Genomic DNA, 113,054 nt, shown 5'->3' on the forward strand with positions numbered 1-113,054 from the left:
GTGGCGCCTCCGGCACGTGGCGACCGACGGCGACGGGCGGCGACGGCGGGCGATGCTCGGCGGCGGGGCAGCGGAATGACTGCGGGGGAGAGGCTCATCGCGATGTCACGCCGGCTCGGCTTGAGTGAGTCCCGGTCCCTGGATTGACCTGTTCCACCGCTGGCGGCGACCGGGTTCGAGGGGCGCCCGGTGTCTCCGAATTTTCCGCGGAAAATTTCGGAGGCCTGGGGCGGGTCCGAGGGGGTGCCGCGCGGAGCCGCCTCGGTGGGGCTGCCACCCGACCGGGCTTCGGCCTCGCTGGCGGGCGGCCGATCAGAGGCGGCGACAGGACGGTGGTGCGGGCACGCCCGGTACGGCTGCGTTGTCGTGGGCCGCAGTACTCACGCGAACGACGGCCACCGGTCGGCGGCCCACTCCCGCCAGCCCACCCAGCCGGGCGGCGGGCCGGAGACCTCGACCTCGTGGCCCTCCAGCTCCACCGCGTCGGGCTCCTCAAAATGCGCCCGCCCGTGCAGGATGTCGGCCTCGGACATCGAGAACGTCTCCTCGGGGGTGGTCGCCCAGCGATGGGCGATACGGGCGCGTTGGGTCTCATCGTCCACAGGCAGGTAGACCATGCGGAAGCACGCCTCCTCGGCCTCCACCAGCCAGCGGATCGCAGACCGTTCATGCCGTGACCAGCAGCCGTAGTCCACGACGACATTGGTGCCGAGCTTGACCGCCTCCAGGGCGAGCCAGAGCATGCGCCCCTCCAGTACGTCGCGTTTCCCGTCCGCCTCCGCCTCGCCGAACAGGGGGATCATCCAGTCGTCGGGGGTCAGGCGCAGCGCACCGTGCTCTGCGGCGAGTTGCCGAGCCCGGGTGGTCTTTCCGGCTCCTGGCAGGCCGACCATCAGGAACAACGTCGTCATCGCCACATCGTGGCAGGGAAGCCGAACAGCCGGCGACTGCTTTGTTCGCCCGCCCGATCATGGGCCGGGCCACTTCCTCGGCGCCTGCGGTTGGCCCGCTGGTCCTTCGGTTCGCCTACCCGTCGCCTGTCAGGGCACCCGCCCCACGGCGAGAAGAACAATGGCCCCGCACGCGGGGCGGCCACCTGATCCGCCGGACAGGCCCCCCGCCGGACAGGGCGAGCAGGCGGTGTTGACTGATGGTTAGCCGACGAGCAGATCGTCCCGTGGCCGCTCACGGCAGCCCCGGACCAGACCGAGGACCAGGACACCGCTTCATGACTTCGAACCCGGACGCCCTCCGCGCCCGCGCCGCCGCTGTCTTCGACCTCGATGCCAGGTTGCCCGCGCAGGTCTTCCGGGAACTCGCCGACCCTGCGGTGTTCTGTGAGTTCGATCTGCTGCTCACCCCGGTCGCCTGGCCGGCGCTCGCGGCGCTGGCCAGGCTGCACGGCGACCGGCAGGTCGACCTGCTCGTCGTCGAGGCGGATGGCATGGCCGGCCCGGCACTGTCGCTGTCCGTCGAGGTCACCTCGGACGACTACTGGGCGGAGGTCGGGTTCGATTCGGGCCGGGAAGCCCTGGAGTCGATCACCATCGCGGCGCGCACCGTCGCACTCACCGGTCCGTCCGGCCGCTGGGGTTGTTGGGGCGAACGCGACCCGGCGGTCGCCGTCGTCCGAGGCTTCCCGGGCGAGATCGCGCGGCAGGACTGGCACGTCCGGTACGGGCCGTGCGTCGACGCAGCCGGCGCGCTGGCGTCCTGGCTGCCGCTGGTCTTCCGCGGCCGGCCGGTCCCCGACGCCTATGCCGCCGAGCTGACGGCCAACTACGGTGCACCGCCGCGGAGCAGCTAGGGCGCTTCTTTCCGATCATCGGATCGTTGGTCTGGTCGTGCCACTGACTGACACGCAGTGGGCGCGGACAGAGCCGTTGTTGCCGGACCGGACGCCGAAGCGGGGCGGGCGGTGGCGCGACCACCGGCAGGTGATCGACGCGATCGCGTGGAAGTTTCAGACCGGCTCGCAGTGGGTGCACCTGCCCGCCGAGTACGGCTGACGACGAAGATCCACGTCGCCGCGGACGGCCGCTGCCGCCCGCTGTGCTTTGTCCTCACGGCCGGCCAGGCCGGTGACGCGCCGGCGTTCGAGCACGTCATGGCAGCCCTGCGCGTGCCCAGGCCGGCCGGCCGCGGGCCCGGCCCCTCGTGGTCCTGGCGGACCGGGCCTACTCGTCGCGCGCCATCCGCGAACACCTCCGTAGGTGCGGGATCCCGGCGGTGATCCCGCAGCCCGCCGACCAGATCGCCAACCGCAAGCGCAAAGTCCGGAACGGAGGCCGCCCGCCCGCCTTCGGCCGCCAGGCCTACAAGAAGCGCAACACCGTGGAGCGCTGCATCAACCGCCTGAAGAACTGGCGCGGCCTGGCCACCCGTTACGAGAAGACCGCCACCGTCTTCCACGCCGGGCTCCACATCGCCGGCATCTTCGCCTGGTCCTCCCGCTGATCCAAAGGAAAGGACCCAGGGAGCATCTTGGCGATCATGTGAGCCAGGTGACGGCTTGCTCGGTAGTGCTCGGGGTCCTGTCGTAGCGGGTGGCGGTGTCGCGCCGGCGCAGGTAGGCGCGGAAGGCTCGGGAGCTGTGGCCCTTGTCCGCGGCGACGCGCTCGGGTCCGGTGTGTGCCGGGCCGGGGTCGGCACACACCGGACGAGAGCGATCACCGTTTCGGCTTGGGTGCAGTCGGTGCGGGTGCGGGTGCGGGTGCCGGTCAGGCGGACAGCGGGCGCGAACCTCTCACTTCCGTCCGGCGCGGAGCAAGTTGACGCGTGCATGAAGACTTTTGGTCCCGAGGTGAGCTTTGGAGTCCGAGAGCGGCCGATGTCGTCCGCGAAGGCGCGTTTTCGCGCCGAACGGTGCTTTGCGGTGGGCGCGTTGAACATAAAAGACGCAGTAAACGCTTGTTAGACGTGAAGCATGTCCGGACCCTCTCCGCGTCGCGTCGGGGCGGGTGCTCCGCTCAGAAGGGCGGAGGGCGGTCGAAGCTCCCGGAGGACCGACGGTGCGCCGAGCTCGGTCGGCCCCGCGTGAGCGAGGAGAGCTCCGGCGCCTCCGCTCACCGGAGGCTGCAGAAACTCCGCCGCACGAATGTGCGCTCAGTCAGCACAATGGGGCCGAACCGCAAGAGTGGACGAGAGGACCCGGACATCCATGCTGAACCCGCTCGCTGCGCCGGACGCAGTGGAAGCCGCAGCGGAACCCCTGCTCGACCTGCTCCAGGACTGCGACCACGAGCCGTTCATCGAACTGCTTCACGTGGTCCCCGTGAACGGGACGGCACCCGGTCATGACCGGATGCAGAGTCTCGCTCAGGCCGTCTACGACGCCGGGGGCTGGGGCAGCGGATACCAGGTGCCGGCACCGATACGCCCGTTCACATCACCCGGGGCCTGGCGGGACATTCTCCGTCGACAGGTGACCGAGGGGTTCATGCAGCCCGCCCAGAGGTGGCCGGCCGCCAACCTGCGCACGCCCGATGAGATCCGGCGGGCCGGCGAACTCGCCGATGGCGTCGCCGACCTCATCGAGGCACACCTGGGTCCCGTCCGAAGCTCCGGTGATGTCGGAGGCCCGCACGCGTACTACATCTGGTGGCGCAACCTGCTGTTGGTCAGCGACCGGTGGGCCACGATCCTGCATCTCGCACTCAGCGACTGACCCGACCGCCGCTCCGTCAGCGGCAACCCGCCGGCTTCCTGGGGTCGCGCCCGGACGCGCGGGGTGAGGTGTTCGAATACTGCAGCCCTCCCGGCCCCCTTGCGGGCCGGACGTGCTTGCCCGGCCCCCGGCCCCCTGGGATGGGCGACCGAAGGGCCTCTGAGGGGCTCTCAGGGCCTTTGGAGGGCTCTGGGGCTTTGAGAGGAGGCTACTTCGGGGGAAGGCCCGGGAGGGTCAGCTGGTACCGCGGTGGGTGGTCGTGAAGCGGGTGCGGTACTCGGTCGGGGTGGTGTGCAGGTGGCGGGCGAAGGCGCGGCGGAGGGTTTCGTCGCTGCCGAGGCCGCTGTGGCGGGCCGCAGCGGTGACGCTGTGGCCGTCGAGGAGGAGCAGCTGGGCGCGGTCGAGGCGGACGCGTTCGACCCAGCGCGCGGGGGTGGTGTTCAGCTCGGCCTGGAAGAGCCGGGTCAGGTGGCGGGTGCTGACGGCGGCGGTGGCGGCCATGGCGGGCAGGCTGTGGTCGGCGGCCGGGTCGGCGAGGACGGCGTCGGTGAGCGCGCGCAGGAGGTCGCTGCGGGCGGGTGGGGTGGCCAGGGCGGTGGAGAACTGGGACTGGCCGCCGGGGCGCTGCATGAAGACGACGAGTTCGCGGGCGACGGCGCGGGCGGCGTCGGCGCCGTGGTCGTGCTCGACCAGGGCGAGGGCGAGGTCGATGCCGGCGCTGATGCCGGCACTGGTGTGGAAGCGGCCGTCGCTGACGTGCAGGGCGTCGGGTTCGACGCGGACGCGGGGGTGGCGCAGCGCGAGGGTGCGGGCGTGGCGCCAGTGGGTGGTGGCGCGGCGGTCGTCGAGCAGGCCGAGTGCGGCGAGGACGAACGCGCCGCTGCACACCGAGGCGACCCGCTCCGCCCGTGCGGCGAGCTCTGCGGCGGCGGCGAGCAGCTCGTCGTCGGGGCCCCGGTCGGCGAGGTGGTCGGCCCCGGCGACCACGAGCGTGTCCAGTCGGTCCAGTCGGTCCAGTCGGTCCAGTCGGTCCAGCCTGCCGAGCGGGTCGGCGGTCGGTTCCGTGCTCGGTGCGGCGGCGCTCGGCGAAGGGCTGCTCGGCGCGGCGGTGGCGGCCAGGGCCACGCCGTTGGAGGCGGTGACGGTGCCGCCGCCGGGCGAGACCAGGTGGGTCGCGTAGGTGTGGCCGAGTCGGCCGGCCTGGTGGAAGACCTCCATCGGGCCGCTGACGTCGAGCAGCGTGACGCCGTCGACGACGAGGAAGGCGACTCGCCGCGTCATGTCCGAATCCGAGGGGTGGGTGTCTGTACGGACATGGCTCCAGCGTAGGCCACCGGGCGAAGGTGGAGGAGTCCACCGAACCGTCGGTGGAGGACGCGAAGGAGCTGAGGTCGCATGGCGAGCCAGATGAGCAGTGGGACGAGGAGCGGCATGACGGGTGGGACGACGATCGCGGGCGTTCGCATCCCGGACAGTGCCCTGGCACGGGAGGCGACCGCGTTGGTGCGGGAGGTGGCCTCGCCGTTGCTGTTCGACCACTCGCGCCGGGTGTTCCTGTTCGGGGCGCTGCGCGGAACCGAGCAGGGGCTGGACTACGACCCGGAGCTGCTCTACGTGGGTGCGATGTTCCACGACCTCGGCCTCACCGACCGCTTCGCCCGTACCGACCAGCGGTTCGAGATCGACGGCGCCGACGAGGCCCGGCGCTTCCTGGAGGCCCACGGCATCACCGGCGAGCCCGCCCAGCGGGTCTGGACCGCGATCGCCCTGCACACCACCCCGGAGATCCCCCTGCACATGGCGCCCGAGATCGCGCTGGTCACCCGGGGCGTGGAACTGGACGTCCTGGGCATCGGCTACCACGCCGTCACGGACGGGCAGCGCGCCGCCGTGGTCGCCGCCCACCCCCGCCCCGACTTCAAGAACGGCATCCTCGCGGCGTTCACCGACGGCATCAAGGACCGCCCGGACAGCACCTTCGGCACCGTCAAGGCGGACGTCCTCGCCCACTTCGTCCCCGGCTTCGAGCGCGGCGACTTCGTCGAGGTCATCCAGGGCTCCGCCTGGCCGGAGTGACACCAGTCGCTGCCCGGGCGCCGGGAGGTGTGAGCCGGATCACCGTTGAGGTTGACCCTGGGGCGGGGTGGAGGCTCAGGGCAGCGGCCCGGCGGGGAGTCGGGCACCACTGCTGTGAAGGAGCGACATGTCCACCACCTCGTCCGAGCAGGGGCAGGACCGTCCGGAGTTGCGCGAGGCGATCGAGGAGATCGTCCGGTCCGGCATCCTCGGGGTGCAGTTGCGGGTGAACGACGAGCGGGGCGAGTGGGTCGGCAGTGCCGGGGTGCAGGAGCCGGACGGGGGCGCGCAGGCGTCGGCGGACGGGCACTTCCGGATCGGCAGCGTCACCAAGAGCTTCGTGGCGACCGTCGTGCTGATGCTGGTCGCGGAGGGCAGGGTCGGCCTGGACGCGCCGGTCGACGGCTACCTGCCCGCGTTCGGGCTGGACCGTCGGATCACGGTGCGGATGCTGCTGCAGCACACCAGCGGGGTCTTCAGCCACACCGGCGAGCTCAGCGAGGACGGGACGGTCGTGCCGGGCGTGCCGTGGCGGGGCAGGGAGTGGGTGGACGGCCGGTTCCGCACCTACCGGCCCGAGGAGCTGGTGCGGCTGTCGCTGTCCAGGCCGGCCCGGTTCGCGCCGGGGACGGGCTGGAGCTACTCCAACACCAACTACGTGCTGGCGCGGCTGGTGATCGAGGCGGTCACCGGGCGGCCGTTCGCGGAGGAGCTGCGGCGGCTGGTCGTGGGCCCGCTGGGGCTGACCGGCACCGTGGCGCCGGGCAGCTCGCCGGAGGTGCCCGAGCCCCACAACCACGGCTACTACCGCTACGAGGACGCCGGGCGGGAGCGGACGGTGGACATCACCCGGCACGACCCGTCCTGGGTCGGGGCCGGCGGGGACATGATCTCGACCACCCGGGACCTGCACACGTACGTCTCCGCGCTGATGGGCGGCCGGCTCCTGCGGGCCGACCTGCTGGCCGAGATGCGCACCCCGGAGCCGACGATCGGCTACGGCCTGGGGCTGTTCACGCAGGACATGGGCCCGGGCGTCGGCACCCTCCACCACCACAACGGCGCCACCATCGGCTCGGCGGCGCTGATGTACGCCACCCCCGACGGCCGCACGACCCTGACCGCCGGGCTGAACTACGTGGACGACGCCGACATGTCCCTCGCCCCGGCGTTCCGGGACGCCCAACAGCGGCTCGTCGGCGAGGTGTTCCGCCGCGGGCAGGCCGACCCGGCACGGCCGACGGGCTGAACTCCCGTACGGGGCACGGATGTCCGTACGCTTGCCCGTACGCTTCGAGGGGACCGTTCCGCCCTCGCGCTCGGCCCTTCGGCCGCGCGCCGCCGAGGCCCCGACCGTCGCAGGCGAACCGGGGCCGCGCCGCGCAGGGCCGGCGCGGCCCCTCCACCACGAACCCGAGGCAGGTCGAGCAGATGGTGAACGGCGTCACGATCGGACAGGCGGCGGCCTTCGTCGGCGTCACGGTGAAGACACTGCGGCACTACCACCAGAACGGGCTGGTCGCCGAACCGCCCCGGGACACCTCCGGCTACCGGCGGTACGGGTCGGCCGAGTTGCTGCGGCTGGTACAGGTCCGCACGCTGGCGGCCGCCGGGGTGCCGCTGGCCGAGATCGGGCCCCTGCTCGACGCGGACGGCGACACCGGGGAGTTCGCCGCCGCCCTCGCCGACGTCGGGCGGCGGCTGACCGAGCGGATCGAGGAGCTGAGCGCGCGCCGCGACACGCTGTACCGGCTCGCCGAGGGCGACCGGGCCCTGCTGCCCGAACGTGCCTGCGTGCTGCTGGACCGGATGCCCGGCCTCGGCTTCGGCCCCGACTACGTGGACGCGCAGCGCGAGGCCCTGGTCCTGGCCCGGGCGATGGTGCCGGAGGGCTTCGACGGCTTCCTGACCCGGCTCGAACACTGCCTCGACGACCCCGGGTACGTGGACCTGGTCAAACGCGGTTGCGAGGCCGAGGGCTGGGAGCCGGACGACCCCAGGATCGAGGAACTCGCCACCGCCATGGCCGACCACTACCTCGCCAACCCGGCACTGCTGGGCGACCCGGCCGACCGGCGGGCCTGGCGCGGGGCCGCCGCCCAGTACCGGCTGATCAACGACCACCGCGGCGACCGGGCACCCGTATCGGCCCGGCTGACCGCCCTCACCGAGGCCCGGCTCCGCGCGGCGGGCGTACCCGCTCCCCACCGGTGACCCCGGGGGGACGCCGCCACTGCGGAGGGGGCGTCAGCCGTTCCGGTCGGGGGCGGAGGCGGAGCCGCAGGGTGCCTGCCAGGGGGAAGGTGCGAGGTGGACTAGTCTTTGGAGTCAGCTGCAGAGGCATGGGCGTGGAGGTCTGGGTGTGTTCGTGACGACCGGGCAGGCCGGGTCGGCGCTGGGGTGTTCCATCCCGACGGTGAAGAAGCTGATGGCCACCGGTGTGGTCCCCGGCGTGCGCGGAACGGGGCGGCAGGTGTTCCCGCTGGCCGCGCTGCAGGCCCTGCAGGACCGGCCGGTCGCGGACCTCGGCGGGCTCGGTACGGTGGAGGTGGCGGTGCTGCGGTCGGACGCGCTCAGGAGGGTGGACGAGCCGGGCCGGGAGTGGGTCGGCTTCGGGACGGCGCTGGATGACGCACAACTGCTGGCCTCGCTGTCCGGCTGGTGGCGGTGCGATCCGGCCCGGGTCGCGGCCGGTGGGGTGCTGCCGGTGACGGTGGCCGGGTTCGTCGTGGCGGTGCTGACCGGCCTGACGCCGTGGGAGTCCGACGGCGCCGCCGGCACCGCGGCCCGCTTTCGGTTCCCGGCGGCCCGTCTGGCGGGCCGCCTGACCGACCTCACCGCCCCGGCCAACGCCGTCGGCCCCGCCGACCCGCAGGACGCCCGCCTGGCCGATCTGCTGCTGGGCACCCGCCTGCCGTCGGTGTCCGGCGGCCCGATCGCCTACGTTCCCACCGCTTCGGTCGCTGCTCCGGTCGCTGCTCCGGTCGCTGCTTCGGTCGCTGCTTCGGTCGCTGCCGCAGTCGTCGCCGCGGAAGGGGAGTGACCCGCTGATGGACCGCAAGACGTACACCGCCGAGCTCGCCGGACTGCGGGAGCTGCGGGCGGAGATCACCGCCGCGGAGAAGGCGGTCGCGGCCGCCCGGAAGGCACTGGACAAGCTCGCCGCCCAGCGCGCGCGCCGGGTCACCGGGCTCGCGGGGTTCGAGGGCGCGAAAGCCGACGCCATCGCCAAGGCCGCCGGCCTGACGCTCGGCGACGTGGTGCGGCTCGCCCCGGTGCTCGACCCGACCCCGTCCGCCGTCCGCGCCGCCCCGGAGCCCGTCGGCGCCGCCCCGGAGCCCGAGCTGGCCGTCGTTGCGGCCGAGCCGCATACGGAGCAGCCGCAGCCGGAGCAACAGCCGCAACCGGAGCCGGATCACCGGCCACAGCCGGCCGCAGAGCCCGCGGTGGCCCCGGCGTTGACCCGCCCGGCGGTCCCCGTTGCCGAGCCCCCCGCCGCCACGAGCCCCGCCGCTGCCGCACCCGCTACGGCGCCCGCTACGGCACCCGCTACCGCACCCGCCACACCACCCGCCCCCACCTCCGCAATTACGTCGGGAGAACCCGCAGCCTCGGTCGCTCCGGTCGCTCCGGTCGCTGCCGTCCCGCACTCGGTGCCCGACGTCGGGCCGCGCGAGCTGCCCACCGTCCCCGAAGGCCCCGCGGGGGCCCGGTTCGAGGCCGTGACCACCGGGCTGCTGTCCAAGCGACCGAACTTCGTCCAGCAGGCCCGCGCCACGGTGTTCCTGGACGCCGCGACCGGCGACCTCGCGGTGCGCGACCGGGTCGTGCGCCTCGACCTCGGCGCCCGTACGCCCGGTGAGATCCTGGACGCCGTCCTGGCCGCCGCCCCCGGCACCGAGCGCGTCTACATCACCGCCGGCGCCCCCTGGCACGACGGCGCCGAGCGGTACAGCACGCTGAAGGACGCCGTCGCCGCCTGGCTGAACACCCCGTCCGAGCGCTGGACCACTGCCGTCGGCGCCGGCCGCGACCGGCTCGCCGGGCACTTCGTGCACCAGCGCCAGCCGGTCGGCCGGTACGCCCCCGCCGCCGCGCCCGACGGCGACAGCACCGAGATCCGGTCGGTGGGGGAGTGGTTCGACCCGGACGGCGCCGACGTGGTGACGGTGCGCGAGGCGTTCAAGCTGCTGTGGCAGGCGCTGCGCCGGCACTGGGACGACGTCGTCCTGATGGGCTCGCCGAGCCAGACCGGACGGGACCTGTGGTCGCGCACCGTCCCGGTCAAGGGCCGGTTCGCCGGCGGCTACCCGGTGCTGTCCGAGGAGCTGCGCGGCCTGCTGCACGCGACCGCCGGCCAGGGCCGCACCGAGCTGATCCTGCCGCCGCGCGTCCCGGCCGAGCTGCCCGCGCTCGTCGAGTACGACCGCACCTTCGCCTACGCCAGGCACCTGTGGAAGTCCCCGGTCGGCACCCCGCAGCGGATCACCGCGCGGGCCTTCGCCGCGATGACCGAGGCGGAGCAGACCAAGGCCCTGATGTCCTGCTCGCACTGGAACGTCCGCGTCACCGTCCCGGCCGGGTGGGAGCACGTCGGTCTGCTCCCGGCCCCCGTCACCGGCGACCGCGCCTGGGTCTACCCGTCGGAGCCGGGTGCCACGTTCACGACCTGGGCGGGCGGGGCGGAGGTCCACCTCGCGCTCGCCAACCACCTCGGGCCGTGGCGGATCGAGGTCCTGGGCGGCCTGGTGTGGGAGGACGGCAAGCCGCTGGACGACTGGGGCAAGCGGTTGAAGGCCGCCTGGGCGGACCTGACCGGCCTGTCGAGGGCGCACGCCGACGAGCGGCAGCGCACCGCCGCCTACCTCGCCTCCCGCGCCGTCCGCGCCGTCCTGCTGTTCGGCCTCGGCGGCTTCGCGCAGCGCCCCCGCCTGGTGTCCGGCACCACACCGGTCGGCGAGACGCTGCCCGCCGGGGTGGAGATCCTCGGCCAGGACGGCGCCGTGGTGACGTGGCAGCGGCAGGCCGGGTTCTCCCGGGACCCGTACGCCCACCCCGAGTGGGCCGCCTTCGTGTGGTCGGGGGCGCGGGCCGCCCTGCTGGACATGAAGTACCGGCAGGGCAAGGAGGTCGTCGGCGTCGCCGGCGCCCTGCACGCCAGGCCCGGCACGGTCGTGTACTTCGGCACCGACGGCATCGCGCTGACGGAGCGCCAGCCGTGGCCGTACCGGGGCGAGCCCGGCGACTACCTGCTCAAGGGCCACCTGAGCGGCCCCGTCCCGCACCCGACCGGCCAGGAGCAGTACCTCCGGCTGCGCGCCCGGGGCCGCGCCGAACTCGCCGCCGCCCGTGCCGCCGAACCCGCCGCCGAACCCGCCGCCGCCCGTTCCGCCGAACCCGGCGCCGGAGGTGACCGGTGAGCCCGGCCGACCCGCAGCACCCCAACGAGGCCGCCCGCCTGACCCAGGAGCTCGTCGACCAGGGGTTCACCAAGCGGCAGGTCGCCAGGATGCTCGGCCGCGACGCCTCGCTGGTGTCGCAGTTCTTCACCAAGGGCAAGGGCGCGGCGTTCGTCGACGCCCTGCGCCAGGTCGTACGGGCGGTGCGCGGGGGTGAGCGCGACACCGACGCGCTCACCGGGATCGCGCAGGAGAACGTCGAGCGCCGCCGCACCAGGACCGGGCAGCGGGCCCGCGTACGGGGCAAGGACGTGGTCGGCGAGGAGGGCGGGTCGATGGCCGGCCGCGCCGGGCGGCAGGCCATCCGCTCCGGAGCCTCCCACCTCGCCCCCGTCGTCCACGCCACCGGCCGGGCCGGCGGCCGCCTCGCCTTCACCGTGCGGATGCGCGCCGACCAGTTCACCATGTCGGCCGGCTCGACCGAGGACTCGGCGGGCCTGCGCCGCGGTTTCGTCCCCCGCGCCGACGGCACCGAGGAACGCACGTACGGTTCCGCGAGCACCGGCGGCTTCGACGCCGCCGAGTGGTCCCGGCGGGTCGCCGCCCACCACGGGGACGTCACCGAGGCGATGCGGGCGTGGCTGGTCGAGACCGGCCGCGCCGTCGAGGACGCCGAGATCGGCTACCTGGAGGTCCGCGCCTGGGTGCCCGCGTAGCAATCCGCCCGACCACGGCCGGGCTGCTACGCGAGCCGCCGTACCGGGCCCGGATCCTGGCCCGGATCCTGGCCGACCGGGGGCAGCACGAGGAGGCTGCCGCGCTGCGCGCACGGGCCGCGACGGCCGAGCGCATGCTCCGAGGTCGCACGGGCGGCGGCGAGCCGGCTCCGGCCCCGACGGAGTGGCGGCACCGGCGGAGCCGTTGTCCGCCCCTATCGTTGCCGCACCGACCGCCGACGCGGCGGTACGCGGTGGCCTCGGCTGCGTGGGCGTTCCCCGGTCCGCCCGCGTCGGGCCCCCGCCCCGCCGGGCGGTCGTCGGTCCCGTCGTGACGGATTTGTCCGGGTGGGTGAACGGCCATGGGAGGAAAGGCCGTTCACGGCAGCCCCGCACTGTCGACCAACGGTGCGGACGAACGTCTGCGTGAACAGGAGCGTGAAGCACGGTGCTGGTGTTCCCGATCCGTGACTACCTGACCGAGCCCGGCGAACTCGTCGAGTTCCGGGCGTCCGCACCGGCGTCGGCGCTGGCGGGCGGCGGCGGGCCCGCCCATCCCGTCGGCGCCTGCGACGTCCAGGCCACCCATGTGCGGCGCTACCTCACGGCACCCGAGGAAGGGCACGGCTGGCTGGCGACCTTCTTCGACCTGCCGGGGCGGGTGGACGTCGGCGCGCTCGCCCGGGCCTGGCAGGCATGGCTGCGCCGGCACGACGCGCTGCGGACCTGGTTCACCGCCGACGGCGCCGGCCTGACGCGCCGTCTGCTGCCCCCTCAGGCGGTCACGGTGCACCCGGTCGGCCTCGGCGTCCGCGCGAGCGGGGAAGCCGTCCGGACGTGGATGCATGAACGGTTCGCCGAGGCGATCAACCCGGTGACGTGGCCCGGCTTCGTGGCCGGCGCCGTGCTGCGCGACGAGAAGTCCACGCTGTTCTTCGCCGTCGACCACGCCCACACCGACGGCTGCTCGCTGGCACGGGTGTTCTCCGAGATCCGCGCCCTCTACACCGCCGAGACCGGCGGCGCGCCCGCCAGGCTGCCCGAGACCGGCAGCCACCTCGACTACTGCGTGGCCGAGGCCCGGCGCAACGCCGCGCTGGACCCGGCCCACCCCGTGGCCGCCCGGTGGGTCGACTTCCTGGGCCGCGGGCTGCCCGCCTCCTTCGCCCTGCCCCTGGGCGTCGACCCCGGAGGCAGGCACCCGTCCGTGTACGAGACCGTCGACCTGTTCGACCTCCCGCAGGCGGAGGCGTTCGCCCGGGCCTGCCGCCGCGGGGGAAGCAGCTTCGCCGCCGGGGCCGTCGGCGCGCTCGCCCTCGCCGAGCACGAACTCGCCGGCACCTCGCACTACCGGCGGCTGATGGTCGCCCACACGCGCGGCGAGCGCCGCTGGCACGCGGCGCAGGGCTGGTTCGTCAACCTGGTGCCCGTGGAGTTCCCGGTCCCGCGGGGCCGGTCGTTCGCCGCCACCGCCACGGCCGCCCACGACGCGCTCGGCCGCGCCCACGCCATGGCCGAGGTGTCACCCGCCCGCGTGCTCGAACTGCACCCGGCCGCGGCCCTCGCCCTCGGGAACACGGTGCCGCCGGTGCTCTCCTACGTCGACCTGCGGCACACCCCCGGCTCCCGGGACTGGACCGCCGCCCGGTTCGGCGTCCTCGGCTCCGGGGCGCCGGTCAGCGGCGTGTCCGTCTGGCTGTGGCGGCTGTGGCAGGGGCTGCGCCTGACCGTCGCCTACCCCGACAACCCGGTCGCGCGCGACAGCGTCCACCGCTACGTCCGGCACCTGCGCCGGATCCTGGACGCCGCCGTCGGCGAGCCGCAGGGCACTGCCGCGTACGGGCCGCAGGGCACCGTGGAGTACGGGCCGCAGGACACCCCCGCGTACGGGCCGCAGGACACGCCGCCACCGGCCGTGGGCGTTCCCCGGGCGGCCGCGATGGAGCCGGCCCCGGTCGGCGGGGTGTGAGCGTGCACGTCCTCACGGTCGACGACTACCGGCCGCCCCCGGGCCGGCTGGTCGTCCTGGCGCCGACGGCCGCGACGGTCGCCGCGGCGGCGGGTGCTCGGGCGGCCGGCGAACCGCCGGGCGCCAACGAGCGGTTCCACCTCGCCTCTGCGCTGCACCGCCCACAGGCCCGCAACTGGCTCGCGTGCGCCTTCGACCTGCCGTTCCGGGCCGACCCCGCCGTGCTGGCCGCCGGCTTCACCCGCTTCGCCCGCCGCCACCCGACCCTGCGCAGCGGACTGCGGACGGGCCCCGACGACCGGGTGGAACGGTTCGCCGTCCCCGCGGACTCCCTCGCCTTCACCGTCGCCGAGGTGGGCGCCGGCGAGGAGCAGGACCACCTGGACCACCACGGCGTACGGGAACGGCTCACCGCGCTCCTCGACCGGGCCTGCCGCCCGCTGGCCTGGCCCTCGTACGCCTGCGCGGCCGTCCTGCGCGAGGCGAGCACGACCGTCGTCTGCGGGTTCGACCACTGCCATGCCGACGCCCACTCCCTGGCGATCGCCGCCGAGGAGCTCACCGAGATCCTCGACGCGCTGACCCGGGGCCGCATGCCCCGCCTCGCCCCGACCGCCGGACAGGCGAGCAGCCACCGCACCGTCCACCCGCCGGAGCCCGGCCACCACACCGTCCACCCGCCGGAGCCCGGCGGCCCCGCCCGCGCCCGCGCGCTGGACGTCTGGGAGCAGTTCCTCGCCGAGGGCGACGGCGCCCTGCCGAGCTTCCCGCTGCCGCTCGGCACGGACCCCGGCGGGAGCGCGCCGCCCCAGCGCAGCGACCACCGCCGCCTCCTGGACGCAGCCGGGACGGCGGCGCTCGAACACCGCTGCCGGCAGGCCGACGGCACCCTGTTCACCGGCCTGCTCGCCGCCACCGCGCTGGCGGTCCGTGCCGCGGGCGCGCCCGCGCCCCTACGGCTGCTGGTGCCCCTGCACACCCGCCACCGACCGCAGACGGCCCGCTCGATCGGCTGGTTCACCACCGTCGCGCCGCTGACCCTCGACCTCGGCGGCGCCGGCACCCTCACCGCCGCGCTCCCCGCCGCCCGGGCGGCGTTCCGCCGCTCCCGGGAGACGGCCGGGCTGCCGCTGGGCGAGACGGTCGCCGCCCTCGGCGACCGGCTGCGACCCACCGGCGGGGACGTCTTCATGCTCTCCCACCTGGACTACCGCACGGTCAGCACGACAGGCGAGCCCCCGCGGGCGCGCAACCCGCACCACCTCAGCCGCGCCAGCGTCACCGACACCGTCCAGCTCTGGTTCTCGCGTACCCGCGACGGCCTGTTCCTGCGCACGCGCCACCCCGACACCGGCACCGCCGGCCGCACCGTCGCCCGCTTCCTCGACGGCATCCACCGCCACCTCACCGGCGCCGCCACCGGGCTGCCGGTTCCCGGTCCGCTGCTCCCCGGTCCGCTGCTCCCGGCGGGCGGCGCCGACGGCGGCAGGGCGGACGCGTAGGGCCCGTCGTCGAACCCGCGCCTGCGGGGACGCTCCCCGACGCGCCGTCCCCGCCCCCGCCGCCCTTCGGGTGGACGACGGGGGTCCGAAGGCGGGCCCTAGGATCGTCGGTATGGGACTTCGACCCGTTCTGGTGAACATCAAGGCCGTTGACGACACCGCCGTCGGCCGGTTCTGGGCGGAGGCGCTCGGCTGGAGCGTCTCCAGCGCGCAGCCCGGCGAGACCAACGTCGGCCGCGTCGGCATCGACTGGCGGGACCCGGAGCGGATCTGCGTCGACGTGGTCGCCGTCCCGGAGCCCAGGACGGCGGTGAAGAACCGGGTGCACCTTGACCTCGCCAGCACGTCCGCGGCCCACCAGGCGGAGCTGGTCGCCCGGCTGCGGGCGCTCGGGGCGACGCCCGTCGACGTGGGCCAGGGCGAGGTGCCGTGGACGGTGCTCGCCGATCCGGAGGGCAACGAGTTCTGCGTGCTGGAGCCCCGCGAGGTGTACCGGGACACCGGGCCGATCGCCGCGGTGGTGGTCGACTGCGCGGATCCGCGGGCCATGGCGCGGTTCTGGGGCGAGGCGCTGGAGTGGACCCTGCACGAGGTGACCGACGACAGTGCGGTGTTCCGCTCCGCCAAGGGGGTCGGCCCGTACCTGGAGTTCATCCGCACGCCCGACGTGAAGACCGTGCCGGACCGCGTCCACGTCGACCTGCTGCGCTACCCCGCCGACGATCACGAGGCGGAGTCGGCCCGGCTGCGGGCGCTCGGCGCCGACGACCTCGACATCGGCCAGGGCGACGTTCCGTGGCGGTGCCTGACCGACCCGGAGGGCCACGAGTTCTGCATCCTCGCCCGGTCGTCGTCGTCCTGAGGGACCCGCCCGGGCCGTCACAGAGGAACATCAGAGGAACAAGGAGAGACCCGCGCCGTGGACACCCTGACGACCGCCGCCGCCACCGGGACCACCGTCCCGGGGCAGGCGCCCGGTGCCCCGGCGGTGAACCCGGTGCCCCTGCACTGGTTCCAGAAGGAGGCCACCTCCGCCGCCGTGAGGGCCGTGAAGGCGGGCGGCCGCGCGACGGTGGTGGCGGCGACCGGCTCCGGCAAGACGCTGATCGCGGCCGCGTGCGCGCGTCGACTGGCGGCCCGGGGACGGGTGTTGGTGCTGGTGCCGACGATCGAGCTGCTGGAGCAGACGGCCGAGGCGTGGTCGCTGCGGGGCGGACGGCGGGGACTGGCGGTGGCGGCCTGCTCGCGGGAGGAGGCGCTGGAGAGCGCGGAGGCGGGCGGCCGGGTCAGGGCCGAGGTGTCCACGCAGGCCGCGCGGATCGCGGACCTCGTCGCCTCGGCGGGCCCGGGGGAGCCGGTCACCGTGTACGCGACGTACGCCTCGCTGGAGCGGATCGTCCAGGCCCACCGGCAGTTCGGGCTCGGGGCCTGGGACCTGGTGGTCGTCGACGAGGCGCACCGTACGGCCGGCTCCGAGGGCAAGGCGTGGGCGGCCGTCCACGACGACGAGCAGGTCCCCGCCGTTCGCCGGCTGTACTGCACCGCCACGCCGCGGATCGCCGACGACCGCACGGCGACGGCGGGCCTGGACGACGTCACCGGCGAGACCCTGCCCGCGCTCTGCTCGATGGACGACGAGCGGATCTACGGCCCGACCGTCTACACCTGGACCCTCGGGCAGGGCATCGAGCACGGCTTCCTCGCCGACTACCGGGTGCTGGTGCCGGTGGTCACGGACGACGACCTGCGCGACCTGCTCAACCTGCCCGCCGTCGCCGACCTGCGCTCGCAGCGCACCAACGAGGAACTGCTGCGCCTGGCCCTGCAGGTCGCGGTGCTGCGCGCGGTCGCCGATCTCCAGCTGCGCCGCGTGATCACCTTCCACTCCCGGGTGGCGGCGGCCCGCGAGTTCGCCGGCACCCTGGCGGGGGCGGCCGAGCTGCTCGGCGACGCGGACCGGCCGGAGCGGATCTGGGCGAAGGCGGTGGCCGGCACCGACCGGCTGCGGGAACGCCGGGCCGCGTTCGAGGAGTTCAAGGCGCACACCGGCGAACGGCTCGGCGAGGAGGGCGAGGAGTGCGGCATCCTCGCGAATTCCCGGCTGCTGTCGGAGGGCATCGACATCGCCGCGGTGGACGCGGTCTGCTTCGCCGACCCGAAGTCGAGCGTCATCGACATCGTGCAGGCGGTGGGCCGGGCGCTGCGCCAGTCCTACCGCCAGGGCAAGGTGTCGTGGGTGGTCATCCCGGTCTACCTGCCGACGCCGGCGGCCGGAGACGACACGGCGGCCGCGGACCCGGCCGAGGTCCGCGACGCGGGGGAGGCGGTGAAGGCGGAGGCCGACGCCGAGATCGAGGCGAGTTCCTTCCGGACGATCTGGCGGGTCCTGCGGGCGCTGGCCGCGCACGACGCCCGGGTGGTGGGCCGGATCACCGAGCTGCGCGCCCACCGCGCCCAGCCGCAGCACACCGCAGCCGCCGCCGCAGCCACCGGCCCCGAGGGGGCCGTCGAGGGGGAGGCCGCTGAGCGGGCCGGCGTTGAGAGGGACGGCGCTGAGGGGGCCGGCGCTGAGGGGGCCGGCGCTGAGGGGGATGCCGTCGGGTCGGAGGCCGCCGCGGCGGAGCAGCGGCCCGTACCGCCGCCGCAGTCGCCGGTCGAGTGGCTGCGGATCGACGCCCGGCGCCACGCCGACACGATCCTGCGGGCCGTGAAGCTCCGGGTGTTCAACCCGCGGGCCGCCGAGTGGCAGCGCATGTACGCGGTGGCGGCGGTGTTCCACCTGGAGCACGGCCACCTCGACCCCACCGACCGGACCGCCCACGGCGGGCTGGTCTCCTGGCTCGCCCGGCAGCGCCACCTGCGCGGCCAGGGCCTGCTCGACCCCGCCCGGGTGTCCGAACTGGACGCGCTCGGCATGATCTGGTCGAAGCACGCGGGCGCCTGGGAACGCGGCTACGCGTACGCGAGGGCCTTCCAGCACCGGCACGGCCACCTGGCGATCCCGGCGACCGCCAAGCTGGACGGCTACGCGGTGGGCGCGTGGATGCGCCGCCAGCGCCGGGCCGAGAACCTGGCCGGGGAGCAGGGGGCGAAGCTCGACGCGCTGGACGGGCTGTGGCGGCTGGAGCCGGACTGGAACCGCTCGTACCGGCGCCTGCTCGCCTACCTGGAGGGCGGCGGCACCCTCACCGGGCCCGTCAACCGCACCGGCGGCCCGGCCGATCCGGCGTTCCGCCCCGGCACCTGGCTGCGCAAGCAGGACAGGGCCCGGACGGAGGGCAGGCTGACCGCCCGGCAGTCCGCGCTGCTGGACGCCCTCCCGCAGGGCGCGCTCGCGCAGGGCGCTCTTCGGCACGGCGCGCTCCCGCAGGGCGCCGTCCCGCACGGGGCCCTTCAGGGGGACGCCGGCGGCTCCGTGGGCGGCTGACCGGTCGTCGGCCGGTCCGCCAGCAGGGCCAACAGGCTGCGGCGGGCGGTGTCGACGTGTTCGGCGGCCAGCCGGTCGAGTTCCTGCTCGTCACCGCCCGCCCGCAGCAGCCGGGCGAGTTCGCGGTGCTCGTCGACGACCAGTGCGCGGTACCCGCCCTGGGCGAGCGAGACCCGCTGCAGCTGGAAGAGGAACACCTGGGAGCGTACGGCCTGCCAGGCGGCGGTGAGGCGGCCGTTCCCGGCGGCCTCGTAGATCCGGTCGTGGAAGGCCATGTCGAGGGCGAGCAGCCGCGGGACCCCGGCGCCGGCGGCCAGTTCGGCGGCCATCTCGTCGACGAGCCGGTCGAGCCGGTCGAGCTGGGCCGGCGTCGCGCGGCGCATCGCGGTGACGGCGGCCAGCCGGTCGAGCGCGGCGCGGACGCGGTAGACCTCCTCGACGTCGACGGCGGTCGCCGCGACGACGGTGGTCGGCCGGTGCCAGCCGGTGCGGATCAGCCCCTCGCGCTGCAGCTGCGCGAGCCCTTCGCGCACGGCCCCGCGGCTCACGCCCAGCGTTTCGGCGAGCTCGACCTCGCGCAGCGGGGAGCCGGGCGGGTAGTGCCCGTCGAGGATCGCGTCGCGGACCCGGTCGGCGACCTCGTCGGCGAGCCCGCGCCGGACCGCCTTCCGCAGGGGTTCATCGTTCATGTCCGAATGTTGACATTGGATGGGTGCCGGGATCAAGGTGGGGAACCATGACTCGTCCCGCCTTTCATCTCGCCATCCCCGTCGACGACTTGGCCCGCGCCCGCGCGTTCTACGGCAGCGTGCTCGGCCTCCCCGAGGGCCGCTCGACCGACGGCTGGGTCGACTGGGACCTCCACGGCCACCAGCTGGTGACGCACCTCGTCGCCGGCTCCCGCACCGAGGCCGGCGGCTCCCGTCCCGAGCCCGCCGGGCACGGCACCGTGGACGGCCGCCCCGTCCCCGTACCGCACTTCGGGCTGGTGCTGGACGTCGACGCCTTCCAGGTCCTCGCCCGGCGACTGACCGACGCCGGAACCGCGTTCGTCGTCGAGCCGTCCCTGCGCTTCGCCGGGCAGCCCGCCGAGCAGTGGACGATGTTCCTGCTCGACCCGGCCGGGAACGCCCTGGAGTTCAAGGCGTTCCGCGACGAGACCCGGATGTTCGCGCGATGAGGGGCGTCCTGGTGACCGGCGCCTCCCGGGGCATCGGCCGAGCGGTGGCGCAGGCGTTCGCCGCCCGGGGCGACCGCGTCGCCGTGCACTACGCGACGGACCGGCAGCAGGCCGAGCAGACCCTGGCCGCGCTGCCCGGCGAGGGGCACGTCCTGGTCGACGGCGACCTCGGCGACCCGTCCGCGGCCGAGCGCATCGCCGAGCACGCGGAAGAGGCGCTCGGCGGGGTCGACGTCCTGGTCAACAACGCCGCCGTCGCCACCTCGGCGGCGAACGCCCACCCGGTGGCCGAGGTGTCGTACGAGGACTGGCAGCGCGTCTGGCGGCGGATGGTCGACGTCAACCTGCTCGGTGCCGCGAACCTCGGCTACTGCGTGGCCCGCCGCATGATCGCCCGCGGCGCACCCGGCCGGATCGTGCACATCGGCTCGCGGGGGGCCTTCCGCGGCGAGCCGGACCACCCCGCGTACGGCGCGAGCAAGGCCGCGCTGCACGCCCTCGGCCAGTCCCTGGCCGTCGCCCTGGCCCCGCACGGCATCTCGGTGACCTCGGTCGCCCCCGGGTTCACCGCCACCGACCGGGTCGCCGACCGCCTGGCCGGCCCGTCCGGGCAGGCCCTGCGCGCCCAGAGCCCGTTCGGCCGGGTCGGCACCCCGGAAGAGGTCGCCGCGGCCGTGCTCTACCTGGCCTCGCCCGAGGCCACGTGGGCCTCCGGCACCATCCTCGACCTCAACGGGGCGTCCCACCTGCGCCTGTGAGACGCCGGCGGGCCGGTGTGTCGCAGGGCCGCCGGAGGCCTGGTGGGGGCCGCTGCAGGGCCGGTGCGGGGTCGATGTCGCCGAGCCGCTGTGGGGCCGGTGCGGGGCCGGTGTGGGGCCGGTGCGGGGTCGCTGTGGGGTCGGTGCGGGGCCGTCGGCGAGCTCCCCGGCCCCCGCTCCGGCACGATCAGGCGCCGTCCGCTGTGCGGCATCGCCGCAGGCGCTGCGAAGTCGGTGACACCACCGCGCCGGCCGATGCCACCGCGAGGACGTCCCTCCTGGCCGCGTCGGCCGTTATACCGGACGGCGCCTGACGGCGGCCGGCTCCCGTGCCGCCGATCGTGCCGCCGCGCGGACCCCGGTCCGGGCGGCGGCACGGGCGCCCGCCGCATACCGAACTGCCGGGGAGGAAAGACCAGTTGTCCCACAGCCCCGCGCGCGTCGCCGCGCAGACCACCACCGCGTTCGCCCTGCTCACCTGCCTCCTGATGGTCCGTCAGGACAACCCGGCGGCGCCGCGGACGCAAGCACCGCCACCCGCCACGACCGTCGGCCCCGAGCAGCCCGCCGGCCACGGCGGAGCCCTGCTGCGCGAGCCGGACGACCGGACCGGGAGCCCGTCCGAGCAGCCGGCCGCCCGACTGCGGGCCGTACCTCCGGAGGCCGAGCCCCGGCAGCCGAGCGGATTCGGCACCCTGACCTCCTGGCCGGCGTCGCTGCGCATGGCGGCGGCCGGGGTCGACGCCTCCCGCGCGGCCGAGGGCGCCGCGGTGGTCGCCATACCGGAGAGCGGAGAGGACGGCCAGGAATGGCTCGTCCGGCCCGCCCCCGACGGCGAGGTGACCGTCCGGTCCCCGCTGGCGAGCACCGACGACGACGCGGGCGGGCCCCTCCTGCTCACCGCCGACCCGGACGGCTCGGTCTACCTCTCCCGGGAACGGCCCGACGACGGGCAGCAGGACGCCGGCCAGGGGTGGCGCGTCGAGGACGACCACGCGCCCCTGCGACCCCCGGAGCCGGGCCCGTCCGACGGGCGGACCTCCCTCCGGCTGCGGCTCCACGCCCACCGGGGCGGCTGCCTCGTCGAGCAGGGATACGGCGAGCGGCTCGCCGTCGGCGGCTGCGACGACCCCCGCGCCTGGTGGACCGCCGAGGGGCTGACGGGCTGACGGCTGACGGGCTACGGGCAGGCGGGCAGACGGGCGGCGCCGGCCCGGGCAGGCCCTGCGGCCGGTGGAGAGCGCGGTCAGGGTGGTCCTCCTGCCCCTCGGGGTTCGCCGCCGCCCGTACGGCGCCCTTCCGGGCCACCCGCGTCACCGCGGTTCTCGGGGGGCGCGCTCCGCCCGTCCTCCCGTCCGTCCTCCCGCCCGTCCTCCCGCCCGTTTTCGTGCACGGCCGTCGCCCGGACCGAGAACGCCACCAGGCCGACCAGCGACACGCCCCCCAGCACCGCACATGCCCACGGCGGCCCGGCCTGGACGAGCACTCCGAGGACCCCGAAGGCGACACCCGTCGCCAGGACGAAGTCGATCGACACCGAGCCGCGGTCGCGGTCCGCGACCGTCATCGCCTCGTCCACGGTGTGCCCCAGGGCCGCCAGTTCGGCGACGCGTTTGCGCACGCGCAGGGCGTGGACGCGCGCGGTCGCCGGGCGGCAGCCCAGCTGCTCGGCGATCTCGGTGAAGTCCCAGCCCATGACGTACCGGAGGTAGGCCACCTGTTGCTGCCGCTGCTGCGGCATCCGCCGGATGAAGGCGGTGACCTCCCGCGCGGCGGCGAAGTCCTCGGCGTCGGCCGCCGGCGCGGCCGTGCTCCAGCGGACCGCCCCCTGCACGGCGTGCTGCGCCGGTTCCCCGTGCGCCCGGCGTACCGCCGCCGGGACGCATCGGGCGATCCGGCGCCGGGCCACCGTGTAGAGCCAGGCCCAGGGGATTCTGACGGTGTCCCAGACGCGCAGCGCCTCCTCGAAGGTGTCCTGGACGACGGCCTCGACGTCGGCGTCCCGCTCGGACAGGCCCAGCTCGGCGGCCTGCCGGCGCGCCGCCCGCAGGAGCCGGCCGTGGTACAGCCGGTATGCCTCCTCGAACGGCATCGTGGGCTCCCCGCTCACCGGGCCCCGCCCGACGCCGGCCTGTCCGACGCCGGCCTGTCCGACGCTCGCTCGGCGCGGGCCGGCCGGGCGAGGGCGTCGGCGGGTTCCGGCACCGCGGGTACGGGGCCGTGGAGCAGCAGGGTCAGGGGATCCATCATGCGGTGTGCCTTCCGGGGTCGGGCCGCCCTCGGCGGGCTCCCGGTCCGGGTGCCTGGGCGGCTGCCCGGAAGTGGCGTTCGCAGGCCCGGGCGTTTACCGTCCGGGCCGCGCTGTCCCACGGGAGGCCGACCCGGGTGGGGGTCCGGCGCAGGCCCCCGCAGGCCGCCACGGGCATCTCCTCAGAACTGGATGTCGGGCGCCTGGAGGACGATGCGCAGGCTCTCGGCCGCGCGATCCACCTCGACCTCGTAGCGGAGCCAGACGTTCTGCAGGTTCTCGTCCGATCCGTCGGTCACCATCACCCACAGCAGCAGGCCCCAGGCCACCGCCGGGTCGTGGCCGTCCACCTGGCCCCCGAAGCCGACCGGGACGGCGACGCCGATCCGGGACGGCGGGTCCTGGCCGAAGTCCGGCGGGGCGAAGTCGGACGCGTCGTTGCCGGCCAGGACGACCGGGGTGTCGATGACCTTGAGCCAGTGGATCTCGACGCCCTCGACGATCCGTTCGAGCGCGACGGCCAGCCACTGGCGGACGGCCGTCTCCGGGTCGGTCAGCCAGCCCAGCGGCCCATCGGGGTCGGTCGCACGGGTGAGGTCGTCCTGGGGCGGGCCGAAGTGCTCGTTCTCGACGGGCCCGCCGATGACGTTGCCGTCGCGGTCCACCTCCCACCAGCGCCGGATCGACTCGGGCGGCGCCCAGGTCTCCGTGGAGTACTCGCCGGCGACCTCGTAGATCCAGGATCCGCCCTGCCCGACCAGCTCCGGCGGCAGGCCCGGCAGCGCGTCCCGAGGCACGCCCGGCGATGCGTCCTGCGGTGCGTCCTGCGGTGCCTCCCGCGGCGGTGCGTCCTGCGGTGCCTCCCGCGGCGGCGCGTCCTGCGGTTCCACCCGCGGCGGCGCGTCCTGGTGCGTGTCCTGCGGCGCGGCTGCCCGGTCCCGGTTCTTGCGGCTGAAGATCCCCATTCCTGGCCCTTCCCCCCTCGACGCGTTCCCCCTGACTTCCGGTGATTCTGCCCCAGGATCCGCTCCGCGGAGCGGAGTTCCCGGAATTCGCTTCCCGGGAGGTACCGCGGCGCGTCGTGGAAAGCACCTCGGAGAGTCGGATCCATTCGTCCGGCGGTCTCCGGATGACCGGACGAACTCCCAGGTCAGGGCCGACTGTCAGTGCCTCGCCGTAGTGTGTAACCAACGTCGGAGGGGCGCGCTGGAAGGCGCCGGAAATGGCGTCGAAAAGCGTGTTGGAAAAGGGGAGAAGCATGTCCGCGAACAGGATCAAGCACAAGGTCAACCACGTTTCGCTCGTGGTCGACAAGTCCGGCTCGATGCGCCAGCACGAGGCACAGCTCATCCGCGTGGTGGACGAATTCGTGAAGGGCCTCCAGGAGGAGTCCGACCGGCTCGGCCACGAGACCCGGATCAGCCTCTACGCGTTCGACCACCAGGTGCACAACCTGGTCTGGGACATGGACGTCAAGCACCTGCCGTCCCTGCGCGGCCTCTACAAGGTCGACAACGGCGCGACGGCGCTGATCGAGGCGGCCGTGAAGTCGGTCGACGACCTGAAGAACATCTGGGAGGGCTACGGCGAGCACTCCTTCCTCCAGGTCGTCGTGACGGACGGCGAGGAGAACGCCTCCGGCTACTCGGAGGTCGGCTCGATGCACACCCGTATGGGCGGAGAGGGCAAGGTCGTCCTGAAGACCTGGATGGGCCGCATCAAGGGCGCGATGGACGACCTCCCCGGCCACTGGACGTCGGCGATCCTCGTCCCGAACTCCCTGGCCAAGCGCACCGCCCAGGAGTACGGCTTCCCCGCGGGCAACATCGCGATCTGGGACGCGGACTCCACCAAGGGCGTCGAGGAGGCCATCGGCACCGTGAAGACGGCCGCCACCAGCTTCCTGCGCGGCCGCGAGAAGGGCGTGCGCGGCACCCGGAACCTCTTCACCATGGGTCAGGACCTCAGCAGCGCCGACGTGACGGCCAGCCTCGACGCCCTGGACGCCGGCAAGTACATCCTGGTCCCGGTCGACGAGGCCATGCCGATCCGCGACTTCGTCACCGGTTCCGGGCACACCTACAAGACCGGCTGCGCCTACTACGAGCTGTCCAAGCGCGAGAAGATCCAGGGCCGCAAGCAGCTCGCCGTCGCCGAGAAGGACCCGGTCACCGGCCGCATGACGGGCAAGGTGTTCTCCGGTCCGGCGGCCCGCGCACTCCTCGGCCTGCCGGCCTCGGAGGTCGCGGTGAAGCCCGGCGACAACCCCTCGTACACCGTGTTCGTCCAGTCGACGTCCGTCAACCGCAAGCTCGTCCCGGGCACCAAGCTGCTGGTCATGCTCTAGGGTCCGACCGGCGCCGCGAGCCCCGAAGGTGGAAGGCCTCGGCAGTGGTCGTTGGCGAAGTTGTACGTGGTCGCCGCGTGCGGGGTGACGGCGGCGAAGCCGCCCTGGAAGAGGATGCGGCCGGAGACCGCGACGGAGTAGCGGTCGTAGACCGCCTTGGACTCCTCCTCGGTCAGGTTGTTGGTGAAGGCGTAGTGGAACTCCTTCTCGGTGATCGGCACCGCGCGGCTCTTGTCGGCCGGGTTCTTCAGCACCGGGAAGGTCGCCTTGATCTCGCTGAACGGCAGCGCCTTCACACCCTTCACCGGCGCGCCGTCGATGGAGACCCCGGCCGAGCCGTAGCCGGCGTCGAGGAGGAGCTGGACGAAGGCGCCGCCGAAGGAGTGGCCCATGATGATCGGCTTGGTGTCGAGCGCCTCGACGGCCCGAGGGAGAGCCGGCCAAGTGTCACCTGTTCACACGGCGGTTCGCCGAGCCCAGAACAGGACGTGGCCGCTCTTCCCCTCGGGCACGAACTCTTCGTGGACCACGTCGAGGCCGGCCTTCACGAGCCAGGAGCGGTTCGTGGCGGCGTCCGCGTGGCTCCACCACATCGCGACCCCGCCGCCGAGCCAGTCCTCATCAGTCCCGGTCCAGGCCTGGTGCCCGGTGGTGCCCAGGAACCATCCCCCCGGCCGAAGCCAGGAAGCGATCCGCTCCAGCAGGGCGGGCTGTTCCTCCAACGGAATGTGGATCAGCGCATACAAAGAGACCACAGCATCGAAGCTCTCCTGCGGAAGCTCCAGAGCCGTGGCGTCAGCCCGGATGAAGTCGGCATCCGGCACCAGTTCCCGGGCCCTGCGGATCTGGACCTCGCTGATGTCGACACCAGTGACGCGGTGACCGGCCGTGACAAGCGAGCGGGCCACCGGAACACCGGTCCCACACCCGACATCCAAGACCGTGGCCGCATCCGGGATCCGGTCAAGCAGCTGCCCTATCCACGAGCCGTACTTCGTCTCGCTGCCGAATGCGCGCTCATAGCGCTTCGACAGCAGGTCATACCCGCGCCGGACCAAGTCCTTGGGATCTTCTACGTCCACGCCGCCGCACGCTAGTGCCCGGAGGTCCCCCAGCGCGACGCCTTTTCACCAGCTCCGTGGATGCGCGTCAACGCCGAAGGACTTCCGGAGAACGGCATCACACCCAGGGCGCGTTTGTCGAGCCGGGGCCGGGATCGCTGAGCGGCCAGGACGAGATCGCAGCATCGCCAGGCTGGCGATACGGTGGTTAAGGCGGCTATGCCAACTACGGCCGAAGCGACGTGGCCGAGCTGCCCAGTGCTCGATCTACCGAAACCCTGACATCGCCTTAGATTTGACCGGATCAGCCGCCACGTCGAATTTCCCTCATTCTCACGAGAGGGGACAGCGATGAACAGGCGAACGCCGGGCCGAAGAATTCTTCCGAGACTGGCAGCAATCCTGATCCTGTCCGGAGGTCTAATCCCTCTCTCGGCAACATCCGCCAACGCCTACCCGCCAGCCGGCTGGTTCCAGATACGGACCACTGTACGAGACCAAATTGGTTCTGTCCGCGCCATGGATGTGCTGTCAGAAACGTTCCAGGTCGACGGAACCATTCGCTTGAACGGGCCCTCCATAACGGATCAGCAGCGCTGGAAAGCTCTGCTCGTGTCGGGCGATATAGGCGACGTCAAGCTCGAAAACAGGTTGACCGGGCAATGCATCAGCTACGCGAACACTGTTCATCCTGTGGTCGTTCTGACCCCGTGCAACGGGCCACAAACCGTGTTCGAGTCGGTGGCGGTCGGGGGCGGCTGGGTATTCCAGAGCAAGGAGGTGTTCGGCGACTTCCCTGGATTCCCCGGATTTAAGGTCTGCCTAGAAGCCCAACCGGGCTTTGGTCCACACTTCGGCCACGTAATCCTGCAAGATTGCGAAGTCGGAGCCCCGTACGACCCCCTCGACATCTGGAATTCCGTACCGATTCCTCCGGATTGACACCCGAGAGTTGGGGGATGCTGAGTCCGACAGGCTGTCGGTCGCCGAGACCGTGGGCTGCTCCGGCGTCACGGCCTGGCGCCGGCTACGGGACTGGACCGAAGCGGGCGTCTGACCCCCCTGCACTCCGCCCTGCTGACCGAACTGCGCCGCACGGACTCGCTGGACCTGGACGACTGCGCCGTGGACGGCTCGCACGTCCGGGCCCTGAAAGGGGGGATCATGTTGGCCCCTTCGCCCGTCGACCGCGCCCGCCCCGGCTCCAAGCACCATCTGATCGTCGACCGCCACGGAACCCCGTTGGCTGTCACGCTCACCGGCGGCAACCGCCATGACGTCACCCAGCTTGCTTGCAGCGTCATCTGCCTGCGACGACTTCGGCGGAATCGCCACTCACCAGGTCAGTAACGCAGGCGCGCCTCAGATCCGTCGATGCGCAATGTGCAGTTCCTGAACACCTGCAGCACAGGCTGGCCGCCGCCGACCGGAGCCAGTGTGAGGCCCAAGTCCCGCAACGGCTTCATCACAGCGACGGTGTGAGAGCCATCCGGGTCCGGCCCCCTGAGAGCCGCCCATGCCTCGAACAACCCCATCGCGCTCTCCCAGCCCGGCCCTGGGGTGAAGTGCGCCAGAAAGAACGGCTGGTCGCAGCCGTACTCACTCAGCTCGCCGAGCAAGGTGTCCCCCTGCAAGAGCTGCCACTGCGTCACTACTTGCCCCCGATCAAAAGCGCCCAGTCTCGGTCGCATCTTTCCAGTGCGCAACCAGCCGGCCAAGCGTGTCATTCTGAAATGATCAGTAAGCCTTCCGCCCGGGTCGTCTCGGAGCGGCCGGGCGGCGTGCGCCGGGGCTGCCGCCCTACCGGCGGGCGAGAGCGGTGGCGGTCAGGGCGGTGACCGCCACCGCGGCGATGCCGACCAGCGCTGCGGTGGCGTAGGCGTGGTCGTTCGCCGGTCGAGCGAGACGTGGAACGTGGTCGCCACACTGGTGATCAGCAGCGCCCCGAGGCCGGCGATCGCCGCCACGACCAGGGCGATGAACATGAGGGCGGGGGCCGGCAGCCGTGCGTCGGAGTGCTCCGGGGTGGGCCCCGTCACCGCTTCGGCGCTTCGCGGTCCTGGCTTTCGAGCTCTGCCAGGTGCGCCAGCGCCGGAAGCGCCGCCACCAGGGCCTCGACCTCGTTGTCGGAGAGGTCGTCGATCAGCCGCGCGAACGCATCGACGCCCGACTGGTGCCGAGTCTGGACGTACGACGCGCCGGCCTCGGTCAGACACACCAGCGTGACCCGCTTGTCGGAGGCGTCGCCCCTCCGCTCGACCAGTCCGGACTCCTCCAGCACCCGGACCAGCACGGTCATCGCGGGCTGGGTGACACCCTCGATCGCGGCCAGATCGGTGATGCGTCGCGGGCCGGTCCTGTGCAGGGTGGCCAGGGTGGCGGCGGACGTGATGCTCATGTCGCGCGGAAGGCGTCTCACGGTCGTGGTGGCCAGCCCGTAGAGGGCCGACCCGATCGCGGTGGAAGCGCTACGGGTGGTGTCTTGACGGCGGCTCATGCATGAAGCATACAATATTTATATGAATGCTTTATATATATCTCGCCCCGAACGCGGTGCCCCGGCTCCGCACCCGGCGCACCATGCGGCGGTCGCCGTCGGCACCATGGCGGACGCCGTGCGCCGGGCCCTGGCCGAGGACCGCGCCGAGGACGACATCACCACCCGCTGGGCGGTGCCGGACGGCGCCCATACCCAGGCGCGCGTCGTCGCTCGCCAAGACGGCGTGATCGCCGGCACGGCGATCCCCGCCGAGGTGTACCGGCAGCTCGGCAGCGACGTCGTCGTCACCTCGCACGTTCGGGACGGCGACCGCGTCCACACCGGGCAGGACCTGCTCACGCTGGCAGGACCCGCACGAGAGATCATCACCGGCGAGCGGACGGCTCTGAACTTCCTGCAACGCATGTCCGGCATCGCCACCACCGCCGCGGCCTTCGCGGAGGCGGTGGCCGGGCTTCCGGTACGGATCCTGGACACCCGCAAGACAGCGCCCGGGCTTCGAGCGTTCGACAAGGCCGCGGTCGCCGCCGGCGGAGCGGGCAACCACCGGCTCGACCTCGCGGCGATGGTCCTGCTCAAGGAGAACCACATCGCCGCGGCGGGCGGCGTGAGCGCCGCGATCGCGGCAGTGCGCGCGTGCAACACGCGGGGCGTCGCCGTCGAGGTGGAGGTCGAGTCGACCGCCCAGGCCATCGAGGTGCTGCGCGCGGGAGTCGAGTGGATCATGCTGGACAACATGTCCATCGACGACATGCGGCACATCGTGGCACTGCGAGGGCCGGAAGGGCCCCGACTTGAGGCGTCCGGATCCATCACGCTGGACACGGTCAGAGCCGTCGCGGAGACCGGAGTCGACGCGATATCCGTCGGTGCCATCACCCACAGCGCGCCGGCGTTCGACCTCAGTCTGCTGCTGACGCCGACGGCGCCGGCGGATGGCGGACACCCGGCAAGGGTCGGATGAGGCCGGGGCTCCGCCAGCGTGGACGGGCTGGATCGCCTGCCATGGCCGGCGGCGGGCGCGTCCTGTCCCGTGACGGTCGAGTCGTCGCCCACGAAGCCGGAGTCAGGACGTGGTGAAGGTGTGGTCGGCCGGGTCCGGCGGGAGTCGTCGTCCAACACCCGGGCCGATGTCCTGGCCGGATGTCACGGTGGTCGATGCGTGCGTGCGGCGCGACGGCCGGGGCGGCAGCCCCACCGCCGTCACCGACGACGACCCCGCGGCGACGGACGCGGACCGGCGTGCGGTCGCTGCTGCGGCCGGCACCTCGCACGCGGCGTTCCTCGGCCCGGAGCGGAGGCCGGACGGTGGCCGGCCGGTCCGGTTCTTCACCGCCACCGCCGAACTGTCCGGCTGCGGCCACGGCACCGTCGCCGCGCAGGCGGTCCGGTTGACCCGCACCGCGCTGGGCGAGCTGAACGACCGCCAACACACCGGCGGGCGCACGTTCGACACCGTCGCGATCCGCCGCCCCACCGGAATCGAGGTGTGGTTCGACCAGGGCCTGGTCGCGCTGCGTCACCCGGCACCGGACGAGCGCGCCGCGATCGTCGCCGCGCTGGGGCTCACCGCGGACGACCCGCATCCGACCGACGCGCCACGGATCGCCGCGCCCGGCGCACCCCGCATGCTGGTACCGGTCCACGACCGGTCGGCGCTGCTCAGGGTCCGCCCAGACCTCGGCAGGCTGACAGCGGCGTGTCGGCGGTACGGGCTCCTCGGCTGTTTCGTGTACGTGCCGCCGGTGGGCGACCGGCCGGGTGCGGCGCGGATGTTCGCGCCGGCGATCGGTGTCGACGAGGACGTCGCCAACGCCAACAGCACCGGCTGCCTGGCCGCCCACCTGCTCGACACGACAGGCGCGCAGACGGTCGCGATCGAGGTGGAGCAGGGTGACACCCTCGGTCGACCGGCCAGCGTGCTCGCTTCGGCCCGACGCGGGCCGGCGGGCATCACGACCCGGGTCGGCGGGTTGGCGGTGGTCCGCGGCGGACACTGAGGCGACGCCTGGGGTGTTCCTTTCCGATCACCGGATCGTCGGTCTGGTCGGGCCGTTGGCTGACGCGCAGTGGGCATGGACAGAACCGTCGTCGCCGGACCGGGCGTCGAGGCGGGGCGGCTGGGAGCGGGGCCGCGGTGTGGCGGGGTAGGGTGGTCAGGGGCGGGGGCGCGGTGTGGGGCCCGCCTGCTGGTAGAGCGTCACCAGCACGCCGTGCACCGGCTCGTCCGGCGAGTCCTCCTCCGCCTCGTCGACCAGCCGGGCCAGGGCCTCGGCCAGTCGGGCCGCCTTGGCCGGGCTGAGCCGGATGTGGCGCAGGGACAGCGTGTGTTCGACGGGGGAGCGGTCCACCTCCTGGGCGACGGCGCCGAGCAGGGCGGCGATGCCCTCGGCCTGCGGCTCGGCGACGTTGAGGCGCTCCGCGGTCCGCCGGTAGTACTGCTCGGTGCCGCCGCGGACCTGCCGGGTCCCGGCCTCCTGGACCAGTCCCGCCTCGCGCAGCACCTTGAGGTGGTGGGAGACGCTGCCCTTGTTCACCCCCAGCTGTGCGGCCAGCTTGCTGATCGTCGACGGTTGGCCGCTCAGGGCGAAGAGCAGGCGCTGGCGCAGGGGGTGGGCGAGCGCGGCGTGCTGCAGGGGTGTGTCGATCTGCTGGGCGTCGTCTGCTGATGGCTGGTTCACGGAATCAAGTGTTAAGTGCTGTTGACGCTTTGGCAAGCCGCTGGTCTACTTCTCTGCCATGACTGCCATCACCGCGATTCCCGCGCTGGACACCGTTGCTACCACCGCCGCCGTCGAGTCCATCGCCGCCCTGCTCGCCGAGAACTACGTCTTCCCCGATGTCGCCCGGGACTTGGCGGACCTGCTGCGGCGCCGCAGCTCCGAGGGCGCCTACCCGGCCGGAACCGCCGAGGAGCTGGCCGATGCGGTCACCGCCGATCTGCGGTCCGTCAACGGCGACCTCCACCTGGCGCTCAAGTACCACGCGGAACCGGTGCCGGAGCACCGGGGCGCCGCGGTGATGGCGGAGATGCGCCGGAAGTTCGACGACTCCCTGGGCGGGGTACCCCGCGTGGAACTCCTCGACGGCGGCGTCGCGCTCCTGGAGCTGGCACCGCACATGTTCCCGCTGGACTGGGCGGCGCAGCCGCTGACCGCGGCGCTCTCCCTGGTCGCCCCGGCCCGCGCCCTCATCATCGACCTGCGCCGCAACGCCGGTGGCGACCCCAACACGGTCGCCTTCGTCTGCGGCTACCTGATCGACGGCCGCACCCATCTCCAAACCCTGCTCAAGCGCCAGGGCGAGGTGGCCGAGCAGTTCTGGACGCCCTCGTTCGTGCCGGGCGCCCGCTTCGGCGGCAGCAAGCCGCTCTACGTGCTCACCAGCGGGGAAACGTTCTCCGCCGGCGAGGAACTCGCCTACGACCTGCAGCAGTTGAAGCGCGCCGAGATCGTCGGCGAGACCACCCGCGGCGGCGCCCACCCGCGCGAGGGCTGGACGGTGCACCCGCACCTGGAGCTCTCCGTGCCGGTCGCCCGCGGCGTCAACGCCGTCTCGGGCACCAACTGGGAGGGGACGGGCGTGCGCCCCGACGTCCCGTGCGACGCCGGGGACGCGCTCGACCGCGCGCTGGCCCTGGCCACGGCCCGCCTGGCGGCCTAGTGCCGCATCAGGCAACGTTCGCCCGCGTCCCGCCGGACGGGGCGGCGGCAGGCAACTGTCGGACGGGGTCCGCGTAGTCTCGCGGGGTGCATTCTCATCTGACCTTCGAGAACCCTCCTGCGCTGCCTCACGAGGTGGTGGTCGAGATGTTGGAGCGGGCTCTGCGCGACCGCTCGGCGGAGGGCGAGGCGGCGGGCGTCCTGGTCGGGGCCGCGTTGAACGACGACGACGCGGAGTTTGTCGAGCACTGGTGCGTGCAGGTCGGGACGCGGGCAGTGTCTGGCAGTCCGTTGCTCGGGCTGGCCGGCCTGTGCCTGGGACACACGGCTCGACGCTTCGGGCGCCTCAGCCATGTAGCCCTCGCGCTCTCACAGTCGCTGGCGACGCGGGCCGAGGCCGACCCGTCAGACGTGGACGGTCGGGCCGTCGACGGCTATGACGACGTCCGGAGCTTCCTGCAGCTGTGGTGACGACCGTTGTCGCCGTGGCAGGTCAGGCTGCGTTGGCCCGGCTCACCAGGGCTTTGAGGCGCTTGTCGGCGGCGTTCTTGTTCCGCCAGATGATGTAGCGGCGGATCATGCTGCCCTGGGCCCTATGGCTGGGGTGGTCCGTGCCGTCGAGGGCGAAGTAGCGCAGGGCGGTGAACTGGGCCTCGATCCGGTTGAGCCAGGAGCTGTTGGTCGGGGTGTAGGCGATCTCGACGTTGTTCGCCGTGGCCCAGGTCCCGACTCGCTGGCACCGCTTGGTCGTCAGGTGCGGTGAGTAGTTGTCGCAGATGATCGCGATGCGTGTGCCGGTCGGGTGGAGGGATCGGAGGTAGCGGCAGAACCCCAAGAAATTCGACCGGTTCTTCGTTTTCCTGATGTGGCCGTAGAGCTGGTCTTTGCGCAGGTCGTAGGCGGCGAAACCGATGTCGTCGACCACCCCCTCGGCGACCAGGAAGTCGGCCGGCTTGACCAGACTCCAGGTCGAGAACGGCAGGCCGTGCTCGACCGGTCTGGACTTGGCGATCTTCTTGACCTCACGGCGTGCGGGCAGCGTGAAGGTCCTGGGTCGGCCGCCGTTGTACTTCGGGTAGAGCGAGGCGAACCCGTCGGCGTTGACGTTGTGGATCACGTCCCGGACGCGGTCCGGGCTGGTGAACGTCACTTCGGCGATCTTGGCCACATCCCGCTCAGCATGACGCACGACGCGCCGCCCGGATCACCACCGGACAGCGCGTCACGACAGGGCGAACGTTGCTTGATGCGGCATCAGTTCTTGATGTTGATGTGCATGTTGAACGTGGCGCCACCGAGATTGACCAGGAGGTTTCCCTGCCATGTGCGCGAGTCCAGGGTGGCTCCGACGTTGCCCTTGCCTGCGGCCTGCTTGTTCTGCGCCGGAGAGGAATGGAAGTTGGTGAAGAACGGGTGCACGGCCCCGGCCGCCACGGCGTCGTTGCAGATGCCCTGCGCCGCCGCCCAGAGGGTGCGCAGGGTCTCGTAGTCGGCACCGTTGTACTCGACCGAGAGCGTCGGGTTGCGCTCACCCGCGGCGACATAGGAGTGGCAGAACTGGTTGAGGATGTCCTCCACGTGCGAGCCGTTGAACTGGCCGTCCGCCTGGATCTGGTTGAGGAGATCGGCGGAGTCGGCGTCCAGCCTCGCCTGGCGCACGGCCTGCGCCGCTCCGCGCAACTCCTGGATCTTGTCGTCGGAGAGGATCTGCCGGGCCGGGTCGAGGCCCTCACGAGGGTCGCAGGCGACCCTGACCACGGCGGTCCAGTCCTTGTCGCTGAGGCCCTCCGGGTCGAACGAGATGGACTGGCAGTAGTTCCGAAGGATCGATTCCGCTTCGGGTGTGCTTTCGGCGTACTCGCCCTTAGGGCCCTTCTTTGGCACGTCTACCCCCCATTTGGTCGTGTCCCGGCCAGCTTGCCACTTCGCAGGGGTGTCGTCACCAGGTACCGCCGATTCCGCTCGTGCGACCCCAGGTCGCCGCGACCCCGGCCACCGTCCGCCAACTGCGGGGCCCCGGCTACCAGGTGGTGGTGGAGTCGGCGGCCGGGGCGGCCTCCGGTTTCACCGACGAGGCCTACGCCGGGGCGGGCGCGAGGACCGGCGATCCGGGCCCTGCGCGGACAGCAGCACCGTCTGCGCGCGCCGCCCACCGGTCCGCTTCGTCGCGACTCGGCCACCCGTCCGGGACCGCGACAAATCGCTCCTCGATCTCATCCAGCCCGGGCTGTCCACTGATGTTCATGAAACGACCGTACGTACGAGAGGGCGAACGTTGCTTGATGCGGCACTGGACAGCCTCGGGGCCGGGCCGTCGGGTGGGTCGTGTGGCCCGCGAGGCCAGGTGGGGCACCGGATGTGCCGGAATCCGGTTTGACGTCCGACCTGGTCGGCTGGTCAGGTCGGGTCATGGAAACCAGCACGACCAGTGATCGCGTACCCGCAGAAGCCGTCGAGCTGCTGGAGACACTCCTCAGCGGCGACACCCCCGCCCACCGCGCTCTGCGGGCGCAGATCCCGCACCTGCGGGTGACCGGGCACTGCACGTGCTCCTGCGCCAGCATCGGGCTCGGGCTGGACGAGACCCTCGCGCAGGCCGCTCCCGTCACCGGCGGTTCCGTCGTCGCCGACGCCGAAGTCCTCGGCGCCGACGGGCAGCCCATCGGTGGAGTGCTCGTCTTCGCCCACGCCGGCTACCTGTCCTACCTGGAGACCTACACCTGGCTCGACGAGGAGATCACGCGGTTCCCTCCGCTCGACCGGGTCCGCTGACGGTCCGGCGGGCGTGCAGGACGGCGGCGCCCAGCGGCAGGGGCGAGTGGTCCACCAGGCGGAGGCCGGCGTCGGCCAGCAGACGGGCGTAGTGGTCGGCGCGGCGTTCGCGACCGCCGGTGTTGCACATCATGTGGAGGTCCCACGCCGTCGCCAGGGAGGTCGAGCCGTCCTCGGGCAGGAGGCGTTCGATGACGAGCAGGTCGGCGTGGGCGGGCATGGCACGGGCGCAGTGGCGCAGGATCTCGCGGCAGCGCGCGTCGTCCCAGTCGTGCAGCACCCGGGACAGCAGGTAGACGTCCGCGCCCGGCGGGACGTCGGCGAAGTCGCCGCTGCGGTAGGTGCAGCGCTCGCCGCAGCCCGCCGCGTCGAGCAGCCGGCGTGCCGCGTCCACGGCGTGCGGGCGTTCCAGCAGGACGCCCCGCAGGTGCGGGTGCGCGGCCAGGACGCGTCCCAGGAGTTCGCCGTTGCCACCGGCGACGTCGACGACGGTGGCCGGGCGCGCCCCTCCGTCCGCGGCGACGAGGACCGGGTGGGCGGGGACCGGCTCGAACATCCGCGAGCTCGCGGCCATCGACCGGTCGAACAGCTCGGCGAGCTCAGGGTCCCGGGCGAAGTGCTCGAAGTGGTTCTCGCCGAAGAGGTGGTCGAAGCCGGCCTTGCCGGTGCGCACGGTGTGGCCCAGGGCGCCGAAGGAACGGTAGAACGGGCCGCCGTACATCAGGGCCAGCGGCCGCATCGAGCCGGGGGCGTCGGTGCGCAGCAGGGCGCCGAGCTCGGTGAGCCGGAAACCGTCCCCCTCCCTGGCCGTCACGCCCACCATCGCGAGGTAGCGCAGGAGGGTCGCCAGGCTGCGCGGGTGGGCTCCGACCGTACGGGCCAGTGCCTGCGGGCCCGCCGGGCGGCGGGTGTCCAGGGCGTCGGGCAGCCGCAGTTGTGCGCAGACCGCCAGGGCCTGGGTGGTCCACGCGCCGGTCAGCAGCTGCAGGAGCGCTTCGGCCGTCCGGTCCGCGCCGGTGTGTCCGGCTCCCGTGTCCTCCGCGCCCGCGCCTTCCGTACCTGCGCCTTCCGTACCCGGGCCTTCCGTGTTGAGGTGGGCGGCGAGCACGGTCGGGTGGTCGCCCCGGGCGTGGAGCTCGACCCGCCGGTACCCGGCCGTGGCGTGGGTTGGGGCGGCGAAGTAGAGGACCGTGCCGTCCTCGTGCGGGTTGTACCCGCCGCCGTCGGGTACGGCGCCGTAGCGGGCCAGGAGCGAGCACAGGCCGCTCAGCACCAGCGGGTCCGGGCGGGCGACCTCGAAGGCGACGTGCGCCTCGTGCCGGTGGGCGCGTTCGTGCGCGGCGATCGCGGCGAGGTCCGAGCCCGGCGGCACGGTCAGCGCGAACACCTCGACCGTGCGCTGCTCCCGGCGCGGCCCGGGCACCGGCGGGCGCAGGATCCTGACGTCGAGTTCGGCCTCGCCGCGCCCGTGCCGGCGGGCCAGGCGCTGCCGCACGACGGTGCTCGGGTACGAGGGGGTGTCCGGGGCCAGCCCGCAGGCGGTCAGGTGGGCGCGGAGCGTCGCCTCGTCGGGCGGGAAGACGAGCAGTGCGGCGTGCGCGAAGCGGCAGTGGTCCGCCAGCGCTCGCAGCTCCGGGCCGGCGAGGCCGGGCAGCAGGCGGCGGAGCAGGGTGGCGGTGTCCTGTTCCTCGACGAACGCGGCCGCCTCGCGCAGGCGGGCCGCGTCGTCCGGGGGCGCCGGCAGTACGGGCGCCGGCAGCACGGGCGGGGGCGCAGTCGTCAGGGGCACAGTCGTCAGGGGTGTCGCCGTCATCGGGGACGTCCTACCTTCCGGTGGTCGGGTCCCGGCGGTTCGGACCGCGGTGCCGGGGGAGGGGCGGGAACAGGTGGGGGCGGGAACAAGTGCGGGCGGGAACAGGTGCGGGCGGGAACAGGCGGGGTCACACGCCGACGTAGTTCTCGGCGAACCAGTCCTGGTGGGCGCGCGAGGTGCGCAGGGATTCCAGGCGCGAGCGCCGCATGGATTCGTGGAAGAACGATTCGTCGTCCGGGCGCGAGACCGGGCCGGAATCCGCCCGGGTGTCCGGGCCCGAGACCGGGCCGGAGTCGGTGTGCAGCAGCCGGATCATCCAGTGCGAGAACTCCTGCGCGCGCCAGATGTGGGCCAGGCACCGCCGGGAGTAGTGGTCGAGCGCCGCGGCGTCACCGTGCGCGAGGTCGTCGACCAGCGCCAGGGCGAGGAGTTCGGCCTCCAGCACGGCGAGGTTGGCGCCCTTCGCCGCGGAGGGACTGATCAGACTCGCGGCGTCGCCGGCCAGCAGGAGCGAGCCGTGGCGCAGCGGTTCGACGACGTCGGAGCGCAGGTCGACGACGGCGCGCTGGAGGATCCTGCCGCGGCGCAGCGGTCCGTGGTCGGCGGAGCGCATCCGCAGGTCGAGTTCGTCCCAGATGCGTTCCTCGCTCCAGGCGTCGGCGGGGGTGCCGCGTTCGCACTGCAGGTAGTAGCGGGTGACGTCCGGCGTGCGGGCCATGTGCCCGGCGAAGCCGCGCCGGTGGGTCGCGTAGCCGACGGTGTCGAGGCTCGGGGGCGCTTCGGCGAGCAGTCCGAGCCAGCTGATGCCGTGGTCGCGGTGGTGGCGCAGCGCGCCCGGGGGCAGCGAGCGCCGGGCCGCGCCGTGGCGCCCGTCGCACCCGGCGACGTACCGGGCGTGCCATCGGGTGGGGCGGCCCTGCGCGTCGCGGGCGTCGACCGTGGGCCGGTGGCCGTCGGCGTCGTGTACGGCCAGGGCCTCGGCGCCGAACCGGATCCGCCCGCCGGCGTCCAGGTAGTGCGCCATCAGGTCGGTGACCAGGTCCTGCTGGGGGTAGACGGTGTGGTGCTCGCGACGGCCGAGCCGGTCGTAGTCCAGCCGGAAGGTGCCGGTGTCGGTGCGGAACTCGCAGGCGCCGTGCGGGCGGCCGTGCCGCAGCAGGCCGTCGGCGAGGCCGTGGCGCTCCAGCGTGCGGACGGTGTTCGGGGCGAGGAACCCGGCCCGCGCCCGGACCTGCAGGGCCGCCCGTTCGGCGCGTTCGAGGACGACGCAGTCGATCCCGTGTGCGTGAAGGATGTTTCCGAGGGTCAGCCCGGCGGGCCCTGCACCGAGGACGACGACGTCGGCGGACTCCCGTTCCGTTGAGCTGTTCTGACGTGCAGTCACAAACAGTGGATGGTAGTTGTCGGAGGATACACAAGAGTGCCGAAATCACCTGTACCGGTTAATAGGATGACTATTCGGGATGCCGTTCGGTGTGTGAGTGTCGCCGAGACCCGACCCCCCTACCCCCGCGCCGTCCCCCGGACGGGTGAACCCGGGGGCGTCCGGCGGGTGCGGCTCGTTGAACGGGCATGGCGAGCGGGACGGACGGCGGCGGGGCCCAGGGGCCGGTGGTGTGGGCGTTGGTCGTGCGCCACGTGGCGCACGGGCCGCCGGTCGCGGAGCTGATCGTGCAGGTCGGTACGGACCTCCACACCGAGTTGGTGGAGGCCGCGATCGACAGCGGCTTCGTGGTCGCCGCCGGTGAGCCACCGGTGACGACCGGCGCCATCGAGGTCGCCGACGGCCGGATCGAGCGGCTGGTGCTCGTCGGCGGCCGCCAGGGGTGGGAGCCGGGCTCACGGGTCGAGGTGTCGACCCGCTGGCTGACGGCCGCCGAGGAACGGGGCGAGGCCGTGGTCGTCATCGTGCCGCCGCCGACCCGCCCGGCCGGCCCGGACGAGTCGGTCGAGCCCGGCGGGGCGGATCCCGGAGCGCGGGTCGACGCCTTCACCCGGTGGCTCGAAGCGCACCGGGCCGCGGGCCGCGTGTTGCACGGGGCGGTGCCGGTGCGGGGCGGGTGGTGAACGGTTCGGGGCGGTGGTGACCGGGGCGGTGCGGGTGCTGAACGGCGGAACGGGCGCGCGCCGATCCGGCAGCGGACGCGGACGATCCGCCAGGACGGGGCGGCGGCGTGGAACAGCTGACGCGTGACCCGCGCTTCGCCGAACTGACCCTCCTGGTGGTGGACTTCGAGGCGCTCACCCCCGCCGGGCGTCCGGCCGAGCCGATCGAGGTCGCGGTCCTCGCGCTGCGTCCTGCCGGCGGCGGGCTCGTCGAGGCGGGACGGTTCGAGGCACTGATCCGCCCGCCCGCCGACGTCCCCGTCACCGCGCCGGACGTACGGCAGACCGGCATCACCGCGAAGCTGCTCGCCCACGCGGCCCCGGCGGCCGAGGTGATGGCCCGCCTCGACGCCCACCTGACCGGCCCGCCGTACCGGATCGTGGCCCACCACGCCGCCACGGAGGCCGGGTTGATCGCCCACCAGGCCGCGCACTGCCCGGTCCTGGCGGACACCCGGCTCCTGGACACGATCCGCCTCGCCAAGGCGGTCCTGCCGGGGCTCGGCTCCTACCGGCTGGACGCCCTGCTCGGGCACTACGGCATTCCCAGGCCGGTCGGCCGCCACCGGGCGATGCCGGACGTCGAGGTCACCGCCCGGGTGCTGGCCCGGCTGCTGTCCGACGGGTGCGCAGCCGGCCGGTGGCACACCCTCCTCGGCCTGGACTTGGCGGCAGGCCGGCCACCCAAGCGGTTCGCCGCGCCGCCGGCCACGGAGCAGGACGCTCTGTTCTGAGAGCCGGGCTCACGGTCGAGGCCCTGTTCGGGACGGATGTGAGGGACCGTCCCGGAGGCCCGGTCGTCGCCGGAGGAGCCGGAGGAGCCGGAGGACAGGACGGGACAGGACAGAGCGGGACGGGACAGGCCGGGACGACCCCGGCCGGGCCCTCGTCGAACGGGCCCGGCCGGGGTCGGGATCGCGGTCGTCCCGCCCGGCCCGGACCGGGGTCAGGCCCCCGCGTCGGGGGCGACGAGGTGTTCGGCGAGGAACCAGACCTGGGTCTCGCCGGTGCGGATGACCTGGGAGACCAGGAGGTCCTGGGTGCCGTCGTCGCCGAGACCGGCCGTGCGGGTGGCGGCGTCGCGGGTGTCGGCGAGGATGCTCTCGTGCGCGTCCAGGAGCCGCGAGAGCATCGAGTGCACGCCCTCGATGCCGTCCGGCGGGCGCGGGACGCCGGTGATCTGGGCGGCGTGGCGGGGGTCGCCGACGGCGACGCCGCCGAGGCTCTGCACCCGTTCGGCGAGCGCGTCGACCAGCTCCAGCTGCTGCTGGGCGTGCTTGTCGAAGAGCAGGTGCAGCTGGTACGCCGTCGGCCCGCGCATGCCCCAGTGGCACTTCTTGTAGAGCGCGTACAGGAACTGGGTGTCCGCGAGGACCCGGTTGAGCCGCTGGCACGAGTACTGGCGGGCGTCGTGGGAGAGGGCGATCGGCAGTTGGGCGACGGTGCCGAACTCCTGGATCTCGGGGCCGTGCTGGTGGAGGTGTGGCTGGCTGGTCATGGTGGTCCTGGGTTCCTCGGGGTGGGAATGGGAAGGGGAGCGGGTCTGGGGGGCCGGCCGGTCGGCCGGGTCAGTCGGTCACGGTCCGGACGGCCTCGCGGATCACGTCGACGACCCGCTCGGGGTGGGTGAGCATGACCAGGTGCGAGGAGTCGACCTCGACGGCGGTCGCGCCGGCCCGGCCGTAGCCGAACCGCTGGACGTCGGGGTTGATGGTCCGGTCGGCGGTGGCGACGATCCCCCAGGACGGCTTGGTCTTCCACGCCGCGGTGGGCGCGGCCTCGCCGAACGCGGCGGCGGCGAGCGGCCGTTGCGAGACGGCGAGGACGCGGGTCAGCTCCGGGTCGACGTCGGCCGCGAAGATCGCCGGAAGACGGTCGACCTCCACCGAGACGTCGGTGCCCTCGCCGTCCCCGCCCGGCAGCGGGAAAGGGGTGTAGACCAGCGCGGAGGCGAGCTCGGAGTCGGGGAAGCCGCCCTGCAGTTCGCCCAGGCTCTCCCCCTCCTGCAGCGCGTAACCCGCCAGGTACACGAGCGCCCGCACGTTCTCCTCGGCGCCCGCCACGGTGATCACGGCGCCGCCGTAGGAGTGGCCGACCAGCACGACCGGTCCGGGGATCCGCCGGACCACCGAGGCGATGTAGGCGGAGTCGCCGACCAGACTGCGGTTCGGCACGGCCGGCGCCACCACGTTCAGCCCGTCGGCCAGCAGCTGCGGGATGACCCGGGCGAAGCTGGAGGCATCGGCGAAGGCGCCGTGCACGAGCACGACGGTGGGAGTGTCAGGGGTCGTCATTGTCGAGTCCTCGGATTCTCTGAAGCCCTGCGGAGCCCCACGGAGCCGTCGAAGCTTTACGGAGCTCTGCGAAGCTCTACGGAGCCCTCGAAGCTCTGCGGGGCGGGGCGTGGGCACACCGACCGGCCGGCCGGAGCGGTGTGCGAAGCGGCATCAGACTAGGAAGGCGCGGGCCCGGCGCCTGTTCCGACGGCGCACCGAGTGCAGCCGGTGGGCGCACCCGCCGCGAGCAGGCAGGCGCACCCGACGTGGCGGCATCGACGCAACGGTGCGCGGATCGACACGTGCCGGTGCACGGCCCGGACACGTTCACCGGGATCACTTCCTAGCCTGGTCCGCGGATCCGTCTTCCCTGGTTCCGGGCGGTGCGCAGAGCCCGGGGCGGGAACGGGCATCCCGTCGGCGCCCTTCGCCCCGTACGGTCGGCCTCCGTCCCGATACCGACGTCGCCACCGACATTTCCACCGCCACCCGCCACTGACACCGACACAGGAGCACCCGTGCCCGTCCCCCAGCCGCTGCCCAGCCCCCAGTCCCGCCCGGATGCCGCCAGCACCGAGCTCCTCCTCGACGCCCGGCTCGTCCTCGGCGAGCACCGGTCCGTCGACATCCCCGTGCGCTTCGAGTACCACGCCGACGACCCGCTCGCCGTCGCCCTCGAATTCCTCGGGCCCGCAGCCGACGGAGGCATCTGGCAGTTCGCCCGCGACCTCCTGTGCGAGGGGCTGCAGAAGCCCGTCGGCCTCGGCGACGTCCGCATCTGGCCGCCCTGCACCTGCCACGGCCGCACCGCCCTGCGCATCATGCTGCGGGGCCACGACGGCACCGTCCTGATCGACCTCCCGGCCCGACAGGTGCGCCGCTGGCTGCGCCGGGAGACCTTCGCACTGGTCCCGCAGGGCACGGAAGGGAACCTCATCGACTGGGACACCGAGCTCCGCGGCCTGCCCGACACCGACTGACCCGCGCCGAGCCCGTGCCGACCCGCGCCGAGCCCGTGCCGACCCGCGCCGACCTGCGCCTCCGCCTTCCGCGGCCCCGGCGTGCCGGTGGGCGGCCGGTGCCCGCTACGATTCCGACGATCTTGGTCGAATGGGGGACGGTTTCGTGAGCAGTGGTCTGAGGCTGATGGGTCTCGTCGAGTCGGTACGGATCCAGGCGGTTCTGCTGCTCTCCGTGAGCCTGGTGAGCTGTGTGCCGGCCTTCACGGCCGCGGACGAGGGGTCGGACCCGGTGAACGGCGTGCTGGTCGGCGTGATCCTCTTCGTGGTGATGTTCTTCAGCTACCTGAAGGCCCGTCGGCCCTGGTACGAGACGCGGCTGGAGCAGCTGGCTCCTCCGCCGCCGACCGCCGAGACGGTCGCCAGGGACAAGACCTTCGACCTGCTCTCCCGTGGCCTCACCGTGCCGCTGCTCCTCGTCCTGGCGATCGGACTCGCGGCCAGTTATGCCACGGGGACCCCGATCGGCATGTTCCTGGCGGGCGTGGCGGCCGCGATGCTCTGGCAGTCCCGGTGGCTGGCGGCCGAGCAGGAGCGGCTGGGCGGCCGGGTCCTCTGCCTCCACACCCCGCTCCACGTCGCGGCCGACGACCCCAACCGCGCCGCGTACGTCCAGTCCCGCTTCTGGATCGTCCGACCGGCTTCCTGACGATCAGAGCGTGAGCATCGCCGCGGCGATCTCCTCCGCGGCCGCGTCGGGGATCGCGGTCTCGGCCCGTTCGAGCACGAGCAGCCGCGCGCCGGGGATCTCGCGCAGCGTGTACGCCGGAGCCTCGGGGTCGACGGTCGTCGACGTGCCGCTGTCGCGCAGGTCGTAGCGCACGACGCGCCGTCCGCCGTCGGTGCTGCGTCACCTGCCGGCCTAGTCGCGGGTGCGCGGAGCGCTCGCGCACCGCACGCTGGAGACGGTCGGCCCGTTGCCCGAACCCCCGAGCGGGCACGGGCCGTCCCCTCCCGGGCCGTCGTCCGAACGTCCGCGTTCGATGCCCGGCGCCGTGCGCCCGCCGGGGCCGTTCGCACCCGGCTGATTTCCCGAAACCCGCCCCGGGCCGCCTCTCGCTCTGGCATGCTCACCCGAACGGCAGCATGCGCCGGGTGACCGGCTCCTCACACAGTGTCAAGGGCGGACAGTGCAGTACACGATCAGCGCGACGGCGTTCCTCGCGATCCTCATCGTCATCCGACTCCGGCGCCGCACCGAGGCCCGCACCCGCAGTGACGAGGCGTTCACCGTCTTCACCGCCGTCGTCTTCGGCGTCCTGATCGCCGCCACCGCCTGGGGCCACGCGATCCTCCGGCTCGTCGGCATCGCCGTCGAGGCGACCCACTGACCCGGGCCGCCGTCCGGCAGGGGGCCCGGTCGTCGGTTCCGCCCCACCGTTCCTAAACAGTGTCCAGGAGTGACATTTGCTGCCAGGTCCCGGAACTGCGCGCATCCCGAACGGTGTTGGATGCGCTGGGTTCCCGCGTTCGCTGTTCCCCGATCCGACTGCGTGCATCGTGTGCACGCTCCGTGACGGGTGGGCGGGTTCCCTCGCGCCCTCGATCACCCGGTCCGGCCTGGGCGGTCCGATGCCCACGACGATCACTCTGGTCGTCGTGGGGCGGTGCCGTCCGTCGCCGGATCGGGTACCCGAGGGCGCGTCGCCCGATCGCGACGCTCGCTGCATCGTGTCGGGACATCTTTCGCTTGTTGCTGGTCAGGGGCTTGCGCCAGTGCTGATCGCCCCAGATCGACGTGTACGCGGGGTCGACGGCGACGATCGACAGGCCGCGCTCGGCCGCCATGGAGACGAGCCGGGCCCTGAGCTTGCCGGTGGGGATGCCGGCGACGAGCTGACGGAACCGCTTCTTGCGGCCGTGCTTCTCGCGGGTCTTCTCGGCGGTGAAGTCCAGGTTCTCGATACCGATGGCCTTGACGCCGCACCGGCCTGCCCAGTGCAGCAGTTGGCTGACGGCGTGCCGGATCTGCGCGTCGCGATGGTCGGCGGCGCCGGACAGGTCGTAGAAGAAGCGGCGCGGGTCGCCGACGGGGTTGCCGTGCCGGTCGAGGCGGTAGGCGGCGAAGTGGTCCGCGTTGGTGTCCACGCCGACCATGCCCTCAGCACGGGCCGACTCCAGCGGCACGGTCTTGACCACGGGCTTGGTCCACGAGGCAGTGAGGTACCAGCGGCCCCGTTCCACGTCCAGGTGGACGCGGTAGGCGACAGCCCGGTTGGCTCCGATGCGGTCGCGCCACTCCGCACCCCGGTGCCGGAAGGCCACCTTGCAGGCGAGGACGTACCGGCCGCGTGGGGCGTTCGCGTGGTGGGCGAGCGGTGCGGGCAGCTTGATGCTGACCTCACCGTCCGGGGCGACGCGGATCGTCTCGTTCCCGTACCGCTTGCCGGTCTCTCCGTCAGCGGCGAGGAACCACCGCTCGGCTTCCCACCGCCGGCGCCACTGCGGCTCGGTGAGCTGTGCCTGTTCGAGGTTGTGACGGTTGCCCAGCAGGCGCCGGCCGCCGCGCACGACGTGCACGACACCGGCCTCCCGCTCAGCACGAGTGTCATCGAGGCGGTGTTCCAGCGTCGCCAGGCGGCGGGACTTGTGGAACCACTCGCCCTTGCTGCGGTATCCGCCGGGAGCCCGCTTGGTGCCCTTCTCCCCGACCGGCTGGGCCAGGCGGTGCATCAGCGTGCGGACGCCGGCCTCAAGGCCCTGGATGTGGGCGAGCTGGCAGCGACGGGACAGTGCCCACTGATCGTGGGTGGCCTTCGTGATCGCCCCGGCCCACCGGGACGAGGAGTCGGCGGTCAGGCCCTGCTTGCGGGCCGCCCACGAATCCGAGGTGTGGTCCAGGCCGTCAGCGCACCGGTTCTTGAGGTCCAGGGAGGCGAGGTGTCCGAGGTGTTCGCCGACCAGGCGCAACACCTTGTCGTCCTCGGGCGTGAGGTGCTTGAGACGGTCGCGTATCGCCACACCGGACGGACCGAGCGCGACGAACGGCTCCTCGATCGTGCGGAGCTGCTTCTTCTTCGACTCAGTCATCGGCAGCCGCCGCTTCAAGCGCCTTCCTCGCCCGGTTCTTCGCCGACCGGCGGCCGTACAGGCGGGCACAGAACGATGTCAGCACCTCGACCATGTCGCGGACCAGGTCGTCTTCGACCTCACCGTCATCGAGCACCACCAGGCGGCGCCCAGTCGCGGACAGGGCCGCTTCGATCAGTTCGACGTTCATGCGGCCGAGCCGGTCTTGGTGCTCGACCACGACCGTGGTCACCTTCGGGTCGGCCAGCAGCCGCCTCGCCTTCGCACGGCAGCCGTTCATGCCCGAGGCGATCTCGGACTCGACCCGGACGACCTTGTGACCGGCCTTCGCTGCCCACGCCGACAACCGTGCAGTCTGCCGCTCCAGGTCACCCTTCTGATCGCGGGAGGAGACGCGGGCGTACAAGCCCACACCGCCGGTCACAGGGGGTGAGGTGTTCGCGTCGATGTTCACCAGGATCGTGCGCGGCCCCACTCGTTCCGCAGGGACCGGCAACATGCCCTCACGGAACCAGCGGTACGCAGTACGCGGGGCGACCCCCTGTGCGCGTGCCCACTCCGTCAGGTTCATACACACGAACATACGACACTCATGACACCTGAAAGACACTCATGAACACTTATTCGAGAGCAGTTAGCGACCCCCGATGAGGGCGGAGCCCGACGGCTGACCGCAGCCGCCTCCCGAGCCTCCCGGGCCTCCGAGCCTCCCGGGCCTCCCGGGCCTCCCGAGCCGGTCGCGTCGAGCGGCGCCGCCCGCGCCGGCGCCGCCGGTACCGCGTGCGGGGGCGGAGCGGACGGACAGGACGGACGGAACGGGACGGGAGCGGGCTGGTGCGGGCTGGTGCGGGCTGGTGCGGTGAATCCAGGAAATCCCCGATCGGTGGGGCCGGTCGAATGATTCGATGGTTTTCACATTCCGGTGCGAGGGGGAACGGACCGTGATACGGATCAACCTGGGCGCCGAAGGCCTGGGGGGCGTCAGGTTCGCCGTGTCCCCGCTGGACTCCGCGAAGGACCTGATCTACTCCCTCCGGCGGACCCCGCAAGCGCTCAGCGCCGACTGGCGGGCCCGGACCAGGGAAGCGTTGGTGCAGCACCGGCTCGGCCTGCTGGGCGCCGTGGGCGGCGGTGGCCCGTGCGGCTACGCCCCGGACTTCCTGCGGCCCGAGTCGCAGGGCTTCGAGACGAGCGTCGACGCGGCCCTGCACCGGGTCGCCACCGCCCCCACCGAACGGATCGGCTACGAGCTGGCGTTGGCCGTCAACGGCCATCCGTGGGATCCGGCCTCGGGCGAGGGGGCGCCACGACCGCTCCTCCAGGCCCTGGACCGCGGCGAACGGTCCTTCGCACACCGTCTCGCCGACGAGATGGCACAGTTCTGGCACGCGGCGCTGGAGCCGTCGTGGCCCGGCATCCGGGCCCGGCTGGAGGCGGACGTCAGCGCCCGCGCCACCGCCATCGCGTACCACGGGCTCGCCGACACCCTCAACCGGCTGGCGCCGAACCTGGCATGGTGCGACGGTGGCCTGACCCTCCGCCTGCGCCCCGGCAGCCCCCACGGTCTGACGGTGGACGCCCGCGCGGTGATCCTGGTGCCCAGCGTCTTCGTCAACCAGGCGATCTTCTGCGCCGGGGAGCCGGGGGCGCCCGCCCCGCGCACCCCGCTGATCATCTATCCGGCGGCCCCGGCCGACTGCCTCGCGCCGTCGGGCGAGGATCGGCTCATCGGCGCGACGAGGGCGAGGATCCTGGCCGAACTCAGCGAGCCCCGCTCGACCGCGGAGCTGGCCCAGCGGCTGTACCTGGCCCCGGCGACCGTCTCCTACCACCTGCAGATCCTGCACCGGGCCGGGCTGGTCACGCGCGAGCGCCGGTCCCGCCGCGTCCTGTACCAGCGGCTCGGCGTCCGCCCCCGGCTCGGCGGCTGCCCCCGGCTCGGCGGCGGCCCGCTCTGACGCCGTGTCCACGGACACCGGCAGCGCCGCGCTCGTGCACGGTCCCGCGCTCCTGCACGGTCCCGCGCTCGTGCACGGTCCCGCGCTCGTCGAAGGCGGTACGGCCGTACGGCGGCGCGGCGGGGCGGAGGCCTTCCGGCGCGGCACTACCGTCGTGAGGATGATGGCAAGCGATGCCGACCGGCGGTGGTCCGAGTCCATGCCGGCGGCCTACGAGCAGTACCTCGCACCGGTGCTCTTCCGCCCCTTCGCCGAGGACCTGGCCGCCCGAGCGGCGGCACTCCACCCCCGGAGGATCCTTGAACTGGCCGCCGGGACAGGCGTGTTGACGTCGGAGCTGCTCGCGGTGGCACCGTCGGCCGAGGTGACGGCCACCGACCTGAACGAGGCCATGGTGGCCTTCGGGGCGGCCCGGGCCCCGGGCGCGGTGTGGCGGCAGGCCGACGCGCAGCGGCTGCCGTTCCCGGACGGCGCGGTCGGCGCGGACGGCGGCTTCGACCTGGTGGCCTGCCAGTTCGGCGTGATGTTCTTCCCGGACCGGGTCGCGGCCTTCGCCGAGGTCCGCCGGGTGCTGGCCCCGGGCGGCCGGTTCCTGTTCAACACCTGGGGCCCGCTGGGCAGCCACGCCTTCGATTCCGCCGTCCAGGCCGGGCTGGAGCGGGCCTTTCCGGTCGACCCGCCGCAGTTCCTCCCCACCGTCCCGCACGGCTACGCCGATCCCGCCGCCGTGGCCGTCGACCTCGCGGCCGCCGGGTTCACGGTGGAGGAGGAGCGGGAGCTGACGCTGGAGGGCCGGGCCGCGTCGGCCGCAGACGTCGCCCTCGGGTTCCTCACCGGGACGCCGGTGCGCGCGGCCGTCGAGGAGCGCGGCGACGGCCCGTCCGTCCGGGCCGCCGTCGTGGCGGAGGTGACGGCCCGTCTGGGTGCGGGGCCGGTCACCGCCCCGATGACGGCGTACGTCTTCCGGGGCGTGGCCTGACCACAGGAGGACGGGCCACAGGAGGACGGGCCGCAGGAGGACGGGCCGGGCGCGAGGGCGGCATCTGACGGACCCGGCTCGGGCGCGGCGGTACGCCGGGGGCGCGCCGGTGTGCTGGTAGGCCGATACGTCGGTGCGCCGGTGCGCCGGTGCGGCTCAGGCGGGTTCGCCGTCGGCGGGCACGACGGAGCGGGCGGCGGAGAAGAGCCGGGCGCAGCGCCGCGCCATGGCGTCGGGCGACTGGTCGGGGTGGTTGATCCACCAGCGGACCAGGGCGGTGCACAGGCCGCGCCAGGCGTACCGGAGGGCGTCGGCGTCCAGGGGGTCGTCGGATCCGGCGGCCCGGAGGAGACCGGCGGCGCCGTCGGCGGCGAGGTCGTCGATGGCGTCGCGGTAGTGGGCAGCGCGGTGGGCGGCGTCGCTGCCGGGCGGCAGTGACGGGTCGTAGAGGACGAACCACGCCTCGCGCTGCCCGTCCAGTGCGGCGAAGAGGGCGTGCAGGACGCGGAGGGGCGTGGGTGGCGCGTCGGTGTCCGGTTCGGCCATCGCGGTGCGGATGGCGTGCAGCAGGCGGTCGCCGACCGGGTCGAGGCAGGCGAGGTAGAGGTCCTGCTTGCTGCCGAAGTACTGGTGCAGCAGCGGCTTGGTGACGCCCACGCGGGCGGCGACGGCGGCGACGGTGGTGGCTTCGAAGCCGTGGCGGCCGAACTCCTCGGTGGCCGCGGCCAGGACCTGCCGTTCGCGGTCGGCCCGCGGCACGCCCTTGGTGCCGGCCCGGGTACCGGTACGGGTGTCGGTCCGGGTGTCGGCCCGCGTACCGCTCCGGGTGTCGGCCTTGGAAGGGAGCGTTGTCATGGAACCGATCTTACCTTAGGGTAATTTACCAATGGGTAAGTTCCCTGGGCCCCGCTGGAGCGCCGCCATGCCTGCCGCCCCGTCCGACCCCGGATCCCCCCGCACCCGCTCCTGGTGGGGCTGGGGTCACGCCGACGCCCACCCCGACGACGCCGAATGCGCCGCGCTGGGAGCCCTCCTGCCCGGCACCCTGGCCCGCCCGCTGCCGGTGCCCCGCATCGCCGACCTCGCCATCGCCCGCCCCGCCGTCACGCCCCCGCCCTCCCTGGCGCACCTGGTGACCGCAGACCCCGGGGCCCGCGCCGCCCACGCGATGGGCAAGGCCTACCGCGACGTCATCCGCGCCCTGCGCGGCCGGCCCGGCCGGATCCCCGACCTGGTCGCCCACCCGACCGGCGACCAGGACGTGGCGGACCTCCTGGACTGGGCCGGCACACACGGCGTGGCCGTCATCCCCTTCGGCGGCGGCTCCTCCGTCGTCGGCGGCGTGGAGTACCGCGGCGACGCCCACCGTGCCGTCCTGTCGCTCGACCTGACCGCGATGGACCGGGTCCTGGAGATCGACACCGTCGGCCGAGCCGCCCGCATCCAGGCCGGAGCCCTCGGGCCGGTCCTGGAGGGCCGGCTGCGCCCGTACGGCCTGACCCTGCGCCACTTCCCGCAGAGCTTCGAGTTCTCCACCCTCGGCGGCTGGCTCGCCACCCGGGCCGGCGGGCACTACGCCACCGTCCGCACCCACATCGACGACTTCGTGCAGTCCCTGCGCGTGATCACGCCCGCCGGAGCCGGCACCTCCTGGCGCCTGCCCGCATCCGGCGCCGGTCCGTCGCCCGACCGCCTCTTCCTCGGCTCCGAGGGCGCGCTCGGCGTCATCACCGAGGCCTGGATGCGGCTGCAGGAACGCCCCCGACACAAGGCCTCCGCCTCGGTGGCCTTCGGCGACTTCCACCGCGCGCTGGACGCCGTCCGCGCCATCGCCCAGACCGACCTCGCCCCGGCCAACTGCCGTCTGCTCGACCCCGGCGAGGCCCTGCTCTCCGGCGCCTCCCGCGACGGCTCCACCGTGCTGGTCCTGGGCTTCGAGTCGGCCACCGGCCCCGTCCGCGACCGCCTGGCCGACGCCCTCGACATCGCCCGCGCCCACGGCGGCCGCACCGCGCCGCCCGGCCCCGACCGCGACTCCCCGGCCCGTACCAACCCGGCCGACGCCCACACCGAACCCGCCGCTGCCGACACCGACCCGGCCGTCAGCGCCTGGCGCTCGGCCTTCCTGCGCATGCCCTACCTGCGCGACGGCCTGGCCCGGATGGGCGCCGTCGTCGAGACCTTCGAGACCGCCGCCACCTGGGACAGGATCCCCGCCCTGATCGAGGACGTCCGAACCGAGGTGGCCGCCGCGGCCCGCAAGGCCACCGGACACCCCGCCACCGTCAACTGCCGCCTCACCCACGTCTACCCCGACGGCGCCGCCCCCTACTTCACCGTCGCCGTCGCCGGCCGCCCGGGCGACGAGGTCCGGATCTGGGACGACATCAAGGCCGCCGCGAACGACGTCCTCCACCGCCACCGCGCCACCATCACCCACCACCACGCCGTCGGCCGCGACCACCGCCCCGCCTACGACCGCCAGCGCCCCGAGCCCTTCGCCCTCGCCCTCCGCGCCGCCAAGACCGCCCTCGACCCCCACCACATCCTCAACCCGGGCGTCCTGCTCGACTGACAGGGCTCGCCCCCACCCTCTCTGAGCCGGATGACGGCGGCGCTGTTCGCCGGCCTCCCGGGTGGAGAGGGGCGGTTCCGGGCGAGCAGGTGCTCGCTGACGGCGTCGGGTCGGTCGGCGTGGGAGGCGCGACGGCGTTCGGCCAGACCGTGATCGGGCTGTCAGCCGCCGGCCGGGAGGGAGGCGGCGAAGGCGAGCAGGCGCTCGTTGACGGCGTCGGGTCGGTCGACGTGGGCGGTGTGGCCGGCGCCTTCGAAGACCGTCGAGGTGGCCCCGGGGTTGAGGGCGGCGGTGGCGGCGGCGTGCTCGGCGGGCCAGAACTGGCTCTCGGCGCCGGCGGTGATCAGGACGGGCACGTCGGCGCGGGCGACGGTGTCGCGCCAGTCCTGGCGGGAGTGGTCGAGCAGGAGCGGACGGGTGTCGGGGGTGATCAGGCTCTCGGCGCCGCGGCCGCCGGCGGCCTTGACGGCGGCGTCGAGTTCGGCCGCGTCGGGCCAGGCACGGCCGCGCCCGGTGGCGAACGCCGCGGGGGTGTCGAAGAAGGTGCCGAGGTTGTCGTCGGTGAGGCCGTAGAAGCCGTACGGCCAGTCGGGCGTGTTGACCATCTTCGGGCTCTGGTCGACGGTGACGATCCCGGCGAGGCGGTCGGTGCCGAACAGGCTGACGTACGCCCAGATGGTGTTGGCGCCCATCGACTGGCCGACCGCGACGACTTCGCGCAGGCCGAGGGCGGTGAGCAGGTCGTCGATGTCCTTGCCGTGGCGGGACATCCGGTGGCCCCAGGCGGGCCGGTCGGACCGGCCGTGCCAGCGGCGGTCCAGGGAGATCACCCGGTGGCCGGCCGCCCGCAGTGGCGCCCACTGCAGCGCCCAGTCGTCGGCGGGCGCACCGTAGCCGGGGACGAGCAGGACGGGCCGGCCCTCGCCCTCGTCGTAGTAGTGCAGGGAGACGCCGTCGTTGGTGGTGAACCTGGGCACGGGAGGCTCCTGGCCGGGGAGGGGTAGGGACTGGTTCATCGTCGGGGCGCCCGACGGGGGCCGGACCGCGGCACGCGAGGTGCCTCACCCGCTCGGCGCAGGGGTGCGCGTCGTTGTCGCGGGGGTGTCGCGGGACTGCCGCGGTTTGTCGCGGCCGACAGGTCCGGCCCGGTGGGCGCTGTTCCGGGCGCCATGGTTCCGCCGGTGCCCGTCCGGCACGGTGGACCGCGTCCGGGAGTTCGGCCGTACCGGCCCGCTCGGACGTGCCGGGGGACGGCTCTGCTTCCGCCCTCGTGTTCCCGGCGCCCCGCCCCCGGTCGGCCGGGGCGCCGCCACCGAATCCGGGCGAACGGAGTGCCGCGATGAACCGCTTGCTGTCACGTAGGACCGACTGCGGGTCCGATCCGGGCGGGCCCGTGCCCGTCCCCGGTGCCGCCGCCCCCCGGCGCCGCCGGTCGTGGGTCGTCACCACGATCGCCGCGCTGCTCGGCCTGGTCGCCGTCCTGGTCACGGTGCTGATGACGGTCCCCGTGCCGACCACGGCGACCGCGCTCCTCGCCCTCGGGATCGACGGCGCGCAGGAGATCACCCTGGTGCTGCTCGTGGCCGGCCTGGGGCTGGCCCTGGCGGCGTGGCGGCGGCGGGCCCGGGCGGCCACCTGGCTCTCGGGACTGTGCGCGGCGCTGATGCTGGTGATGACCGTCGTTCCGGGCGTCGCGCTCGCGCGCACGGCGTCGGCCGAGGGGAGCACGGTGTCCCTCGGCAGCTACCTGGGGCACGGCCTGTCGCTCGGCTCCGGGCGCCCGCACGACGCTCGGACCCTCACCTACGCCACCGTCGACGGCACCGGGCTGAAGCTCGACTACCTGCCCGCGCACGGGAAGGCCCGGGCCGGCGGCTCCCGCCCGGCTGTGGTGTACGTGCACGGCGGCGGCTGGAAGATCGGCAGCCGCGAGGACGGCTACCCGTGGGGCACGTGGTTCACCGACCGCGGCTACGCCGTCTTCACCATCGACTACCGGCTGCTGCCGCACGCCGACTGGCAGACCGGCCCCGGCGACGTGAAGGCCGCCGTCGGCTTCGTCCGCGACAACGCCGACCGCTTCGGCGTCGACCCGTCGGACATCACCCTGTTCGGCGAGTCGGCCGGCGGACACCTCGCCATGATGGCCGCCTACACCCAGGGCGACCCGATGTTCCCGCCGACCGTCCCGCACCCGGACACCTCCGTCCGGGCCGTCATCAACTTCTACGGCACCACCGACTTCGACGACGCCCTCGCCCACTCCACCGCCCCGGGCCTGATCCGCGCTGCCACCCGCGAGTACGTCGGCGGCACCAGGGAGCAGCAGCCCGACCGGTGGTACGCCTCCTCGCCGGTGCACCACGTCCGGCCCGGCCTGCCGGCCACGCTCAGCGTGCACGGACGGGACGACCGGCTCATCCCGCCGTCCCAGCTGCGCCTGCTCGACGCGGCACTGGTGCGGGCCGGTGTTCCGCACCGCAGCGTCGAACTCCCGTGGGCCGGCCACCTGTTCGACCTCACCCGGGGCAACCTCGCCACCCAGGTCGCGGGCGGCGTGATCGACCGGTTCGAGCGGCAGTACGCCCGCTGACCCGGTCCCGGGCGGTGCTGCCCCCCTGCCACCCCCCGGGTCGCCCGTACCGCCCCTGCCGGTCAACGGCCCGGCAGGGGCGGCACGTTCGCGCGCCCGAAGGAGCTGCGCGCCCGACGGGGACCGGCGCGCCGGAGGCGTCGCTCACCCGGAGGCGTCGCTCACCCGGAGTCGTCGCTCGCCTGGAGGCGGCGCACCGCCCACCACAGGGCGAGGGCGTCCTCGGTGCGGGCCGGGTCGAGGCCGCTGGCGGCGGTGAGGGCACGGATCCGGTAGCGGAGGGTGTTGGGGTGCACGAACAGGGCCGCGGCGGCCTGGTCGGCGTTGCCGTCGGCGGCGAGGTAGGCGTCGACGGTGCGCACCAGGGTGGTGCGACGTTCACCGGACGTGTGGCCGAAGCACCGCTCGACGAGCTGATCGCCGACCGCCGGGAGGGCCAGCACGGCCAGGTGGAGCGGGAGTTCGCCGCTCCGCACGCACCGGTCGAGGGCGAAGGCGACGGCCAGTTCGTCGCAGCGCTCGGCCTCGGCCAGGGACTCGCGGAGCCGGGACAGCGGGCGCGCCGGGCCCAGGCCCGCCGGCAGGGCGACCCGGGCCGGGAGCGGGCGGGTGGTCAGCCCGACGACCCGGTCGGTGCCCGGCTCGGCCAGCAGGGCGGCGGTGTGCGGGCGCAGGGCCCGTTCCACGGCGGCGATCGTGCGGCCCCTCCCCGGCCGGGCGTGGCAGACGTGGTACTCGGTGCGCAGGTCGAGGCCGAGCGTCGTGGCGGCGGTCGCCAGGTACTCCGTGGGCAGGTCGCCGGTGAGCAGCTGACGCAGGAGCAGGGTGCGGTGCTCCTGGGCGGCCTGGGCCTTCTCCAGCTCCCGCTCCCGGTGCCCCCGGACCACCGCCGCCGACAGCCGGTCGCAGCCGGCCCAGAAGTCCCGGGCGAGCTCCAGCCCGGCCTGCGGGGCGTCGACGCGGCGGATCTCCTCGTAGAGGGCGTCGAAGGCGCGCCGGGTGGACAGCCGGAACGCCTCCAGCAGCGGCTCCAGCCCGATGCCCTGCTCGGCCCGCAGGGCGCCGAAGGCGGCGAACTGCGCCTGCTCGGCGGCGGTGGCGTCGCGCTCCTCGCGCAGGAACGCCATGACCGGCGCCAGGACGGTGAGCAGCTCGGCCCGCACCCGGTCGGCGTCGTGCCCGTGGTAGGCGGGGACCTCCCGGACGACCGTGACTGCGGCGCCCGCCGCGATGTCCTCCAGCGACAGCGCGGCCAGGACGCGTCCGCGCTGCTCGCGGGCGAGCGAATCGGCTTCTTTGTTCACACGGACAATTCTGGCCCGGGGGTCGCTGTCCCGCGCACCATGGCCGCCGCCGCGCCGCCCGGCCAGGGTGGAGGGACCGCCCGAACCGCTCTCGCACAGGAGGCCCCTGCCGTGCGCCGCCCCCGTCGTCCCGCCGCAGTGCCGTGGGACCGGACGGTCCGCAGCGCGGTCGCGATCACGGCCGCGCTGGTCGGCGCACATGCGCTGGCCGGTCCGGCCGGGGTGCCGGTGGCCGTGGCGGGCGCGGTGTGCAGCGTCAACGGCGACCACAGCGGGCCGGCGCGCGAACGTGCGGCCCGGTTCGCCGCGGTCCTGGCCGGGGGAGCCGCGGGACTGCTGCTCGGCCGCAGCGCGCCTTCACCCGGATGGGGACAGGTGGCGTGCATGGTCGCGGCCGCGCTGGTCGCCGGGCTGGTCGGCAGCGCTCGGCCCGCCGACCAGCTGTTCGGCCTGAAGCTGATGGTGCTGACCGCCATCGGGACGGGACTGGGCCACGGCCCGGGCGCCGCCCGCACGGTGGCGCTGTACGGCCTCGGCTGCGCGCCGATGGGTCTGCTGATCGTCGCGGCCGGTTGCCGAAACCGCCGCGCGCCCGCGCCCCCGCAGGGACCGTCACCGGGATCGGCGAGGGGACCGGTGCGGGGGCGGCCCGAGTGGCGGGCGGCGCTGCGACTGCCCCTGTGCGTCGGGACGGCCGCCGTCCTCGCCGAGGTGCTGCGGCCCGACCACGCCTTCTGGCTTCCGCTGACCGCGGCACTGGCCTTCCGTCCGGCCGATGCGTCGGTGCTGCGGCGGGTGGGCGACCGGGTCGCCGGAACGGTCCTGGGCGTGCCGGCCGCCGCCGTGGCGGCGCAGTTCCTGTCGGGCTGGGCGCTGGTGCTGCTCGCCGCCCTGGTGGGCGCGCTGCTCCCCGGCGCCACCGATCTCTCGTACGCCCTGCACACCGCCCTGGCGAGCGTCGTCGTCCTGGTGCTGGCCGTGCCCGGCCCGCCCTCGGGCGGGGCGGTGCTCACCGCCCGGCTCACCGACACCCTCCTCGCCTGCGCGGTCGCCGTCGCCGTGGGACACCCGTGGCGCCGTCGGCCTGCCGACTGACCCTCTTCTCCGACCCTCTTCTCTGCTCATCACTCCTGGAGGCAGCCATGCCGCACTTTGTCGCGAGCGACAACACCGCCCTGCACTACTACGACGAGGGAGCGGGCCGTCCGGTCGTCCTGATCGCCGGATACGGCGCGCCCGCCGACAGCTGGGCCCTGCAGTGGGCGGCCCTGCGCGCGGCCGGCCACCGGGTGGTCTCCTTCGACCGCCGCTGGCACGGCCGGTCCGACCGGCCCGCGCACGGCCACCGCATCGCCCGCCACGGCAAGGACCTGCACGACCTCCTCGCCCACCTCGACCTCGACGACGTCACCGTCGTCGGCTCGTCGATGGGCGCCAGCGCGATCTGGGCCTACGTCAGCCTCTTCGGCTGCGAGCGCCTGGCCGGGATCGTCACCGTCGACCAGACCCCCAAGATGATCAACAGCGCGGACTGGCCGTACGGCTTCTACGGCCTGACGGCCGACAACCTGGGCACCTTCTTCCTGCACCCGACCGCCGTGAACACCGGCCACGGACGGGCCTGGCCCGACCAGGCTGCAACCGACGCACGGATCCGCCGGGCCGGCGGCCAGGGCATGAGCCGCCTGATCACCCCCGACACCTACCCCCTGCTGTTCGACCACGCCTGCCAGGACTGGCGCGACACCGTCGCCGGGATCACCGTGCCCGCGCTGATCCTGGCCGGTGCCGACAGCCAGTTCTGGCCGGCCGAACACGCCACCGCCACCGCGATGTCGAGCCCGCTCGCCCGCGCCGTCGTCGTCCCCGGCGCCGGACACCCCGCCCACCTCGACCAGCCCGAGACGGTCGCCCGGCACCTGGTCGAGTTCACGGCCGCCACCGCCTGACCGGCCGGCCGTCCCCGCCCGGTTCGTGGCACCCGCCACGGACCGGGCACCCGCCTGCCCGCAGCTCGCCCCGAAACGCCCGGTGCCCCTCACCGACTCCGCCACGGGACCGACCGCGACGACGCCACCGCCGGTCGGCCGGCTCGGCTCCGGCGCGGCCCCGGGCCGCGAACGCCGAAGGCCCGGCCCCCCGGGTCGGGGGGCCGGGCCGATGCGGTCGGCGGTGCGTCAGCGCCTGCGGATCGCGCCCTCCGCGCGCAGGTCCGCCAGCGTCGGGTAGCCGTCGACGGCCATGATCAGGTCGGCCTCGGCGAGCAGCGAGCGCAGCACGTGCACGATGCCGTCCACGCCGCCGACCGCCAGGCCGTAGGCGTACGGGCGGCCGACGCCGACCGCGGTGGCGCCGAGGGCCAGCGCCTTGACGACGTCGGCGCCGGTGCGGATGCCGGAGTCGAACAGCACCGGCAGCCCGTCCGCCGCCGCCACCACGTCGGGCAGCAGGTCGATCGCGGCGAGCCCGCCGTTGGCCTGCCGGCCGCCGTGGTTTGAGCAGTAGATGCCGTCGACGCCGCCGTCCTTCGCCCGGCGGACGTCCTCGGGGTGGCAGATGCCCTTGAGGATGATCGGCAGGTCGGTGATCGACCGCAGCCACGCCAGGTCGTCCCAGGTCAGCGGGTTGCCGAAGATCCGTATCCACTCGACGACGGCCGCCTGAAGGTCGTCCTCGGGCGCCTTGGCGAGCCTGGCCCGGAAGACCGGGTCGGACGTGTAGTTGGCCAGTGCGTGGCCGCGCAGCTGCGGGAAGTTGCTGGTGGCGAGGTCGCGCGGGCGCCAGCCGGTGAGCCAGGTGTCCAGGGTGACGACGATGCCCTTGAACCCGGCCGCCTCCGCCCGGTGCACCAGGCTCTCCGCCAGTGCCCGGTCGGTGGGCGTGTAGAGCTGGAAGAAGCCGGGGGTGTCGCCGAACTCGGCGGCCACCTCCTCCATCGGGTCCACGGTCAGCGTCGAGGCGACCATCGGCACGCCGCTCCTCGCGGCGGCGCGGGCGGTGGCGAGGTCGCCGTGGCCGTCCTGGGCGCACAGCCCTATCACCCCGACCGGCGCCATGAACAGCGGCGACGGCAGCTTCAGCCCGAACAGGTCGACGCCCAGGTCCCGCTGGGTGGCGCCGACCATCATCCGCGGCACCAGGCCGTACCGCTCGAACGCCGACACGTTCGCCCGCTGGGTGGACTCGTCCCCGGCGCCGCCGGCGACGTAGGAGAGCACCGACGGCGGCAGCGCGGCCTGGGCCCGCGCCTCCAGCTCGGGGAAGGTCATCGGCATCGTCGGCAGCACGCCGGAGAGCCCGTCGAAGTAGATCTCGTTCTGGTAATCCCCGTACTGTCCCTTGGAGTTCACGTTCACCGTGCTCGCCGTCCTTCCAGGCACCGCCCGCCGGGACCTTCCCGGGGCGGCGCCTCCCACCGTGCCAAGTGGGCGGGCCGCCGGCCATGTCCCCGCGGCCAGCGGACACCGGCCGGGATTTGTCGCCGCGAACAGACGCGGTGCGTCCGGCCGGAGCAAGGGCGCCCCCGAGAAACGCAGGAGCCTTGTGTGACGGAATGTCAATAATGATGCTCCATGCCGTGGCCGGTCGCCCCGAATGTATAGTGACGGCCGGAGACGGGGGTCCCACGTGAGCGACAAGAATCGATCGAAGCACGCCGACCGGACGACGACCGTGCTGCTCGGAGTGATGGCCGAGTGCCCGCTGCTGCTCTGCCCGCTGGTGATCTGGCACGGCAGGTCATGGGCGCCCGCCTGGTGGGTGGACGCGACGCTGTACCTGGTGGCCGCCGTCACCGCAGCGGCCGTGCTCCTCGCGGTGCGCCGCCCGGTGCCGGTGCGCGGCGTCCGGCGTGCGTCCGCCGTGGTCGGCGGAGCCGCCGGCCTGGCGGCGGTGGTCGCGGCCACCCTCTTCCTCGGTGACTCCCACGTCTCCTCCAGCGGCTGGCTGCTCGTCGGTGCGGTCGTCGCACTGGCCCTCCTGTGCAACCAGCTGACCCTCGCCGCGACCACGCGCTCCTGACCGTCTCCCACCACATCAACCGATCGCCCCGGGACCCGGGCCGTCGGTACGAGAGGCCCGTGCGATGAACGACCCGCTGCGCGACCTGCAGCAGATGAGCGCCTTCCTGGGCGACCTCACCCATGCGCTCGCCGAGACCCGCGACATCCTCCCCCAGCGCTCCGAGGGCGCCGACCGCACCGGCTCGGTGACCGTCGTGCTCGGCCCGGAGGACCTCCCGCTGTCGATCACGGTCGAGGCCGGCTGGCAGCAGCGGCTGTCACCGGAGGCGCTCGGCGGCGCGGCGGTCGAGGCCGGGCAGGCCGCCGCCGTCAACCGGCTGTCGGTCTGGCAGCAGGACGCCGGACAGGCCGCCTGGGCGGCCGTACCGGACCGGCTGCCCGACGACGGTGCGGCGGCGGACGCCGTGGCCGAGCCCGCACTCGACCTGACCCTTGCGGTCGGCGACGTCAGCCAGGTCACCCCCCGGCCGCTGGAGCAACTGGCCGAGGACGTGCTGACGGCGCTCGACCGGGCGGGCGCACCGGGCGTCCCCGTGCAGGGCCGCGGCTGCGACGAGGGCGGGCACGTGACCGTGGTGCTCTCGCGCGGTGGACTGGTGTCCTGCGAACCTGACGGGCGGTGGGCGGCCGAGACCGGCACCGCCGCGCTGAACCACGCGCTGGCCGCCGCCCTCGCGAAGGCCCGCACCGACCTCGCCGCCGCCGTCCGGTCCGCCCAGGAGGAGGCCGCCGCGGGCACCGACCGGATGCTGCGCGAGGCCCTCGCCCTGCTCGCGGACCCGAGCAAGCTCCGCAACTCGTAACGCGGACCGGCCGCAGGGGCCGGACGACCCAGGAAGGGAGCGACACCATGGCCGACGACGACGGCTTCAAGGTCACGACCGAGACACTCCGCACGGAGGCCGGGCTCTGGGACCAGCAGAGCGACGAGCTGGGCAAGATCGCCTCGTCCGTCGGCTCGATGTCGATGGACCGGTTCCAGGCGGGCGTCTTCCAGCTCGTCGTCGGCGCCTACGCGGAGGTCCTGACGGCCGTGCACGACCGCTCCCTGGAGGGGCAGCAGAACCTCAAGGCGGTCGCCGACGGCCTGCGCACGGTGGCGGACAACTACGACCACCACGAGCAGAAGACCTCGGCCAACCTCACGGCCATAACCGGCAACTGAAGCGGAGTTCTCGACGTGGCATTCCAAGCGGCGCAGTACCAGGCAACCGTGGACAAGCTCACCTCGGGCCTGGGCGACCTGTCGGCCAAGCTCGACTCGGTGCCCGGCAAGGCGAACGACGCCGCCGACCGGTGGTGGGTGCCCGACTGGCTGGCCGACAAGGTGATCTGGTTCGGGAAGAAGATCTGCGAGATCGGCGCCTGGATCCTGAACAAGATCAAGGAGTGTCTGGAGGGCGCTGCCGCTCCGGTCTACATGATGGTCCACGGCTTCCAGTGGGAGACCCTGCGCGGCCTGGCGAACGGTGTGACCGGCCAGCTCCAGCCGCAGGTGCTGGGCTCGACCGGGGAGTGGAAGGGCCCGGCGGCGGACGCCTACGGCAAGGAGATCCCGCGTCAGGCGGCGGCCGCCACCTCGGTGGGCGGGATCTGCGACAAGACCTCCACCTCGCTGGAGATCTGCGCGGCGGCCGGCCTGACCTTCTACCTGGCGCTGGCACTGGTCCTGGTCAAGTTCATCGGCGCCACCATCGCCGCGATCGCGTCGCTCGGCTCGGTGGTCTTCTCCTGGGCGGGCTTCCTGATCATCCTTGAGGAGGCCGGGGTCAACACCACGGTGATCGTCGCCGCGGTCAGCGCCCTGATGGTGCTGCTCGGCGCCCAGGCCAAGGAGATGGCCGCGCTGCACGGCAACGCCGTCGACAACAGCCAGTTCCCGGGCGGCCACTGGCCGGTGTCGGTCAAGCCCGCCGCCTGAGGTCGGTCTCTTCGATGGGCTGAGCACTCTGATCGGATGTGTCTGTCCGGTCGGTGATCAGTGATGTGATGCGGGACCGGATCGAGCCGTGGAGATGCCGGCCGATCCGGTCCGGCTTCGACGCCGAGACCCCCGCGGAGCGGAACGCCGTCGAGCGGTGCATCAGCCGCCTGAAACAGTGGCGCGGCCTGGCCGTGCGCACCGACAAACCGCCAGTGCCTGCCAGGCCGCACGGCCTCCGCCTCGCAGCCGTCCTCATCCGGCCCCGCAGAGGACCGACGAGACGGGTCCCTGTCCGAGCCGAGGCGAAGCGTCGGGGCTAGAGCACGGCGCCGGCCGCCCGTACGTCGCCTAGCGCTCGCCGTGCCAGCGAGCCGAAGCCCTCGCGGTTGTGGGTGTCGATCCACTGGCGCGCCGGGGACACCGTCCTGATCGGTGGGGCGGCGGGTGGCGTGGGCGTCTTCGCCGTTCAGCTGGCGAAGCTTGCCGGTGCCCGGGTGCTCGGCACCGCCTCCGAGGGCACGTTCGGATTCCTGCGCGGGCTCGGCGCCGAACCCGTGGCGTACGGCCCCGGCCTGGCCGACCGGGTGCGGGCCCTGGCGCCCGAGGGGATCACCGCCACAGCCGACCTGTTCGGAAGGGACGCGGCCGAGACCGCGCTCGAACTCGGCCTGGCGCCCGAGCGGATCTGCGTCGTGGCCGACGGTTCCGCCCCGCCGCCCGGGGTGCGCAAGGTGGGCGCCCTCGACGCGGATCCGGGCGCCCTGGGACGGATCGCCGACGCGATCCGGTCCGGCGAGATCACGGTGCCGATCGCGGCGACCTTCCCGGTCGGGCGGATCCGCGAAGCCGTGACGACACAGGCCGAGCGGCACGTCCACGGCAAGATCGTGATCGCCATGTGACAGGCACGAGGCGGAGCAGGGAGCGGTGGACCCGATGGTCCGCCCGGCGCCGCCCGGGGACCGGATCGGCCGGCATCCACGGCCCGATCCGGTCCCACCTCGCACCACTGATCACCGACCGGACCGACACGTTCGATCGACTGCTCCGGCACGGCCGCGGTGCGAGGGCGCATGCAGCTGTCGGCCTTCCCGTCGAGCGGGAGGGTCCGGCGCACCGTGGCGCCCTCCCGGAGCACGCCCGGCCGGCCCGCGCGGAGCGCGTGCGCCCGAGAGCGGGGTGTGCCCGGCGCGGGGGCGGGCAGGCATGGGGGTGCCCCCGCAGCCGACGAAGGAGTCGCCCGTGCCCGCGCCGTCCTACCTTCCCGACATGACCGTGGAGCAGTACCTCGGCCACCTCGCGGACCGGCATCCGGGCTGGCACCGGCTGCTCGACCCGGGGCGGGTCGACGGGGCCACCACGGCCCACCGGCTCCGCGCGTGGACCAACGAGTTCGACCCGGACAGCGGCGGGCGGGGCGACTCCCACCGGCGTGCCCACCGGGATCCGCTGGTGCGCTGGACCGGAGCCCGGCAACTGCTGCGCCTGGCCGTGCCGGAGGCCCGCAGCGGCCGCGGGACGCAGGCCCGGAGCGGCGGCGCGGCGCAGGCGCTGGTGCTGGACGCGCTGGGCGGGGACGGACTGCTGGCGCGCGCCTCGGCCCTGCGCCCGGACCAGGTGCCGGACGGGCTGCGGCTGCTGACCGGCGACATCTCCGGACCGATGGTGGCCGCCGCCCTCGCCCACGGCCTGCCCGCCGTGCGGCAGGCCGCCGACCGGATGCTGCTGGCCGACCGGACCGTCGACGCGGTGCTGCTGGCCTACGGCACCCACCACATCCCGCCCGCCGCCCGCCCCGCTGCGGTCGCCGAGGCCGTACGGGTCCTGCGCCCCGGCGGCCGGGTCGTCCTGCACGACTTCGAGCCGCACAGCCCGACGGCCGACTTCTTCCGCACCGTCGTCGACCCCCGTGCCGCGATCCGCCACGACTACCGGCACTTCAGCCGCATCGACCTGCTGGACCTGTTCGCGCCGCATCCCGTCGCGGTGCGCCTGGTCGACGTCTACGACCCGATCACGGTCCGCGCGGCGACCCCTGACGGGGCGAAGGCCGCAGTGGTGGCCCACTTCGCCGCGACCTTCGGGCTCGCCGACCACCTCGACGACCTCGGCGCCGACGCCGGCTGGGAGCTGCTGGCCGACGCGTTCGACCACACCGCGCACCTCGCGCAGCTCTGCGGCCCGCTCGCGGCGCCCGCGCGGCCCTTCGTGCGCCCGGCCGCCGGCGGCTGGATCGCCGAGGTCCCCAGGGTGGCGCTGGTCGCCGTGGCCGAGCGGCGGGGCGGCTGAGCGGCGGGGCGGCTGAGCCCGTCCCGGTCGGGCCGGGCTCAGCCGGGAGAGCCGGTCAGTCGAGGCAGAACTCGTTGCCCTCGACGTCCTGCATCACGATGCACGACTCGTTGAAGCCGTCGGCCCGCAGGAGCCGCACGCGCACCGCGCCGAGTGCCAGCAGTCGTGCGCACTCGGCCTCCAGGGCGGCGAGGCGCTCCTCGCCGACCAGGCCGGTGCCGACCCGGACGTCGAGGTGCACCCGGTTCTTGACGACCTTGCCCTCGGGAACGCGCTGGAAGAACAGGCGGGGGCCCACGCCCGAGGGGTCCACGCAGGCGAACGCCGAACCCTGACGCTCCGTCGGCAGGGAGAGGTTGAAGGCGTCCCAGTCGGCGAACCCCGGCGGCGGCGGTGGTACGACGTACCCCAGCACCTCGCACCAGAAACGGGCGACGCGCTCGGGTTGGGCACAGTCGAAGGTGACTTGGACGTGCTTGATCGATGCCATCGGCCCACCGTAGTGGCGCGCGCTCCGCTCCGGGGGCCCGGGGTGTGCGTGTCACGGCGGTCGGCGCCGGGTGGGTGGTGGGGGGGGGGGGGGGGGGGGGGGGGGGGGGGGGGGGGGGGGGGGGTGGGGGGTGGGGGGGGGGGGGGGGGGGGGGCCCGCCCCCCCCCCCCCCCCCCCACCGGGGTGGCTCGCGCCGGTGTCGGCGCGGGTCGGGGTCAGATCCGCTGGGACGGCCCGGGGGCTCGGGTCACGGGGTGTAGCTGACCCAGCCCCTGGTGACGGTGGTGTTCGGCGGGCAGTAGAGGAGGACGTTCAGGAAGTCGGTGTGCGGGCCGTCGCTCCGGTAGGAGCCGTCCGAACAGCTGACGTTCACCCACCACTTGGTGGTGCCCCAGCCCGAGCACGAGATGCCGTAGTACCACTGGTTGTTGAGGAATCCGATGGTCGGGGTGGAGCAGTTGATGCCCTCGACCCGGGCCGGCGACGCCGACTGCGCCTCGGCTGCCGGGGCCGCGACGACGCAGGCCGCCGCCAATCCGGCCAGCAGACAGCCGGCGATGCCGATCCTCTTGCCCCTGGTGTTCCTGCGCACGATGGTTCCGCCCTCGTTGTCGGTGGTGACAGTGCCGCTGCAACCCGCGGCCGGGACGTGCCTCGATGACGTGCCTCGATGACGTACGTCGGTGACGTGCCTCGATGACGTCGCTCGGTGACGTGCTCCGGCGAATATAGGGAGGGATGGTGAAGTTCCGCATATGACAGCGGAAATGTCGCCACGGCGGCCGCACGCTGCCCGTACGCCCGGGCCCGACCGGAGGGTGCACCAGGCGTGGCGCGCCGGACCGCACGGGCCACCGGAGCCCCACCCACGCGGACGCTCATCGGCCGAAAGCCGTCGCCCGTCCGCTGTCGCCTGCTCCGGCTCCACCGCGCCCGGCGCCCGCCCCGCTGTGCCCGGGGGACGGGTCGGGCGTGTCACGGGTCTGGACAGCGGCGCGGGGGTCGGTCAGTCTTCACCCCCATGACGCTCCCGTTCCCCCAGCAGCAGCAACCCCTCACCGCCGCCGCACGCACCGCGCTGTTCGAGGCGCTCACCGCGGTCGGCGGCGAGGCCGTCGGCCTGCTCGCCGGCTGCCGTGGCGACACCCCGATACCGGGTGCCGAGTGGACGGTCGCCGAGGCCGCCGCGCACCTGGCGATGGCCAACGAGCTGATGGCCGCACTGGCGGCCGGCGAGGAGCGGCCGTACGGGGACGGGACGGCGGGCTCGCTGGCCGCGGCGAACGAGGCCTCGCTGGCCGAGCGGCCGGAGCGGGACCCGGACGTGCTCGCCGGGGAGATCGCCCGGTGGGCACGGGAGTTCACGGTGGCCGCGGGGCCGCGGGCCGGTACCGAACCGGTGCTGACCCCGCTGGGGCCGATGGACCTGGACACCCTCGGCGCCTACCTGCTGACCCACATGCTCGGCCACCTCTACGACATCGCCGTGGCCCTGGGGCGGCCGCACCCGATCGACCGGCACCGCGTCGGGCTGACGATGCCGTTCCTGCGCGTGGCCATGCCGTGGGTGACGGACGCGCGTGCCGCGGCCGGCCACAGCGCCTGCTACCGGTTGCAGGTGCGGGGCCTGGACGCCTTCGCGGTGACCTTCACGGACGGTGTCGCCGTGGTGAGCCCGCAGCCGCCGCGCCGCCCGGACTGCACGATCCTCACCGAGCCGGTGGCGTTCCTCCTCATCGCGCTGGGCCGCTACACCGCCACCGACGCCCTCCTCCGGGGCAAGGTGTTCGCCTGGGGCCGCAAGCCCTGGCTGGCCGCGGGCTTCCCGGGGCTGTTCGCGGCCCCCTGAGGAGGCCCTGCGCCCGGCGGCGGCGTAGCCGGGTCAGGCGCTGGTCTCCGCCTGGCGCGGGCAGGGGAGCGGCCCGTCCTCGGAGCACATGGTGGTCCGGACGCGCTGCACGTAGCGGTGCACCAGGTGGCGCAGCACGTGGACGGTGGCGGCGACGTCCGGGTCCGGGACGCCGTCGAGGGCGTCGGCCAGCCCGGTGATGTTGGCCTGTTTCAGTCGGTCGAGTACGGCCCGTCCCTCGGTGGTGAGTTCGACCTGGCGGGCCCGCCGGTCCGTCGCGTCCCGGGTGCGTTCCACCAGCTGCTGGCCCTGCAGGCGGTCGATCTGCCGGGTGACGTGGGAGGGCTTGACCATCAGCCGGTCGGCGAGGTCGCCGATCCGGCTGGCGCCGTCGGCCTCGGAGAGCGCGCGCAGCAGGTAGATGTCCGAGCGGGCGGCGGTGATCCCGGCCCGGGCCGTCTGGCGTTCGTGCTGCTGTGTACGCGTCAGCAGGTAGGCCAGGGTGGCCAGTACGGCCTCCAGGTCCGAGGCGGTGGTCCGTTCGTCTTCGGGGTCTTCGGCGTCCGGCATGGGGGAACTGTAGCGATCCGGTGCGGGCCGTGAGGGTGGCCCGGGGGTCCGACCGGATTTCGGACAGATTCGTTCGCTGGGGGGACGGGGCCTTTCGTTGCAACGGAGTGCGAGTTAGCGTGACGGTGAGTTAGTTGCTTAGGGCACGTAAATGGCCCCGGTTGCACCCCGGCCGCACCACCCCCACGGCGCCACCCACAGCACAGAGCACGCCGCACACAGCACGCACAGCGCAGCACCGCACAGCACACAGCACCGCACAGCACACAGCGCACGGCACACCCCCACGCGGCGCCACCAGCTGCGCCACGCAGGCCCGAGCTGGCGACACCCAGCTCCGAGAAGGGAGCCCCCTCATGGCCACGGCCGCCCAGACCCCCGGCATCACCCACCCCGCCGCCCGCGGCACCTGCCCCTTCGACCCGCCCCCCGCCTACCAGCAGGCCCGCCAGGACGAGCCGGTCACCCGCGTCTCCCTGTGGGACGGCGCGCCCAGCTGGCTGGTCACCCGCCACGAGGACGTCAAGGCCGTCCTCTCCGACGCCCGCTTCAGCTCCGACTCCACCCGCCCCGGCTTCCCGTTCATCAGCGCCGGCGCCCGGCAGCTGAACGCCGGTCAGCCCACCTTCATCAGGCTGGACGACCCCGAGCACGCGCGCCTGCGCCGGATGCTCACCGGCGAGTTCATGATCAAGAAGGTCGAGGCGATGCGCCCCGAGGTCCAGCGCATCGCCGACGACCTGCTCGACCGGATGACCGCCGGACGCACCGGCGCCGACCTCGTCCACGAGTTCGCCCTGCCGCTGCCCTCCCTGGTGATCTGCCTGCTGCTCGGAGTCCCCTACCAGGACCACGACTTCTTCCAGGAGTGCAGCCGCATCCTGCTGCGCCGCGACTCCTCGCCCGAGGAGGTCGACGCCGCCCGGGACCGGCTGGCCGACTACCTGGTCGAGCTCACCGAGGCCAAGCGCGCCGAGCCCGACGACGGCATCCTCAGCCGGCTGGTCGCCCGCGGCGAGCTCAGCACCGAGGAGATCGGCGCGATGGGCCGGCTGCTGCTGGTGGCCGGACACGAGACGACCGCGAACATGACCGCGCTGTCCGTCCTGGCCCTGCTGCGCAACCCCGACCAGCTCGACCACCTGCGCCGCCACCCGGAGTCCGTCCCCGGCGCGGTCGAGGAACTGCTGCGCTACCTGACCATCGTGCACTCCGGCCTGACCCGGGTCGCCACCGAGGACGTCGAGGTCGGCGGCGTGCGGATCCGGGCAGGCGAAGGCGTCATCTGCATGATCAACACCGCCAACCGGGACACCCTGGAGTTCCCCGGCGGCGACGAGCTCGACCTGACCCGCGACGCCCGCCGCCACCTCGCGTTCGGCTTCGGCGTCCACCAGTGCCTCGGCCAGCCGCTCGCCCGCCTGGAGCTCCACATCGCCCTCGACACGATCCTGCGCCGCCTGCCCCGACTGCGCCTGGCCGTCCCGTTCGAGGAGGTCCGCTTCCGCGGCGAGATGCTCATCTACGGCGTCCACGAGCTGCCGATCGCCTGGTGAACCCCGGCCCGCGCGGCCCGCGAACCGAGCGCTCCGCCGAACGCCGACACCGTTCACCGACACCACAGTTCACCACCACCAGGGCCCCGATCGGCCCTGCCCCGAAGGGAACCCGCATGCTCGTCCACATCGACCAGGACAAGTGCTGCGGCGCCGGACACTGCGTCCTCGCCGCCCCCGAGGTCTTCGACCAGCGCGACGAGGACGGCATCGTCGTCCTGCTCGACGCCCGGCCGCCCGCCGACGTCCACCAGGCCGTCCAGGACGCCGCCGCCGTCTGCCCGGCCGCCGCGATCCGCCTGGAAACCGCGTGAGCGCACCGCGCCGGATCGCCGTCGTCGGAGCCGGCGCAGCCGGACTGCACACCGCCGAAGCGCTGCGCCGGGCCGGCTACGACGGCCGGCTCACCCTGATCGGGGCCGAGGACGCGCCACCGTACGACCGGCCGCCGCTGTCCAAGCACCTGCTCTCCGGACAGTGGCAGCCCGAGCGGCTCACCCTGCGCGACCCCCGGGCCCTGGAGGAGCTCCGGCTCGACCTGCGTCTGGGGGTGTCCGCCCGGCGCCTGGACCGCCGCACCCGCACCGTCCACCTCGCCGACGGCCGGGAGGTGCCCTGCGACGCGGTGGTCATCGCCACCGGGGTCCGCCCGCGCCGGCTGCCCGGCGCCGGGACCCCGCTCGCCGGCGCGCACGTGCTGCGCACCCTCGCCGACGCCCTCGCCCTGCGCGAGGACCTGCGCGCCGGGGGCCGGCTGCTCGTGGTCGGCGGCGGACTGCTCGGCGCCGAGGCGGCGGCCACCGCCGTCGGACTCGGCGCCGAGGTCACCTGGCTGGTGTCCACCGACACCCCGCTGGCCGCGGTCCTGGGCACCGAGACCGCCGCCCTGCTCACCGGCCTGCACCGCGAACACGGTGTACGGATCCACCGGGGAGCGGCCACCGGCCTGCTGCACCGCGACGGCCGCGCCACCGGCGTACGGCTGGCCGACGGCACCGACCTCGCGGCCGACACCGTCCTGATGGCCGTCGGTTCCGAACCCGCCACCGACTGGCTGGCCGGCAGCGGCCTGCGGCTGGACGACGGCGTGGTCTGCGACGCCCACTGCGCCGCCGGGCCCGGCGTCTGGGCGGCCGGCGACGCCGCCTCCTGGCCGGACCCGCACACCGGCCGCCACCGGCGCCTCGAACAGCGCACCAACGCCACCGACCAGGCCCTGCTCGTCGCCCGGAACCTGCTGGCCGGGCCGGACGGGACCCGGCAGGCCTACACCCCGGTCCCGTACCTGTGGACCGACCAGTACGGGCTGCGGATCCAGGCGTACGGCCGCCCCGGCGACGCCGACCGCTTCGAACCGGTCGAAGGCAGCGTGGCGGAGCACCGCTTCGCCGCCGCGTGCGTCCGCGACGGGCGGGTCGTCGGCGCGGTCGGCATCGCCGCCGCCCGTGCCCTGCGCGGACTGCGCAGCCAGGTCGCGGCGCACGGCCCCTGGCCGCCCGGGGAGGCCTGACCCCGTCGGCCGTCGCCGTAACCGCCGTCGGCCGTGGCCGGCCGTGGCCGTAAGCGTGGCCGGTCGTCGCCGTGACCGCGGCCGGCTGCCGCAGCCCCCGGACGGCCCGGATCCCCGGGTGGACCCCTCCCCTCGGGGGTCTACCGGGGGAACGGCCGCCGGGACTACCGTTAGGTGACGGAAGCTATCGAGTTCCTCGGTCCACGTTCCGGTTCCACGCTCCGAGCCCACGCTCCGACCCTGCGGTCGGGCGGGTCGGCCGGATGGGAGGCACGGTGGCGACACGACTGTCCACAGGCAGCGGGACCGGCCGCTCGCGCCCGGCCCGTACCGGCGTGGACCCGGACCACCCCCGCTACAAGTGGGTGGCGCTGTCCAACACCACGCTCGGCACCCTGATCGCCACCATCAACGCCTCGATCGTCCTGATCTCGCTGCCCGCGATCTTCAACGGCATCGGCCTGGACCCGCTGCAGCCCGGCAACGTCAGCTACCTGCTGTGGATGCTGATGGGCTACATGCTGGTCACCGCCGTCCTGGTGGTCACCCTCGGCCGGCTGGGCGACATCCACGGCCGGGTGCGGATCTACAACGCCGGCTTCCTGATCTTCACCCTCACCTCCGTCGCCCTGTCCCTCGACCCGCTGCGGGGCGGCGCGGGCGCGCTCTGGCTGATCGGCTGGCGGGTGGTGCAGGCGGTCGGCGGTTCGATGCTGATGGCCAACTCGGCCGCGATCATCACCGACGCGTTCCCGGCCCGCCGGCGCGGCACGGCCCTGGGCGTGAACATCGTCGCGGGCATCGCCGGGTCCTTCATCGGCCTCGTCCTGGGCGGCCTGCTGGCCGAGTGGAACTGGCGCTCGATCTTCTGGGTCAACGTCCCGATCGGCATCCTCGGCACCGTCTGGGCCTACCGGTCACTGCGCGAGACCGGGGTGCGCAAGCCCGCCCGGATCGACTGGTGGGGCAACCTCACCTTCGGCGTCGGCCTGACCGCCCTGCTCGCGGCGATCACGTACGGCATCCAGCCCTACGGCGGCCACACCATGGGCTGGACCAACCCCTGGGTGCTGGCCGGGCTGCTCGGCGGGGCCGCGCTGCTGGCGGCCTTCTGCCTGGTCGAGTCCAGGACCGCCGAGCCGATGTTCCCACTGTCCCTCTTCCGCGACCCGGTGTTCGCCGGCGGGAACGCCGCCACCCTGCTGGGCTCGATCGCCCGCGGCGGGCTGCAGTTCATGCTGATCATCTGGCTGCAGGGCATCTGGCTGCCGCTGCACGGCTACGACTACGCGGACACCCCGCTGTGGGCCGGCATCTACCTCGTCCCGCTGACCGTCGGCTTCCTCGCCGCCGGGCCGATCGCGGGCTACCTGTCCGACCACGCCGGGGCCCGGCTGTTCGCCGCGGGCGGGCTGGTGGTGATGGCCCTGTCCTTCGCCGGACTGCTCCTGCTGCCCACCGACTTCGGCTACCCGTGGTTCGCGGTCCTGGTCTTCGTCAACGGCCTGGGCGGCGGCCTGTTCGCCGCCCCCAACACCTCGCTGATCATGTCGAGCGTGCCGGCCGCGGCCCGCGGCGCCGCCTCCGGCATGCGGGCCACCTTCCAGAACGCCGGCATGGTGCTGTCGATCGGCGTGTTCTTCTCGCTGATGGTGGCCGGCCTGGCCGGGTCGCTGCCGCACACCCTCACCGCCGGACTCACCGCGCAGGGCGTGCCCGCCTCCGACGCCAACGCCATCGCCGCACTGCCCCCGGTGGGCACCCTGTTCGCCGCCTTCCTCGGCTACAACCCGGTCCGGCAGCTGCTGGGCCCGCACGTGCTCGGGCAGCTCCCGCCGGACAACGCCCGCGCCCTGACCGGCCGGGAGTTCTTCCCGCAGCTGATCTCCGGGCCGTTCCACGACGGGCTGGTCGTGGTGTTCTGGCTGGCGATCGCGATGTCCCTGGTCGCCGCGGCCGCCTCCCTGGTCCACGAGCGCACCCGGCCCGTCGCGCCCGCCGCCCCGGGCCCTGCTGCCGCACCCGCACCCGCTGCCGCTGACCGGGCGGACCGGACGGCCGGCGCGGAAACGACGGCCAGGGCGGAAACGACGGCCGGCGCGGAAACGACGGCCAGGGCGGAAACGACGGACCGGACGCCACCCGGCGCACCGGCCGAGGCGGAGGGGCCGTGACCGGCGACGGCAGCGGCCTGCCCGCCGACGCGGTCGTCCGGCTGCGCCTGGTGATCGGTCGGCTCAACCGTCAGATGGTCCGCGCCTCCGGCGAGCAGGACCTCACCGCCGCCCAGCTCTCCGCCCTCGCCCGGACCGAACAGCACGGGCCGCTGCGCCTGGGGGAACTCGCCGCGCGCGAGGGCGTGGCCGTCCCCTCCATGGTCCGCACCGTCACCCCGCTGGTCGCCGCCAGCCTGATCGCCAGGACCCCCGACCCCCTGGACGGACGTTCCGCCCTGCTCGCCCCCACCCCGCACGGCCGGGGCACCCTCGACCGGATCCGCCGCGAACGCTCCGCCCTCCTGGCCCGGCGCAGCACCCGCCTGACCCCCGACCAGTGCCGGCAGCTGGAGGAGGCCCTCCCGCTCCTGGAACTGCTCCTCGACGAACCCGACCCGCCCCGCCCCCCGGCCGCGTAGCGGCCCAGGGCCCGGTCGACGCCGGGCCCCGGGTCGGACGTCAGACCCGGGCCGGCTGCCCGCCCGGCTCGGCGACGACGTGTATCTCGTGGACGGCGTTCCGGTCGCCCGTGAGCGGCTGGACGCGCCCGGCGGAGTCGGTGGCCCGGCAGCGGATGCGGTGCCGGCCCGGGGCGAGGTCGTGGCGCAGACGGAAGCGCTGCCAGGCCGGGTCCGGGCCGCGCCGGTCGAGCGCGGCGGGCTGCCAGTCGCCGTCGTCCACGGCGACCTCGACGGACGTCACCTCGGTGGAACTCCAGGCGTAGCCCGCGAGTTCGCAGCTCCCGGCCGGGACGGTGCGCCCGTCGCCCGGGGTGAGCAGCTTGCTGCCGACGTCCTTCTCGCGCACCGGCCGGGACTCGCTCTCGCCGGGCAGGACGCGGGTGTACAGGCGGGTGGTGAAGAGGTGGTCGGGGCGGTCCGCGGCCAGCACGATCCGGCTCAGCCACTTCACCGAGTTGGTCCCGAACATCAGGGGTGCCACCGCCCGCACCGGGTAGCCGTGGTCCGGGTGCAGCGGTTCGCCGTTCATGGTGTGCGCGAGGACGACCTCGGCGCCCGCCTGCTCCACGGGCAGGTCCTTGAGGTAGCTCACGCCGCTCTCGCCCGCGAAGTCGCCCGTGTCGGCGCCCTCCAGCCAGACGTGCCGGGCCTCCGGGCGCGGGCCGGCGAGTTCCAGTACGGCGGAGAGCGGGACGCCGACCCACTCCACGTTGGTGACGGCGCGGGTCGGCACGGTGGGGTGCAGCGGGTTGCCGAAGCACTCGTGGACGGCGGTGAAGCGGCGCTGCGGCAGGCCCAGGAGGGCCGGGAGGTCCAGCCGCAGCGGCCGCTCCACCAGGCCCTCGACGGTGAGCGACCACGTCGCGGGGTCGAGCCGCGGGTGCGGCCCGAGGTGGTTGCGGACGAAGACGTCCTCGACCGGTGTGAGGAAGAGGTCGGGTGTCGCCGGATCGGTCCTGATCATTGCTCATGCCCCCGTGTCGAACGAATCGTTGTGCGCGATCGACAGTACAAGGAGCAACTGACACCGCCCCGGGGCGGGGGACCGGTCGGGGTTCGCTCGGGGACCGCACGGGCACCGGTCGGGACTGCACGGGCACCGGTCGGGACCGCACGGACACCTGTCGGGGACGGGTCGCGCGACCGGCGCCGGGTCCGCCTGGGTGATCGGCCCGGCGGCGGGAGCGGGGGCGCGGCGTGTCCGCCGGGCAGGGCGTGGCGGCTCTGCGAGCCTGTTCCGCGGCCCGCTGCCGGACGAGCCGCACACCGGCACGCCGATCCGACCCGAGGAGCCCCCTTGCCGCACCGGTTGCCCGTTCCCCGGCTGACGGCCGCCGTCGTGGCCCTGCTCCTCGCCCTCTCCGCCTGCTCCAGCGCCGGTTCCGCCTCAGGAGCGCGCCCGGCCGACGCGCACGGGAGTTCCCCGCCGGCGGACGTGGTGGCCGCGGGCGGTCCGCTGGTCGGCGATCCCACCCTCGTCCCCGGCGAGCAGTCCTGCGCGGCCGCGGAGGGCAACGCCCCGTGGTACCCGACCATCGCGGCCTTCGAGGTCCACGACTCGAACCGGACGCACCGGTACGGGTGCGCGCACTTCGGGGGCGCCCCGTCGAACAACCAGGTCTACGCCTACGGTTCGCAGCAGGTCTACGCCACGCCGTACAACATCGTGGACCGCGGCCCCGACGAGCTCTACGTCTACGGCGGCGGTTACGGCGACGGCCAGGGCGCCTCCGGCTCGTTCGTCTCGCGGGTGGAACCCGGGACGTACAACGAGGTCTGGCGCCAGGTGCTGATCAACACCAACGCGACCGACGAATGGGACTACCCCGGTGTCCTGAACGTCCTGGCGGACGGCAGCCTGGTGGTCGTCTACGGCTACCACATCGCCCGGATCGACCCGCAGACCGGCCGGGTCCTCGCCCGGACCACGCTGCCCACCGGCCGGTCGGCCCCGCGCGACACCGCGTACAACGGCTACGACGCGCTGCCGGACGGGACCATCGTCGCCAAGACCGTCAACCGGCAACCCGGCTGCACGGAGCAGGGGTTCAGCGCCTTCCTGAACTGCCCCGACCCGACGGCCGTGCCGCCCTCGATCATGGTGGCGATCGACCCGAAGACCCTCCAGGTGATCTCCCAGGTCACGCTGCCCGAGATGATGGGCGGCCGGATCACCACGGCGACGCTCGACGGCACGCAGGAGATCTACCTGCCGGGCGCCACCAAGCTCTACCGCTACTCGTACCAGAACAACGGCTTCGCCCCCGACCCCTCGTGGGGGCCGGTGCCCTACCTCAAGGACGGGCAGACCGCCGCGTCCGCCATGGCCGTCATCAACGACTACGTCGTCGCGATGACCAACGGCGGGAAGCCGACCTCGACCCCGATGAGCGTCGTCGCCGTCTCCCAGAGCGACTCGACCAAGGTGGCGAACATCCAGCCGTTCGCCTCCAGCGGCACCAAGAACAGCTTCATCCCGTCGATGGTCTCGGTCGACCCGGAGAACAACCGCGTCTACGCGATGGACGCCGGGGCGGGCGAGCTGGCCGGGATCGACCTGTCGAACGGCACGCTGTCGGTGGCGTGGACGCAGGACCAGACGACCCTCAGCTTCACGACCCTGATCGGCCCCAAGGACCAGCGCGTGCTGATCGGGACCGACATCCCGGTGAAGTTCTTCCAGGGGCTCAAGAAGTACACCACCGAACAGGTCGTCTGGCGCCGGGCCCAGGACGGCGCCGAACTCGCCCGCTCCAGCCAACTGCCCAAGATGACGCAGGGGATCCTGGTCACGCCCGGCTACGCCGGACTCCAGTACTTCCTCACCGCGGACGGCCACGTCACCGGCCTCCAGGTCGCACCGAAGCCCGCCTCGCCGACGCCGTCCGCCCCCGGCAGTTCCGCGACGTCGACGTCGACGTCGGCGTCACCGTCCGGGTCCCCGGCACCGTCCGGGTCGCCCGTGTCCCCGTCGCCCGTGTCATCGCCGTCCGTGGCCCCGTCGCCCGTGTCCCCGTCGCCCGTGCCCTCCGAGCCCTCCTGAACGGCGGCCGACGAGAGAAGGGATCCGCTCGTGATCGAGAAGCTGGACGGACTGCCGGAGAACGTCATCGGGTTCGAGGCCGGTGGCAGGCTCTCCGCCGAGGACTACCGGGACATGCTGCTGCCGGCGCTGGAGGAAGCGGCGAAGCGGGGCGCGGTGCGGTTCGTCATCGTCATCCGGGAGTTCCACGGCATGACCGGCGGCGCACTGTGGGAGGACCTCAAGATCGGGGCCGAGCACCTGCGGGCCTGGAAGCGGATCGCCCTGGTCACGGACATCGAGTGGATGACCCACGCGACGGCCCTCTTCGGGTGGATGACGCCGGGCACCACGAAGACCTTCCCGCTCGCCCAGCAGGACCGGGCGATCGCGTGGGCGGCCGAGGACTGACCGGGCCGTCGCGGGCGCACGGGGCACCGGCCTGACCCGGCCCGGCGGGGCGCCGGCCGCCGGGCCGGACCTCAGCCGCGGGCGGCGCGTGACCGGTCGGTCAGCCGCTGCTTCCAGCCCCTGGGGGGAGGCCAGGGCACGCCCCACGCCGCGAGCTGGTCGCGGCGCCACCCGCCGGCCGGGGTGCGGGCGGCCTCGATCTCCTCGGGGGTCGGGCACAACACCGCGTCCTGGCCCGCCGCGTCCTGGTCCACCGCCACGGCGGCCGCCGTGGCCGGCGGGGTCGCCGGAGCAGACGTGGCCGGCGGGGCGGTGGCGCGGCCGATGCTCAGCCGGAACGGCCGGGTGCGCCAGTCCCAGCCCCGGCTCAGGACCAGGGCCGCGAAGTCCATCCAGTGCGGGCGTTCCCCGCCGGCTGCGGCGACCACGTGCGGCCACCCCAGCACCGTCCCGTCGTCCAGCAACGGGCCGATGAGGCCGCCGAGCCCGGGGTCCGGCCGGTGTTCCTCCAGCAGCGCGCGGGTACGGTGCCCGTCGGTGACCAGGAGCCCCCAGCCGCGTTCGCGGCACAGCTGCGCCAGGGCCCGGTACTTGGCGACGTTGACGGCGGTGGCCATCTCGAACAGCGGCTTGACCTCGACCAGGACGCAGCGCCCGTCGGTGGTGGCGACGAGCAGGTCGGGGAAGTAGGTGCGCGGGCGCCCGTCGAACTCGTAGCCGATGGCCAGCGGCTGCTCCTGGTAGTACGCGATCTGCGGGGCGAACGACAGGAGTTGGATCAGATGGAGCTCGCTCTCCGACTCGTACGCCACCGCGCGTCCGAGCTTGGGGCAGTGCCACGACCCGGAGCGCGGATCGTCGTCGTCGGCCTCGCGCAGCGCGGACAGGTCGCTGCGCGGGGGAGCGCTCTCGGGTATGCCGAACCACTCGATCCGGCCCGCCAGCCGCTCCCACCGGGCGGTGGCCCGCTCGATCCGACCCTGCCGGGTGGCCTCGCGGCGCTGTGCGTCGTGGCGCAGCGTACGGATCGTCATGGCCTGGGCCGCGAGGTTGTCGGCGGGCAGCTTGCGGGCCCCGGCCAGGGTGGCGAGCAGGGTGACCGCCTGGCGCGGCGCCATGGACGGCACCAGGACCTGCGCCAGGTCGAGCAGCCGCTCGGCGCTGGACGGTCCGTCCGCGGTTCCCGGGCACTCGGGGCTGTTCATTTCCTCGGTGCCGTTCGGGCCCCCGGCGTCGTTCGTGCCCCCGGCGTCCGGTGAGTGCCCGTCGAGGCCGCCGAGTTCGGCCACGAGGGTGCGGAGCCGGCCGGTGGCGGGCGCGGCGGAGCGGGCCATCGCGCGCACGGCCCGGTTCTGCAGCTGGCGGATGCGTTCGCGGGAGAGCCCGTGGTCGGCACCGATCCGCTCCTGGGTCCGGGCGTCCTGGTCGCCCACGCCGAACCGGCTCGCCACGATCCGCCGGTCACGGGCGCCGGGGATCTCCTCGACGGCCGCGGCCAGGAGTTCGCGCAGGAGCATTGCGGTGTCGTCGTCGTCCTCGGCGATGGCGCTCCACGGTGGGGCGAGCGTGGCGGCGCCCGGGCACCGGCACTCCAGGGCCCAGTCGTCCAGTAGCAGTCGCCCGGTGCCCCGCCACAGGCGCCGTCCCGCGTCCCGGCGCACCGTCGGGTCCTCGGCGGCGAGCCTGCCGACCGTCGAGCGGGCCAGGAAGGCCGCCTGCCGTTCGGGGCCGAGGGTGTACCCGGTCAGCTGCTGCCACTCGGCGAGGACCTCGGCCGGATCGGGCGCCTCGCAGTCGGTCCCGGTGGCGGCAGAGGTGTCGGTGTCGGCGGTGGTCCAGGTGTCGTTGCCTGTGTCGGTCCAGGGGTCGGTGTCGGCGTCCGCGTCGAGGGAGTGCGCGTCGTCGGCGGGCGGCGGCAAGGACCGCGCCCACCGCAGCAGATCCTCGTCCATGGCGAAGGCGAGCGGCATGTGCCGCGTCAGGCGCCCGCGGATCGCACCGACGGACCGGCCGTGCCGGACGGCGAGTTCGTCGAGGTCCAGGCCCTGCCGTGCGAGCTCCAGCAACCGCGCGTCCTCGGCGTCGCTCCACACCTGACCCGTCCTGGGCGCCGACGATCGACCCTGCACATTCCCCCCACGGCTTCTGACAACAGGCTGGAGCATGCCCGCGCTCCCACTCGGTGATGCGGCGGGCAGGCGTCCCGGTAGGAGTGACGCACCATCACGGGCGTCGGTTCGACGCGAAGCCCCACCGCGACGGTCGGCGGGCCGGGGTCACAGCACGGTTGCGGCGGCCGCTTCCCGCAGGGCGGCCCGTGCGCTGTGGGTGATCGGGTCGCCGTGTCCGAAGAGCGCCGTTTCGGCCTCCAGCTCGGCAAGCCGGTGCAGCGACTCGACGGCTCGGGTGCGGTCGGTGTTGAAGACGCCCATCATGGTCCGGCCGACGTTGGCGACCGCGTCTCCGGTGAACAGCACCTTCGGCCCGGGCAGGTGGAGCGCGATCGACCCGTCCGTGTGTCCGGGCACGGCGACCACCACGGCCCCGCCGCCGAACTCCAGCACATCGCCGTCCTCCACCTCCCGGTCCACCCGGCAGGGCGGGGCCGCCGGCAGGGGCGGAAGCGCCGCCCTGATCGGTACCTCGAACTCCTCCAGCACGGGCGCCGCTCCGGCCTCCTGCCCCCGGATCACCGGAGCCTCCAGCCGATGCGCCACCACCTCCGCGCCGTGCCGGGCGGCGAGTTCGGCAGCGGATCCCGTGTGGTCCTCGTGCCAGTGAGTCAGCACGATCCGCTGCAGTTCGCCGTCCAGTGCTTCCTCGATCCGTGCCGCGCAGTCCGCCGTGCCGGAGTCGATCAGGGTCACCTCGGAGCCGTCCCGCCACAGATAGGCCGAACCCACCGGGAACCGGAGCATGCGTAGTCCTGGCAGAACCTCGGTCACGTCCATGGCCTCAGCATGCGTGGCCGGGCTCGGATCCGCGTGTTTGTTCGCTGACGGCTCACCAGTGCGTGGGATGCGATCGAGGGGTGAGGCCGGTCGTGGTCAGGGTCGACGATGTGACAAGCCGCCCGGGACGAGCAACCTGACGTGCCGGCACCGGCGGTGCCTCGGTAGGGTGCCGGGATGATCGCCGTACCGGAGGAGTTCGCGCGGAGCACCGTCGAGCGCGAGGGGGAGGCCGGGGCGCGGTGGCTCACCGAGGTGCCCGGGATCGTGGAGGAGTTGCTGGCGCGTTGGTGGTGCGTGCCGGACGGCGCGGTCATGCACGGCGGCGTCGGCGTCATCGTTCCGGTACGGGGGCGCGGCGGGGAGCCCGCGGTGCTGAAGGTGTCGTTCCCGCATCCCGGCAATGTTTACGAGCCGGACGCGTTCGTGGCGTGGGCCGGGCGGGGCGCCGTCCATCTGCACGAACGCGACGACGCGCGGTACGCGATGCTGCTGGAGCGGGTCCGGTCCGAGACCCTGGCGGAGGTCGAGGACGGCGACGAGGTGGTGACGGTCGCCGGGCGGCTCAACCGCCGCCTGGCCGTCCCCGCGCCGCCCGGCCTGCCCCGGCTGCGCGAGCAGGCCGCGGCCTGGGAGGAGCAACTGCGCCGGGACGACGAGGAACTGGCGCGGCCGCTGCCGCGCCCGGTGCTGGACGCCGCTGTCGCGACCGTCCGGGAGCTGGGCCCGGTCCAGCCGGACACCCTCGTCCACGGCGACCTCCACGCCGGGAACATCCTGCGCGCGGGCCGCGAGCCGTGGCTCGCCGTCGACCCCAAGGGGTACGTCGGGGATCCCGCCTACGACGGCGGCACCCTGCTGAAGTCGCGCGCGCTGACGCTCATCGACGCGGACGACCCGCGCAGGGCCGTCCACCGCATCCTGGACGTGTTCGCCGAGGCGGCCGAACTCGACCGCGAACGCGTGCGGCGGTGGGCCCAGTTCCACGCCGTCCAGGCCGCGTTCTGGGGCCGTCGGCACGGGTTCCGGATCGCCCGCGGCGGATCGCGACTGGACTGGCTCACCGCGTTCGCCGATCAGTTGGCGGCGGCGCTCACCGAGCGGTAGCCCGCGTCCCCGGTTCCGTCTCGCGGCACTACAGTGGTCGAACCGGTGGACGCCCTGGGCGAGTTGACGCCGACCCGGCCGTGGCGCGCGTGCCCTGGGGAGGGGTGGCCCATGTCCGAGACGGAACAGACGGAGCAGGCGGAGCAGGCGGGACGAGCAGAACAGGCGGGACGCACGGGATCGGCGGACCGGCCCGGGTCGGGGCCGACCCTGCTGAGCCTGCTGACGCTGGCGGGGGACTTCGTCGTCCCGGGCCGCCTCGCGCCGGGCGGAGCGGAGCGGCCGGTGAGCCGGCTGGTCGTGCTCGACGAGCTGGAGCCGCCGGCGTCCCAGGGCGATCTGCTCGTCGCGGTCGGGGTCGATCCGCACACCGAGGAGGCGGGCGCCCTGGTCCGCCGGGCGGGGGAGGCCGGCGCGGCGGCAGTGCTCTTCCGTCCGGTGGAGACCGGCTCCGGGAACGAGGCGCTGGGCGCGGCCGCCGCCGAGGCGGGGACGGCGGTGCTCTTCCGCAGCCGGTGGACGGACTGGCCGACCGTGATCGGGATCCTGCACGCGGGGCTGTCGGTGACGCCCGAACCGAGGATCGCCGGTGTGCCGCTGGGCGACCTCCCGCAGCTGGCCAAGGCGATCGCGCTCCGGGTCGGCGGCTCGGTGACGATCGAGGACACGGCGTACAACGTCCTCGCCTACTCGCCCATCGGTCAGGACGTGGACTGGGTCCGGATCTGGACCATCCTGGGGCAGAAGCCGCCCGCGTACCGGCGCGACGACCTGCGGAACGCCGGGTTCGACCGCGACCTGCTGCGCTCGGACCGGGTGCTCCACCGCAAGGCGCAGGGCGAGGCCCCCGAGCGCCTGATCGTGCTGGTCCGGGCGGGGGACGTCCCGCTGGGCTCGATCTGGGTGGCGGCGGAGGGCGAGCGGCCCCTGGACACCCCGGCCAACCGCGAGGCCCTGCGCGCCGCGGCGCGGGAGGCCGTGGCCCACCTGCTGCACGACCGCGCGCGCCGGGAGGGGCAGGACCGGCTGCTGCTGGAAGCGGTCCGGGGGCTGCTCGACGGCCAGGGGTCCGCCGAACTGCTGGCGGCGCGCACCGGGCTGCCGGCGGCGGAGCGGTGCGCGGTGCTGTCGGTCGGTGCCGGGCCGGGCGGCCCGCAGGACGTCCGGGCGCGCGGCCGGCTGGTCGATGCGGCGTTCCGGCACTGCACCGGGCGCGGCGAGGTGTCGGTGGTGGTGCCCTCGGCGCGGGGCGTCCTGGTGCTGCTGGGCGGGCTGGCGAAGGACCCGGTACGGGCCCGCGAGCGGGTGGGGCTGCTGGCCGGATCGCTGGCCCGGGAGCTGTCGCGGCAGCTGAGGCTGCGCGTACGGGTGGGCGTCGGCGAGGTGCAGGACCGGCTCGACGGGGCGCCCGAATCCCGGCGGACGGCCGAACTGGCGCTGGGCGGGCTGCTGTTCGGCCGGAGCGCACCGGACGTCGCCCGGGTCGGGGAGGTCGCGGACGCCGTGGCGCTGCTGCACTTCGCGGACGCGCTGCGGGCGGCGCGACAGCTGCCGGTGGAGACGCCGGTGACGCGGCTGCTGGCGTCCACCCGCAAGGCCGAGGTCCCGCTGGTCGACACCCTGGGCGCCTTCCTCGACCAACCGGGGGAGAAGGCCAGGGCCGCGGAGGCGCTGGGCGTGGCCCGCAGCACCTACGCCCACCGCCTGGACCAGACGGTGGTGCGGGAGAGCGGCATCGACCTCGACGACCCCGACGCCCGGCTGCTGGCCCAGCTCCAACTGCTGCTGCTCAGGCGCTCGGTGGCCGACGAGGGCTGAGGCCGTCGTCCCGCGCGGGGACCTGCGGGGTGCTTGTCGCCCGCTGCGGGACTTCGTCGTCCGGCGCGAGGACGGCGCGGCACGTTCGTCGTCCGGGGCGAGGACGGCGCGGCACGTTCGTCGTCCGGCGCGAAGGCGGACCGCCGCTGCCCGCCCGCCGTCGGCCGGCACGGAGGCGCCGCCGGAAACCCGGGTCGTGGGATGAGGACCTGCCCGCCGGCTGACGGGCAGTCTGGTCGCACGGCCCGCCGGAGCACCTCGGGGCCGTGCGACCGAGACGACCGGACGGAGTGTGCCACCATGGCGAACCCCCAGCTGACGGCCCTGCACGGGCCCGAGCGCCGTGAACTCATCCTCCGCGCGGCGGTCCGCCAGGGCCTGCTGGACCCGGAGGACGCGCAGCTCGCGGGCTTCCTCGACCTGGACGCGGTGACGGCCACCGTCGGCGCGCTGCACCGCGCCTTCCCCGACTCGGTCGAGGTGCTGCACGCCTTCGCGGCCAAGGCCAACAGCCTCGTCCCGGTGCTGGCGCGGCTGCGCGGTCTGGGCATGGGCTGTGAGGTGGCCAGCCCCGGCGAGTTCGCGCAGGCGCTCGCGGCCGGTTTCGAGCCCGCGCGGATCGTCTTCGACTCCCCGGTCAAGACCCGCCGCGAACTGGCGCGGGCGCTGGAGCTCGGCGTGGCCGTCAACATCGACAACTGGCAGGAGCTGGCCCGGGTCGACGAGCTGCTGACTCCCGGGCGGGCGGGGCAGGCCGGCAAAGCCCAGAGCGAGTCCACGATCGGCGTGCGCGTCAACCCGCAGCTCGGTGCCGGCGCCATCGGGGCGATGAGCACCGCCACCGCGACCTCCAAGTTCGGCATCGCCCTGGCCGACGAGGGCAACACCGCCCGGCTGGTCGAGGCCTTCCGGGAGCGGCCCTGGCTCGGCCGGCTGCACTGCCACGTCGGCAGCCAGGGCTGCCCGCTGGACCTGATGGCGGACGGGGTCGCCGCGACCGTCGCCCTCGCCCGGCGGATCAACCGCGAGCTGGGCCGCCGTCAGGTGGTGGGCCTGGACATCGGCGGCGGCCTGCCGGTCAACTTCGCCGACGACCGGGTGACCCCGGACCATCGGGACTACGTCGAGCGGCTGCAGGCGCGCGTGCCCGACCTGTTCTCCGGTGAGTTCCGGCTGGTGACCGAGTTCGGCCGGTCCGTGCTGGCCAAGAGCGGCTTCACCGCCGCCTACGTCGAGTACACCAAGGAGTCCGGCGGGCGGGCGATCGCGATCACCTACGCCGGTGCGCAGGTGGCCACCCGGACGGTCTTCGCACCGGACTCCTGGCCGCTGCGGGTCACCGCGCACGACGCGACCGGGGCGGCCAAGCACGGGCAGCCGGTCGAACAGGACGTGGCCGGGCCGGCCTGCTTCGCCGGGGACCTGGTCGCCAGGTCCCGCCCGCTGCCGCTGCTGGAGCCCGGGGACCTGGTCGCGCTGCTGGACACCGGGGCCTACTACACGTCCACCCCGTTCTCCTACAACAGCCTGCTGGAACCCGCCGTGCACGGGGTCACCGTGGCGGCCGACGGCGCGGTGCGCTTCGAGACGCTGCGCCGCGCGCAGACCGTCGAGGACCTGCTGGGCCGCACGGGCGGGTGAGGACGCCCCTCCGGCGGCCGGCCACGGTCCGTCGCGGACGAACCACGGGCGCCGGCCCTGGCCCGGCGGCCCGGCCGGGGCCGGGACCCGCGGTGTCGGAGCGGTCGCCGGGCACCTGTATGTTGATCACCTGCCGGCCCTGTCGGTGTCCCGCGCCGGGGTGTGTCGACGCGCGGGTCCGGCCCGGGCGGTGACCGTTCCACGCCGCAGACCGGGCCGCCTGTCGGCCGGGAGTCGAGAAGTCGTTGTCCCGGGGGGAAGACGCCGCCCCGGGGGCTGACCACCGCTCCCCGCCTCTTCATCTCGTCATCCCCTCATCCCCTCATCTCGTCGTTCGCGAAGGATCTGGTATGACCGCTCCCGTCCCACCCGACAGACCGCAGGCCGAGAAGGCTTCCCCGGAGGATGCCGAGAAGCCCGCGGCCGTGGCGGCCGTCGAGGTGGCCGAGGTGGCCGCCGACGTGGCTTCCGGCGAGGCGGCCAGCGCCGACCCGTGGGCGCCGCTGAACCCGGGTCAGGGCGAGGCCCAGCGGCCGGGCGAGGCCACGGTCCCCGCCCCCGCAGCTGCCCCGGCCCCCATCGCGGCCCCGACGCCGGTCGCGGTCCCCGGCCCGCACCCCGGCGGCGTGCCGTACTGGCCGCCGTACCCGGTGCCGGCGCCGCCGCCCCGCAACGGCCTGGGCGTCGCGGCCATGGTGCTCGGGATCGTCGGCGCCGTCCTCAGCCTGGCCGTCATCCTGTTCTGGCTGTCCTGGCTGCCGGCCCTGCTGGCCCTGGTCTTCGGGATCATCGGCCTGGGCTACGTGCGCAAGGGTGTGGCGACGAACAGGGCGGTGGCACTGGCGGGTGTGATCCTGGGCGTCTCCGGCCTGGTGGTCTCGGCCGGCGCCGGGGTGTTCGTGATGGCACGGGTGCACGCGGCGAACGTGGAACGGCGGGCGGAGGCGGACGCCGCCCGGGCCCGCGCCGAGGCCGAGTCCCGGGCCGCCCAGGAGCGGGCGGAGAAGGTGAAGGAGCAGGCCGAGGCCGACCGTAAGAGGATCGAGGCGGAGCAGCAGAAGGCGGCCGAGGACCTGAAGGCCCGGCGCCTGTCGTTCGGCCAGTCCTACACGTACCCGGACGGCCTGAAGGTCACCATGGCCGCACCGGAGCCGTACGTCCCGAGCAGCACCGTGTTCGAGGTCCCCAGGAACGCCAAGATCGTCCAGGTGAGGATCACCGTCGTCAACACCGGCTCCCAGGAGCTCTCGCTCTACGGCTCGGGGAGCCCCACCGTCAGGGACGCCAACGGCGGCCTCGTCTTCACCCTGATCGACGGCAGCAACCGGATGAAGTTCCTCCCCGGCTCGCTGTCCCCGGGCCAGGAGGCCACCGGTGCGTCCGCGTACGCCCTGCCGGAAGGCGCGGCCGACCCGTTCTCGGTCCGGTTCGACTACGGCACCGGGCTGCAGCGCAAGGACGTCACCTGGGCCGGCTCGCCGGGCTGACCCGTCCGGCGCAGCGTGGCGCGCGGGTCGGGCGGGGGGCTGCGATCTTCGGAGGACGCCCGGCCCCGCGTCCGACCGCCGGGTCCCCCGACCCGAGACCGTGGAGGCCCGGATGTGGCAGGCACCGCCCGCCCCCGTCAGCCGTGAGTGGCTCCCCGTCCTGGACATGCCGGCGTCCGGCCCGCAGAACCGCTGGACGGTGCTGCTGCGCGCGCTGCTGCTGATCCCCCAGTTCGTGGTGGTGTGGGTGCTGTCCGTGGTGGCGTTCTTCGTCACCGTCATCGGCTGGTTCGGCGCGCTGGTGCTCGGCCGGCTGCCCGGCTTCGCCGTGGACTACCTCACCGCGTACGTCCCGTACGAGACCCGCGTGACCGCGTACCTGATGCTCACCGTGGACCGCTACCCGCCGTTCCGCTTCCACGCCCCCGAGTACCCGGTGCAGGTCGGGCTGCGGCCTGGCGAGTTGAACCGGCTCGCCGTCCTGTTCCGCATCATCCTTGTCATTCCGGCCTCGATCGTGCAGGGCCTGGTGGAAGCGGGGTGGTGGATGGTGGCGTTCATCAGCTGGCTGGTGGTGCTGGTGCTCGGCCGGATGCCGCAGCCGCTGTACGAGGCGACGACCGCGATCCTGCGCTACCGGACGCGCTACGCCGCCTACCTGGTGATGCTCTCCTCCGCCTACCCCAAGCGCCTGTTCGGCGACGAGCCGGGCAGCGAGCCGGACGGCCCGGTGTCGGCCACCCGTCCGCTGGTCCTCAGCGGCGCCGGGCGCGGCCTGCTCGTCGTCTTCATCCTCCTCGGGGTGGTCTCCTGGACGACCAGTTCGATCACCACCTCGGTGGACTCGGACGACAACGACGACGAGGCCACCAACCCCACCCAGCACGTCATGGCGCCCCTGGTGCCGGGCCCTGCCGACCGTGCCGCCCGGTGAGCGACGGAAGCCCGGTGGGCAGCGGGGAGCCCGGTGGGCGACGGGTCGCCCACGCACCGGCGGTGCCGCGAGCGGGCCGGCGGACCCGGCGGAGGAGCGGGCGCCGACCCGCCTGACGATCTTCGCTAGTCTGATCGGATGACCGACAAGTTGGTGAACCGTTACCGCCAGGCCGTGGAACCGCTGCTGGCGGCGGGGGAGCGGATCCTGGACGTGGCCACCTTCTACCCGGTGGCCGGCGCCAAGGGCCTGGGGGACGGGGCCGGCGCCCGGCTCGGCAACAAGCTGGGGCGGATCGGTGCGGTGTCGGGGGAGGCCGGCAGCCTGGCGCAGGGCTTCCCCAGCGGTGCCGGCGCGGCGATGCACAAGCTGCTCCTGGTCACCGACCGGCGGGTCGCGTTCGTCTCGACGAGCGACATCCGGAAGGCCGCCGACGTGCTGTGGCACGCCCCGCGCCACCTGGTCACCCGGATCGAGCGCCGCCCGCGGTTCCAGGCGATGGCCCGGTTCCGGCTGCACTTCGCGGACGGCTCGGCGGTCGCCGCCTACACCCCGCGGCGGCGCACCGTCGAGAGCCTGGCCGACCACCTGGGACGGTAGGCAGCCGCCCCGGCGGGGGCCCGCAGGCCACCGCCGGGGCCGCCCGCCGAGCGAGCCGCTACCTCGGGCAGGTGTCCTGGGTGACCTTGCCGCCGGAGGTGCCGGCGGTGGCCGGGTCCACCGAGAGGCACAGGCCCGTCCACTGGTTGATGAACTTGTAGGCCGTCTTCCGTACGCCCCCGACCTCGACCGAGGTGGGGACGACGTTCCACAGCTGGCTGCCCGAGGACCAGCGGGTCTCGCAGCCCCACCAGAACAGCTGGGTACCGGGCCCCGGCGGGGTGCCGTTGTTGTAGGGGACGGTCAGGCAGGTGCCGTTGCTCGCCTTGAGCCAGTAGAAGCCCTTGCCGTCGTACGAGGGCTTCTCGGCGCCCCACTGGTGGCTGCTGGGCGCCGACGACTGGCACGCGCGCTGGGTGACCAGGCCCCCGGTCTTGGAACCGTCGAACTCCGGGCCCCGCACCATGCAGCGGTGGTACTTGGTGTCGACGTACGTCTTGTCGGCGTTGACCTGCCAGATGGCCTGGTGGCCGTCCACGACGGCATTGGCCTGGTTGCGGGCGATGATGTCGTCCACCAGGGCCCAGCCGGGGAAGTCCATCAGGACGACGCCCAGGTGACCGTTGCCGCCGCCGTTGTTCAGGTAGTCCATCAGTTTGAAGTTCACGCCCGGGATGTGCGTCGGGTACTTGCCCGCCGTCACGTACCCGCCCGCGTACACGTACGGCACCGTGAGGGGAGCGGTGGACGCGGACGTGTACGTCACGAACATCTCGCCCTTGCCGTCGTCGACGGCCTTGTCGATGTTCGCCTTGACGTAGTCCCACTTCCTGGACACGTCGGGTGCGTCGTAGTGGTCCTCCTTGTGGTCGTTGAAGGTGTTGAGGCCGTAGTTGTCGCTGTCGACGCCGTCGAAGCTGCCCAGCACGATCTTGCCGCGGGCCTGCGAGAGGCGGGGAACGCCAGTCCTTCCCGCCCCGCTCACCGAGGCGCTGTAGAAGAGGTCCGGGTAGCGGGCGACGTAGTCCTTGAAGATGGCCTCGCGCCGGGCGTTGTCGACCGTCTCCGGGTCGTTCTTGCAGTCGAACAGACCGCCGCCGCTGAGCGGGCACTCGGCCCGCAGCCGCATCACGATCGTCTCGCTCCTGTGCTGGTCGAGGAAGGCCTTCGCCCTGCCCAGCACGTCGTCGAAGTTGGCGTTCTGGTAGAACGACCCGTGGTGGACGGCGAAGTACTTGTTCTCGGTGACGCGGACCCGGATGTCGATGGCGCGGATCCCCCGCTCCAGCTGCGCCGTCAGGGTGCCCGCGCTGTCGCCGAAGTCCTGCTGCGTCTGCACCGAACTGCCGCCGTGGATGGCGAGCGTGTCGTGGGTGCCCGGCAGGGACATCGCCGCCAGCCAGGTGTCGCCGGCGACGCCCTTCATCCAGTCGGCCCGGGTCGCCGGCCCGAGGTTGTCGAAGGCGTCGCTGTTGGACTTCCCGCTCGCCCCGGCGACCCCGGGCGCGAGCAGCGCCGCACCCGCGGCGACGCAGACCGTCACCAGGTGCGCCACCCGCCGCAACCCCCGCCGGGGCCCGGGGCGGGTGTCGTGAGAAGAGGAACGAGGCATGGAACTCCCATCCGATACCGGAAAAACCGCGGTCGTCCCGGTCAACGGCCCCTGTGAGCGGGCAGGTTCAGCCGGACGTACGCCTCCTCCGCCCGGCCCGGCGGGGTCGCGGTCGTGCCGGAACCGGGAGCCCGTCGGCGGCGGCACTCAGCTCCAGCACACGTGGAACTCGGTGGGCAGCGACTGCAGGGCGGTCAGTTCGGCGGCCAGGTCGGGCGCGGCTGCCTCGACGGGCCGGCCGTCCACCAGCGGGGCGGAGCTGTAGATCTTGCGCAGGGCGAAGCGCCGGCCCACCTCGTCCGCGGGGGCGCGGCCGATCGTGACCCGCAGCCGGTGCGGCTCGTAGCGGATCATGGCGCTCTCCTCCCGGGTGGCCGCGCAGGCGTCGAAGGCGGACCACAGCTCCGGGTCGGTCAGCCGGGCGAGCCGGGCCGGGGTGAGGGCCGGGCCGTGAGCCCCGTCGTGAGCCCGGTCGTCGAGCAGTCGCAGGGCCAGGTGCCGGACCACCGAGACCGGCCCCACGTTGTCCCAGGAGGTGTGCAGCCGCGCTTCCGCGCCGATCAGGCGGACGAGTTCTGCGGCCGTCGGGCGGTCGGCCGACACCACGGCGTCCCGGATGTCGAGCCGGCGCAGCAGCACGGCGGGGTCGGTGTCCACAGGCCGACGACACTCGTCGGGACCGGCGGTGCGGTTTCCACATCCGGGCCCTGATGCTGGTTGTCCATCAGGCCACCTTAGGAGGACGCTTCCCCGAACGTGCCGGCCTCGGTGCCTTCCGTACCGTCGGACGTTTCCGGAAGGGAGGAGACCCAGCCGTCCACCGCGGCCCGCACGCGAGCCTGCACATCCGGGAGATCGGCGCAGCCCTGGTACGTGGAGATCCTCCGCACGATTCGTCGCATGTACGCGTAGTCGCCGGCCAGTGCGACCTGCGCGGCCGCGTTGGCCGTGCCCACGGTCAACCAGTCGTCGCGGAAGTCGAGTTGCGTCCACGGAGCCGCTTCGCAGGCCCGCCTCGCTGCCGCTCTGGTCCGCGGATCGTGACGAGTGGCGGCCGACAGGGCCAGCGTGGCGCACACCGCCGCGCGGAAGCCGCTCGCGGTCCCGTCTGCGGACAGGCGCTCGATGAGTTCTGCGGAGGCCTCGGAGACCGCGTCGGGGCCGGTCGTCCGAGGCTCGCCGTCCGGGAGGATCTCCAGCAGGGAGAAGAGCTCTCTGCAGGCGCTCTCGGGATCGCGGGCGAACTGGCCGAGCATGGTCCGGATCAGTCGTGCGACGGCTTCGGAGCAACGGCCGGCGTCATGCGTGGCCAACATCCGTACGGCATCGACGGCGTTCCTGCCGAGCGTGTGGGATTCCCCGTCGCAGCTCGCGAGCACCGTCCTCTCCGCCACCGAGGCCGCCACGCCGACCTGCCCGGTCCAGAGCAGCAGGCGCGCGAGAGCGAGGTCCTTCCCGAGCTCGTCCTCGGTGGCCATCGCCACGAGTACGCCGTCGACCTCGGCGCGCAGGCGCGTGGACAGCAGCCGCTCCACGACGTCCAGCCGGCTGTCGGTTTCGGTACGTCGGTCGAGCAGGTTCCGCAGCAGGGGCGCCGGGTCCGGCAGCTCGCCGATCTCGAACAGGACCAGGCTCGCGTACAGCCTGACGGCGGGGTCGTCCGGGTCCGCCGCCATCGCCGGGAGGTGGTTCCTGACGGCCTGCTGGAAGCCCGACCGGTCGGCGTCCCGCAGGAGATCGGCGAACTCCTTCGGGGCCGCCCGTACACACAGGGCCAGGATCGGATCCACCTCCGCCGGCTCGCCGGCCACCGCTCGGATGACCTGCAAGGACAGGGCGGGATCACCGGATCTCAGCTGCAACCGGAGCAGTCGGCTGATCTCCCTCCCGCGGCGGTTCGCGGTCCACTCGTCGAGGCCTTCCCGCTCGTGCAGCTCCCGCCTCAGTTCCTCCGTAAGGGACCGGAGCACATCGGCGCAGATCTCCGGAACGGGATCCAGCACGCCGGCCTGCACGAGGACTTCGATCGAGGAGATGGCGGGCCGTTCCGGATCCGCCGACAGTTCCCGCACTGCCGCGACGGCGGCCGTGGTCGCTCCGGCCGCGACCAGCCGGGCCACCGTGATCTCGTTCGACTGCTCGGACTGCAGCAGGTGCACCGCCCTTCCGGGATTCCCCAGGGCGGTGAAGGCGTCGGCGAGGAAACCCTTGGTGGCCGCCGAGCCGACCTCCCGGTCCTCGGCAGTCCCGAGCTCGTCACATGCCTGCTCGGCCAGTTCCGTGGCCATGGCCTGCGCCGGGGGATCCTGCACCCGCGCCAGGACGGAAGCGACGACCGCGCGCGGATCCGACCTGTCGAGGTACACGTTGCCGCCGCGGGTGACTCTCGTCTCGACGCCCGCCGGGGACTGCGCCAGCAGCTCCGAGGCTGCGCTCAGCATCGACTCGACCCCGGAGAGGCGGCTGAGCGTGGGCAGCGTTTCGCACCGGGAGTTGAAGGACAGGGACGTGTCCCTGAGAGTCGCTTCGAGTGCCCGGTGCGCCGGGCCCGTGTCGGGGAGCGCACACAGCACATCGCTGAAGAGACCGAAGTGGAAGTGCGAAGGGGTGCGATCGGCAAGGCGGTGCACGATCCGGATCCGCAGGTCCTCCGGAAGCTGGATCCCGTCGGCGAGAAGGCGACCGGCCAGCAGGGCGTACCGGTCCGGGGTGTTGCCGTCCAGCCCGAATCGCACCTCACTGGTGTAGAGGGTGTAGTCCTCGTACCGGTCGCTGCGGTCCATCAGGAGCACGGCGAGCCGTTCGGCCGCGCGGTCACCCCGTTCGTGGGCCCAGCACGCGATGGTGAGCACGGCCAGCTCGTCACGGGTCTCCGCCAGCGCGGCCGAGAGGAGTTCGTCGGTCTGCCAGTCCCCGCCCGGCCAGGTGTCGGGGAGCGCTCTGGCCGCGTCGCGAGCCACCAGGAACTCGGCGAGGCTCCGGTGGGCCCAGTGCAGTTCCCCCCGTGCGGCGACGCCGTGGAACAGCCCGGTGCCGGACAGCAGCGCACCGATCGCCTCCGCCCAGGCCGCGAAGAAGTCGGGTGGATCGGGCACCCGGCTCTTCGCCCACGCGACGGCGTCCGCGGTCGTCACGGCCGTGTCGGACGCGAGCGTCATCCGCGCCAGATGCGTCAGCAGGCCCGCACGAAGCCCGTACAGCCGGTCCGCGAGGGACTCGTCGCCGCCCTCCTCGACGACCGTCCTCCGCCAGGCGGACCGGCGTCCGCCCTCGGCGTCCCGCCGGAACAGGTACCCGATCAGGTCCTCGTACAGACCTGCCCGGCCGACCGGGAGCTCGCCGGGCAGGTCCCGGTACACCATGAGGGCGATCGACGCGAGCAGCGGCGTCCTGATGATCTGACGCAGGCCCTTGGCGTCGATCTGCCGGAGGAAGCCGTTGACCCTCTCCTCACCGGCGGCCTCGTCGGCCTCCGCGTCGAGCCAGCGGCCGGCCAGCAGCCGGAGCTGGGCATCGTCGAAGGGAGCCAGCCGGTACACGGCGACGTCGTCCTCACGCAGCGACGCCACCTCCGCCGCGGGCAGGGGGCGGGTCGCCACGATCCACCGGAAGGAACTGACCGGCCTGCGCACGTCCGCGGCGATCACGTCGAGCACCCGCCGGCGGGCGGACACGTCGACGATCTCGTCCAGGCCGTCGACCAGCACCAGCCACCGGACGGCGTGGACGGACTCCTCGAAGAGGTCGACCGGCAGACCCGACGAGAGCAGCCCGCCGAGCCTCCGGTGCGCCGAAGCGCGCAGCAGGACGGGAAGCGGCTCGGGACCGGCGAGATCCTGGGGCGCCACCCGCAGCGGCAGGACGGTCCGGTCCAGCAGGACCTCGTCGTCCTCCTCCCCGGTCGTCCACGACCGGGCGAGTCTGCGGGCGATGTGGTGGAGGAAGGTGGACTTGCCGGCCCCCGGCTGTCCCTCCAGGACGACGTGACGGTGCCGGGTCAGCACCTCGTCGGCGGTGATCGGCGCGCTGACCTTCAGGTCCGAGCTGCTGACCGTCTCCTCGACCCGCTGGTACACATAGGTGTCGTCCAGCGACGGGCCGGGCCTGTCCCGCAGACGGTAGTGGTGGACCGGGGAGGCGTTGAGCTCGGCCTCCAGCAGCGCGTGGAGCCCCCGGGACTGCCGTACGGCCTCCACATCGGCGGACGAGCGGTCGACACGGACCTCGGTCAGTCCGTCCCGGGTGAGCGGCAGGCCGATGGCCTCGTGGAGGAACGCCACCTCCTCGCGCGTCAGGTGTTCGTACCACCGGTCGACACGGGCGGCGGACAACTCCCCGGTTCCCTCGTTCTCGTGGTGGTCGGTGACCACCCCGATGACACACCCCGCGCTCCACACGGCCGCACCGGACATGCCTTCCCAGGGACTCCGGTCGCCGAAGGAGCCGTGGAGGCGCGGCGACTGGTCGACGCGGACGGCCAGCCGGCCCTCACGGCGGTTCGAGAAGGCCGGAGCCCTCCCGTCGGTGACGTGGTTGGCGTCCCTGAAGGGCCCCCTGCCGTCGACGGACCGGCGCAGCTTGAAGAGCGGGAAACCGAGCGACGAGCAGGTGACGGTGCCGTCGAGCGCCGGGACGGCCCCGAACCGCACCGGCGACACCGCTGCTCCCGGCCCTGCCGACCGGTCCTCGCCGTCGTCGAGGCCCACCACGGCGAGATCGAGTCGATCGTGGCTCCACAGGACGGTGCCGCGCACCGTCCACTCGCCGGGCTGGTCCGCCCGGAACCGCACGCGCAGGTCGTCCGCATCGCGGACGACGTGGCCGGCCGTGAGCACGCTCCGGGACGTCACCCGGTATCCGGACCCGCGCTCGTCCCTGCCGTCGACCGTGGTGACCAGGATCTCCGCGGCGCGATCCGGATCCAGCCCCGTGGAGGCCGGGAACCGCCGGCCGGCTGCTCCGTTCACCGCTCAGCTCTCACTTCTCAGCTCTCACTTCCCACGGTGCACCGCTCACCGTGCACCGTGCTCACCGTTCTCCGGCGACGGCGGAGCCGGACACGTGCGGACTCCTGCCCGTGCTCCTGAGACGGGGCTTCAGCGTGAGCTTGAGCTGCTGCGTGTCGGTCTGTCCCATCTTGCCGTTGCCGCCCAGCTCCAGGACCCAGAACTTGACCTTCGCCGTGCCCCCTCCGCCCTTCTCCAGGGCGACGGTCAGCTCAAGCTCGATGTCCCCGAGCTCCAGTTCGAGCTCTTCGTCGGCCGCGGCCTCGATCGCTCGTCCCAGTTGGCTGCGCAGGTCCCGGATCACATCGGACAGCTCGATCACGGCCACTCCCTCGGCGATGTGCAGTGACGGCCGATTGTAGGGCGCGGCAGGGGAGTTGCCATGACGATCAGTCAAAACAACCCCCGTAGATACGGACCGCCCTTGGCCCGCTGATCACAGCGGGCCAAGGGCGCGAACGCCTCAGCTGCGAACTCCTCCAACCGGCCCCGTCACACCGCGAGCTCTCCGGCCCTCACACGACCGGAGAACTACCGGCCACACGACGACGTGACGAGCCACCTGACGAAGCACTACTGGTGCGCCGTGGCCCGGCGTGGGAGTTCCCGGCCGGGTGCGGGCGGCAGCCCGATCCGAGCCAGGTCGGTGCGTTCGGCGTCGGGCGCATCGAGGGACTTCGCGTGCTTGGCCGCATCGACGGAACCGGGTCCGTGGATGGTGAGTTCGAAGTCCTGGTGCGCCTTGACGTCCGGAGCGAACGGCAGGCGGATCCGCCCGTCCGCGACCAGACGGCGCACCTCGGCCCGGCTCAGGCCGAGACCGAGCTGGAGCAGCCGCTCCACCCGGACCGGGGCGGGCAGCTCGAAGCGCACCTGCACCGAGAGCGGGTTCGGGTCGTCGAGCGCGTACAGCGGCATCCGGGCCTCCAGCTCCCACGTCCCGGTCCAGTCGAGCCGGTACCGGTTCTTCGCCGCGAGCGACGCGCTCGTCACCAACTCCCGTACCGCTGCCGGGTCGTTGATCTCGTACGCCACCAGTCGGGCCGGCTCCAGCGTCGAGACGTGGACGCGCTCGTGGACGGGCACCTTCGAGGTCCGGTCGCACGTCGCGCAGGTCAACAGCAGCCAGACGTCGAGCAGCTTGCCGCTCGCGTTGACGCGGATCTTCCCCGAGGCGCGGTGCCGCATGCCGGGACAGTCCGGGCAGGACCGGACGACGGTGGGCAGGGCGGACTGACGCACGGCCCACAGGGCCTTGCGGTCGGTATTCATGTGTGTTGGGTGCTTTCAGGACTCAGCAGGAGGGCATGCCGAACTCACTCGGCGGCTCCCGCTCTCTGACGGATGCTCACGAGGGGCGCGACCCATCGCCCCGGGGCCGGTTCGTCAGGCCCCGAGGTCGATCGCGCGACAGGTACGTACTACGTGGCAGTCATCAAAAGTCCATGCGGGCGATCATGATCGAGAGGGCGGCCCGCGGCAACCGATTTTCCCCGTGCCCGATCGGCTGGACTGCTCTCAGTAGTTCTGGTTCTCGCTCTCCGTGGTCAGCCACTGGATGTGCTCGTGGAACTGGCGCCCCGCGGTCTGGAACAGGGCGTGCTCGCCGGTCCGGAGGCTCTCGACGCCGAACTCCTCGCTCAGGTGCTGGTCCACCACCTTGATGAGCCCGAACGGGCCGGTGGCCGCCGGGCCCACCATGTGCAGCTCCTCGGCGTCCATGCCGGACGTGTCGGCGGCCACCTTGGCGATCATCCGGTCCATCACGGCGGAGTTCTTCTGCGCGGCGATGAAGTGGTTGCCGTAGCCGCCGGTGTCCAGCAGGTACTGGGCCGCGATCCGGACCTGGTCGCCGACGGGCAGACCGGAGGCGTGCCCGGCCCCGGCGGTGTCGAGGGTGCCCTTCAGGCTCTTCGAGTCGCGGATCAGCGGGCCGAGCACGGGGACGTCGGTGTCGCGGAGCTGGGGCTTCGTCCGCTGCAGGTCGATGCCCCCCGAGCCCAGGTCCACGTCGGCGTACACGCCGCCGTGCTTCTTCAGGATGCTGTAGCGGGCGACGTCCGAGGCCAGCGGGTACGCCTTCTGATTCCCCGTCGTGGCGGTGGTGTAGATCTCCCGCACCCGGTCGTCGAGCGCCTCCTCGATGCTCCGGAACTTCAGCTTCCCGGTCAGCTTGACACGGAGGGTGTCACCGGTACGCCAGGTGCTGTTCCGGTCGGTCCACAGGTTGATGCTCCAGTCGGAGTTCTGCGCCCTCGCCGCCCAGCTGACGATCTGGTCGAGCGCGGGCTTGCTGATCGGCTGCCCGATCCAGATGAAGTGGACCTCCGGCGGGATCCTGGGCCGGTCGTCGGCGTGGTTGCCCGCGACCGCCGTCCGCAGGGCGTCGAGGTAGTCGGGCACGGGAGAGAGCTCGGCCAACCGCTTCAGGAGCAGCTCCACCGCCTCGTGGTTCCCCTTCGCCAGCGAGGTCAGGGCGTAGTCGAAGACGTCGTCGGCCTGGTCCGAGTCCAACGGCTGGCGCCCCGCCCTGTCCTGGCCCTCGCGGGTCAGGTTCAGCGGAGCCCGCTGCACGGCGGTGCCGTGGTCGGCCGCGCAACCGGGACCGTGCGCGTGCCGCTCCTGCTCCATCATCCGGGCAACCGCGGCGTTGCCCACCGAGCGCTGCAGGGCCGTCACCTCGCCCGGGCTGCGCGGCCGGCCCGGTGCGGGCGCCGCGGACACCGCCGGAGCCGCCGGTACGGCCGGCCTGCGCCCCGCCTGCCGGGATCCCCGCTCCGCGGGTGCCGACCGCTGCGCCCCGGTGACGTGTTCGCGCATCGCGTGGTTCTCCTCGATCGTGCCCGGGGGCGAGCGGGTGCCGTGGGTGGGCGGGTGCCGCGGGTGGGTGTCCGGAGGCAGTAGAGCAAGTCCGCGTACGCGCCACCAGGGCCCCGCGGCTGTCGCGGGGGCAGAGCCGTCTGCCCGTCCGGGCACGGCGTGGGCCCGCTTGGCCGGTACGGGGCTCCGACGGCGGTGATGCGGGCGGGGGCGGACGGCGCGGGTGCTGGTGCGGGCGGGGGCGGAGGTGCTCTGCCCGTGGCGAATCTGCGGCGGGCAGAGAAACCGTACCCGCGGGCCGTCCCGGGGCAAGGGTGGAGAACGACGGAACACCAGCCTCGACCGAGGAGACCGGATGACTGCACTCGGCACGCTCTCGCCCCGCGCGGACGAGGGCGGCACACCGCCCAGCCGCTTCGACGACCAGCTCGCGGCGCAGCTGCTCGCCCAGCGGATCGTCCTGCTCGGCACCCAGGTCGACGACGTGTCGGCCAACCGGGTGTGCGCGCAGCTGCTGCTGCTGTCGGCGGAGGACCCGCACACCGACATCTGCCTGTACATCAACAGCCCCGGCGGGTCGGTCACCGCGGGCCTCGCCATCTACGACACCATGCGGCTCCTCCCGAACGACGTCTCGACGCTGGCGATGGGGTTCGCCGCCAGCATGGGCCAGTTCCTGCTCGCCGTGGGGGCGCCCGGCAAGCGGTTCGCGCTGCCGAACGCGCGGATCATGATGCACCAGCCCTCGGCCGGCATCGGCGGCAGTGCCGCCGACATCGTGATCCAGGCGCAGAACCTGCAGTACACCAAGAAGGCCATCGAGCGGATCACCGCCGAGCACACCGGGCAGAGCGAGGAGACGATCGCGCGGGACGGCGACCGCGACCGCTGGTTCACGGCCGAGCAGGCCAAGGAGTACGGGATCGTGGACCGGGTGGTGGAGTCGCTCGCCGACATCCGCCCGGCCGTCTCGCGCCGACGGATGGGGCTGTGACATGGGCTCGTACACGGTTCCCTACGTCATCGAGCGCACCGCGCAGGGCGAGCGGTCCTACGACGTCTTCAGCCGGCTGCTGAACGAGCGGATCGTCTTCCTCGGCACCGAGATCGACGACGGCGTCGCCAACGTGGTCATCGCGCAGCTCCTCCACCTGGAGTCGGAGAACCCGGAGCGCGAGATCTCGATCTACCTCAACTCGCCCGGCGGATCGTTCACGTCGCTGATGGCGATCTACGACACGATGACCTTCGTGCAGGCGCCGATCTCCACGTTCTGCGTCGGCCAGGCGGCGTCGACGGCGGCGGTGCTGCTGGCCGGCGGGGATCCCGGGCGGCGCTTCGTGCTCCGGCACGCGCGGGTGCTGCTCGGCCAGCCGGCCAGCGGCGGGCGGCAGGGGACGGTCTCCGACCTCAGCCTCGCGGCCGAGGAGGTGGTCCGGGTCCGCGCGCAGGTGGAGGAGGTCCTGTCCCGGCACACGCACCACGACGCGGCGACGCTGCGCGCGGACATGGACCGGGACAAGGTGTTCACCGCCGAGGAGGCCGTCGCCTACGGGCTGGCCGACGCGGTGCTGAGCCGGCGGGCCGCGCTCGCCTGAGCCGCCTCCGTGTGAGTGGCGTTCGCCTGAGCCGCGCCCGACTGAGCTGCGGCGTGGACGGCGGCCGAACCGGAGGCCGAACGGGTGGCCGAACCGGCGGCCGGTACGACGGGGGTGTACCGGCCGCCGCTTCGGGTGCTCCGGCGGACGTCAGGCGGCGAGGCAGAGCCCGTCGTACTGCGCCGTGGGCGTGGTGCGCCCCAGGCCCGTCCGGCCGGTCCGGGCCGTACGGCTGCGGGCGTACCGGGCCAGGTCGTCCTGGGCGAGCGAGAGCAGGTCGCCGAGGCCGAGCCCGAGGGCCCGGGCGGCGGCCGCGAGCACCTCGGAGGAGGCCTCCTTGCGGCCGCGCTCCAGCTCCGACAGGTACGGCATCGAGATCCGGGCCTCCTCCGCGACGTCCTTCAACGTGCGTTCCTGGGCCAGCCGTTCGCGGCGCAGCACACCGCCGACGAGGTCGCGCCAGAGCGGCTCCCTCGGCGCGGGCTCCGGTGCGGCTCCGGCCGGCCGCTGCGGGGCGCGGGCGGCCCCGTCGGGCGCGGGCGGCGAGGCCTGCCGGCGCAGGGGGATGACGCGGGCTTCGTTCGGCGCATGAGTGCTCACCCCCTCAGCCTAGGGATCCGCGGCGCCGTGGGAAGACGGCGGCGTTCTGCCCTGGGTGAAGCCGCGCGGGCTCGGGGGCGGGCGTCACCGCGGTTCGGGGACCGGCGCCAGGTCGTGGACCAGGAAGTGGAGTTGCACGTCGTCCGTCGAGTCCGCCCACAGCCCGTCGGCGTCGAGCACCGACGCCGCGACCATCCGCGCCTCGGCGACCAGCTCCGGGTGGTGGTCGAAGCCCGGCCACGGAAGGACGGGGTAGTCGTTCGCCTCGCCGAACCGCCGCACCCGCTCGATGTCGCCCAGGACCGCCGGCGGCAGCGCGTCGTTGGCCCAGGACCACAACCAGGTCTGCCGGGCGAGGCTGACAGTGCCGATCATCGTGAGCCGGCCGGTGAGGAACACCGCCCCGCCGCGGGACCAGGTGATCCGCGCGTCGTCCATCGACCAGTGGTACTGCACGTCGTCGCCCGACAGGCCGTAGCGCTCGACCATGAGGGCCTGCCGCGTGTGGGCACGCTCCCGGGCCGCGAACACGACCTCCTCCCAGTCGGAGTGGTCATGCTGCGCGTGGTCGTCCACCGGTCCTCCTCGTACGGAACTGTCGGCGGGATGCTCCCACCCGGGCTGCTGCTGCCGACCACCGGGTCCGGGCCGGCGGTGGTCCGGGCCGGCCGGGTGTCGGGCGGGTCGGTACCCGGTCCCCACCCGGTCCCGTTCTGAGTACCGCTACTCAGGCGGCCGGTGGCGGTGCCCGGCGAGGATGGCGGTGCCGCGCCACGGAGGGCGAGGAAGGCCGCGAAGGCCATGCAGGCCGCGAAGGCCAGGAAGGAAGCCCCGCCATGCTCAGCAGGATCGCCGGTGCCCTGGTGCCCGTCCTCGGTCGTCTGTCCGTCACCTGTGAGGTGGCCGGTCCGGTCGCGCCGGGCAGCATCGTCGCCGCCAACCACAGCTCGCTCGCCGATCCGGGCGTGGTACTGGCAGCCCTGCGCAGGCTGGGCACCGAGCCGGTGGTGATGGCGACCGCCGGGCTGTGGCGGGTGCCCGTGCTCGGCGGGGTGCTGCGGGCAGGCGGTCACATCCCTGTCCACCGCGGGACGGCCAGGGCCGCCGCCGCCCTCGACTCCGCCGCGGCGGCGCTCGCGGCCGGCCGGGTCGTGCTGATCTACGGCGAGGGCGGCCTGCCGAAGCGCCGGGACTCCGGTGACGCGCAGCCCGGTGCCTTCCGTACCGGTCTGGCCCGGCTGGCGGCGGCGAGCGGCGCCCCGGTGGTGCCGCTCGGCCAGTGCGGCGCCCGCCGCCTGAGCTCCGGCAGCGCCGCCAAGCAGCTCGCCGGCTTCGCCACCGCCCCGCTGCGGCGCCCGGCCCTGCACGTCCACCTCGGCGCCCCGCTCCACCTGGAGGGCGACGTCGCCCAGGCGACGGCCGCCGCCCACCACGCCGTCACCGCGGCCTGGCACGCCGCCGAGCGGCACCTGTCGGGCGACCTCGGCCCGGCCGGGAGGGCTGCCGACCGGGCCGCGTGAACCCGCGGGCGGGTGGTGCGCTCGGCCGACCGGAGTTCCGATCGCACGCCCGGTCTGCGGACTCGGGCACGCCCGGACTGCTGCCCGCCGGTCGGCGCTCCGCCGGGGGCGTCAGCGGGGGTGGCCGGCGTCGTCCGTGGTGAGGACCTGGGTGTTGAACCTGACCTGCCAGGCGACCACCCACCCGTCGGTGTGCTCGCACACCACGGCGCCGTCCTGCCAGGTCCCGTTGTCCTGGTACCAGGGGCTGCCGACCGGGTCGCCCTGGTTGAGGTGGACGTCGTGGACTCCCAGCCCGTCGTCGAAGCGCTGCCCGAAGACGTAGATCCGGCTCGCGGCCCGGACGTGCGGGAGCAGGACGTCCAGCGCGTTGTCGCCGTTGCTGCTCACCCACGGGAAGGCGCGGACCGGGAGGCCGGCGGCCAGCCGGTCGGCGAGGTCCGGTCCGTACGCGGGGGAGCCGGGCGCGGGGCGGTTCAGGGCGATGCGGGCCTTGCGGAACAGCGCCGCCGCCTCGGCGAGCCATGCGGTGTCCTGGAGCATCGGGCTGCGCGCGTAGTCGAGCGCGCCGGAGTCCGGGGTGGAGGCCAGCGGGTGGAACCCGTCGGCCAGGGCCCGGACGGCGGCGATGCGGTCCACCGTCAGGTCGTCCACCAGCCGGTAGGAGACCCCGACGTCGGTCGGGGCGTCGACGTCGAGGGCGGTGGGGCAGAGGCCGTCGGGCGTGGCGAGGGTGAGGTGGCCGTGGTACCAGTGCCCGAAGTGGTGGGACGGGTCCCGGGTGAACGAGTGGAAGGTGCCGGCGGCCACGCCGTAGAGGGGGAGGGGCATGCCACCAGGATCCGGTCCGACGCCGCTCCCACCCAGCGGGTACCGGCCGTGCGTGTGACGCCCGGCCGGCCCACCCGGCGGCCCCGGCGGTCCGTGGGGCCTCGCGGACCCGGGTGACGGGCCCGTGGCTACAGATCGGGCAACCGGTCCTCGGGTGTGGGGGAGCGCCGCTCCTCCAGCCAGTGGAGGTAGACCCGCAGGTCGGTCGCCAGGCCGTCGGCGATGTAGCGCTCGAAGTCCCGGACGGCCGCGGCGATGCCCTGGCCCGACCGGTCGTCGCCCTCGTCCCACGGGCACGGGCTACGGGCTCGGACAGCGGAGGCCCCCGACCCCGCCCGACCCCGCCCCCGAGGGCCCGGCCGGCCGCCGTAATTCGCTTGCCCGGCGCCGGTGGTGGTGGATGCAATGTCCGGCATGATCCCGCAGGTGCGCGCGCCGCGGAGGTGAGGAGCGCGGCGGGGCTGGGCGGACGCGGACGACCGGGACTCGCCGCTCCGCCGACGTCGCCCGCGCTGCCTGCGACCGAACCGTCAGGCGGGAGACGCCCACGCATGAGTACCTCACCATCGTCGTCCGGAGCGGCGCACCCTGACGGATCTCCGGTGCGGATCGGCGCGCTCGTACCGCTGACCCGGCCCGGCTGGGTCGAGGCCGGGCGCCACGTGCTCGCCGGGCTGGAAACCGCCGTCCGCGAGGTCAACGACGGCGGCGGGATCGCCGGAAGGCCGCTCGAACTGCTGGTCCGGGACTCCGCGGCCGATCCGCAGCGGGCCGAGGCGGCGGTGGAGGAACTGGCCGGCCTTGGCGTGGCCGCCCTGGCGGGGGAGTACCACAGCGTCGTCGCCCGCGCCGTCGCGGCCAGGGCGGACGCCCTCGGCCTGCCGTACCTCTGCTCGTCGGCGGTGCTCGACGCGCTCGTCGAGCAGCCGACGCCGTGGGTCGCGCGGCTGTGCCCGGCGCAGTCGCACGGCTGGCGCACCTACGCGGACTTCCTCCTCGGCGCGGGCCACCGGCGGATCGCCGTGGCCGTGCAGCCGAGCGTCTACTGGGCGGCCGGGACCCGCATCCTGCGGGAGCACGTCGCCGCGCAGGGCGGCACCGTCGTCGAGCTCGACGCGGTCGCGCTCGCGCCGGACGCCGTGTGCGAGGAACTCGTCCGGCACGGGGCGACGGCCCTGCTCCTCCTGGTCGGCCAGCCGGATCCGGCGGTGCCGATCGTCAGGTCCGTCCGCCGCGACCGGCGCCTCGCCGGGGTCCTGATCGGTGCTCCGGCCGGGCAGCCGGAGTTCGCCGAATGGGCGGCGCTGCTGGGCGACGACGGCGCGGCGATCCCGTTCCTGCGCTACCTTCCCGAGCAGCTGGGCCCGCTGGGCATGAGCGTGGAGGCGGCCCTTCGCGAGCGGCTGGGCGAAGCGCCGTCCTTCGTCGCCTTCGAGGGCTACGACACGGTCACCGTCCTCGCCGAGGTGCTGCGTTCGCACGGCACGGACCGGGCGCGGATCGCCGAAGCGTGGCCGCAGGTCAGCGTCGAGGGCACCCGCGGGCGGATCCGGTTCTCCCGCACGCCGGGCGTCGACGTCTGGCAGTGGGCGTGGCCGCCGGTCCAGGTCGTCGACCGGGATCCGGCGGCACCCGACCGCTTCCGCGTCCTGCACTCCGGCTGAGCGGACCCGCGGGCACCGGCCGGCCCGGACGAACGGGCGGCCGACGCCGCGAGGTCAGGAGGAGTACGGGCCGCCGCTGTGGATGTCGACGCAGGCCCACACGTTCGGCGTGTCCGTGAAGGAGCCGCACAGTCGTCCCCAGGCGACCTCGATGTCGGTCCACTCCGCGGTGATCCGCCCGTCGCGGGCGGTGCCGGTCATCCGCTCGTGGACCTCGACCTGGTGGTCGCCCTCGTGGAGGACCGCGGTGGACTGCCTCGCCCTGCCCGGGTTGGTCCAGGTGACCGTCAGGTGCCGTGCCCAGTCGTCGTGTCCGTCGACGGCGATGCACACCTGCGGGCCGGACCAGTTGTGGGTGCAGGCGTCGCCGCTGCGCCGGCCCGCGGCGACGGCCGGTGCGGCGGTGGCGAGCAGGACGGCGGCGGCCGCGGTGGCGAGTGCCGCGGCCCTGGTGACGGCCTGGTGCATGCGAGCCCCTTCCCCTTCTTCTGCCTGCGGTGCGCCCGCGGGGCGTTCCGGCGGGCACGGGGGTGAACGAGCCGGGTGCGGGGTCCGTTGCGGGTGGTCGCCCGGTCGGGCACGCGCGGCTCGGCCGGGCACGCGCGCCGCTCGGCCGGCCACCGCGGACGTGTCCGCTCAGCAGCAGTGGCCGGCCGCCTCGGCCCTGCCGAAGTCTCCTGCGGCGAACGCCCCGGCGGGGATGGTGAAGTACATCGTCCCGGCGTCGCCCCAGCCCCATCCGAGGTCGGCGTCCTCGGCGAGCTGGAGCAGGTGGACGGCAGGGCCGTCGTCGTCGCGGGCGGTCACCGTGGACGTGTACGAGGTGTCGGGCCAGCCGAACGCGCAGTGGTGGCCGGCGGTGTTCCCGTCGAGGTCGTCCATCGCGTCGAGGACGAGCGAGGGTGCGCCCCAGTGCCGGTCCCGGTCGTACGGGAGGTCGTCGTTCTCAAGGTCCCAGCTGTCCGGGAGCATGGTCACCGGGACCGCGTGGACGGGCCGAGCCGGGTAGCGGCGGGCGGGCTCGGGGGCGCTCGTGGTGACGGCCCGCGCGGGATCGGCGGGAATCACCCGCCACGCGTCGGGACTGTACGCGTCCAGCGCGCTGTACTCCTCGTACGGCACGTCGGGATCGAGGTGGAAGAAGTTCAGCAGGCCCGGCCGGACAGGCAGTTGGTCTGCGAGCCAGCCGGCGAGCGCATCGGTGTCGAGCACGGCGTGCAGCGACAGCGGGACGCCTTCCAGGGCCGGCCACGGGACGCCCGGTTCCAGCAGCGCGTCCCCGCCGAGCCGGGACCGCCCGGCGGCGGGGGCCTCCGGCGAGGCCGCGACCAGCCGGAACCCGCGCCGGGCCATCGCCGCGAACCGCTGCCCGGCCTCCGGGCCGAGCCGCTCCTCACACAGTCGGCGCATGACGGCCGGGTCGTCGAACTCCATGCGGCGATCCTCTCAACCCCCGCGCACCGCACGGCCCCCGGCCCCCCGGGGCAGCGTGTCCCCCGGGGGGCCGGGCCGTTTGCGACGCGTGTCAGCGGTCGGCCAGGTGCTCCGCGAAGAACCGGCGGACCGTGCGGCGGACCTCCGGGACCGAGACCGTCGGGCTGACCGTGCCGATCGACGCGCTTCTCGCCGCCGCCGTCATCAACCCGGCCGCCTGGAGCCGGGGGAGCATCGCCGCGTAGTCGGTGAACACCCAGTGGTTGCCGTCGGCGATGCGCGCGCTGCCGACCCGCCGACCCGAGCGCGCGGCCACGGCCGACCAGGAGCGGTCCAGTTCCCGCCGCCGGTCGAACCCCTCGCTGCCGAGCAGCAGCAGGGGCCGGTCCGTCCCGTGCACCGCGACCGGGAACGGTTCGGGGGCGACGCCGGGCCCGGCGGGCGGGTAGTCCAGGTAGCCCTCCAGGTTGATCGCGGCACGCACCCGCCGGTCCTCGTCCATCACCTGGGTCACGGCGCTCCCGCCCGCGGAGTGCCCGTACACGCCGAGGCGGCGCAGGTCGAGCGTCTCGGCGAGCCCGCGCGGCAGGGGGAGGTCGGCCGCCCGCCCGAGCCGGTCGAGGACGACGTGCAGGTCGGCGATCCGGGCGTCGATCATCGTGCGGGCCACGGCCGGCTGGTCCCGCGGGTCGCCGCGGAAGACGGTCGTCCGCACGGTGTCCGTCCGGTACGGCGTGACGTCCGGGAACCGGACCGCCGCGGCGTCGCCGGGGTGGTCGACCGCCACGACGACGGCGCCGTGGGCGGCCAGGTCCTCCGCCAGGGACGTCCCCAGGCCGCGCGGGTCGCCACCGCCCGGGCTGTACACCAGCACCGGCCACCGGCCCGGCAGCGGCGGGGCGCCCTCGAACGCGTGGGACCGGGTGGCGCCCCAGTCCACGCCCGCGGCGGGCAGGTGGAGGGGGCCGAGCGGGGCGATCGCGCCGAACGCCGCCGCGGCCTCGGGCGGCAGCTGCGGAGCGGGAGCCGGGCCGGTGACGTCGCGGGCCGGGTAGAAGACCGTCAGCATGAGTTCCCGCACGGGGATCCCGGAGTCCCAGGGGTCGCGCCGGGAGCCGTCGACGAGGTACACCGGCTGACACCCGACGGGGTGGCGGCCCGTGGGCGCGGGCAGGGTGAGGACGACGTCACCTCCCTGGGTACGGTCACCCCCCTGGGTACGGTCGTCGGCGCGGGCACGGTCGTCGTCCTGGGCACGGTCGTCGTCCTGGGCACGGCCGGTGGCGTGCGCGCGGCCACCGGCGCCGAGCACCAGCGCGGCGGAGCCCAGCAGCACCGACCCGGTGACGGTGCGTCGGCTGATCGAGGAGTCGTTCGTCATGCGGCGCATGCTGCCCCGCCCCGGGCGGCGCGCGCGATCGTTTAGGTTCGAGGCTCAAGGATGGCGCCCGGACACCGTCGGGGCCGACGAAGGGGGCGCCGTGCTCCGGATCCGCTTCACCCCCGACGACCTCGCCCGGGTCACCCTCGCCCCCCGGCCGGCGCCGCTCCAGGAACTCAACGTGGCCCTGACGATGATGTGCCGCCGGGACGGCGACCTGCTCCACGGCGCGTGGCGGCGCCGGGCCCTGCGTGCCCTGCCGAACGCCACCCTCCCGCTCGCCGACCTCGTCCCGGCCGGGCTGGCACCGAGCTTCCTCGACGTGTCGGCGGACTCCCTCCCGGACGCCCTGGAACAGGTCCGCTCGGCCCCGCCCGAGCTGGTCGGCGCCCAACTGGAGCGCGTCTACGCCCCCGTGCGCACGCCCGCCCCGGCGTGGATCCACGACCTGCACCGCGGCGACGCCGAGGCCTGGAGCCTGGTCCAGCGTGCCCAGCACACGGCGTTCCAGGTGCTGCTCGGCCCGGTCTGGGCACAGGTGCAGGACCTGCACCACGCCGAGTTCGTGCGCCGGGCCGTGCAGCTCGCCGAGGGTGGCGTCGGCGCGGTGCTGGCCGGGCTGCTGCCCGGCGCCCGCCTGCGCGACGGCGTCTGGGAGATCCCGGGCGGGCCGCGGGAGATCCACCTCGGCGGGCGCGGGCTGCTCCTCCTGCCCACCTTCCACTGGACCGGTGGGCCGCTGCTGTCCGACCTCCCGGACCGCCCGGTCGTGGTCACCTACCCGGCGGGCGCCGGCCTCCCGCCGCAGCCCGACGGCTCCGCCGGCCCCGAGGCGCTGGCCAGGGTGATCGGGAACACCCGCGCCGAACTGCTGCACCTGCTGGCCGAGGAGCGCACCACGACCGAACTCGCCCGACGGCTCGGCGTCAGCGCCGCCACGGTCTCGGCCCACACCGCAGCGCTTCGCGGCGCCGGCCTGATCTCCACCGCCCGCGCCGGCAAGGCCGTCCTGCACCGCCGCACCGCACTCGGCAGCCTGCTGCTCCGGCCGGGCACCGGGTGACCCCCGTGCCGCCGACCGGTGGTGGTCAGGCGTGCGCGTGGGGGACGGGTTCGCCGGTGACGGCGTCGGTCAGCGCCCGGGTGCCGAGGGGCTGGTGCAGGACGGCGGTGAGCTCGGCGATGCCGCCGTCCTCGCACCCGATGTTCGGTCCCGAGGCGTCGCGGCGCCTGAGCAGCAGCGTGACCTTCGAGCCGGTCTCCCGCGCCACCAGGTCGGGCTTGTAGTCGCAGCCGCTCCAGGCGACCTCCATCGTGATCGTGCGGTCGTCCGCCGCCACGGCGGTGTTCTTCGTGGACGGGTCGGCGAGCGCGATGCGGCGCAGGACGGACGCGTTCCGCCGCTTGTACGGGAGCGGATAGTCGGATTCGGCCTCACCGCCGCCCCACACCGCGTAGCACGCCGCCACCCCGACCCCGATCAGGCCGACCACGGCCAGCCGGCGCCTGTCGCGCACCGTCAGTTCCACGTCCCCGCCCTCCCCCTGTTCCGGAACAGGGTAGGCCTGCCCCGGCGGCGGATCCGACAGCGGCCCGACAGCGGTCCGGCGGCGGTTCCGGCGGCGGTCGGACGGTGGTCGGACGGCGACGGCGTTTCCGCTCAGGACGCCATGGTCAGTCCGGCCGACGCGCCGCCGCGGCTCAGCACGACCGACCGGATGTGGTCCAGGGCCCGGGCGTAGTCGCTGCGCCCGGGGTCGTGGCGGACGGCCTCGGCCAGGTCGAGGACCCGGTAGGGCGGGCCGAGGTCGGTCAGCTGCGGGACGAACTCGGCCTTGGTGACGGCCCATCGCTGCCCCGGTCGCGTCGGCGGGGAGAAGGTGAAGCGGGCGATCGAGCTCCAGTTGCCGCGCGGGTCCTCGGCGCCGGTGTGGTTGAACATGTGTCCGGCGAGCTGGTCGCCCATGCCGTAGACCGTCCAGGTGTCGTTGATCTTCTCGTACGCCTGCGGGATGTGGGCGTGGGTGCCGAGGACCAGGTCGACGTCGGGCAGGCCGGGGCTCTGCTCGGCGGCCAGGTCGCGAGCGAGTGTCAGCTGCTGCTCGTCCGGGGTGTCCTGCCACTCGGTGCCCCAGTGGAGGCTGACCACGACGATGTCCGCCCCCTGCTCCCGGGCGGCCCTCGCGTCGGCGAGGATCCGGTCCCGGTCAATGAGGTTCACCGCCCAGGGCTGCCCGTTCGGCAGGGGGATGCCGTTGGTGCCGTAGGTGTAGGCGAGTTGGGCCACCGTGGCGCCGCCCGCCGTGAGCAGCGCGGGGCGGCCCGCCTCGTCGGCGCTGCGCGCGGAGCCGGTGTGCTTCAGGCCGACGGCGTCCATGGCGTCGAGCGTGTGCCGGATGCCGGCCGGCCCGTCGTCGAGCGTGTGGTTGGAGGCGGTGTCGCAGGAGCTGTAGCCGGCGTCCTTGAGCGCCCGGGCGACCTGCGGGGGCGACTTGAACGACGGGTAGCCGGTGAAGGGCCCGCCGTCGGCGCCGTACACCGTCTCCATGTGGCAGATGGCCAGGTCGGCGGCGCCGATGACCGGTTTGACGCCGGCGAACATCCGGCTGAAGTCGTACCCGTCGCCGCCGGCGTCCTCCTCGGCCTGCCGGATGATCTCGGTGTGCGGCAGGACGTCCCCCGTCGCGACCAGGGTGAACGCCCGCGGCCCGGTCGGGGTCGGCGTGGCCGCGGTGCTCGGGTCCCGCAGCGGCGACGGTACGGCCTGCCGTCCCTGCGGCGCCCCGCAGCCGGTGAGGGCGAGCAGCAGGGCGGTGGCGGCGGTGAGGATCTCTCGGCCTTTCAGACGCATCATCGGCTCGTCCCACGATCGGCTGGTATGAACGCTCCCGACTATGCGAGCCCTCGGCCGCCCGGCGCGGAACCCGCGCCCTGGGATCACCCGACGGGGCCAGCCGCCGCCCGGGAGGACACGGGGCGACGCCCGGGCACACGTCGCCCGAAACCGGTTGATGGCCCCGTACCGGGAGCGGGATGCTGCCCGTGATGAACGCCTTCACGTACGCCGATCCGGCCACGCCGAGGGGCCGGCTCCAGCGCGGCCGGGGCCTCGGCGCCCGCCGCGCGCGGAGCACCCCGGACGACGCCGACCTCGTGTACGAGTGCGTCGTCTCCGACAGCCGGTGGGACCGGCAGACCGAGAGCCGCGACTCCTACCTGGCCCGGCTGGTCCACCGGCTGGACCTCCCGCTGGCGCCGGTGGAGCGGCACCTGTTCGGGTACGACGGCGACGACCCGGACGAGGTCGCACTGGCCCTGCAGGTGCTCGCCCGGCTGCCCGCCCTCGGCCGGGTCGACGCGGCGCCGATCCTGCGGCGGTACGCGATCGAGGGCCGCCACTGGGCCGTGGCACTGGACGCGATCGAGTGGACCGGACCACGGCAGACCCCGGAACTCTGGGCAGGACTCGACGCGGAGGTCGTCGCCCGCCGCGACGACGCCGAACTCGACGCCCACGTGGACGACGGCGCCTGGGTGCCGTGGACCTCCTGGGCGCTGACCCAGCCGCGCATCCGCCGCATCCTCGACGCACGCCCCGCGCTCCGCGCCGAGCAACCGGCCGGACCGCCCGCTCCGGACTACGGCGGGCTCAGCTCCCCGGACCTGGTCGGCCGCATCGGCCGAGCCCCCGGGCCCGACCGGCGCCTGGCCCTGCAGGAGCTGGGCCGACGGGGTGAGGCAACCGTCCTCGACCTCGCCGAGGACGCCGGCCTGCGCAACGCCGCCGGATGGACCCCGGGCATCCCCCAGGCGCTCCGCCGGCTCGGGACCGCCGCCGTCGCGCGGGCCCGCACCTGGGCGGACAGCGGTGACCGAACCCTCGAACAGCTCGCCCTCGGGGTCCTGTCCGAGTTCGGCGACCGCGACGACGGCCCGTACCTGCTGCGTTCACTCACCACGGCCGCCGCCGCGGGCGAGTGGTGCGTGACCGAGGAGCCGGCCAGGGGCCTCGGGCGGCTCGGCCTGGCCGAGGCCACCGACGCGCTGGTGCACGTGTGGGAGACGACCGTCCACTCGTACGCCCGGGAGGCGGTCCACGAGGGCCTCCGCGGTTGTGCGCCCGCCACGGCCGACGCCTTCACCGTGGAAGGACTCGACGACTGCGAGCCGCTCGTCCAGCAGGCCGCGTCCGCCCTTGCCCCGGACACGGCCTGCGCCCGGGCCCGGCTGCGGGAGCTGTCCGGCGACCCGCTCGCCGCGGAGATCCGCGACACCGTGCGTCGCCGTCTCGCGCAGCTCACGGGCCCGGGATCCTCCGGGTGACCTCGCCGGGGCTCACACCACGCACGTGGCCGCGGGCGTGACACCCGGTCAGGGCCTCGGGGTCCAACCGGGCGGGGTGAGGGCGGTGTCGGCGAGGATCCGCTCGACGGTGGCGTCCAGGGTGCTGCTCCGGCCGATGATGTGTTCGAGACCGTCCGGCAGCAGGTCGTGGGCCTGGTACCAGTCGGCCATGTCCTGCGCGGAGAACTCGGCGGCCTGCGGGCGGGTGGCGTGCCGCCGTACCGTCTCGGCGAAGTCGACGTCCAGGTAGTACAGGTGGCTGCGCCCCCGGTGGTCGGCGGCGAGCCGGGTCAACATCGGCCCGTAGCGCTCGGCGGCGAGGATGCCCTCGACGACGACGTGGAAGCCGTGGTCGAGGGCGTACCGCGCCACCAGGTCGATCAGGCCGACGCTCGCCCCGCCGGCGATGTCCCGTTCACGCAGGACGGTGCGGCGCAGCACGTCCTGGGCGACGACGGCGACGCCCCGGCCGTACGCGGCGCGCAGCCGCGCGGCGACGCTCGACTTCCCGGCGCCGCTGGGCCCGCGCACCACCACCAACACGGTCTCCGGGCTGCCTGTCACACCGGGAAGCCTCCCCGTGGCGTACTTCCCGTACACCGCCCCCTCCGGGTGTGACCGGAGGGGGCGGGGTCCCGTGTCGGCCGGACCGGGGCGAGCCGTGGATCCCGGCGCACCCGCCTGTCGGGTGTTGCGTTCGGCTTGTGGGCGGGCCCGGGTGGTGGCCCGGGCCCGCGGGGTGGGGTGGTCAGGCCTTCGTGTCGGCCTTGGTGTCGGTCTTGGCGGCCGAACCGGCCTTGCCGTCCTGGTTCAGCATGCCGCCGAGGGCGCTGAGGTTGCCGCCGCCACCGGGCATTCCGGCGATGGCCGGGATGATCTTGGTGATGGTGTCGGCCGCGATCTGGCTCATCTTCTGCGTGTGTTCGGTGGCGGTCTTGAAGGCCTCCTGGGCGCGTTCGCCGGCGGCCTTGTCGTTGCTGGCGGCGGCTTCGATGCCCTTGGTGAGCACCTGGCCGACGGTGTTGATGCCGCTCATGTCGCGGAACAGGTTGGCGGTGGCGATGGCCTGCGCGGTCTGGAGGCCGACCGGGTCGGGCAGCGCCGCCAGCGGCGTGAACCTGGCCTCGGAGGCGCTCAGGGCGGCGACCTTGGTGTCCAGGTTCTGCGCGCGCGAGGCGGTGGAGACCGGGGCGATGTCGGCCGGGGTGATCTGGATGGGCGAGTCCTTCCAGTTCCAGAACCGGGTGAGGTCGATCTTCTCGGCCGAGTTGGCCCGGCCGAGGACGGCCTCGGCGAAGACGCCCTTGGTGGCGATGGCGACCGTGGTGGTCACCGGCGTCCCGAAGGTGTTGTCGCTTGCCTTGCGGGTCTTGGTCCAGTCCTCGCGTTCCTGCTCGCTGGCGAAGTTCCACCGGAAGCCGAGGTAGTTGCCGGTGGCGGCGATCGGCTTGGGGTCCAGCAGCATGCCGAGCGGAACCGCCGGCGCGGTCGAACCGGACGGCGTGTAGGAGTAGTTGGCGAGGATGCGGCTGAGGGTGAGCTCGTCGGCGTTGGCCCACACGGCCTGGCTGTAGTGGCGGCGGTTGTCGTTCAGGTGGTCCAGGACCGTCTGGGAGACGTTCCCGCCACGCACGTAGAAGCCGAGCGAGGAGACGTAGGTGCGGCTGCCGGTCTTCACCGTTGCACCGAACAGCCCGCAGATGGCCGAGGCGCCGCCGGCGTCCTCGGTCAGGTCGGGGGCCACGGTGGTGGTCTCGGCGATGCCGAAGTTGGCCACGCCCGAGGTCATCGTCAGGCGCAGTCCGGCGAGGCTGCCGCGGGCGGCGGTGCCGGACCAGGCGTCGACGGAGATCAGCTTGTCGGCGCCGCCGAAGGTGTAGGACGCCTGGCGCAGGACGCCGGAGCCGCCGGTGTCGCCGACGCGGGCGGTCTGGCCGGGGAAGACCACCTGGATGCTACGGATCCCGACTTCGTCGTACCAGACGTCGATCCTGGAGGCGTAGGGGGAGTCGACCTTCGGCGGGGCCTCGAATGCTGCCGGGGTCTCCCGTTGCGTGGTGAGGACGCGAATGAGTGTCCCGTCGGCCTTGAGGCCCCAGTAGTCCCCGCTGACGGCCGAGACGACCGCTGTCGTCGAGCTCACGGTCGTCGTCTGCAGGGCGGGGATCTTGGTCGGGCCCCAGCTCGTCGCGCCGGGCTCCAGCACGAGGGCCGCGAAGGCGTCGCCGGATTTGAAGGCGCCCCAGAGCGTTCCGTCGGCGGTGGCGAACAGGCGGCTCGGACTGCCTGTCGCCCGTTCCGTCCAGCCGGTGGCGCTGCGCTCGTAGGTCTTGCCCTGCCGGATGTACCAGACCTTGCTGCCGGCGGCGGCGACCTCGTCGGCCTGGACGTTCAGGGCCTGCCACGGGGTGCTCAGGGTGCGCTGCCAGAGCGTGTTGTCCATGCCGACGACGTAGACGGTGCCGTCGGCGCCGCAGGTCAGGCTCAACGCCCTGAAGCCCGACGGGTCGGTCCGCCAGGTGGTCCCGTCGAAGTACACGACCGTCTGGTCGGTCCTGAGCGCCCAGACGGTGTCCTTGCCCGGAGCGATGCGGTTCAGGCCGCCGCCCGGCAGTCCGGTGGTGGGTATCGGGTTCCACTGTCGGGCCACCGGGTCGAACCGCACCGGGCTGCCGTCGGCCTTGCGCACCCCGTACACACCCATGGGCCCGCCGGCGATGTCGGCCAGATCCACCCCGTCATAAGGCTGCTTCTCCGGTGCCTCCGGCGCGGTGCAGGCGTCGAGCTTGCGGATACTGGTGTCGAAGGGGTTCGCCGCCCGGATCCTCGCCGCCCATTCAGTCGGGGCTACCGACGCGAGCACCTCCTTGTACCGCTGCAGGCTGGAGTAGGTGAAGGTCAGTTCCTGCAGTGGGATGAACAGACAGCGCTCCAGCTTCGTCGGCTTGGTCGTCACGGTGTAGACCTGCACGACCTCGTAGTACTGCACCGACATCGCGTGCATGTGGTTGTAGTTGGTGACGACCCGCGTCATCACCTGGTCCTTCTCCGCCTGCGACGTCTCGCGCACCACCGTCATGTTCCGGCTGCGCGCCGCCGTCGCCAGCTGCTGGGTCCGCGCACTGATCCGCTGCGTCGCCTCCTCCGCCACCGACTTCACCCCGGTCGAACGCGACACCGCCGTCGCGAACCCCGTGTTCTCCGAATTGCTCCAGTTCCCGCCGATACCGAGGTTGAACAACGCGAAGCCGGCACTACCACCGGAGCTGGACGACTTGCTGAACTGGAGCGCCGTGGAGTCGCCGTGCTGCTCCTCGCGGGCGATCGCGTTGGCGACCTCGTTGATCGAGCGGTTCTGGTCGCTGGTGCTGGTGAGCGTGTCGGCCTCGGTGGTCTTCTCGGTGCCGGTGGCCTTGGTGGTGCCCTGCCAGTCGACGACCGCGACCTTGGTGCTCTCGCCGGGCGCGAGGGCGAGGCTGTGCAGGAGCCGGCCGAGCGTGACGCCCTGGGCCGACCAGCTCTGCTCGGTGGTGACGATCATGCCCTCTGCCGGGCGGTCGTAGAACGGCAGGTTGTCCTCGCCGAGGTCGATCGCGCCGGTCAGCTTGCGGGCCGGCTTCGCGTTGGGGATGTCGGTGAGCACCACCGAGCGGTACCGGGTTATCTCCGTCGGGTAGTTGCCGGTGGTCGGCAGCAGGTCCTTCGGGGTCGCGCCGTCCAGCGCCGCCTTGTCCACCTGGATCGCGGGCGACGCGCTCGCCGGGGTGGTCGTGCTCGTCGGGGTGGTGCCAGTTGTTCCGGTGCTCGGGGTGGTCATCACGATTCCTGTCTACGGAGAGGAGGGTGGAAGTCGCTACGGCAAGCTTGGCCGTTCGGCTTGTGGGCGGGCCCGGGTGGTGGCCCGGGCCCGCGGGGTGGGGTGGTCAGGCCTTGGTGCCGGACTTGGCATCGGCCTTGGCGTCCGAGCCGGTCTTGCCGTCCTGGTTCAGCATGCCGCCGAGGGCGCTGAGGTTGCCGCCGCCACCGGGCATTCCGGCGATGGCCGGGATGATCTTGGTGATGGTGTCGGCCGCGATCTGGCTCATCTTCTGCGTGTGTTCGGTGGCGGTCTTGAAGGCCTCCTGGGCGCGTTCGCCGGCGGCCTTGTCGTTGCTGGCGGCGGCTTCGATGCCCTTGGTGAGGACCTGGCTGACGGTGTTGATGCCGCTCATGTCGCGGAACAGGTTGGCGGTGGCGATGGCCTGGGCGGTCTGGAGGCCGACCGGGTCGGGCAGCGCCGCCAGCGGCGTGAACTTCGCCTGGGTGGCGCTCAGGGCGGCGACCGTGGTGTCGAGGTTCTGCGCGCGTGAGGCGGTGGAGACCGGGGCGATGTCGGCCGGGGTGATCTGGATCGGCGAGTCCTTCCAGTTCCAGAACCGGGTGAGGTCGATCTTCTCGGCCGAGTTGGCC

At 73.8% G+C, this 113,054-nt stretch carries 107 protein-coding genes and 3 pseudogenes (1 of these 110 running past the window's edge); 62 read left to right on the plus strand and 48 right to left on the minus strand.

What is annotated here, in order from left to right; translation table 11 throughout:
* Positions 1-380 precede the first annotated feature (380 nt).
* The gene (locus ACIRST_RS19850) at positions 381-911 is read right to left on the minus strand and encodes an AAA family ATPase (protein ID WP_402803242.1); all 531 of its coding nucleotides are present in this window, start codon (positions 909-911) and stop codon (positions 381-383) included.
* Between the two features lie 317 nt (positions 912-1,228).
* Here ACIRST_RS19850 and ACIRST_RS19855 point away from each other — a divergent pair, with 317 nt between their 5' ends.
* The 3 genes and pseudogenes from ACIRST_RS19855 to ACIRST_RS19865 all read left to right on the plus strand — a co-directional run bounded on the left by ACIRST_RS19855 (position 1,229) and on the right by ACIRST_RS19865 (position 3,667).
* The gene (locus ACIRST_RS19855; protein WP_402803243.1) at positions 1,229-1,807 is read left to right on the plus strand and encodes a hypothetical protein; all 579 of its coding nucleotides are present in this window, start codon (positions 1,229-1,231) and stop codon (positions 1,805-1,807) included.
* A 22-nt stretch (positions 1,808-1,829) separates the two neighbouring features.
* A pseudogene (locus ACIRST_RS19860) lies at positions 1,830-2,457 on the plus strand (IS5 family transposase).
* Positions 2,458-3,160: 703 nt separating this feature from the next.
* Positions 3,161-3,667, plus strand: a complete 507-nt coding sequence (locus ACIRST_RS19865; protein WP_402803244.1) for a hypothetical protein — start codon at positions 3,161-3,163, stop codon at positions 3,665-3,667.
* 234 nt (positions 3,668-3,901) lie between these two features.
* Here the strand turns inward: ACIRST_RS19865 and ACIRST_RS19870 are convergent, their stop codons facing one another.
* Positions 3,902-4,948: a GlxA family transcriptional regulator gene (locus ACIRST_RS19870; protein ID WP_402803245.1), complete on the minus strand. Its 1,047-nt coding sequence runs from the start codon at positions 4,946-4,948 to the stop codon at positions 3,902-3,904.
* A 150-nt stretch (positions 4,949-5,098) separates the two neighbouring features.
* Here ACIRST_RS19870 and ACIRST_RS19875 point away from each other — a divergent pair, with 150 nt between their 5' ends.
* The 10 genes from ACIRST_RS19875 to ACIRST_RS19920 all read left to right on the plus strand — a co-directional run bounded on the left by ACIRST_RS19875 (position 5,099) and on the right by ACIRST_RS19920 (position 18,756).
* The gene (locus ACIRST_RS19875; RefSeq protein WP_402803492.1) at positions 5,099-5,743 is read left to right on the plus strand and encodes an HD domain-containing protein; all 645 of its coding nucleotides are present in this window, start codon (positions 5,099-5,101) and stop codon (positions 5,741-5,743) included.
* A 127-nt stretch (positions 5,744-5,870) separates the two neighbouring features.
* Positions 5,871-6,992, plus strand: a complete 1,122-nt coding sequence (locus ACIRST_RS19880; protein ID WP_402803246.1) for a serine hydrolase domain-containing protein — start codon at positions 5,871-5,873, stop codon at positions 6,990-6,992.
* Between the two features lie 182 nt (positions 6,993-7,174).
* Positions 7,175-7,957 (plus strand): MerR family transcriptional regulator, encoded by a 783-nt coding sequence (locus ACIRST_RS19885; protein WP_402803247.1) that lies wholly within the window; start codon positions 7,175-7,177, stop codon positions 7,955-7,957.
* 148 nt (positions 7,958-8,105) lie between these two features.
* Positions 8,106-8,786, plus strand: coding sequence for a DNA-binding protein (locus ACIRST_RS19890; protein ID WP_402803248.1), 681 nt, complete (start codon positions 8,106-8,108; stop codon positions 8,784-8,786).
* Between the two features lie 7 nt (positions 8,787-8,793).
* Positions 8,794-11,163 (plus strand): hypothetical protein, encoded by a 2,370-nt coding sequence (locus ACIRST_RS19895; protein ID WP_402803249.1) that lies wholly within the window; start codon positions 8,794-8,796, stop codon positions 11,161-11,163.
* Entirely contained in the window at positions 11,160-11,858 is a 699-nt protein-coding gene (locus tag ACIRST_RS19900) for a helix-turn-helix domain containing protein (protein WP_396548127.1), read from the plus strand. The genes ACIRST_RS19895 and ACIRST_RS19900 overlap by 4 nt, the downstream gene beginning before the upstream one ends.
* Before the next feature lie 448 nt (positions 11,859-12,306).
* Positions 12,307-13,827, plus strand: coding sequence for a condensation domain-containing protein (locus ACIRST_RS19905; RefSeq protein WP_402803250.1), 1,521 nt, complete (start codon positions 12,307-12,309; stop codon positions 13,825-13,827).
* A gap of 2 nt (positions 13,828-13,829) precedes the next feature.
* Complete coding sequence (locus ACIRST_RS19910) at positions 13,830-15,329, plus strand: hypothetical protein (protein ID WP_402803251.1); 1,500 nt, start codon at positions 13,830-13,832, stop codon at positions 15,327-15,329.
* A 112-nt stretch (positions 15,330-15,441) separates the two neighbouring features.
* Complete coding sequence (locus ACIRST_RS19915; protein ID WP_350520366.1) at positions 15,442-16,191, plus strand: VOC family protein; 750 nt, start codon at positions 15,442-15,444, stop codon at positions 16,189-16,191.
* Positions 16,192-16,248: 57 nt separating this feature from the next.
* On the plus strand, positions 16,249-18,756 hold the full coding sequence (locus tag ACIRST_RS19920) for a Helicase associated domain protein (RefSeq protein WP_402803252.1): 2,508 nt from the start codon (positions 16,249-16,251) through the stop codon (positions 18,754-18,756).
* On the opposite strand, the gene ACIRST_RS19925 is transcribed toward ACIRST_RS19920, so the two are convergent.
* Positions 18,723-19,445, minus strand: coding sequence for a GntR family transcriptional regulator (locus ACIRST_RS19925; protein WP_402803253.1), 723 nt, complete (start codon positions 19,443-19,445; stop codon positions 18,723-18,725). The two genes, ACIRST_RS19920 and ACIRST_RS19925, sit on opposite strands and share 34 nt — an antisense overlap.
* Positions 19,446-19,492: 47 nt before the next feature.
* Here ACIRST_RS19925 and ACIRST_RS19930 point away from each other — a divergent pair, with 47 nt between their 5' ends.
* The 3 genes from ACIRST_RS19930 (at position 19,493) to ACIRST_RS19940 (ending at position 21,863) form a co-directional block, all read left to right on the plus strand.
* Positions 19,493-19,936, plus strand: a complete 444-nt coding sequence (locus ACIRST_RS19930; RefSeq protein WP_402803254.1) for a VOC family protein — start codon at positions 19,493-19,495, stop codon at positions 19,934-19,936.
* A complete protein-coding gene (locus ACIRST_RS19935) occupies positions 19,933-20,694 on the plus strand; it encodes an SDR family NAD(P)-dependent oxidoreductase (RefSeq protein WP_402803255.1) in 762 nt (253 codons plus the stop codon). Before ACIRST_RS19930 ends, ACIRST_RS19935 begins: the two co-directional genes overlap by 4 nt.
* Before the next feature lie 419 nt (positions 20,695-21,113).
* Positions 21,114-21,863, plus strand: a complete 750-nt coding sequence (locus tag ACIRST_RS19940; protein ID WP_402803257.1) for a hypothetical protein — start codon at positions 21,114-21,116, stop codon at positions 21,861-21,863.
* A gap of 77 nt (positions 21,864-21,940) precedes the next feature.
* Here ACIRST_RS19940 and ACIRST_RS19945 read toward each other — a convergent pair whose 3' ends face one another.
* The gene (locus ACIRST_RS19945; protein ID WP_402803258.1) at positions 21,941-22,786 is read right to left on the minus strand and encodes an RNA polymerase sigma factor; all 846 of its coding nucleotides are present in this window, start codon (positions 22,784-22,786) and stop codon (positions 21,941-21,943) included.
* Positions 22,787-23,124: 338 nt separating this feature from the next.
* Complete coding sequence (locus ACIRST_RS19950; RefSeq protein ID WP_402803259.1) at positions 23,125-23,907, minus strand: hypothetical protein; 783 nt, start codon at positions 23,905-23,907, stop codon at positions 23,125-23,127.
* 293 nt (positions 23,908-24,200) lie between these two features.
* On the opposite strand from ACIRST_RS19950, the gene ACIRST_RS19955 reads away from it, so the two are divergent.
* The gene (locus ACIRST_RS19955; RefSeq protein WP_402803260.1) at positions 24,201-25,289 is read left to right on the plus strand and encodes a VWA domain-containing protein; all 1,089 of its coding nucleotides are present in this window, start codon (positions 24,201-24,203) and stop codon (positions 25,287-25,289) included.
* On the opposite strand, the gene ACIRST_RS19960 is transcribed toward ACIRST_RS19955, so the two are convergent.
* Positions 25,286-25,681, minus strand: coding sequence for a hypothetical protein (locus ACIRST_RS19960; RefSeq protein ID WP_402803261.1), 396 nt, complete (start codon positions 25,679-25,681; stop codon positions 25,286-25,288). The two genes, ACIRST_RS19955 and ACIRST_RS19960, sit on opposite strands and share 4 nt — an antisense overlap.
* Positions 25,682-25,744: 63 nt before the next feature.
* Complete coding sequence (locus ACIRST_RS19965; protein WP_402803262.1) at positions 25,745-26,371, minus strand: class I SAM-dependent methyltransferase; 627 nt, start codon at positions 26,369-26,371, stop codon at positions 25,745-25,747.
* Positions 26,372-26,869: 498 nt separating this feature from the next.
* Here ACIRST_RS19965 and ACIRST_RS19970 point away from each other — a divergent pair, with 498 nt between their 5' ends.
* Entirely contained in the window at positions 26,870-27,292 is a 423-nt protein-coding gene (locus ACIRST_RS19970) for a hypothetical protein (RefSeq protein ID WP_402803263.1), read from the plus strand.
* Between the two features lie 52 nt (positions 27,293-27,344).
* A pseudogene (locus tag ACIRST_RS19975) lies at positions 27,345-27,691 on the plus strand (transposase); the annotation flags it as partial.
* Between the two features lie 2 nt (positions 27,692-27,693).
* Here ACIRST_RS19975 and ACIRST_RS19980 read toward each other — a convergent pair.
* The 3 genes from ACIRST_RS19980 to ACIRST_RS19990 all read right to left on the minus strand — a co-directional run bounded on the left by ACIRST_RS19980 (position 27,694) and on the right by ACIRST_RS19990 (position 28,847).
* On the minus strand, positions 27,694-28,002 hold the full coding sequence (locus ACIRST_RS19980; protein WP_402803264.1) for a hypothetical protein: 309 nt from the start codon (positions 28,000-28,002) through the stop codon (positions 27,694-27,696).
* A gap of 174 nt (positions 28,003-28,176) precedes the next feature.
* Entirely contained in the window at positions 28,177-28,389 is a 213-nt protein-coding gene (locus tag ACIRST_RS19985) for a hypothetical protein (protein WP_402803265.1), read from the minus strand.
* Complete coding sequence (locus ACIRST_RS19990; protein ID WP_402803266.1) at positions 28,386-28,847, minus strand: MarR family winged helix-turn-helix transcriptional regulator; 462 nt, start codon at positions 28,845-28,847, stop codon at positions 28,386-28,388. Before ACIRST_RS19990 ends, ACIRST_RS19985 begins: the two co-directional genes overlap by 4 nt.
* Between ACIRST_RS19990 and nadC the strand changes: the two genes are divergently transcribed.
* Positions 28,846-29,814, plus strand: a complete 969-nt coding sequence (gene nadC / locus ACIRST_RS19995) for a carboxylating nicotinate-nucleotide diphosphorylase (protein WP_402803267.1) — start codon at positions 28,846-28,848, stop codon at positions 29,812-29,814. The genes ACIRST_RS19990 and nadC overlap by 2 nt on opposite strands.
* Positions 29,815-29,980: 166 nt before the next feature.
* A complete protein-coding gene (locus tag ACIRST_RS20000; RefSeq protein WP_402803268.1) occupies positions 29,981-30,850 on the plus strand; it encodes a PhzF family phenazine biosynthesis protein in 870 nt (289 codons plus the stop codon).
* Between the two features lie 156 nt (positions 30,851-31,006).
* On the opposite strand, the gene ACIRST_RS20005 is transcribed toward ACIRST_RS20000, so the two are convergent.
* Positions 31,007-31,531, minus strand: a complete 525-nt coding sequence (locus ACIRST_RS20005; RefSeq protein WP_350520380.1) for a winged helix-turn-helix domain-containing protein — start codon at positions 31,529-31,531, stop codon at positions 31,007-31,009.
* Positions 31,532-31,589: 58 nt separating this feature from the next.
* On the opposite strand from ACIRST_RS20005, the gene ACIRST_RS20010 reads away from it, so the two are divergent.
* A complete protein-coding gene (locus ACIRST_RS20010) occupies positions 31,590-32,513 on the plus strand; it encodes a S41 family peptidase (RefSeq protein WP_402803269.1) in 924 nt (307 codons plus the stop codon).
* 86 nt (positions 32,514-32,599) lie between these two features.
* The gene (locus tag ACIRST_RS20015) at positions 32,600-32,983 is read left to right on the plus strand and encodes a hypothetical protein (protein WP_402803270.1); all 384 of its coding nucleotides are present in this window, start codon (positions 32,600-32,602) and stop codon (positions 32,981-32,983) included.
* A 22-nt stretch (positions 32,984-33,005) separates the two neighbouring features.
* On the opposite strand, the gene ACIRST_RS20020 is transcribed toward ACIRST_RS20015, so the two are convergent.
* Together ACIRST_RS20020 and ACIRST_RS20025 are read right to left on the minus strand one after the other, a co-directional pair.
* Positions 33,006-33,701 carry a transposase gene (locus ACIRST_RS20020; RefSeq protein WP_402803271.1) on the minus strand — a complete coding sequence of 232 codons (696 nt, stop codon included), beginning with the start codon at positions 33,699-33,701 and terminating at the stop codon, positions 33,006-33,008.
* Positions 33,702-33,766: 65 nt separating this feature from the next.
* Positions 33,767-34,396 (minus strand): hypothetical protein, encoded by a 630-nt coding sequence (locus ACIRST_RS20025; RefSeq protein WP_402803272.1) that lies wholly within the window; start codon positions 34,394-34,396, stop codon positions 33,767-33,769.
* Between the two features lie 149 nt (positions 34,397-34,545).
* On the opposite strand from ACIRST_RS20025, the gene ACIRST_RS20030 reads away from it, so the two are divergent.
* Both ACIRST_RS20030 and ACIRST_RS20035 read left to right on the plus strand, forming a co-directional pair.
* The gene (locus ACIRST_RS20030; protein WP_402803495.1) at positions 34,546-34,944 is read left to right on the plus strand and encodes a hypothetical protein; all 399 of its coding nucleotides are present in this window, start codon (positions 34,546-34,548) and stop codon (positions 34,942-34,944) included.
* Positions 34,922-35,284 (plus strand): hypothetical protein, encoded by a 363-nt coding sequence (locus ACIRST_RS20035; RefSeq protein ID WP_402803273.1) that lies wholly within the window; start codon positions 34,922-34,924, stop codon positions 35,282-35,284. The genes ACIRST_RS20030 and ACIRST_RS20035 overlap by 23 nt, the downstream gene beginning before the upstream one ends.
* Here ACIRST_RS20035 and ACIRST_RS20040 read toward each other — a convergent pair.
* Together ACIRST_RS20040 and ACIRST_RS20045 are read right to left on the minus strand one after the other, a co-directional pair.
* On the minus strand, positions 35,250-37,097 hold the full coding sequence (locus ACIRST_RS20040; RefSeq protein WP_402803274.1) for a methyltransferase: 1,848 nt from the start codon (positions 37,095-37,097) through the stop codon (positions 35,250-35,252). The two genes, ACIRST_RS20035 and ACIRST_RS20040, sit on opposite strands and share 35 nt — an antisense overlap.
* Positions 37,098-37,224: 127 nt before the next feature.
* Entirely contained in the window at positions 37,225-38,481 is a 1,257-nt protein-coding gene (locus tag ACIRST_RS20045; protein WP_402803275.1) for a 4-hydroxybenzoate 3-monooxygenase, read from the minus strand.
* A gap of 188 nt (positions 38,482-38,669) precedes the next feature.
* On the opposite strand from ACIRST_RS20045, the gene ACIRST_RS20050 reads away from it, so the two are divergent.
* A complete protein-coding gene (locus ACIRST_RS20050; RefSeq protein ID WP_402803277.1) occupies positions 38,670-39,164 on the plus strand; it encodes a hypothetical protein in 495 nt (164 codons plus the stop codon).
* Positions 39,165-39,271: 107 nt separating this feature from the next.
* Positions 39,272-39,937, plus strand: coding sequence for a PolC-type DNA polymerase III (locus ACIRST_RS20055; RefSeq protein ID WP_402803278.1), 666 nt, complete (start codon positions 39,272-39,274; stop codon positions 39,935-39,937).
* A gap of 212 nt (positions 39,938-40,149) precedes the next feature.
* Here ACIRST_RS20055 and ACIRST_RS20060 read toward each other — a convergent pair whose 3' ends face one another.
* Positions 40,150-40,701, minus strand: a complete 552-nt coding sequence (locus tag ACIRST_RS20060; protein WP_402803279.1) for a Dps family protein — start codon at positions 40,699-40,701, stop codon at positions 40,150-40,152.
* A 70-nt stretch (positions 40,702-40,771) separates the two neighbouring features.
* Positions 40,772-41,497 carry an alpha/beta fold hydrolase gene (locus ACIRST_RS20065; RefSeq protein WP_402803280.1) on the minus strand — a complete coding sequence of 242 codons (726 nt, stop codon included), beginning with the start codon at positions 41,495-41,497 and terminating at the stop codon, positions 40,772-40,774.
* A 500-nt stretch (positions 41,498-41,997) separates the two neighbouring features.
* Between ACIRST_RS20065 and ACIRST_RS20070 the strand changes: the two genes are divergently transcribed.
* Positions 41,998-42,459 (plus strand): SsgA family sporulation/cell division regulator, encoded by a 462-nt coding sequence (locus ACIRST_RS20070; RefSeq protein ID WP_350520390.1) that lies wholly within the window; start codon positions 41,998-42,000, stop codon positions 42,457-42,459.
* 145 nt (positions 42,460-42,604) lie between these two features.
* Positions 42,605-43,147: a hypothetical protein gene (locus tag ACIRST_RS20075; protein ID WP_402803281.1), complete on the plus strand. Its 543-nt coding sequence runs from the start codon at positions 42,605-42,607 to the stop codon at positions 43,145-43,147.
* Between the two features lie 3 nt (positions 43,148-43,150).
* On the opposite strand, the gene ACIRST_RS20080 is transcribed toward ACIRST_RS20075, so the two are convergent.
* A complete protein-coding gene (locus tag ACIRST_RS20080; protein ID WP_402803282.1) occupies positions 43,151-43,321 on the minus strand; it encodes a hypothetical protein in 171 nt (56 codons plus the stop codon).
* A gap of 307 nt (positions 43,322-43,628) precedes the next feature.
* Here ACIRST_RS20080 and ACIRST_RS20085 point away from each other — a divergent pair, with 307 nt between their 5' ends.
* Complete coding sequence (locus tag ACIRST_RS20085) at positions 43,629-43,829, plus strand: hypothetical protein (protein WP_350520392.1); 201 nt, start codon at positions 43,629-43,631, stop codon at positions 43,827-43,829.
* A 52-nt stretch (positions 43,830-43,881) separates the two neighbouring features.
* Here the strand turns inward: ACIRST_RS20085 and ACIRST_RS20090 are convergent, their stop codons facing one another.
* Together ACIRST_RS20090 and ACIRST_RS20095 are read right to left on the minus strand one after the other, a co-directional pair.
* Positions 43,882-45,528, minus strand: a complete 1,647-nt coding sequence (locus ACIRST_RS20090; protein WP_402803283.1) for an IS200/IS605 family accessory protein TnpB-related protein — start codon at positions 45,526-45,528, stop codon at positions 43,882-43,884.
* A complete protein-coding gene (locus ACIRST_RS20095) occupies positions 45,521-46,099 on the minus strand; it encodes an IS607 family transposase (protein WP_402803284.1) in 579 nt (192 codons plus the stop codon). The genes ACIRST_RS20090 and ACIRST_RS20095 overlap by 8 nt, the downstream gene beginning before the upstream one ends.
* 370 nt (positions 46,100-46,469) lie before the next feature.
* Between ACIRST_RS20095 and ACIRST_RS20100 the strand changes: the two genes are divergently transcribed.
* Both ACIRST_RS20100 and ACIRST_RS20105 read left to right on the plus strand, forming a co-directional pair.
* Entirely contained in the window at positions 46,470-47,486 is a 1,017-nt protein-coding gene (locus ACIRST_RS20100; protein ID WP_402803285.1) for an ArsR/SmtB family transcription factor, read from the plus strand.
* Between the two features lie 160 nt (positions 47,487-47,646).
* Positions 47,647-48,465 (plus strand): class I SAM-dependent methyltransferase, encoded by an 819-nt coding sequence (locus ACIRST_RS20105; protein WP_402803286.1) that lies wholly within the window; start codon positions 47,647-47,649, stop codon positions 48,463-48,465.
* Between the two features lie 156 nt (positions 48,466-48,621).
* Here ACIRST_RS20105 and ACIRST_RS20110 read toward each other — a convergent pair whose 3' ends face one another.
* A complete protein-coding gene (locus tag ACIRST_RS20110) occupies positions 48,622-49,320 on the minus strand; it encodes a TetR/AcrR family transcriptional regulator (protein ID WP_402803287.1) in 699 nt (232 codons plus the stop codon).
* A 67-nt stretch (positions 49,321-49,387) separates the two neighbouring features.
* On the opposite strand from ACIRST_RS20110, the gene ACIRST_RS20115 reads away from it, so the two are divergent.
* Positions 49,388-51,040, plus strand: a complete 1,653-nt coding sequence (locus tag ACIRST_RS20115; protein WP_402803288.1) for an FAD-binding oxidoreductase — start codon at positions 49,388-49,390, stop codon at positions 51,038-51,040.
* A gap of 161 nt (positions 51,041-51,201) precedes the next feature.
* Here ACIRST_RS20115 and ACIRST_RS20120 read toward each other — a convergent pair whose 3' ends face one another.
* Positions 51,202-52,017, minus strand: coding sequence for an alpha/beta hydrolase (locus tag ACIRST_RS20120; protein ID WP_350520398.1), 816 nt, complete (start codon positions 52,015-52,017; stop codon positions 51,202-51,204).
* Between the two features lie 416 nt (positions 52,018-52,433).
* Here ACIRST_RS20120 and ACIRST_RS20125 point away from each other — a divergent pair, with 416 nt between their 5' ends.
* Positions 52,434-53,633 (plus strand): alpha/beta hydrolase fold domain-containing protein, encoded by a 1,200-nt coding sequence (locus ACIRST_RS20125; protein ID WP_402803290.1) that lies wholly within the window; start codon positions 52,434-52,436, stop codon positions 53,631-53,633.
* A gap of 161 nt (positions 53,634-53,794) precedes the next feature.
* Here the strand turns inward: ACIRST_RS20125 and ACIRST_RS20130 are convergent, their stop codons facing one another.
* Positions 53,795-54,937 carry a helix-turn-helix domain-containing protein gene (locus ACIRST_RS20130; protein ID WP_350520400.1) on the minus strand — a complete coding sequence of 381 codons (1,143 nt, stop codon included), beginning with the start codon at positions 54,935-54,937 and terminating at the stop codon, positions 53,795-53,797.
* Between the two features lie 111 nt (positions 54,938-55,048).
* Here ACIRST_RS20130 and ACIRST_RS20135 point away from each other — a divergent pair, with 111 nt between their 5' ends.
* The gene (locus ACIRST_RS20135) at positions 55,049-56,032 is read left to right on the plus strand and encodes an FUSC family protein (RefSeq protein ID WP_402803291.1); all 984 of its coding nucleotides are present in this window, start codon (positions 55,049-55,051) and stop codon (positions 56,030-56,032) included.
* Positions 56,033-56,079: 47 nt separating this feature from the next.
* A complete protein-coding gene (locus tag ACIRST_RS20140; protein ID WP_402803292.1) occupies positions 56,080-56,886 on the plus strand; it encodes an alpha/beta fold hydrolase in 807 nt (268 codons plus the stop codon).
* 228 nt (positions 56,887-57,114) lie between these two features.
* Here the strand turns inward: ACIRST_RS20140 and ACIRST_RS20145 are convergent, their stop codons facing one another.
* Positions 57,115-58,287, minus strand: a complete 1,173-nt coding sequence (locus ACIRST_RS20145) for a lactate 2-monooxygenase (protein WP_402803293.1) — start codon at positions 58,285-58,287, stop codon at positions 57,115-57,117.
* A gap of 277 nt (positions 58,288-58,564) precedes the next feature.
* On the opposite strand from ACIRST_RS20145, the gene ACIRST_RS20150 reads away from it, so the two are divergent.
* From ACIRST_RS20150 to ACIRST_RS20175, 6 genes and pseudogenes are all read left to right on the plus strand, one after another.
* Positions 58,565-58,957, plus strand: coding sequence for a hypothetical protein (locus ACIRST_RS20150; RefSeq protein ID WP_402803294.1), 393 nt, complete (start codon positions 58,565-58,567; stop codon positions 58,955-58,957).
* 64 nt (positions 58,958-59,021) lie between these two features.
* A complete protein-coding gene (locus ACIRST_RS20155; protein ID WP_402803295.1) occupies positions 59,022-59,762 on the plus strand; it encodes a hypothetical protein in 741 nt (246 codons plus the stop codon).
* A 47-nt stretch (positions 59,763-59,809) separates the two neighbouring features.
* Entirely contained in the window at positions 59,810-60,124 is a 315-nt protein-coding gene (locus ACIRST_RS20160) for a hypothetical protein (RefSeq protein WP_350520406.1), read from the plus strand.
* A gap of 15 nt (positions 60,125-60,139) precedes the next feature.
* Positions 60,140-60,880: a hypothetical protein gene (locus tag ACIRST_RS20165; protein WP_350520407.1), complete on the plus strand. Its 741-nt coding sequence runs from the start codon at positions 60,140-60,142 to the stop codon at positions 60,878-60,880.
* Positions 60,881-61,278: 398 nt separating this feature from the next.
* Positions 61,279-61,785: pseudogene (locus tag ACIRST_RS20170) on the plus strand (zinc-binding dehydrogenase); the annotation flags it as partial.
* A 367-nt stretch (positions 61,786-62,152) separates the two neighbouring features.
* Positions 62,153-63,172, plus strand: a complete 1,020-nt coding sequence (locus ACIRST_RS20175; protein WP_402803296.1) for a class I SAM-dependent methyltransferase — start codon at positions 62,153-62,155, stop codon at positions 63,170-63,172.
* Between the two features lie 55 nt (positions 63,173-63,227).
* On the opposite strand, the gene ACIRST_RS20180 is transcribed toward ACIRST_RS20175, so the two are convergent.
* Positions 63,228-63,662, minus strand: coding sequence for a VOC family protein (locus ACIRST_RS20180; protein WP_350520411.1), 435 nt, complete (start codon positions 63,660-63,662; stop codon positions 63,228-63,230).
* Between the two features lie 247 nt (positions 63,663-63,909).
* Positions 63,910-64,254: a hypothetical protein gene (locus tag ACIRST_RS20185; RefSeq protein WP_350520412.1), complete on the minus strand. Its 345-nt coding sequence runs from the start codon at positions 64,252-64,254 to the stop codon at positions 63,910-63,912.
* 429 nt (positions 64,255-64,683) lie between these two features.
* Between ACIRST_RS20185 and ACIRST_RS20190 the strand changes: the two genes are divergently transcribed.
* Positions 64,684-65,511, plus strand: a complete 828-nt coding sequence (locus ACIRST_RS20190; protein WP_402803297.1) for a maleylpyruvate isomerase family mycothiol-dependent enzyme — start codon at positions 64,684-64,686, stop codon at positions 65,509-65,511.
* Between the two features lie 33 nt (positions 65,512-65,544).
* On the opposite strand, the gene ACIRST_RS20195 is transcribed toward ACIRST_RS20190, so the two are convergent.
* Positions 65,545-66,081, minus strand: a complete 537-nt coding sequence (locus ACIRST_RS20195; protein WP_402803298.1) for a MarR family winged helix-turn-helix transcriptional regulator — start codon at positions 66,079-66,081, stop codon at positions 65,545-65,547.
* A gap of 356 nt (positions 66,082-66,437) precedes the next feature.
* Between ACIRST_RS20195 and ACIRST_RS20200 the strand changes: the two genes are divergently transcribed.
* From ACIRST_RS20200 to ACIRST_RS20220, 5 genes are all read left to right on the plus strand, one after another.
* Positions 66,438-67,637, plus strand: coding sequence for a cytochrome P450 (locus tag ACIRST_RS20200; RefSeq protein WP_402803299.1), 1,200 nt, complete (start codon positions 66,438-66,440; stop codon positions 67,635-67,637).
* Between the two features lie 116 nt (positions 67,638-67,753).
* Complete coding sequence (locus tag ACIRST_RS20205) at positions 67,754-67,951, plus strand: 4Fe-4S domain-containing protein (RefSeq protein WP_350520416.1); 198 nt, start codon at positions 67,754-67,756, stop codon at positions 67,949-67,951.
* Positions 67,948-69,147 carry an NAD(P)/FAD-dependent oxidoreductase gene (locus ACIRST_RS20210; RefSeq protein ID WP_402803300.1) on the plus strand — a complete coding sequence of 400 codons (1,200 nt, stop codon included), beginning with the start codon at positions 67,948-67,950 and terminating at the stop codon, positions 69,145-69,147. The genes ACIRST_RS20205 and ACIRST_RS20210 overlap by 4 nt, the downstream gene beginning before the upstream one ends.
* Before the next feature lie 263 nt (positions 69,148-69,410).
* Entirely contained in the window at positions 69,411-71,321 is a 1,911-nt protein-coding gene (locus tag ACIRST_RS20215; protein ID WP_402803301.1) for an MFS transporter, read from the plus strand.
* Positions 71,318-71,782 carry a MarR family winged helix-turn-helix transcriptional regulator gene (locus ACIRST_RS20220; protein WP_402803302.1) on the plus strand — a complete coding sequence of 155 codons (465 nt, stop codon included), beginning with the start codon at positions 71,318-71,320 and terminating at the stop codon, positions 71,780-71,782. Before ACIRST_RS20215 ends, ACIRST_RS20220 begins: the two co-directional genes overlap by 4 nt.
* A 40-nt stretch (positions 71,783-71,822) precedes the next feature.
* Here ACIRST_RS20220 and ACIRST_RS20225 read toward each other — a convergent pair whose 3' ends face one another.
* Complete coding sequence (locus tag ACIRST_RS20225; protein WP_402803303.1) at positions 71,823-72,788, minus strand: molybdopterin-dependent oxidoreductase; 966 nt, start codon at positions 72,786-72,788, stop codon at positions 71,823-71,825.
* Positions 72,789-73,121: 333 nt separating this feature from the next.
* Between ACIRST_RS20225 and ACIRST_RS20230 the strand changes: the two genes are divergently transcribed.
* Both ACIRST_RS20230 and ACIRST_RS20235 read left to right on the plus strand, forming a co-directional pair.
* Positions 73,122-74,867, plus strand: a complete 1,746-nt coding sequence (locus tag ACIRST_RS20230) for a hypothetical protein (protein WP_402803304.1) — start codon at positions 73,122-73,124, stop codon at positions 74,865-74,867.
* A gap of 30 nt (positions 74,868-74,897) precedes the next feature.
* Positions 74,898-75,257 (plus strand): STAS/SEC14 domain-containing protein, encoded by a 360-nt coding sequence (locus tag ACIRST_RS20235; RefSeq protein ID WP_350520421.1) that lies wholly within the window; start codon positions 74,898-74,900, stop codon positions 75,255-75,257.
* Positions 75,258-75,328: 71 nt separating this feature from the next.
* On the opposite strand, the gene ACIRST_RS20240 is transcribed toward ACIRST_RS20235, so the two are convergent.
* Positions 75,329-77,350: a TnsA endonuclease N-terminal domain-containing protein gene (locus ACIRST_RS20240; protein WP_402803305.1), complete on the minus strand. Its 2,022-nt coding sequence runs from the start codon at positions 77,348-77,350 to the stop codon at positions 75,329-75,331.
* Positions 77,351-77,533: 183 nt separating this feature from the next.
* On the minus strand, positions 77,534-78,208 hold the full coding sequence (locus ACIRST_RS20245; protein WP_350520423.1) for an MBL fold metallo-hydrolase: 675 nt from the start codon (positions 78,206-78,208) through the stop codon (positions 77,534-77,536).
* A gap of 177 nt (positions 78,209-78,385) precedes the next feature.
* Here ACIRST_RS20245 and ACIRST_RS20250 point away from each other — a divergent pair, with 177 nt between their 5' ends.
* From ACIRST_RS20250 to ACIRST_RS20275, 6 genes are all read left to right on the plus strand, one after another.
* Positions 78,386-79,315 carry an aminoglycoside phosphotransferase family protein gene (locus ACIRST_RS20250; RefSeq protein WP_402803306.1) on the plus strand — a complete coding sequence of 310 codons (930 nt, stop codon included), beginning with the start codon at positions 78,386-78,388 and terminating at the stop codon, positions 79,313-79,315.
* 111 nt (positions 79,316-79,426) lie between these two features.
* Positions 79,427-81,133 (plus strand): PucR family transcriptional regulator, encoded by a 1,707-nt coding sequence (locus ACIRST_RS20255; RefSeq protein ID WP_402803307.1) that lies wholly within the window; start codon positions 79,427-79,429, stop codon positions 81,131-81,133.
* Between the two features lie 300 nt (positions 81,134-81,433).
* Positions 81,434-82,774: a diaminopimelate decarboxylase gene (locus ACIRST_RS20260; RefSeq protein WP_402803308.1), complete on the plus strand. Its 1,341-nt coding sequence runs from the start codon at positions 81,434-81,436 to the stop codon at positions 82,772-82,774.
* A 350-nt stretch (positions 82,775-83,124) separates the two neighbouring features.
* A complete protein-coding gene (locus ACIRST_RS20265) occupies positions 83,125-84,261 on the plus strand; it encodes a DUF4190 domain-containing protein (RefSeq protein WP_402803309.1) in 1,137 nt (378 codons plus the stop codon).
* Positions 84,262-84,373: 112 nt separating this feature from the next.
* Complete coding sequence (locus tag ACIRST_RS20270) at positions 84,374-85,195, plus strand: DUF4389 domain-containing protein (RefSeq protein ID WP_402803310.1); 822 nt, start codon at positions 84,374-84,376, stop codon at positions 85,193-85,195.
* A 138-nt stretch (positions 85,196-85,333) separates the two neighbouring features.
* Positions 85,334-85,795 (plus strand): hypothetical protein, encoded by a 462-nt coding sequence (locus tag ACIRST_RS20275; RefSeq protein ID WP_350520429.1) that lies wholly within the window; start codon positions 85,334-85,336, stop codon positions 85,793-85,795.
* A 58-nt stretch (positions 85,796-85,853) separates the two neighbouring features.
* Here the strand turns inward: ACIRST_RS20275 and ACIRST_RS20280 are convergent, their stop codons facing one another.
* The 6 genes from ACIRST_RS20280 to ACIRST_RS20305 form a co-directional block, all read right to left on the minus strand.
* Complete coding sequence (locus ACIRST_RS20280) at positions 85,854-87,350, minus strand: phosphatidylinositol-specific phospholipase C domain-containing protein (protein ID WP_402803311.1); 1,497 nt, start codon at positions 87,348-87,350, stop codon at positions 85,854-85,856.
* A gap of 204 nt (positions 87,351-87,554) precedes the next feature.
* Positions 87,555-88,064: a hypothetical protein gene (locus ACIRST_RS20285; protein ID WP_402803312.1), complete on the minus strand. Its 510-nt coding sequence runs from the start codon at positions 88,062-88,064 to the stop codon at positions 87,555-87,557.
* Positions 88,065-88,141: 77 nt separating this feature from the next.
* Positions 88,142-92,374, minus strand: a complete 4,233-nt coding sequence (locus ACIRST_RS20290) for a trypsin-like peptidase domain-containing protein (RefSeq protein WP_402803314.1) — start codon at positions 92,372-92,374, stop codon at positions 88,142-88,144.
* Positions 92,375-92,435: 61 nt separating this feature from the next.
* Positions 92,436-92,735, minus strand: coding sequence for a trypco2 family protein (locus tag ACIRST_RS20295; RefSeq protein ID WP_350520433.1), 300 nt, complete (start codon positions 92,733-92,735; stop codon positions 92,436-92,438).
* A 251-nt stretch (positions 92,736-92,986) separates the two neighbouring features.
* On the minus strand, positions 92,987-93,685 hold the full coding sequence (locus ACIRST_RS20300; RefSeq protein WP_350520434.1) for a DUF1062 domain-containing protein: 699 nt from the start codon (positions 93,683-93,685) through the stop codon (positions 92,987-92,989).
* Positions 93,686-93,931: 246 nt separating this feature from the next.
* Complete coding sequence (locus ACIRST_RS20305; RefSeq protein WP_402803317.1) at positions 93,932-95,233, minus strand: glycosyltransferase; 1,302 nt, start codon at positions 95,231-95,233, stop codon at positions 93,932-93,934.
* Positions 95,234-95,588: 355 nt separating this feature from the next.
* Between ACIRST_RS20305 and ACIRST_RS20310 the strand changes: the two genes are divergently transcribed.
* Positions 95,589-96,227 (plus strand): ClpP family protease, encoded by a 639-nt coding sequence (locus tag ACIRST_RS20310; protein ID WP_402803319.1) that lies wholly within the window; start codon positions 95,589-95,591, stop codon positions 96,225-96,227.
* Position 96,228: 1 nt separating this feature from the next.
* Entirely contained in the window at positions 96,229-96,831 is a 603-nt protein-coding gene (locus ACIRST_RS20315; protein ID WP_402803321.1) for a ClpP family protease, read from the plus strand.
* Positions 96,832-96,981: 150 nt separating this feature from the next.
* Here ACIRST_RS20315 and ACIRST_RS20320 read toward each other — a convergent pair whose 3' ends face one another.
* A complete protein-coding gene (locus ACIRST_RS20320; protein ID WP_350520438.1) occupies positions 96,982-97,431 on the minus strand; it encodes a helix-turn-helix transcriptional regulator in 450 nt (149 codons plus the stop codon).
* A gap of 84 nt (positions 97,432-97,515) precedes the next feature.
* On the minus strand, positions 97,516-98,007 hold the full coding sequence (locus tag ACIRST_RS20325; protein ID WP_402803323.1) for a DUF6882 domain-containing protein: 492 nt from the start codon (positions 98,005-98,007) through the stop codon (positions 97,516-97,518).
* Positions 98,008-98,267: 260 nt separating this feature from the next.
* Here ACIRST_RS20325 and ACIRST_RS20330 point away from each other — a divergent pair, with 260 nt between their 5' ends.
* Complete coding sequence (locus tag ACIRST_RS20330; RefSeq protein ID WP_402803325.1) at positions 98,268-98,951, plus strand: lysophospholipid acyltransferase family protein; 684 nt, start codon at positions 98,268-98,270, stop codon at positions 98,949-98,951.
* A gap of 111 nt (positions 98,952-99,062) precedes the next feature.
* Here the strand turns inward: ACIRST_RS20330 and ACIRST_RS20335 are convergent, their stop codons facing one another.
* Entirely contained in the window at positions 99,063-99,782 is a 720-nt protein-coding gene (locus ACIRST_RS20335; RefSeq protein WP_402803327.1) for a DUF2278 family protein, read from the minus strand.
* Between the two features lie 128 nt (positions 99,783-99,910).
* Positions 99,911-100,198 (minus strand): hypothetical protein, encoded by a 288-nt coding sequence (locus ACIRST_RS20340; RefSeq protein WP_402803329.1) that lies wholly within the window; start codon positions 100,196-100,198, stop codon positions 99,911-99,913.
* 135 nt (positions 100,199-100,333) lie between these two features.
* On the opposite strand from ACIRST_RS20340, the gene ACIRST_RS20345 reads away from it, so the two are divergent.
* Complete coding sequence (locus ACIRST_RS20345) at positions 100,334-101,446, plus strand: ABC transporter substrate-binding protein (RefSeq protein WP_402803330.1); 1,113 nt, start codon at positions 100,334-100,336, stop codon at positions 101,444-101,446.
* 54 nt (positions 101,447-101,500) lie between these two features.
* On the opposite strand, the gene ACIRST_RS20350 is transcribed toward ACIRST_RS20345, so the two are convergent.
* From ACIRST_RS20350 to ACIRST_RS20360, 3 genes are all read right to left on the minus strand, one after another.
* Positions 101,501-101,914 (minus strand): hypothetical protein, encoded by a 414-nt coding sequence (locus ACIRST_RS20350; protein WP_402803332.1) that lies wholly within the window; start codon positions 101,912-101,914, stop codon positions 101,501-101,503.
* Positions 101,915-102,082: 168 nt separating this feature from the next.
* The gene (locus ACIRST_RS20355) at positions 102,083-102,880 is read right to left on the minus strand and encodes a DUF1963 domain-containing protein (protein WP_402803333.1); all 798 of its coding nucleotides are present in this window, start codon (positions 102,878-102,880) and stop codon (positions 102,083-102,085) included.
* A gap of 91 nt (positions 102,881-102,971) precedes the next feature.
* On the minus strand, positions 102,972-104,261 hold the full coding sequence (locus ACIRST_RS20360; protein WP_402803335.1) for an alpha/beta hydrolase: 1,290 nt from the start codon (positions 104,259-104,261) through the stop codon (positions 102,972-102,974).
* A gap of 100 nt (positions 104,262-104,361) precedes the next feature.
* On the opposite strand from ACIRST_RS20360, the gene ACIRST_RS20365 reads away from it, so the two are divergent.
* A complete protein-coding gene (locus ACIRST_RS20365; protein WP_402803337.1) occupies positions 104,362-105,324 on the plus strand; it encodes an ArsR/SmtB family transcription factor in 963 nt (320 codons plus the stop codon).
* Positions 105,325-105,349: 25 nt separating this feature from the next.
* Here ACIRST_RS20365 and ACIRST_RS20370 read toward each other — a convergent pair whose 3' ends face one another.
* On the minus strand, positions 105,350-105,790 hold the full coding sequence (locus ACIRST_RS20370; RefSeq protein WP_350520447.1) for a hypothetical protein: 441 nt from the start codon (positions 105,788-105,790) through the stop codon (positions 105,350-105,352).
* A gap of 131 nt (positions 105,791-105,921) precedes the next feature.
* Positions 105,922-107,112, minus strand: a complete 1,191-nt coding sequence (locus ACIRST_RS20375; protein WP_402803497.1) for a CapA family protein — start codon at positions 107,110-107,112, stop codon at positions 105,922-105,924.
* A gap of 194 nt (positions 107,113-107,306) precedes the next feature.
* Here ACIRST_RS20375 and ACIRST_RS20380 point away from each other — a divergent pair, with 194 nt between their 5' ends.
* Positions 107,307-108,584, plus strand: a complete 1,278-nt coding sequence (locus ACIRST_RS20380; RefSeq protein ID WP_402803339.1) for a hypothetical protein — start codon at positions 107,307-107,309, stop codon at positions 108,582-108,584.
* 48 nt (positions 108,585-108,632) lie between these two features.
* Here the strand turns inward: ACIRST_RS20380 and ACIRST_RS20385 are convergent, their stop codons facing one another.
* The 3 genes from ACIRST_RS20385 to ACIRST_RS20395 form a co-directional block, all read right to left on the minus strand.
* Positions 108,633-109,169 carry an AAA family ATPase gene (locus ACIRST_RS20385; RefSeq protein ID WP_402803341.1) on the minus strand — a complete coding sequence of 179 codons (537 nt, stop codon included), beginning with the start codon at positions 109,167-109,169 and terminating at the stop codon, positions 108,633-108,635.
* Between the two features lie 184 nt (positions 109,170-109,353).
* Entirely contained in the window at positions 109,354-112,422 is a 3,069-nt protein-coding gene (locus ACIRST_RS20390) for a hypothetical protein (protein WP_402803343.1), read from the minus strand.
* A 106-nt stretch (positions 112,423-112,528) separates the two neighbouring features.
* A protein-coding gene (locus ACIRST_RS20395; protein WP_402803345.1) for a hypothetical protein crosses the window boundary here: on the minus strand, positions 112,529-113,054 show its 3' end. The gene runs 2,552 nt beyond the window's last position; 526 of the gene's 3,078 nt are visible here — the last part of the coding sequence; its start codon lies beyond the right edge, outside the window; it ends in the stop codon at positions 112,529-112,531.

This window comes from Kitasatospora sp. NPDC101447, from assembly GCF_044767225.1.
Lineage (GTDB): Bacteria > Actinomycetota > Actinomycetes > Streptomycetales > Streptomycetaceae > Kitasatospora.

Bases quoted from the DNA above. Each gene is read 5' to 3' on its own strand.
- ACIRST_RS20200 (WP_402803299.1), top strand. From the start codon at position 66,438: ATGGCCACGGCCGCCCAGACCCCCGGCATCACCCACCCCGCCGCCCGC.
- ACIRST_RS20380 (WP_402803339.1), top strand. From the start codon at position 107,307: ATGAACGCCTTCACGTACGCCGATCCGGCCACGCCGAGGGGCCGGCTC.
- nadC (WP_402803267.1), top strand. From the start codon at position 28,846: ATGCATGAAGCATACAATATTTATATGAATGCTTTATATATATCTCGC.
- ACIRST_RS20040 (WP_402803274.1), bottom strand. From the start codon at position 37,097: ATGACGGCGACACCCCTGACGACTGTGCCCCTGACGACTGCGCCCCCG.
- ACIRST_RS20155 (WP_402803295.1), top strand. From the start codon at position 59,022: ATGAACGACCCGCTGCGCGACCTGCAGCAGATGAGCGCCTTCCTGGGC.
- ACIRST_RS20335 (WP_402803327.1), bottom strand. From the start codon at position 99,782: ATGCCCCTCCCCCTCTACGGCGTGGCCGCCGGCACCTTCCACTCGTTC.
- ACIRST_RS20305 (WP_402803317.1), bottom strand. From the start codon at position 95,233: ATGCGCGAACACGTCACCGGGGCGCAGCGGTCGGCACCCGCGGAGCGG.
- ACIRST_RS20360 (WP_402803335.1), bottom strand. From the start codon at position 104,261: ATGACGAACGACTCCTCGATCAGCCGACGCACCGTCACCGGGTCGGTG.
- ACIRST_RS20375 (WP_402803497.1), bottom strand. From the start codon at position 107,112: ATGCGTCTGAAAGGCCGAGAGATCCTCACCGCCGCCACCGCCCTGCTG.
- ACIRST_RS20140 (WP_402803292.1), top strand. From the start codon at position 56,080: ATGCCGCACTTTGTCGCGAGCGACAACACCGCCCTGCACTACTACGAC.
- ACIRST_RS20010 (WP_402803269.1), top strand. From the start codon at position 31,590: ATGACTGCCATCACCGCGATTCCCGCGCTGGACACCGTTGCTACCACC.
- ACIRST_RS19855 (WP_402803243.1), top strand. From the start codon at position 1,229: ATGACTTCGAACCCGGACGCCCTCCGCGCCCGCGCCGCCGCTGTCTTC.
- ACIRST_RS20065 (WP_402803280.1), bottom strand. From the start codon at position 41,497: ATGACGACCCCTGACACTCCCACCGTCGTGCTCGTGCACGGCGCCTTC.
- ACIRST_RS19865 (WP_402803244.1), top strand. From the start codon at position 3,161: ATGCTGAACCCGCTCGCTGCGCCGGACGCAGTGGAAGCCGCAGCGGAA.
- ACIRST_RS19930 (WP_402803254.1), top strand. From the start codon at position 19,493: ATGACTCGTCCCGCCTTTCATCTCGCCATCCCCGTCGACGACTTGGCC.
- ACIRST_RS20390 (WP_402803343.1), bottom strand. From the start codon at position 112,422: ATGACCACCCCGAGCACCGGAACAACTGGCACCACCCCGACGAGCACG.
- ACIRST_RS20110 (WP_402803287.1), bottom strand. From the start codon at position 49,320: ATGACAACGCTCCCTTCCAAGGCCGACACCCGGAGCGGTACGCGGGCC.
- ACIRST_RS20195 (WP_402803298.1), bottom strand. From the start codon at position 66,081: ATGCCGGACGCCGAAGACCCCGAAGACGAACGGACCACCGCCTCGGAC.
- ACIRST_RS20050 (WP_402803277.1), top strand. From the start codon at position 38,670: ATGGCGAGCGGGACGGACGGCGGCGGGGCCCAGGGGCCGGTGGTGTGG.
- ACIRST_RS19915 (WP_350520366.1), top strand. From the start codon at position 15,442: ATGGGACTTCGACCCGTTCTGGTGAACATCAAGGCCGTTGACGACACC.
- ACIRST_RS20090 (WP_402803283.1), bottom strand. From the start codon at position 45,528: ATGACTGAGTCGAAGAAGAAGCAGCTCCGCACGATCGAGGAGCCGTTC.
- ACIRST_RS19950 (WP_402803259.1), bottom strand. From the start codon at position 23,907: ATGGGGATCTTCAGCCGCAAGAACCGGGACCGGGCAGCCGCGCCGCAG.
- ACIRST_RS19895 (WP_402803249.1), top strand. From the start codon at position 8,794: ATGGACCGCAAGACGTACACCGCCGAGCTCGCCGGACTGCGGGAGCTG.
- ACIRST_RS20315 (WP_402803321.1), top strand. From the start codon at position 96,229: ATGGGCTCGTACACGGTTCCCTACGTCATCGAGCGCACCGCGCAGGGC.
- ACIRST_RS20270 (WP_402803310.1), top strand. From the start codon at position 84,374: ATGTGGCAGGCACCGCCCGCCCCCGTCAGCCGTGAGTGGCTCCCCGTC.
- ACIRST_RS19885 (WP_402803247.1), top strand. From the start codon at position 7,175: ATGGTGAACGGCGTCACGATCGGACAGGCGGCGGCCTTCGTCGGCGTC.
- ACIRST_RS20095 (WP_402803284.1), bottom strand. From the start codon at position 46,099: ATGAACCTGACGGAGTGGGCACGCGCACAGGGGGTCGCCCCGCGTACT.
- ACIRST_RS20340 (WP_402803329.1), bottom strand. From the start codon at position 100,198: ATGCCGGACATTGCATCCACCACCACCGGCGCCGGGCAAGCGAATTAC.
- ACIRST_RS20255 (WP_402803307.1), top strand. From the start codon at position 79,427: ATGTCCGAGACGGAACAGACGGAGCAGGCGGAGCAGGCGGGACGAGCA.
- ACIRST_RS19875 (WP_402803492.1), top strand. From the start codon at position 5,099: ATGACGGGTGGGACGACGATCGCGGGCGTTCGCATCCCGGACAGTGCC.
- ACIRST_RS20180 (WP_350520411.1), bottom strand. From the start codon at position 63,662: ATGGCATCGATCAAGCACGTCCAAGTCACCTTCGACTGTGCCCAACCC.
- ACIRST_RS19990 (WP_402803266.1), bottom strand. From the start codon at position 28,847: ATGAGCCGCCGTCAAGACACCACCCGTAGCGCTTCCACCGCGATCGGG.
- ACIRST_RS20310 (WP_402803319.1), top strand. From the start codon at position 95,589: ATGACTGCACTCGGCACGCTCTCGCCCCGCGCGGACGAGGGCGGCACA.
- ACIRST_RS19925 (WP_402803253.1), bottom strand. From the start codon at position 19,445: ATGAACGATGAACCCCTGCGGAAGGCGGTCCGGCGCGGGCTCGCCGAC.
- ACIRST_RS20265 (WP_402803309.1), top strand. From the start codon at position 83,125: ATGACCGCTCCCGTCCCACCCGACAGACCGCAGGCCGAGAAGGCTTCC.
- ACIRST_RS19945 (WP_402803258.1), bottom strand. From the start codon at position 22,786: ATGCCGTTCGAGGAGGCATACCGGCTGTACCACGGCCGGCTCCTGCGG.
- ACIRST_RS20175 (WP_402803296.1), top strand. From the start codon at position 62,153: ATGACCGTGGAGCAGTACCTCGGCCACCTCGCGGACCGGCATCCGGGC.
- ACIRST_RS20330 (WP_402803325.1), top strand. From the start codon at position 98,268: ATGCTCAGCAGGATCGCCGGTGCCCTGGTGCCCGTCCTCGGTCGTCTG.
- ACIRST_RS20275 (WP_350520429.1), top strand. From the start codon at position 85,334: ATGACCGACAAGTTGGTGAACCGTTACCGCCAGGCCGTGGAACCGCTG.
- ACIRST_RS19955 (WP_402803260.1), top strand. From the start codon at position 24,201: ATGTCCGCGAACAGGATCAAGCACAAGGTCAACCACGTTTCGCTCGTG.
- ACIRST_RS20115 (WP_402803288.1), top strand. From the start codon at position 49,388: ATGCCTGCCGCCCCGTCCGACCCCGGATCCCCCCGCACCCGCTCCTGG.
- ACIRST_RS20035 (WP_402803273.1), top strand. From the start codon at position 34,922: ATGGAAACCAGCACGACCAGTGATCGCGTACCCGCAGAAGCCGTCGAG.
- ACIRST_RS20245 (WP_350520423.1), bottom strand. From the start codon at position 78,208: ATGGACGTGACCGAGGTTCTGCCAGGACTACGCATGCTCCGGTTCCCG.
- ACIRST_RS19960 (WP_402803261.1), bottom strand. From the start codon at position 25,681: ATGGGCCACTCCTTCGGCGGCGCCTTCGTCCAGCTCCTCCTCGACGCC.
- ACIRST_RS20060 (WP_402803279.1), bottom strand. From the start codon at position 40,701: ATGACCAGCCAGCCACACCTCCACCAGCACGGCCCCGAGATCCAGGAG.
- ACIRST_RS19870 (WP_402803245.1), bottom strand. From the start codon at position 4,948: ATGACGCGGCGAGTCGCCTTCCTCGTCGTCGACGGCGTCACGCTGCTC.
- ACIRST_RS19850 (WP_402803242.1), bottom strand. From the start codon at position 911: ATGACGACGTTGTTCCTGATGGTCGGCCTGCCAGGAGCCGGAAAGACC.
- ACIRST_RS20205 (WP_350520416.1), top strand. From the start codon at position 67,754: ATGCTCGTCCACATCGACCAGGACAAGTGCTGCGGCGCCGGACACTGC.
- ACIRST_RS20350 (WP_402803332.1), bottom strand. From the start codon at position 101,914: ATGCACCAGGCCGTCACCAGGGCCGCGGCACTCGCCACCGCGGCCGCC.
- ACIRST_RS20250 (WP_402803306.1), top strand. From the start codon at position 78,386: ATGATCGCCGTACCGGAGGAGTTCGCGCGGAGCACCGTCGAGCGCGAG.
- ACIRST_RS20215 (WP_402803301.1), top strand. From the start codon at position 69,411: ATGGGAGGCACGGTGGCGACACGACTGTCCACAGGCAGCGGGACCGGC.
- ACIRST_RS20190 (WP_402803297.1), top strand. From the start codon at position 64,684: ATGACGCTCCCGTTCCCCCAGCAGCAGCAACCCCTCACCGCCGCCGCA.
- ACIRST_RS20105 (WP_402803286.1), top strand. From the start codon at position 47,647: ATGATGGCAAGCGATGCCGACCGGCGGTGGTCCGAGTCCATGCCGGCG.
- ACIRST_RS19970 (WP_402803263.1), top strand. From the start codon at position 26,870: ATGGATGTGCTGTCAGAAACGTTCCAGGTCGACGGAACCATTCGCTTG.
- ACIRST_RS20300 (WP_350520434.1), bottom strand. From the start codon at position 93,685: ATGAATACCGACCGCAAGGCCCTGTGGGCCGTGCGTCAGTCCGCCCTG.
- ACIRST_RS20260 (WP_402803308.1), top strand. From the start codon at position 81,434: ATGGCGAACCCCCAGCTGACGGCCCTGCACGGGCCCGAGCGCCGTGAA.
- ACIRST_RS19935 (WP_402803255.1), top strand. From the start codon at position 19,933: ATGAGGGGCGTCCTGGTGACCGGCGCCTCCCGGGGCATCGGCCGAGCG.
- ACIRST_RS20160 (WP_350520406.1), top strand. From the start codon at position 59,810: ATGGCCGACGACGACGGCTTCAAGGTCACGACCGAGACACTCCGCACG.
- ACIRST_RS20345 (WP_402803330.1), top strand. From the start codon at position 100,334: ATGAGTACCTCACCATCGTCGTCCGGAGCGGCGCACCCTGACGGATCT.
- ACIRST_RS19880 (WP_402803246.1), top strand. From the start codon at position 5,871: ATGTCCACCACCTCGTCCGAGCAGGGGCAGGACCGTCCGGAGTTGCGC.
- ACIRST_RS20000 (WP_402803268.1), top strand. From the start codon at position 29,981: ATGTCCTGGCCGGATGTCACGGTGGTCGATGCGTGCGTGCGGCGCGAC.
- ACIRST_RS20225 (WP_402803303.1), bottom strand. From the start codon at position 72,788: ATGATCAGGACCGATCCGGCGACACCCGACCTCTTCCTCACACCGGTC.
- ACIRST_RS20355 (WP_402803333.1), bottom strand. From the start codon at position 102,880: ATGGAGTTCGACGACCCGGCCGTCATGCGCCGACTGTGTGAGGAGCGG.